The organism is Nonomuraea sp. NPDC049624, assembly GCF_040675255.1.
Classification (GTDB): Bacteria; Actinomycetota; Actinomycetes; order Streptosporangiales; family Streptosporangiaceae; genus Nonomuraea.
In genome coordinates this window covers 1-114465 of the sequence record NZ_JBFAOR010000019.1, presented here as the reverse complement: position 1 = coordinate 114465, position 114465 = coordinate 1, and the positions used below count along the sequence as shown (strand labels likewise).

General features: G+C 72.2%; 99 protein-coding genes and 1 pseudogene. 65 read left to right on the top strand and 35 right to left on the bottom strand.

Going from position 1 to position 114465, the window contains the following annotated elements; all coding sequences use genetic code 11:
• The first annotated feature begins 543 nt into the window (after nucleotides 1-543).
• The 5 genes from AB0J76_RS46260 (at nucleotide 544) to AB0J76_RS46240 (ending at nucleotide 4676) form a co-directional block, all read left to right on the top strand.
• Nucleotides 544-1641 carry a glycosyltransferase gene (locus AB0J76_RS46260; protein WP_352329589.1) on the top strand — a complete coding sequence of 366 codons (1098 nt, stop codon included), beginning with the start codon at nucleotides 544-546 and terminating at the stop codon, nucleotides 1639-1641.
• A gap of 176 nt (nucleotides 1642-1817) precedes the next feature.
• Complete coding sequence (locus tag AB0J76_RS46255) at nucleotides 1818-2801, top strand: TerC family protein (RefSeq protein ID WP_352329586.1); 984 nt, start codon at nucleotides 1818-1820, stop codon at nucleotides 2799-2801.
• 108 nt (nucleotides 2802-2909) lie between these two features.
• A complete protein-coding gene (locus AB0J76_RS46250) occupies nucleotides 2910-3551 on the top strand; it encodes a phosphatidylserine decarboxylase (protein WP_352329585.1) in 642 nt (213 codons plus the stop codon).
• Nucleotides 3538-4365, top strand: a complete 828-nt coding sequence (pssA, locus tag AB0J76_RS46245) for a CDP-diacylglycerol--serine O-phosphatidyltransferase (protein WP_357983442.1) — start codon at nucleotides 3538-3540, stop codon at nucleotides 4363-4365. The genes AB0J76_RS46250 and pssA overlap by 14 nt, the downstream gene beginning before the upstream one ends.
• A 35-nt stretch (nucleotides 4366-4400) precedes the next feature.
• Entirely contained in the window at nucleotides 4401-4676 is a 276-nt protein-coding gene (locus AB0J76_RS46240; RefSeq protein WP_352323039.1) for a hypothetical protein, read from the top strand.
• Between the two features lies 1 nt (nucleotide 4677).
• Here the strand turns inward: AB0J76_RS46240 and AB0J76_RS46235 are convergent, their stop codons facing one another.
• Together AB0J76_RS46235 and AB0J76_RS46230 are read right to left on the bottom strand one after the other, a co-directional pair.
• A complete protein-coding gene (locus tag AB0J76_RS46235) occupies nucleotides 4678-5334 on the bottom strand; it encodes an MBL fold metallo-hydrolase (RefSeq protein ID WP_352323038.1) in 657 nt (218 codons plus the stop codon).
• A complete protein-coding gene (locus tag AB0J76_RS46230) occupies nucleotides 5331-6113 on the bottom strand; it encodes a maleylpyruvate isomerase family mycothiol-dependent enzyme (protein ID WP_352323037.1) in 783 nt (260 codons plus the stop codon). The genes AB0J76_RS46235 and AB0J76_RS46230 overlap by 4 nt, the downstream gene beginning before the upstream one ends.
• Nucleotides 6114-6330: 217 nt before the next feature.
• Between AB0J76_RS46230 and uvrA the strand changes: the two genes are divergently transcribed.
• The gene (gene uvrA, locus AB0J76_RS46225; RefSeq protein ID WP_352323036.1) at nucleotides 6331-9171 is read left to right on the top strand and encodes an excinuclease ABC subunit UvrA; all 2841 of its coding nucleotides are present in this window, start codon (nucleotides 6331-6333) and stop codon (nucleotides 9169-9171) included.
• Between the two features lie 140 nt (nucleotides 9172-9311).
• On the opposite strand, the gene AB0J76_RS46220 is transcribed toward uvrA, so the two are convergent.
• Nucleotides 9312-10058: a DUF2306 domain-containing protein gene (locus AB0J76_RS46220; RefSeq protein WP_352323035.1), complete on the bottom strand. Its 747-nt coding sequence runs from the start codon at nucleotides 10056-10058 to the stop codon at nucleotides 9312-9314.
• 220 nt (nucleotides 10059-10278) lie between these two features.
• On the opposite strand from AB0J76_RS46220, the gene AB0J76_RS46215 reads away from it, so the two are divergent.
• The 7 genes from AB0J76_RS46215 to whiA all read left to right on the top strand — a co-directional run bounded on the left by AB0J76_RS46215 (nucleotide 10279) and on the right by whiA (nucleotide 16855).
• Nucleotides 10279-10695 (top strand): Rieske (2Fe-2S) protein, encoded by a 417-nt coding sequence (locus tag AB0J76_RS46215; protein ID WP_352323034.1) that lies wholly within the window; start codon nucleotides 10279-10281, stop codon nucleotides 10693-10695.
• A 198-nt stretch (nucleotides 10696-10893) separates the two neighbouring features.
• Entirely contained in the window at nucleotides 10894-11361 is a 468-nt protein-coding gene (locus tag AB0J76_RS46210; RefSeq protein WP_352323033.1) for a Rieske (2Fe-2S) protein, read from the top strand.
• Between the two features lie 76 nt (nucleotides 11362-11437).
• Complete coding sequence (locus tag AB0J76_RS46205; protein WP_352323032.1) at nucleotides 11438-11890, top strand: Rieske (2Fe-2S) protein; 453 nt, start codon at nucleotides 11438-11440, stop codon at nucleotides 11888-11890.
• Nucleotides 11891-12018: 128 nt separating this feature from the next.
• Nucleotides 12019-13923: an excinuclease ABC subunit UvrC gene (gene uvrC / locus AB0J76_RS46200; RefSeq protein ID WP_352323041.1), complete on the top strand. Its 1905-nt coding sequence runs from the start codon at nucleotides 12019-12021 to the stop codon at nucleotides 13921-13923.
• Nucleotides 13924-13967: 44 nt separating this feature from the next.
• Complete coding sequence (rapZ, locus tag AB0J76_RS46195) at nucleotides 13968-14834, top strand: RNase adapter RapZ (RefSeq protein ID WP_352323031.1); 867 nt, start codon at nucleotides 13968-13970, stop codon at nucleotides 14832-14834.
• Nucleotides 14835-14845: 11 nt separating this feature from the next.
• Nucleotides 14846-15802 (top strand): uridine diphosphate-N-acetylglucosamine-binding protein YvcK, encoded by a 957-nt coding sequence (gene yvcK / locus AB0J76_RS46190; protein ID WP_352323040.1) that lies wholly within the window; start codon nucleotides 14846-14848, stop codon nucleotides 15800-15802.
• A gap of 72 nt (nucleotides 15803-15874) precedes the next feature.
• Nucleotides 15875-16855: a DNA-binding protein WhiA gene (whiA, locus tag AB0J76_RS46185; RefSeq protein WP_138714326.1), complete on the top strand. Its 981-nt coding sequence runs from the start codon at nucleotides 15875-15877 to the stop codon at nucleotides 16853-16855.
• Between the two features lie 187 nt (nucleotides 16856-17042).
• Here the strand turns inward: whiA and AB0J76_RS46180 are convergent, their stop codons facing one another.
• Nucleotides 17043-17753 (bottom strand): hypothetical protein, encoded by a 711-nt coding sequence (locus AB0J76_RS46180; RefSeq protein WP_352323030.1) that lies wholly within the window; start codon nucleotides 17751-17753, stop codon nucleotides 17043-17045.
• A 182-nt stretch (nucleotides 17754-17935) separates the two neighbouring features.
• Between AB0J76_RS46180 and gap the strand changes: the two genes are divergently transcribed.
• From gap to AB0J76_RS46155, 5 genes are all read left to right on the top strand, one after another.
• A complete protein-coding gene (gene gap / locus AB0J76_RS46175; RefSeq protein WP_352323029.1) occupies nucleotides 17936-18940 on the top strand; it encodes a type I glyceraldehyde-3-phosphate dehydrogenase in 1005 nt (334 codons plus the stop codon).
• A 37-nt stretch (nucleotides 18941-18977) separates the two neighbouring features.
• On the top strand, nucleotides 18978-20165 hold the full coding sequence (locus AB0J76_RS46170) for a phosphoglycerate kinase (RefSeq protein WP_352323028.1): 1188 nt from the start codon (nucleotides 18978-18980) through the stop codon (nucleotides 20163-20165).
• Between the two features lies 1 nt (nucleotide 20166).
• A complete protein-coding gene (gene tpiA, locus AB0J76_RS46165) occupies nucleotides 20167-20952 on the top strand; it encodes a triose-phosphate isomerase (protein ID WP_352323027.1) in 786 nt (261 codons plus the stop codon).
• 99 nt (nucleotides 20953-21051) lie between these two features.
• Nucleotides 21052-21282: a preprotein translocase subunit SecG gene (gene secG, locus AB0J76_RS46160; protein WP_090942947.1), complete on the top strand. Its 231-nt coding sequence runs from the start codon at nucleotides 21052-21054 to the stop codon at nucleotides 21280-21282.
• Nucleotides 21283-21356: 74 nt separating this feature from the next.
• A complete protein-coding gene (locus AB0J76_RS46155; RefSeq protein ID WP_082310244.1) occupies nucleotides 21357-21701 on the top strand; it encodes an RNA polymerase-binding protein RbpA in 345 nt (114 codons plus the stop codon).
• A 49-nt stretch (nucleotides 21702-21750) separates the two neighbouring features.
• On the opposite strand, the gene AB0J76_RS46150 is transcribed toward AB0J76_RS46155, so the two are convergent.
• Nucleotides 21751-23355, bottom strand: coding sequence for an amidohydrolase (locus AB0J76_RS46150; protein WP_352323026.1), 1605 nt, complete (start codon nucleotides 23353-23355; stop codon nucleotides 21751-21753).
• Nucleotides 23356-23395: 40 nt separating this feature from the next.
• Nucleotides 23396-24772, bottom strand: coding sequence for an FAD-dependent oxidoreductase (locus AB0J76_RS46145; RefSeq protein WP_352323025.1), 1377 nt, complete (start codon nucleotides 24770-24772; stop codon nucleotides 23396-23398).
• A 337-nt stretch (nucleotides 24773-25109) separates the two neighbouring features.
• On the opposite strand from AB0J76_RS46145, the gene AB0J76_RS46140 reads away from it, so the two are divergent.
• A complete protein-coding gene (locus AB0J76_RS46140) occupies nucleotides 25110-26126 on the top strand; it encodes a GNAT family N-acetyltransferase (RefSeq protein WP_352323024.1) in 1017 nt (338 codons plus the stop codon).
• A 108-nt stretch (nucleotides 26127-26234) separates the two neighbouring features.
• Here AB0J76_RS46140 and AB0J76_RS46135 read toward each other — a convergent pair whose 3' ends face one another.
• The gene (locus tag AB0J76_RS46135; protein ID WP_352323023.1) at nucleotides 26235-26768 is read right to left on the bottom strand and encodes a hypothetical protein; all 534 of its coding nucleotides are present in this window, start codon (nucleotides 26766-26768) and stop codon (nucleotides 26235-26237) included.
• Nucleotides 26769-26977: 209 nt separating this feature from the next.
• Nucleotides 26978-27361 (bottom strand): STAS domain-containing protein, encoded by a 384-nt coding sequence (locus AB0J76_RS46130; protein ID WP_352323022.1) that lies wholly within the window; start codon nucleotides 27359-27361, stop codon nucleotides 26978-26980.
• A 165-nt stretch (nucleotides 27362-27526) separates the two neighbouring features.
• Between AB0J76_RS46130 and AB0J76_RS46125 the strand changes: the two genes are divergently transcribed.
• Both AB0J76_RS46125 and AB0J76_RS46120 read left to right on the top strand, forming a co-directional pair.
• A complete protein-coding gene (locus AB0J76_RS46125; protein ID WP_352323021.1) occupies nucleotides 27527-27895 on the top strand; it encodes a helix-turn-helix domain-containing protein in 369 nt (122 codons plus the stop codon).
• A gap of 190 nt (nucleotides 27896-28085) precedes the next feature.
• A complete protein-coding gene (locus tag AB0J76_RS46120; RefSeq protein WP_352323020.1) occupies nucleotides 28086-28556 on the top strand; it encodes a hypothetical protein in 471 nt (156 codons plus the stop codon).
• Between the two features lie 248 nt (nucleotides 28557-28804).
• On the opposite strand, the pseudogene AB0J76_RS46115 reads toward AB0J76_RS46120, so the two are convergent.
• Nucleotides 28805-29221 (bottom strand): annotated as a pseudogene (locus AB0J76_RS46115) (Clp protease N-terminal domain-containing protein); the annotation flags it as partial.
• Nucleotides 29222-29295: 74 nt separating this feature from the next.
• Between AB0J76_RS46115 and AB0J76_RS46110 the strand changes: the two are divergent.
• The gene (locus tag AB0J76_RS46110) at nucleotides 29296-30132 is read left to right on the top strand and encodes a hypothetical protein (RefSeq protein ID WP_352323019.1); all 837 of its coding nucleotides are present in this window, start codon (nucleotides 29296-29298) and stop codon (nucleotides 30130-30132) included.
• A gap of 39 nt (nucleotides 30133-30171) precedes the next feature.
• Entirely contained in the window at nucleotides 30172-30939 is a 768-nt protein-coding gene (locus AB0J76_RS46105; RefSeq protein WP_352323018.1) for an oxidoreductase, read from the top strand.
• Between the two features lie 319 nt (nucleotides 30940-31258).
• Here AB0J76_RS46105 and AB0J76_RS46100 read toward each other — a convergent pair whose 3' ends face one another.
• Nucleotides 31259-32155, bottom strand: coding sequence for a class I SAM-dependent methyltransferase (locus AB0J76_RS46100; protein WP_364393699.1), 897 nt, complete (start codon nucleotides 32153-32155; stop codon nucleotides 31259-31261).
• 102 nt (nucleotides 32156-32257) lie between these two features.
• On the opposite strand from AB0J76_RS46100, the gene add reads away from it, so the two are divergent.
• The 4 genes from add to AB0J76_RS46080 all read left to right on the top strand — a co-directional run bounded on the left by add (nucleotide 32258) and on the right by AB0J76_RS46080 (nucleotide 36331).
• Nucleotides 32258-33277: an adenosine deaminase gene (add, locus tag AB0J76_RS46095; protein WP_352323016.1), complete on the top strand. Its 1020-nt coding sequence runs from the start codon at nucleotides 32258-32260 to the stop codon at nucleotides 33275-33277.
• A gap of 129 nt (nucleotides 33278-33406) precedes the next feature.
• A complete protein-coding gene (locus tag AB0J76_RS46090; protein WP_352323015.1) occupies nucleotides 33407-33658 on the top strand; it encodes a hypothetical protein in 252 nt (83 codons plus the stop codon).
• On the top strand, nucleotides 33655-35760 hold the full coding sequence (locus AB0J76_RS46085) for a hypothetical protein (RefSeq protein ID WP_352323014.1): 2106 nt from the start codon (nucleotides 33655-33657) through the stop codon (nucleotides 35758-35760). The genes AB0J76_RS46090 and AB0J76_RS46085 overlap by 4 nt, the downstream gene beginning before the upstream one ends.
• Nucleotides 35753-36331 (top strand): hypothetical protein, encoded by a 579-nt coding sequence (locus AB0J76_RS46080; protein ID WP_352323013.1) that lies wholly within the window; start codon nucleotides 35753-35755, stop codon nucleotides 36329-36331. Before AB0J76_RS46085 ends, AB0J76_RS46080 begins: the two co-directional genes overlap by 8 nt.
• 3 nt (nucleotides 36332-36334) lie before the next feature.
• Here the strand turns inward: AB0J76_RS46080 and pgl are convergent, their stop codons facing one another.
• The 6 genes from pgl to tkt are packed head-to-tail and all read right to left on the bottom strand — an operon-like array spanning nucleotide 36335 to nucleotide 44457.
• Nucleotides 36335-37108 carry a 6-phosphogluconolactonase gene (pgl, locus tag AB0J76_RS46075; protein ID WP_352323012.1) on the bottom strand — a complete coding sequence of 258 codons (774 nt, stop codon included), beginning with the start codon at nucleotides 37106-37108 and terminating at the stop codon, nucleotides 36335-36337.
• A gap of 26 nt (nucleotides 37109-37134) precedes the next feature.
• Nucleotides 37135-38049, bottom strand: coding sequence for a glucose-6-phosphate dehydrogenase assembly protein OpcA (opcA, locus tag AB0J76_RS46070; RefSeq protein ID WP_352323011.1), 915 nt, complete (start codon nucleotides 38047-38049; stop codon nucleotides 37135-37137).
• Nucleotides 38049-39650: a glucose-6-phosphate dehydrogenase gene (gene zwf, locus AB0J76_RS46065; protein WP_352323010.1), complete on the bottom strand. Its 1602-nt coding sequence runs from the start codon at nucleotides 39648-39650 to the stop codon at nucleotides 38049-38051. Before zwf ends, opcA begins: the two co-directional genes overlap by 1 nt.
• Before the next feature lies 1 nt (nucleotide 39651).
• Nucleotides 39652-41268, bottom strand: a complete 1617-nt coding sequence (locus AB0J76_RS46060; RefSeq protein ID WP_364393691.1) for a glucose-6-phosphate isomerase — start codon at nucleotides 41266-41268, stop codon at nucleotides 39652-39654.
• Nucleotides 41265-42356: a transaldolase gene (tal, locus tag AB0J76_RS46055; RefSeq protein ID WP_364393688.1), complete on the bottom strand. Its 1092-nt coding sequence runs from the start codon at nucleotides 42354-42356 to the stop codon at nucleotides 41265-41267. Before tal ends, AB0J76_RS46060 begins: the two co-directional genes overlap by 4 nt.
• Nucleotides 42357-42363: 7 nt before the next feature.
• On the bottom strand, nucleotides 42364-44457 hold the full coding sequence (gene tkt / locus AB0J76_RS46050) for a transketolase (RefSeq protein ID WP_352328036.1): 2094 nt from the start codon (nucleotides 44455-44457) through the stop codon (nucleotides 42364-42366).
• 272 nt (nucleotides 44458-44729) lie between these two features.
• Between tkt and AB0J76_RS46045 the strand changes: the two genes are divergently transcribed.
• Together AB0J76_RS46045 and AB0J76_RS46040 are read left to right on the top strand one after the other, a co-directional pair.
• Nucleotides 44730-45674 carry a heme o synthase gene (locus AB0J76_RS46045; protein ID WP_352328037.1) on the top strand — a complete coding sequence of 315 codons (945 nt, stop codon included), beginning with the start codon at nucleotides 44730-44732 and terminating at the stop codon, nucleotides 45672-45674.
• A 125-nt stretch (nucleotides 45675-45799) separates the two neighbouring features.
• Nucleotides 45800-46990 (top strand): PrsW family intramembrane metalloprotease, encoded by a 1191-nt coding sequence (locus AB0J76_RS46040; protein ID WP_352328038.1) that lies wholly within the window; start codon nucleotides 45800-45802, stop codon nucleotides 46988-46990.
• Here the strand turns inward: AB0J76_RS46040 and AB0J76_RS46035 are convergent.
• On the bottom strand, nucleotides 46966-47673 hold the full coding sequence (locus AB0J76_RS46035; RefSeq protein WP_352328039.1) for an ElyC/SanA/YdcF family protein: 708 nt from the start codon (nucleotides 47671-47673) through the stop codon (nucleotides 46966-46968). The genes AB0J76_RS46040 and AB0J76_RS46035 overlap by 25 nt on opposite strands.
• A gap of 22 nt (nucleotides 47674-47695) precedes the next feature.
• On the bottom strand, nucleotides 47696-48682 hold the full coding sequence (locus AB0J76_RS46030; RefSeq protein ID WP_352328040.1) for a COX15/CtaA family protein: 987 nt from the start codon (nucleotides 48680-48682) through the stop codon (nucleotides 47696-47698).
• 117 nt (nucleotides 48683-48799) lie between these two features.
• On the opposite strand from AB0J76_RS46030, the gene AB0J76_RS46025 reads away from it, so the two are divergent.
• Genes AB0J76_RS46025 through AB0J76_RS46015 form a run of 3 tightly spaced genes read left to right on the top strand, consistent with a single transcriptional unit; the run spans nucleotide 48800 to nucleotide 51471 of the window.
• The gene (locus AB0J76_RS46025) at nucleotides 48800-49780 is read left to right on the top strand and encodes a proline racemase family protein (RefSeq protein ID WP_352328041.1); all 981 of its coding nucleotides are present in this window, start codon (nucleotides 48800-48802) and stop codon (nucleotides 49778-49780) included.
• Nucleotides 49777-50790 (top strand): ornithine cyclodeaminase family protein, encoded by a 1014-nt coding sequence (locus AB0J76_RS46020; RefSeq protein WP_352328042.1) that lies wholly within the window; start codon nucleotides 49777-49779, stop codon nucleotides 50788-50790. Before AB0J76_RS46025 ends, AB0J76_RS46020 begins: the two co-directional genes overlap by 4 nt.
• A gap of 12 nt (nucleotides 50791-50802) precedes the next feature.
• Entirely contained in the window at nucleotides 50803-51471 is a 669-nt protein-coding gene (locus AB0J76_RS46015; RefSeq protein WP_352328043.1) for a GntR family transcriptional regulator, read from the top strand.
• A 256-nt stretch (nucleotides 51472-51727) separates the two neighbouring features.
• Here AB0J76_RS46015 and AB0J76_RS46010 read toward each other — a convergent pair whose 3' ends face one another.
• The 3 genes from AB0J76_RS46010 to AB0J76_RS46000 form a co-directional block, all read right to left on the bottom strand.
• Nucleotides 51728-52645 (bottom strand): EamA family transporter, encoded by a 918-nt coding sequence (locus tag AB0J76_RS46010; RefSeq protein ID WP_352328758.1) that lies wholly within the window; start codon nucleotides 52643-52645, stop codon nucleotides 51728-51730.
• A 108-nt stretch (nucleotides 52646-52753) separates the two neighbouring features.
• The gene (locus AB0J76_RS46005) at nucleotides 52754-53524 is read right to left on the bottom strand and encodes an ABC transporter permease (protein WP_352328760.1); all 771 of its coding nucleotides are present in this window, start codon (nucleotides 53522-53524) and stop codon (nucleotides 52754-52756) included.
• Complete coding sequence (locus AB0J76_RS46000) at nucleotides 53521-54429, bottom strand: ABC transporter ATP-binding protein (protein ID WP_352328762.1); 909 nt, start codon at nucleotides 54427-54429, stop codon at nucleotides 53521-53523. The genes AB0J76_RS46005 and AB0J76_RS46000 overlap by 4 nt, the downstream gene beginning before the upstream one ends.
• A gap of 198 nt (nucleotides 54430-54627) precedes the next feature.
• Between AB0J76_RS46000 and AB0J76_RS45995 the strand changes: the two genes are divergently transcribed.
• The 11 genes from AB0J76_RS45995 to AB0J76_RS45945 all read left to right on the top strand — a co-directional run bounded on the left by AB0J76_RS45995 (nucleotide 54628) and on the right by AB0J76_RS45945 (nucleotide 65348).
• Nucleotides 54628-55362: a VOC family protein gene (locus AB0J76_RS45995; RefSeq protein ID WP_352328764.1), complete on the top strand. Its 735-nt coding sequence runs from the start codon at nucleotides 54628-54630 to the stop codon at nucleotides 55360-55362.
• A 93-nt stretch (nucleotides 55363-55455) separates the two neighbouring features.
• The gene (locus AB0J76_RS45990) at nucleotides 55456-56691 is read left to right on the top strand and encodes a multidrug effflux MFS transporter (RefSeq protein ID WP_352328766.1); all 1236 of its coding nucleotides are present in this window, start codon (nucleotides 55456-55458) and stop codon (nucleotides 56689-56691) included.
• Between the two features lie 91 nt (nucleotides 56692-56782).
• Nucleotides 56783-57481, top strand: a complete 699-nt coding sequence (locus AB0J76_RS45985) for a metalloregulator ArsR/SmtB family transcription factor (protein WP_352328768.1) — start codon at nucleotides 56783-56785, stop codon at nucleotides 57479-57481.
• Nucleotides 57478-58890, top strand: a complete 1413-nt coding sequence (gene sufB / locus AB0J76_RS45980) for a Fe-S cluster assembly protein SufB (RefSeq protein ID WP_352328769.1) — start codon at nucleotides 57478-57480, stop codon at nucleotides 58888-58890. Before AB0J76_RS45985 ends, sufB begins: the two co-directional genes overlap by 4 nt.
• Nucleotides 58890-60011: a Fe-S cluster assembly protein SufD gene (sufD, locus tag AB0J76_RS45975; RefSeq protein ID WP_364393677.1), complete on the top strand. Its 1122-nt coding sequence runs from the start codon at nucleotides 58890-58892 to the stop codon at nucleotides 60009-60011. Before sufB ends, sufD begins: the two co-directional genes overlap by 1 nt.
• Entirely contained in the window at nucleotides 60008-60325 is a 318-nt protein-coding gene (locus AB0J76_RS45970; protein WP_352325535.1) for a non-heme iron oxygenase ferredoxin subunit, read from the top strand. The genes sufD and AB0J76_RS45970 overlap by 4 nt, the downstream gene beginning before the upstream one ends.
• 2 nt (nucleotides 60326-60327) lie before the next feature.
• Nucleotides 60328-61074 (top strand): Fe-S cluster assembly ATPase SufC, encoded by a 747-nt coding sequence (gene sufC / locus AB0J76_RS45965; RefSeq protein ID WP_352325533.1) that lies wholly within the window; start codon nucleotides 60328-60330, stop codon nucleotides 61072-61074.
• Nucleotides 61071-62327 carry a cysteine desulfurase gene (locus tag AB0J76_RS45960; RefSeq protein ID WP_352325532.1) on the top strand — a complete coding sequence of 419 codons (1257 nt, stop codon included), beginning with the start codon at nucleotides 61071-61073 and terminating at the stop codon, nucleotides 62325-62327. Before sufC ends, AB0J76_RS45960 begins: the two co-directional genes overlap by 4 nt.
• Nucleotides 62328-62329: 2 nt before the next feature.
• Nucleotides 62330-62767: a Fe-S cluster assembly sulfur transfer protein SufU gene (gene sufU / locus AB0J76_RS45955; protein ID WP_352325531.1), complete on the top strand. Its 438-nt coding sequence runs from the start codon at nucleotides 62330-62332 to the stop codon at nucleotides 62765-62767.
• Complete coding sequence (locus AB0J76_RS45950; RefSeq protein WP_352325530.1) at nucleotides 62764-63123, top strand: metal-sulfur cluster assembly factor; 360 nt, start codon at nucleotides 62764-62766, stop codon at nucleotides 63121-63123. The genes sufU and AB0J76_RS45950 overlap by 4 nt, the downstream gene beginning before the upstream one ends.
• A gap of 308 nt (nucleotides 63124-63431) precedes the next feature.
• The gene (locus tag AB0J76_RS45945; protein ID WP_352325529.1) at nucleotides 63432-65348 is read left to right on the top strand and encodes a DEAD/DEAH box helicase; all 1917 of its coding nucleotides are present in this window, start codon (nucleotides 63432-63434) and stop codon (nucleotides 65346-65348) included.
• Nucleotides 65349-65423: 75 nt separating this feature from the next.
• Here AB0J76_RS45945 and AB0J76_RS45940 read toward each other — a convergent pair whose 3' ends face one another.
• The gene (locus AB0J76_RS45940; protein WP_352325527.1) at nucleotides 65424-66446 is read right to left on the bottom strand and encodes an aminotransferase class V-fold PLP-dependent enzyme; all 1023 of its coding nucleotides are present in this window, start codon (nucleotides 66444-66446) and stop codon (nucleotides 65424-65426) included.
• 150 nt (nucleotides 66447-66596) lie between these two features.
• Between AB0J76_RS45940 and AB0J76_RS45935 the strand changes: the two genes are divergently transcribed.
• From AB0J76_RS45935 to AB0J76_RS45910, 6 genes are all read left to right on the top strand, one after another.
• Nucleotides 66597-66860 carry a phosphoribosyl-ATP diphosphatase gene (locus AB0J76_RS45935; RefSeq protein ID WP_189652386.1) on the top strand — a complete coding sequence of 88 codons (264 nt, stop codon included), beginning with the start codon at nucleotides 66597-66599 and terminating at the stop codon, nucleotides 66858-66860.
• Between the two features lie 59 nt (nucleotides 66861-66919).
• A complete protein-coding gene (gene hisG, locus AB0J76_RS45930; RefSeq protein ID WP_352325534.1) occupies nucleotides 66920-67765 on the top strand; it encodes an ATP phosphoribosyltransferase in 846 nt (281 codons plus the stop codon).
• 70 nt (nucleotides 67766-67835) lie between these two features.
• Complete coding sequence (locus AB0J76_RS45925; RefSeq protein ID WP_352325526.1) at nucleotides 67836-68720, top strand: ABC transporter ATP-binding protein; 885 nt, start codon at nucleotides 67836-67838, stop codon at nucleotides 68718-68720.
• Nucleotides 68720-69454: an ABC transporter permease gene (locus tag AB0J76_RS45920; RefSeq protein ID WP_352325525.1), complete on the top strand. Its 735-nt coding sequence runs from the start codon at nucleotides 68720-68722 to the stop codon at nucleotides 69452-69454. Before AB0J76_RS45925 ends, AB0J76_RS45920 begins: the two co-directional genes overlap by 1 nt.
• The gene (locus tag AB0J76_RS45915) at nucleotides 69451-70584 is read left to right on the top strand and encodes a sensor histidine kinase (protein ID WP_352325524.1); all 1134 of its coding nucleotides are present in this window, start codon (nucleotides 69451-69453) and stop codon (nucleotides 70582-70584) included. Before AB0J76_RS45920 ends, AB0J76_RS45915 begins: the two co-directional genes overlap by 4 nt.
• The gene (locus tag AB0J76_RS45910) at nucleotides 70581-71186 is read left to right on the top strand and encodes a response regulator transcription factor (RefSeq protein ID WP_352325523.1); all 606 of its coding nucleotides are present in this window, start codon (nucleotides 70581-70583) and stop codon (nucleotides 71184-71186) included. The genes AB0J76_RS45915 and AB0J76_RS45910 overlap by 4 nt, the downstream gene beginning before the upstream one ends.
• 92 nt (nucleotides 71187-71278) lie before the next feature.
• Here AB0J76_RS45910 and AB0J76_RS45905 read toward each other — a convergent pair whose 3' ends face one another.
• Nucleotides 71279-72304 carry an EAL domain-containing protein gene (locus AB0J76_RS45905; protein ID WP_352325522.1) on the bottom strand — a complete coding sequence of 342 codons (1026 nt, stop codon included), beginning with the start codon at nucleotides 72302-72304 and terminating at the stop codon, nucleotides 71279-71281.
• A 119-nt stretch (nucleotides 72305-72423) separates the two neighbouring features.
• Between AB0J76_RS45905 and AB0J76_RS45900 the strand changes: the two genes are divergently transcribed.
• Complete coding sequence (locus AB0J76_RS45900) at nucleotides 72424-73077, top strand: acVLRF1 family peptidyl-tRNA hydrolase (protein ID WP_352325521.1); 654 nt, start codon at nucleotides 72424-72426, stop codon at nucleotides 73075-73077.
• A gap of 23 nt (nucleotides 73078-73100) precedes the next feature.
• Here AB0J76_RS45900 and AB0J76_RS45895 read toward each other — a convergent pair whose 3' ends face one another.
• On the bottom strand, nucleotides 73101-73925 hold the full coding sequence (locus tag AB0J76_RS45895; RefSeq protein WP_352325519.1) for an NAD(P)H-binding protein: 825 nt from the start codon (nucleotides 73923-73925) through the stop codon (nucleotides 73101-73103).
• Nucleotides 73926-74011: 86 nt separating this feature from the next.
• On the opposite strand from AB0J76_RS45895, the gene AB0J76_RS45890 reads away from it, so the two are divergent.
• From AB0J76_RS45890 to AB0J76_RS45870, 5 genes are all read left to right on the top strand, one after another.
• Nucleotides 74012-74590 carry a helix-turn-helix domain-containing protein gene (locus AB0J76_RS45890; RefSeq protein WP_352325518.1) on the top strand — a complete coding sequence of 193 codons (579 nt, stop codon included), beginning with the start codon at nucleotides 74012-74014 and terminating at the stop codon, nucleotides 74588-74590.
• Between the two features lie 157 nt (nucleotides 74591-74747).
• Nucleotides 74748-76346: an ABC-F family ATP-binding cassette domain-containing protein gene (locus AB0J76_RS45885; protein ID WP_352325517.1), complete on the top strand. Its 1599-nt coding sequence runs from the start codon at nucleotides 74748-74750 to the stop codon at nucleotides 76344-76346.
• Between the two features lie 113 nt (nucleotides 76347-76459).
• A complete protein-coding gene (locus AB0J76_RS45880; RefSeq protein WP_125642298.1) occupies nucleotides 76460-76675 on the top strand; it encodes a helix-turn-helix domain-containing protein in 216 nt (71 codons plus the stop codon).
• A 145-nt stretch (nucleotides 76676-76820) separates the two neighbouring features.
• Nucleotides 76821-77648, top strand: coding sequence for an enoyl-CoA hydratase/isomerase family protein (locus tag AB0J76_RS45875; protein WP_352325516.1), 828 nt, complete (start codon nucleotides 76821-76823; stop codon nucleotides 77646-77648).
• Between the two features lie 103 nt (nucleotides 77649-77751).
• Nucleotides 77752-79641 carry an ABC transporter ATP-binding protein gene (locus AB0J76_RS45870; RefSeq protein ID WP_352325515.1) on the top strand — a complete coding sequence of 630 codons (1890 nt, stop codon included), beginning with the start codon at nucleotides 77752-77754 and terminating at the stop codon, nucleotides 79639-79641.
• Here AB0J76_RS45870 and AB0J76_RS45865 read toward each other — a convergent pair.
• A complete protein-coding gene (locus AB0J76_RS45865) occupies nucleotides 79613-80497 on the bottom strand; it encodes a sulfotransferase (RefSeq protein WP_364393665.1) in 885 nt (294 codons plus the stop codon). The genes AB0J76_RS45870 and AB0J76_RS45865 overlap by 29 nt on opposite strands.
• 101 nt (nucleotides 80498-80598) lie before the next feature.
• On the opposite strand from AB0J76_RS45865, the gene AB0J76_RS45860 reads away from it, so the two are divergent.
• Complete coding sequence (locus tag AB0J76_RS45860) at nucleotides 80599-81492, top strand: LD-carboxypeptidase (protein ID WP_352327783.1); 894 nt, start codon at nucleotides 80599-80601, stop codon at nucleotides 81490-81492.
• 41 nt (nucleotides 81493-81533) lie between these two features.
• Complete coding sequence (locus tag AB0J76_RS45855) at nucleotides 81534-82409, top strand: hypothetical protein (protein ID WP_352327782.1); 876 nt, start codon at nucleotides 81534-81536, stop codon at nucleotides 82407-82409.
• 88 nt (nucleotides 82410-82497) lie between these two features.
• Here AB0J76_RS45855 and AB0J76_RS45850 read toward each other — a convergent pair whose 3' ends face one another.
• The 5 genes from AB0J76_RS45850 to AB0J76_RS45830 all read right to left on the bottom strand — a co-directional run bounded on the left by AB0J76_RS45850 (nucleotide 82498) and on the right by AB0J76_RS45830 (nucleotide 97431).
• Nucleotides 82498-85221 carry a BTAD domain-containing putative transcriptional regulator gene (locus AB0J76_RS45850; protein WP_352327781.1) on the bottom strand — a complete coding sequence of 908 codons (2724 nt, stop codon included), beginning with the start codon at nucleotides 85219-85221 and terminating at the stop codon, nucleotides 82498-82500.
• A gap of 205 nt (nucleotides 85222-85426) precedes the next feature.
• Complete coding sequence (locus AB0J76_RS45845) at nucleotides 85427-87742, bottom strand: excinuclease ABC subunit UvrA (RefSeq protein WP_352327780.1); 2316 nt, start codon at nucleotides 87740-87742, stop codon at nucleotides 85427-85429.
• 74 nt (nucleotides 87743-87816) lie between these two features.
• Nucleotides 87817-88188, bottom strand: coding sequence for a hypothetical protein (locus tag AB0J76_RS45840; protein ID WP_352327779.1), 372 nt, complete (start codon nucleotides 88186-88188; stop codon nucleotides 87817-87819).
• 70 nt (nucleotides 88189-88258) lie between these two features.
• Entirely contained in the window at nucleotides 88259-91264 is a 3006-nt protein-coding gene (locus AB0J76_RS45835) for a BTAD domain-containing putative transcriptional regulator (RefSeq protein ID WP_364393659.1), read from the bottom strand.
• Between the two features lie 152 nt (nucleotides 91265-91416).
• Nucleotides 91417-97431 (bottom strand): phospholipase A2, encoded by a 6015-nt coding sequence (locus AB0J76_RS45830; protein ID WP_352327558.1) that lies wholly within the window; start codon nucleotides 97429-97431, stop codon nucleotides 91417-91419.
• 276 nt (nucleotides 97432-97707) lie between these two features.
• Here AB0J76_RS45830 and AB0J76_RS45825 point away from each other — a divergent pair, with 276 nt between their 5' ends.
• The 5 genes from AB0J76_RS45825 to AB0J76_RS45805 all read left to right on the top strand — a co-directional run bounded on the left by AB0J76_RS45825 (nucleotide 97708) and on the right by AB0J76_RS45805 (nucleotide 103027).
• Complete coding sequence (locus tag AB0J76_RS45825; RefSeq protein ID WP_352327559.1) at nucleotides 97708-99480, top strand: ABC transporter ATP-binding protein; 1773 nt, start codon at nucleotides 97708-97710, stop codon at nucleotides 99478-99480.
• Nucleotides 99481-99533: 53 nt separating this feature from the next.
• Nucleotides 99534-101318 (top strand): ABC transporter ATP-binding protein, encoded by a 1785-nt coding sequence (locus tag AB0J76_RS45820; protein WP_352327560.1) that lies wholly within the window; start codon nucleotides 99534-99536, stop codon nucleotides 101316-101318.
• Between the two features lie 8 nt (nucleotides 101319-101326).
• A complete protein-coding gene (locus AB0J76_RS45815) occupies nucleotides 101327-101707 on the top strand; it encodes a VOC family protein (protein ID WP_352327561.1) in 381 nt (126 codons plus the stop codon).
• 42 nt (nucleotides 101708-101749) lie between these two features.
• Nucleotides 101750-102580, top strand: a complete 831-nt coding sequence (locus AB0J76_RS45810) for an NAD-dependent protein deacetylase (protein WP_364393654.1) — start codon at nucleotides 101750-101752, stop codon at nucleotides 102578-102580.
• Between the two features lie 159 nt (nucleotides 102581-102739).
• Nucleotides 102740-103027 (top strand): YchJ family metal-binding protein, encoded by a 288-nt coding sequence (locus tag AB0J76_RS45805; RefSeq protein ID WP_352329658.1) that lies wholly within the window; start codon nucleotides 102740-102742, stop codon nucleotides 103025-103027.
• Here the strand turns inward: AB0J76_RS45805 and AB0J76_RS45800 are convergent.
• The 5 genes from AB0J76_RS45800 to AB0J76_RS45780 all read right to left on the bottom strand — a co-directional run bounded on the left by AB0J76_RS45800 (nucleotide 102997) and on the right by AB0J76_RS45780 (nucleotide 109477).
• On the bottom strand, nucleotides 102997-104061 hold the full coding sequence (locus tag AB0J76_RS45800) for a DUF917 domain-containing protein (protein WP_352329660.1): 1065 nt from the start codon (nucleotides 104059-104061) through the stop codon (nucleotides 102997-102999). The two genes, AB0J76_RS45805 and AB0J76_RS45800, sit on opposite strands and share 31 nt — an antisense overlap.
• The gene (locus tag AB0J76_RS45795; RefSeq protein ID WP_352329662.1) at nucleotides 104054-105571 is read right to left on the bottom strand and encodes a hydantoinase/oxoprolinase family protein; all 1518 of its coding nucleotides are present in this window, start codon (nucleotides 105569-105571) and stop codon (nucleotides 104054-104056) included. The genes AB0J76_RS45800 and AB0J76_RS45795 overlap by 8 nt, the downstream gene beginning before the upstream one ends.
• Before the next feature lie 76 nt (nucleotides 105572-105647).
• A complete protein-coding gene (locus AB0J76_RS45790; protein ID WP_352329663.1) occupies nucleotides 105648-106967 on the bottom strand; it encodes a cytosine permease in 1320 nt (439 codons plus the stop codon).
• 105 nt (nucleotides 106968-107072) lie between these two features.
• A complete protein-coding gene (locus AB0J76_RS45785; protein ID WP_364393649.1) occupies nucleotides 107073-108389 on the bottom strand; it encodes a hydantoinase/oxoprolinase N-terminal domain-containing protein in 1317 nt (438 codons plus the stop codon).
• Nucleotides 108386-109477, bottom strand: coding sequence for a DUF917 domain-containing protein (locus AB0J76_RS45780; RefSeq protein ID WP_352331362.1), 1092 nt, complete (start codon nucleotides 109475-109477; stop codon nucleotides 108386-108388). The genes AB0J76_RS45785 and AB0J76_RS45780 overlap by 4 nt, the downstream gene beginning before the upstream one ends.
• A gap of 89 nt (nucleotides 109478-109566) precedes the next feature.
• Between AB0J76_RS45780 and AB0J76_RS45775 the strand changes: the two genes are divergently transcribed.
• From AB0J76_RS45775 to AB0J76_RS45765, 3 genes are all read left to right on the top strand, one after another.
• Nucleotides 109567-110994, top strand: coding sequence for a helix-turn-helix domain-containing protein (locus AB0J76_RS45775; RefSeq protein WP_364393646.1), 1428 nt, complete (start codon nucleotides 109567-109569; stop codon nucleotides 110992-110994).
• Nucleotides 110995-111081: 87 nt separating this feature from the next.
• Entirely contained in the window at nucleotides 111082-112011 is a 930-nt protein-coding gene (locus AB0J76_RS45770) for an alpha/beta hydrolase (RefSeq protein ID WP_352330200.1), read from the top strand.
• Nucleotides 112012-112089: 78 nt separating this feature from the next.
• On the top strand, nucleotides 112090-114120 hold the full coding sequence (locus AB0J76_RS45765; protein WP_352330202.1) for a M14 family zinc carboxypeptidase: 2031 nt from the start codon (nucleotides 112090-112092) through the stop codon (nucleotides 114118-114120).
• The last annotated feature ends 345 nt before the right edge of the window (nucleotides 114121-114465 follow it).

Below are 114465 nucleotides of genomic sequence, written 5' to 3'. Positions count from 1 at the left end.
GGCTTTTGGGGCTCCTTGTGGGGGCGCGTACGGCTTCTGGGGTTTGCCGTTGTGGGGCTGGTTGCCGTAGGCGACGAGCATCGCAGACCGTCGGGTGCGGTGGCCTTCAGGAGTGGCTGGCCTCGGAGGGGGCGTCGGGCGCTGGTGCAGTGGTACTTGACCTCTCGTGGGCCAGGCGCACGGGATTGGCCGGTCTGTGAAGGTGATCACACTCCTGGGGTGTTGGCCCGTGAGGCGCAGAAGCTGCCGAGCTGCCTCGCATCAAGAAGGTGTCATGGCTTCGGATCCTTCGGCCCTTGGCTTCGGGCGGGGGCCTGCGCGGTAGGTGCTTGGGTGATGGTCATGGCTTGCGGGCCAAGGCGCGGCGGTTGGGGCCGGCAGCCCTTGAGCCTCGGGGGCCTGTGAGGGCCGGTATGGGGTGTCGGTGGGTTGGGTGGGTGAGATCGGGAGGCTGCGAGGTGATACGGGCTACGGTTTCAGCTTTGAGGTGTGGCTGCGGTTTCCGGTGAGGGCCTAGGAGGGGTCGTGCGGGTGGCATTTGTGATGGGGACCACGTCGGGTGGGACCGGTCGGCATGTACGGATGCTCGTCGAAGGGCTGGTGCAGCGCGGTCACCAGGCGGTGGTGGTGGGGCCTGGGAGTGTCGAGGAGGCGTTCTCCTTCCGAGCCGCGGGAGCTACGTTCGCCGAGGTGCCCGTCTCCGACCGGCCGCATCCGCTGAACGACCTGCGCGCGGTGCTCGCGATCCGGCGGCTGACGCGCGACGCCGACGTCGTGCACGCCCATGGCCTGCGAGCGGGGGCGCTGGCGAGCCTGGCACTGAGAGCGTTCAAGACTCAGGGGACAAGAAGCCGGGAAGGGAGGGGGCCGGGGGTGGTGGTCACCTTGCACAATGCGCTTACCGCCGGCGGTTTCGTGGGGTTCGTCTACGGGGTGCTGGAGCGGATCGTGGCGCGGCGGGCCGACCGGGTGCTGGTGGTCTCGCCGGATCTGGCGGAGCGGATGACCGTCCTGGGAGCTCGGGAGGTGGCGGAGGCGGTGGTGCCCGCGCCTCCGCTCCGGCCCGCGCGGCGCAGGCCGGAGGAGGTGCGGGAGGAACTGGGGGCGGGTGATCGTCCTCTGGTGCTGACGATCGGCCGGCTCGCCCAGCAGAAGGGGCTCGACACCCTGCTGGACGTGGCGGCCGGGCCGTGGGAGTCGCCGGTGCCCCTGTTCGCCGTCGCGGGCGAGGGGCCGTTGCGGGCGGAACTGGAGGACCGGATCCGGTCCCGGAGCCTTCCCGTCCTGCTCCTCGGAGACCGGGACGACGTCCCCGACCTGCTGGCGGCCGCGTCCGTCGTGGTCAACTGCAGTCGCTGGGAAGGGTTGCCGCTCAGCCTCAGCGAGGCACTGATGGCGGGCAAGCCGGTGGTGGCCTCCGACGTCGGCGGGGTCCCGTGGCTGGTCGGCGACGCGGGGCTGCTGGTGCCGTACGGGGACGCCGATGGGCTGCGCAGCGCGTTGCGCAAGGTCCTGGGCGAGCCCGGGATCGCGCGGACGATGGCCGAGGCGGCGGCCCGGCGCGGACGGGAGTTGCCGGACGGTGACGATGCCGTGGAGAGCGTCCTCGGGGTGTACGAGGGGGCAAGATCGAATGGATGATGAGATCAGAGTGTCGGCGTATACTGCGTGGGTTAGGGAGGGGAGTATCCCTTCGCGACAGCCTCGTCATCACGGTGCAGCCCCGCTCCACGGGGCCCCCGGGGCTGCCGGTCCGCGTTGTTCGCGGGCGGGAGAGACCTCCGGCAATGAGTCATGCATGCCGGAGGGTTTGAATCGTGACCGTACCCGTGTGGGCCTGGATCGCCGTCATCGGTGGTCTGCTGGTCGTCCTCGCCTTTGACCTTTGGATCGTCGACCGCGGTGAAGCCCGTGAGTTCTCCATGCGGCAGGCCGGATATTGGGTCACCTTCTATGTCGCCCTGGCCGCGTTGTTCGGTGTGGGGTTGTGGGCCACCTTCGGGGCCGACAAGGCGGGGGAGTTCTTCGCCGGTTACATCACTGAGTACAGCTTGAGCGTCGACAACCTGTTCATCTTCTTCATCATCATGAGCAGGTTCGCGGTGCCGCGGCCCTACCAGCACAAGGTGCTGCTCGTCGGCATCGTGCTCGCGCTGGTCATGCGCGGCATCTTCATCGCGCTCGGCGCCGCCGCGCTGGAGCGGTTCAGCTGGCTCTTCTACGTCTTCGGCGCCTTCCTGGTCTACACCGCCGTCAACCTGATCCGGCAGCACCTCAAGGGCGAGGAAGACGAGTTCAACGAGAACATCCTGCTCAGGTGGGTGCGCCGGGCGTTCCCGACCACCGAGGGGTACGTCGGCTCGAAGGTCAGCGTCAAGATCGACGGCCGCCGCATGGTGACCCCCATGCTCATCGTGATGGTCGCCATCGGCACCACCGACCTGCTGTTCGCCCTCGACTCGATTCCGGCCATCTTCGGGCTCACCAAAGACCCCTACGTCGTCTTCACGGCCAACGCGTTTGCCCTGATGGGGCTGCGTCAGCTTTACTTCCTGCTGGGCGGGTTGCTGCAGCGACTCGTCTACATCAGCTATGGTTTGGCGTTCATCCTCGGGTTCATCGGGGTTAAGCTGATAATGGAGGCGTTGCATGCCAGCGGCGTCACCTGGGCACCCGAAATTCCCATCTGGGTGTCGCTCACGGTCATCGGCTCCACCATGGCGATCACCACGGTTGCGAGCCTGATCAAAGCCCGCATGACGAGCGGCGAAGGCGAGCACACGCACCCGGAGCAGGTCTAGCGGAACGGCTATCGAGGCGCTTTGCTTGTGTAGTTGCGCCGTGTAATAGTTGCGAGTTCCGTAACAGCATGGCAAAGCGCCTAGTCCAGTCACCACCAAAGGTTGTACGTGTCAGACGATTCTGCTAAGTCGAGCCGCGTCCGGCTCGCGCGCGGGGTCTCCCCGTGGCTCCTCCCGACGGCGGCCGCGGCGGCCGCCACCGCGCTGCTGACGCGCCGAGACCGGCGCTGGGCCCTGGCTGCGGCCCCGCTGGGTGCGCTCACGGGCGGCATGCTCTGGTTCTTCCGCGACCCCGAGCGCACTCCTGGCGAGGGGCGCATCCTGTCGCCCGCCGACGGCGTGGTGCAGAGCATCGACCCCTGGCCGGACGGCCGCACCCGCGTCGCGATCTTCATGAGCCCCCTGAACGTGCACGTCAATCGTGCCCCTCTTGCGGGAAATGTCACGTCCGTGCAGCATGTCGCGGGTGGGTTCCTGCCGGCGTTCAACAAGGACAGCGACCAGAACGAGCGCGTGGTGTGGCATTTCGAGACCGCGCTGGGCGACATCGAGATGGTGCAGATCGCGGGCGCCGTGGCGCGCCGGATCGTGCCGTACCTGAGCGCCGGGGCCAAGGTGGCGCAGACCGAGCGCATCGGGCTCATCCGGTTCGGCTCGCGGGTCGACATCTACCTTCCCGAAGGCATCTCGCCCGCGGTGACCGTGGGGGAGAAGACGGTTGCGGGGGTGACCAGAATTGACCACGGCTGACGCCGGCAGCTGGCAGGCGGGCGAGGAAGAGCCCCGCGGCCCCGTGGGCAAGGCGTTCCGCCTGTCCGCCGCGGACTCGCTCTCGCTGGGCAACGCGGTCTGCGGGTTCCTCGCCGTCTGCGTCCTGGCCTACTCGGCGATTCAGCAGCTCACGGTCGCCGACGGCAAGTTCACGCCCACGCCGAGCTACTTCGCCACCGCCATCGTCCTGCTGCTCATCGGCGCGACCTGCGACCTGTTCGACGGGCTCGTGGCGCGGCGCTTCCGCGCCTCGGCGATGGGCGCCGAGCTGGACAACCTGGCCGACGTGATCAGCTTCGGGTTCGCGCCCGCGTTCATGGTCGTGATCTGGGGGGTCGGCGCGCCGCCTTCGGTGCCGTTCATCGCGGTGGTCACCGCCGCGGCGGCCGTGCTGGTCGCCGGTGTCGTACGGCTGGCGCGCTTCGCGTGCGTCAAGACCAAGAGCGGCGACTTCATGGGCCTGCCCATCCCCATGGGCGCCATGACCGTGATCTCCATCGTGCTGCTGTTCCAGCCCAGCATCTGGGCGCTGTTCGCGGTGCTCGGCGTGGCCTGGCTGATGGTCAGCCGGATCGAGTACCCCAAGCCGAAGGGGCAGCTCGCGGCGGTCGTCCTCGGGTGGATCATGGTGAACGTGGCCTTCCTCACGTTCTGGGTGGCCTGGCCGGAAGGCGGCGACCTGCCGATCAAGATCGGCGCGACCATGCAGATCGCGCTCGTCGCGGCGATCCCGCTGCGCATGTTGTTCTACAAGCGGGAGCTGCGCAAGGAAGCCGAGCGAATCGGCAACTAGGGGATTTTTCATCCATCTTCGGCTTTGATGGATTCATGTCGGCCATGCCGCGCGAGCACACGCGTACGTACTACCTCGGCAAGCTGGCCACCGAGCTGGAGCAGCGCGGGCTGACCGCCACCCTGCGGGCCGACCCGCCCGCGCTGCGGATCAGCGATCCCGACACCGCGCTGCTGGCCGAGACGATCGACTGCGTGCCGCTGCCCGAAGGGTGGTTCTACCGCTGGTCGTGGGGCGAGCTCGTGGGCCTGGCCGACGATCCCGCCCTGGCGGCCGGGCGCATCGTGCGCGTGCTGGCCGCGGGCAGGTGAGCTACCAGCCTCTGGCCTTCCACTCGGGCAGCGAGGGACGTTCGGCGCCGAGCGTCGTGTCCTTGCCGTGGCCGGGGTAGACCCAGGTGTCGTCGGGCAGGCGGTCGAAGATGCGCTCGGTGACGTCGGTGTAGAGGCGCTCGAAACGCTCCGGGTCCCTGCCGGTGTTGCCCACCCCGCCGGGGAACAGGGAGTCGCCGGTGAACAGGTGACGGCCGTCGGGGCCGCCGTCGTAGAGCAGCGCGATCGAGCCGGGCGTGTGGCCGCGCAGGTGGATGACCTCCAGGCTGACCGGGCCGAGGGCGATCGTGTCGCCGTGGTCGACCGTGCGGCCGACCGGGACGGGCAGGGCGGGCGCGTCGAGCGGATGGGCGATCACCTCGGCGCCGGTGACCCTGGCCACCTGTTCCAGGGCCTGCCAGTGGTCGCCGTGCTGGTGGGTGGTGACGATCGCGCCGAGCGGCTGGTCGCCGACGAGCGCCAGCAGCCGGTCGGCGTCGGCCGCGGCGTCGATCAGCAGCTCGTCGCCGGTCTCGGTGGAACGCAACAGGTAGGCGTTGTTGTCGTGGGGGCCGACCGCCAGCTTGGAGATGGTCAGGGCGGGCAGCTCGCGCACGTCGGCGGGGCCGCCGACCCGGACGTCGCCGGTGTAGGTCATGGGTAGTCCTTCGGGGGCGTCGCGGGCAGATCAGCGGGGGCCGGCATCGTCAGCCACGGCGGCGGCTCGGGAAGGAGCGCGCCACCGTCACCAGGCGGCGACGGCTGTCCCGCGGGCACCAGGGTAACGCCCTCGCCGTCCGACCTTCCCGTCAACCAGGCCAGCATGTCGGCCGGTCGTCCCTGCACGGCAGGACCCTGGCCGAGGTTCTGCCACCTTTGCCCCGGCTCGCCGGTCAGGACGACCTCGCTCACCGTGCTGCGGTCGTACGGCCAGGATCGGCGGAGGTCGTGCAGTTCGCGATGGACGAACGTCTCCGGCCAGTCGCGGGGGCCGTACCCGGCGCCCAGGTCCACGTGGTGCATGCCCACCTCGCGCAGCCGGCGTACCAGGACGTACCAGGCGGGATGCGACGGCGGGCGCATGCCGCGGACGGGCGCCGGCCACGCCGGGGCGGGCAGATCGCGGATCGCGGCGGCCAGGCGCGCGGCGCTGTCGGCCAGGTGGCGCGCGGCCGGGCGGGCGGCGGCGGCCTCGATCTCGGCGGTCCTGGCCTCCACGGAGGGGTACTGCGGGGTCTCGACGCCCGTCCTCGCCCAGGTGAGGAGGCGGAGGTGGGAGCGCGCGTTGCCGGCCAGGTGGGCCAGCACGTGCCCTCTGGTCCAGCCGGGCAGCAGGGACGGGGCCGCGACGTCGGCGTCGGACAGGGACGCGGCCGTGGCCAGCAGCAGGTCGGTCGCGGAGGCGAGTTCGGCCTGCACCGCGGGTAGAACAGTCATGTCCGGATATTTCATCACTTAGGTGTCCAAGGTCGGGCGTGGGCATAAAGCGGCAGGTCAAGTGGTTGACTCTCAAAGGGCTCCTGCCGACGCGGGAGATGGCCGTAACCTGTGAAGGACGGATTTTCGGGGGCCGGGGATCGGCTCGCCGAAAATGTCGGTGCCCCCGTCTACCATCCCCCGTGGACCTATCCGCCTTTCGACCTCCGGGATCGCCGTGGCAGACCGCCTGATCGTGCGTGGTGCACGAGAACACAACCTCAAGGACGTCTCGCTTGACCTGCCGCGAGACTCGCTGATCGTCTTCACCGGCCTGTCCGGCTCCGGCAAGTCGAGCCTGGCCTTCGACACGATCTTCGCTGAGGGCCAGCGGCGCTACGTCGAGTCCTTGTCGGCCTACGCCCGCCAGTTTCTCGGCCAGATGGACAAGCCCGACGTCGACTTCATCGAGGGCCTGTCGCCCGCGGTGTCCATCGACCAGAAGGCCACCAGCAAGAACCCCCGCTCGACCGTCGGCACCATCACCGAGGTCTACGACTACCTGCGCCTGCTGTGGGCGCGCATCGGCAAGCCCCACTGCCCGGCCTGCGGCCGTCCGATCGCCCGGCAGATGCCGCAGCAGATCGTCGACCGGGTGATGGACCTGGAGGAGGGCACCCGTTTCCAGGTGCTCGCCCCCGTCATCCGCGGCCGCAAGGGCGAATACGCCGAGCTGTTCCGCGAACTGCAGACCAAGGGCTTCGCGCGGGCCAGGGTCGACGGCACGGTCGTGCGGCTGGAGGAGCCGCCGACGCTGAAGAAGTACGAGAAACACGACATCGAGGTCATCGTCGACCGCCTGTCGGTCAAGGAGTCCTCGCGCCGCCGGCTCACCGACTCCGTCGAGACCGCGCTGCAGCTGTCCGGCGGCACGATCACGCTGGAGTTCGTCGACCTGCCGGAAGACGACCCGGGCCGTGAGCGCTTCTACTCCGAGCACCTCTACTGCCCCTACGACGACCTGTCGTTCGAGGAGCTGGAGCCGCGCTCGTTCTCCTTCAACTCGCCCTTCGGCGCCTGCCCCGAGTGCACCGGCCTCGGCACCAAGATGGAGGTCGACCCCGACCTGGTGGTGCCCGACCCCGAGCGCACGCTCGGCGACGGCGCGCTGCACCCGTGGTCGGGCGGCCACACCAGCGAATACTTCGTCCGGCTGATCGAGGCGCTCGGCCACACGGTCGGGTTCACCCTCGACACGCCGTGGGAGCGGCTGCCCAAGAAGGCCCAGAAGTCGCTGCTGTACGGCCACGACGAGCAGGTGCACGTCCGCTACAGCAACCGTTACGGCCGCCAGCGCTCCTACTACACCACCTTCGACGGCGTCATCCCCTGGGTGCAGCGCCGGCACGCCGAGGCCGAGAGCGACGCCACGCGCGAGCGCTTCGAGGGCTACATGCGCGAGATCCCGTGCCCGGCCTGCAAGGGCGCCCGGCTCAAGCCGGTCACCCTCGCCGTCACCGTCGACGACAGGTCGATCGCCGAGGTCGCGGCCATGTCGATCGGCGAGTGCGCGAAGTTCCTGGCCGAGCTGAAGCTGTCCGACCGTGACATGCACATCGCCGAGCGGGTGGTCAAGGAGATCAACGCCCGCATGGGCTTCCTGCTCGACGTCGGCCTCGACTACCTCACCATGGACCGCGCCGCCGCCACCCTCGCCGGTGGCGAGGCCCAGCGCATCCGGCTGGCCACGCAGATCGGCTCCGGGCTGGTCGGCGTCCTCTACGTGCTGGACGAGCCGTCCATCGGCCTGCACCAGCGTGACAACATGCGCCTGCTCGACACGCTGATCAGGCTGCGCGACATGGGCAACACGCTGATCGTCGTCGAGCACGACGAGGACACCATCGCCGCCGCCGACTGGGTGGTGGACATCGGTCCCGGCGCCGGCGAGCACGGCGGCCAGGTCGTGGTGTCCGGCACCGTCCAGGAGCTCCTCGCCAGTGAGGAGTCCATGACGGGCCAGTACCTGTCGGGACGCCGGAGCATCCCGATCCCGGCCAAGCGCCGCAAGCGCGACAAGAAGCGGCAGATCACGGTCAAGGGCGCGCGCGAGCACAACCTCAAGGGCGTCGACATCGAGTTCCCGCTGGGCGTGTTCACGGCGGTGACCGGCGTGTCCGGGTCGGGCAAGTCGACGCTGGTCAACGACATCCTCTACAACGCGCTGGCCAAGGAGCTCAACGGCGCCCGCACGGTGCCGGGGCGGCACTCCCGCATCAACGGCATGGACCAGGTGGACAAGGTCGTGCACGTCGACCAGTCGCCGATCGGCCGTACGCCGCGCTCCAACCCGGCCACGTACACCGGGGTCTTCGACCACGTGCGCAAGCTGTTCGCCCAGACGGCCGAGGCCAAGGTGCGCGGCTACCAGCCCGGGCGGTTCAGCTTCAACGTCAAGGGCGGGCGCTGCGAGGCGTGCGCGGGCGACGGCACGATCAAGATCGAGATGAACTTCCTGCCGGACGTCTACGTCCCCTGTGAGGTCTGCCACGGCGCCCGGTACAACCGGGAGACGCTGGAGGTCCACTACAAGGGCAAGACGATCGCCGAGGTGCTCGACATGCCGATCGAGGAGGCGCTGGCCTTCTTCGACGCGATCCCGGCGATCAAGCGGCACCTGCAGACGCTCAACGACGTCGGCCTGGGCTACGTGCGGCTCGGGCAGCCGGCGACCACGTTGTCCGGCGGCGAGGCGCAGCGCGTCAAGCTCGCCTCCGAGCTGCAGCGCCGCCAGACCGGGCGGACGATCTACGTGCTCGACGAGCCCACCACCGGCCTGCACTTCGAGGACATCCGCCGGCTGCTCGGCGTGCTCGGGCGGCTGGTCGACGGCGGGAACACGGTGATCGTCATCGAGCACAACCTCGACGTCATCAAGACCGCCGACTGGATCATCGACATGGGCCCCGAAGGCGGGTCCCGCGGCGGCACGCTCGTGGCCGCGGGCACGCCCGAAGAGGTGGCCCTGGTCAACGAGAGCCACACCGGGCGCTTCCTGCGGAAGATCCTGTCGCTCTGAGGCAGGTGGCGGCTCGGATGGGACCCGTCTCACCGGGAGTCGGGTGGCGGTTCGGGTGAGCCCGTCTCACCGCGAGTCGGGTGGCGTCCGTCTCGCTGTGGGGCGGGTGGTGGCCCGGTGTGCGGCTGGGTCCCGCCTGGTCAGGTGGTGGTGCGGGGTTCGCTGGAGGTCAGGGCGGTGGCTCGGGCGCGGCGGCGGCGCTTGGCGGCGTCGCCGCGCTCCAGCCACCACTCGGCGAACAGCAGCGGCAGCACCCAGCCCAGCCAGGCGCTCAGCGCGCCGACCGTGGCGGCCAGCAACGCCTGGTCGCCGTGGAAGGTGGTGTCGAGCTGCGGTGACAGCGTGATGACGAACACCGCGCCCCACAGGCGGTTGGTGATGATCGACATCGTCAGGGCGAAGCTGCGGATCATCCACCTGCGATGATCGACGAACCTGCGCTGCCTGGCCATCCGCCAGCCGGCCAGGGTGCAGCCCAGCCAGAGCAGCGCCAGCACCACGCCGCTGGCCCTGGTCACCGGGCCGAAGGGCGTGGCCAGGCTGACCACCAGGCCCAGCAGGCCGCCGGGCAGGCAGCCGCCGAAGACGTACACCCGGCCGATCACGCGGTGGGCCCGCGGATGGCGGGCCCGGAACCACGGCCAGACCTGTAAGCAGCACGAGACCATCGCGATCGAGCCGAAGATCACGTGCAGGGAGAGCACCGCGAAGTGCGGCGGGAAGAAGTCGGGCGCGGGCACCCGCGACCGGCTCGGGTCCAGCGACAGGTAGGGCGGCAGGGAGAAGGCGACGAACGCGATCGCCAGCACCGCGAGCGGGGCGACCCACGGACGCCGCCACCAGCGCGGCCCGGACGTCGTGGGAGTGGGAGTCTCGGTGAGTGTCATGAGCGACACGCTCGCGCCTGGCGCTGACCGCGGGCGTACCGTCCGCTGACCGTGCGCCGCCCGCTCGTTGCCGCGACGGTGACCGTATCGGTCACCCGATGGGCGGACCGAGGGGTGGAGCCAATAAAGTTGAGGCACGGGTAACGGCTTGACCTGCTGGGGGTCGGCGGAGACGCGAAGGGTCGGCTGAATCATGACGGTGACGAATCAGGGCGAAGCCATGCCCGAAAACAGCAGCGGCATCGGGCGGCGCGAAGTGCTCGGCGTGGCGGGGGTGGCCGCGTGCGGGCTGGCGCTGGCCGGGTGCGGAGCGGGGGACGCCAAGGCGCAGCCGGCGTCGGGGATCAAGGGCAAGGTGCTCGCCAAGACGGCGGACGTGCCCGTCGGCGGCGGCACGATCGTGCAGGAGTGGCGGATCGTGGTCACGCAGCCCACGAAGGGCGTCTACAAGGCGTTCAGCGCGGTCTGCACCCACAAGGGATGCACGGTGGGCAGGCCGAAGGACAACGTCATCACGTGCGCGTGCCACGGCAGCGAGTTCGCCGCCGACAGCGGCCAGGCCACCAAGGGGCCGGCGACCGCGCCGCTGACGGTCTACCAGGTCAAGGTGGAGGGCGACGCCATCGTCGTGGTCTGAGGACGCGGTCTGAGGACGCGGTCTGAGAGCGCAGGCCCATGACCTGTCTGAGGCCCGCGCTCGTGGCTCGGGGGGCGGGCCGGAGAGCTTGTTCTGGGTAATTGTGCGTGGTTTCCGGGATTGGGGGCGTGCAGGCTGAACCGGTGCGGGGGCACCGGCCGTACCTGCATGTGAGACCGAGACCTGGGAGGACGCACCATGACAGAAACGACGCGCCGGACGGTCATGCTCGGCGCCGGAGGCGCCGGGCTCGCGGCGGTTCTGACGGCGTGCGCGAGCTACGGTTCGCCGACGACGGCGGCGAACGAGGCGCCGGCCGCGAAGGAACCGGACGCCGAGGAGCCGTCGTCGGAGCCCAAGAAGAAGGCGAAGAAGAAGGCCAAGGCGCTGGCCGACACCAGTGACATCCAGGTCGGCGGCGGCACGGTCTTCAAGGACCAGAAGATCGTGGTGACGCAGCCGACCGAGGGGGAGTTCAAGGCGTTCACGGCGATCTGCACCCATGCGGGATGCACGGTCGCCGCCGTCTCGAACGGCACCATCAACTGCCCCTGCCACGGCAGCAAGTTCAAGATCGAGGACGGTTCGGTGGCCGACGGCCCCGCCGGCGCGCCGCTCGCCGAGAAGAAGATCACCGTGGACGGCGACAAGATCAGACTCGCCTAATCCCCGTCTCATGAATTTCTCACCTGCCTCCGGTTGGGTGGGACGCATGGGAGATGACCTTCGAAGCCGTCGGGCAGTGATAGCGGGTGTGGGCGCGGGCGGGCTGGCCCTGGCGATCAGCGCCTGCGGCGGAAGCACCGAGACCCCGGCGGCCACCGCGCCCGACGCGGGCGGCCAGTCGAGCGCGGCCCAGCCGGGCGCATCGCAGTCCGGCGCCCCGCAGTCGAGCGCCCCGCAGGCCGGCGGCGCGCTGGCCAAGACGGCAGACATCCCCGTCGGCGGCGGCACGATCTTCAAGGACCAGAAGATCGTGGTGACGCAGCCGACGGCGGGCGAGTTCAAGGCCTTCAGCGCGATCTGCACGCACAAGGGCTGCCCGGTGGCCAGCGTCGCGGACGGCGCGATCGTGTGCCCGTGCCACGGCAGCAAGTTCGACATCGCCGACGGCTCGGTCACCAATGGGCCGGCCGACAAGCCGCTGGCCGCCCAGCAGATCAAGGTGGAGGGCGACCAGATCACCCTGGCCTGACCCGTGGCCTGACCCCTGGCCTGACCCGGGAACGTGGTGAGTCCCGTCGTGCCGTCCGAAGCTCGGCGGGTCACCTTGTCGGTGGCGCCTACTAGTCTTTGACCGTGGCGAGAGCAGCGGGCAGCCCTTTGAGTTTCCGGCCCAGACCAGGTTCGATCCCCGAGTCGCCGGGGGTCTACCGGTTCAGGGACGCGCACGGCCGGGTGATCTACGTCGGCAAGGCCAAGAGCCTGCGGCAGCGGCTCAACTCCTACTTCGCCGACTTCTCCGCGCTGCACCCGCGCACCCAGTCGATGCTCACCACGGCCGCCGACGTCGACTGGACCGTCGTCGGCACCGAGGTCGAGGCGCTGCAGCTCGAATACTCCTGGATCAAGGAGTTCGACCCGCGCTTCAACGTCAAGTACCGCGACGACAAGTCCTACCCCTACCTCGCGGTGACGATGGGGGAGGACTTCCCGCGCGTCCAGGTCATGCGGGGCGCCAAGCGCAAGGGCACCCGCTACTTCGGCCCCTACTCGCACGCCTGGGCCATCCGCGAGACCGTCGACCTGCTGCTGCGCGTCTTCCCGGTGCGCACGTGCAGCGCCGGGGTGTTCAAGCGGGCCGGGCAGATCGGCCGTCCGTGCCTGCTGGGGTACATCGACAAGTGCTCGGCGCCGTGCGTGGGCCGGGTGACCCCGCAGGAGCACCGCGAGCTGGCCGAAGACTTCTGCGACTTCATGGCGGGCAACACCACCCGCTTCATCAAGCGCCTCGAGAAGGACATGCGCGAGGCCGCCGCCGAGCAGGAGTACGAGCGGGCGGCCCGGCTGCGCGACGACATCCAGGCGTTGCAGCGCGCGCTGGAGAAGCAGGCCGTGGTGCTCGGCGAGGCCACCGACGCCGACGTGATCGCGCTGGCCGAGGATCCGCTGGAGGCCGCCGTCCAGGTGTTCTACGTGCGCGGGGGCCGCATCCGCGGTCAGCGGGGCTGGGTGGTCGACAAGGTCGAGGAGACCTCGCCCGGCGAGCTGGTCGAGCAGTTCCTGCTGCAGATGTACGGCGAGGCCGGCCCCGAGTCGATGCCGCGCGAGGTGCTCGTGCCCGCGCTGCCGCCCGACGCCGAGGCGGTCGCCGAGCTGCTGACCGAGCAGCGCAGGGCCCGGGTGGAGGTGCGCGTCCCGCAGCGCGGCGACAAGAAGGCGCTGATGGAGACCGTCGAGCGCAACGCCAAGGAGTCGCTGGCCCAGCACAAGATCCGCCGCGCCGGCGACCTGACCACGCGCAGCAAGGCGCTGCAGGAGATCGCCGACGCGCTCGACCTCGACCAGGCGCCGCTGCGCGTCGAGTGTTACGACGTCTCCCACCTGCAGGGCGAGAACGTGGTGGCGTCCATGGTGGTCTTCGAGGACGGTCTGGCGCGCAAGAGCGAGTACCGGCGCTTCGCGATCAAGACCAAGGAAGGCGACGTCGCCTCGATCCACGAGGTGATCATGCGGCGGTTCCGGCGTTACCTGGAGGAACGTTCGGCCACCGGCGAGCTGGCCGCCGAGGACGACGACGGCCACGGGCCCATCGACCCCGAGACCGGCAAACCGCGCAAGTTCGCCTACCCGCCCAACCTGGTCGTCGTCGACGGCGCGGGCCCGCAGGCGGCCGCCGCGCAGCGGGCGCTCGACGAGCTCGGCATCGACGATGTCGCGGTGTGCGGCCTGGCCAAGCGGCTGGAGGAGGTGTGGCTGCCCGGCGACGACCAGCCAGTGATCATGCCTCGTTCAAGTGAGGGTCTCTACCTGCTGCAACGCGTCCGCGACGAAGCACACAGGTTCGCAATCACCTACCATCGTTCCAAGAGGTCCAAGTCAGTGAAGGAGAGCGCGCTCGACGGCGTGCCCGGCCTCGGGCCGGCGCGCAGGCAGGCGTTGCTCAAGCACTTCGGCTCCGTCAAGAAGCTACGCGAGGCCAGCGCGACCGAGATCTGCGAGGTTCCCGGCATCGGGCCGGCCCTCGCCGAGGTCATCGTGTCGACGCTGAAGGGAGATACATCGTGAACACCCGCGAGGGAGCGCAGGGTGTCGGCGAACGGAGTGAGGCCATGAGCACCGAGCCGGCGTTCGTCATCGTCACCGGCATGTCCGGGGCGGGGCGCAGCACGGCCGCCAAGGCGCTGGAAGACCTGGGCTGGTTCGTCATCGACAACCTGCCCCCGGGGCTGCTGTTCGCGATGGCGGAGGAGGCGGGCAAGGTCAAGCTGGCCGCCGACAAGGTGGCCGCGGTCGTCGACGTGCGCAGCCTGGCCTTCACCACCGACCTCAACGCGGCCATCGAGGAGCTGGAGGGCCGCGGCGTGCGCGTACGGGTCGTCTTCCTCGAGGCCAGCGACGAGGAGCTGGTGCGCAGGTTCGAGAACGTCCGCCGGCCCCACCCGCTGCAGGGCGAGGGCCGCCTGGTCGACGGCATCACCCGCGAGCGCGGCATCCTGCGCGAGGTGCGGGCCAACGCCGACCTGGTGATCGACACCTCGTCCCACAACGTGCACGACCTGCGCAACAAGATCGTCGCCTACTTCGGCGGCGATGACCGTCCGGGGCTGCGGCTCAACGTCGTCTCGTTCGGGTTCAAGTACGGCCTGCCGGTCGACGCCGACCTCGTCGTCGACTGCCGGTTCCTGCCCAACCCCCACTGGGTGCCCGAGCTGCGGCCGATGAACGGCCTCGACGCGCCCGTCAGCGACTACGTGCTCGGCCAGCCGGGCGCCAAGGAGTTCCTCGACGCCTACGAGGAGGTCCTGCAGGTCGTCGCCACCGGCTACGCCCGCGAGGGCAAGAGCTACGCGACCCTGGCCGTGGGCTGCACCGGCGGCAAGCACCGCAGCGTGGCCATGGCCGAGCAGGTCGCCGCCCGCCTGCGCGACCGCGGCATGGAGGTCCAGGTCAGTCACCGGGATGTGGGGCGGGAGTGACCCATGAACGTATGGAGGCGGGGCTGCCCCATCCGCTGAACGGTCCCCGCGTGGTGGCCCTCGGCGGCGGCCACGGGCTCTACGCCTCGCTGTCGGCCTTACGGGTCGTGACCGACCGGCTGACCGCGGTGGTGACCGTGGCCGACGACGGCGGCTCCAGCGGCCGGCTGCGCCGCGAGCTCGGCGTGCTGCCGCCCGGCGACCTGCGCATGGCGCTGGCCGCGCTGTGCGGCGACGACGAGTGGGGCATCACCTGGAGCGAGGTCGTCCAGCACCGCTTCCGCAGCGAGGGCGAGCTCCACGGGCACGCCGTCGGCAACCTGCTGATCGTGGCGCTGTGGGAGCTGCTCGGCGACTCGGTGGCCGGCCTCGACTGGGTGGGCCGGCTGCTCGGCGCGCACGGCAGGGTGCTGCCGATGGCCTCGGTGCCGCTCGACATCGTGGCTGAGGTCGAGCTCGACGGCGTCACCTCGACCGTGCGCGGCCAGGTCGCCTGCGCGCTCACGCCGGGCCGGGTGCAGGCCATCTCCCTGGTGCCCGAAGACCCGCCCGCGCGTCCCGAGGCGGTCGCCGCGGTGCACGAGGCAGACTGGCTGGTGTTCGGGCCGGGCTCGTGGTTCACCAGCGTGCTGCCCCACCTGAAGGTCCCCGAGCTGGCCCGCGCGCTGCACGACAGCAAGGCCAAGCGGCTCGTCACCCTCAACCTGGCCCCCCAGCCGGGCGAGACCGACGACTTCTCCCCCCAGCAGCACCTGGAGGTGCTCCGCCAGCACGCCCCCGACCTGGCCTTCGACGTCGTGCTGGCCGACACCGGCGTGGTCGACGACCTCGACGCCCTGGACAAGGCCGCGGCGGCGCTCGGCGCCCGGCTCGTCCTGGCCGACGTGGCCGCCGCCGACGGCTCGCCCCGGCATGACCCACGACGTCTTGCCTCCGTCCTGGACGAGATTTTCCTCCAGAAGCGTTGATCCTGGTCGGCGTGGCGCGAAGGTGCGAGAGACTGGCGGGAGCCGGTCTGAATGGGGGAAGGACTAACGCTTATGGCGATGACAGGTGTGGTGAAGGACGAACTGAGCCGCCTGCCGGTGCTGAAACCGTGCTGCCGCAAGGCGGAGGTTTCCACGCTGCTGCGGTTCGCCAGCGGCCTGCACCTGGTGGGCGGCCGCATCGTGATCGAGGCCGAGCTCGACACCAACGCCACCGCGCGGCGGCTGATCAAGGACATCGGCGAGGTGTTCGGCCACAAGGCCGAGGTGCTCGTGCTCGCGCCGGCCGGGCTGCGCAAGGGCTCGCGCTACGTGGTGCGCGTCTACCGCGACGGTGAGGCGCTGGCCCGGCAGACGGGCCTGATCGACAACCACGGGCGCCCGGTGCGCGGCCTGCCCCGGCAGGTCGTGGCCGGCGCGGCCTGCGACGCCGAGGCGGCCTGGCGGGGCGCCTTCCTGGCGCACGGCTCGCTGACCGAGCCGGGGCGTTCGATGTCCCTGGAGGTCACCTGCCCGGGGCCGGAGGCCGCGCTCGCGCTGGTCGGCTCGGCCCGGCGGCTGAAGATCCACGCCAAGGCCCGGGAGGTGCGCGGCGTCGACCGCGTCGTGGTCCGCGACGGCGACGCGATCAGCGCGCTGCTCACCCGCCTCGGCGCGCACGACAGCGTGCTGGCCTGGGAGGAGCGCCGGATGCGCCGCGAGGTGCGCGCGACGGCCAACAGGCTGGCCAACTTCGACGACGCCAACCTGCGGCGTTCGGCGCGGGCGGCCGTCGCGGCGGGCGCGCGGGTGCAGCGCGCGCTGGAGATCCTCGGCGAGGAGGCGCCGGACCACCTGGTGGTGGCCGGGCGGCTGCGGGTGGAGCACAAGCAGGCGTCGCTGGAGGAACTGGGCCAGATCGCCGACCCGCCGCTGACCAAGGACGCCATCGCCGGGCGCATCAGGCGGCTGCTGGCCATGGCCGACAAACGCGCCTCCGACCTGGGCATCCCCAACACCGAGGCCAACCTCACCGTCGACATGCTGGCGCCGTAGCGGGCTCGCCGCCGTGCGGGCGCCCGCGCCGCCGTCCGGGAGACCCCCATCCCGTACGGCTCCGCGCGGTGGCCCGCACGCGCCGACGTCCCTGCAGGCCCGTCTTGGCCGGTCGTGAGGGCTCACGGGCCGTTCGCCGTGACGAAGCGCGCTGTGGGCCGCCCGACGGCTGCTGAGTGGGCGTCCGTCAATCCCTGGCGGGCTTGCGCGGCGTGAACAGGTCCGCGGGCACGGCCTGCTGCGCGGGCGGCTGAGCGAGCACCTGCGCGGACGACTGTGCCGACGACTGCGCGGACGACTGGGCGGGCGGTTGCGCGGGCTCGAAGGGCGCCCGGTACTCCTGCCCCGCCTCCTCCGCCGCCTCCTGAGCGGCCAAGGCGGCCCGGTCGGCGCGGCGTACGCGGAAGACGCGCAGCGTGACCAGCAGGAGCGCCGCCACGGCGGCGACGGCGATGTACAGCCACATCTGCCAGGTCTGCGCGAGCGGCTCGCGGTAGACCGCCAGGGCGCGGGGAAGCCCCTCGCCGGCGTTGGCCGCCGTGATGTCGCCGAGCCGCGGGGAGAAGGGCGTGCCGGTCGCGGGGGTGCGCCGAGCGGCGCCGAGCATGACGGACACGCCCGAGATCTGGCCGCCGGCGACGGCCGCCGCCGCGTACAGGGCGGCCACCACCGGCAGCGCCCGGCTGCGCGGGCGGGCCGCGCCCACGGCCAGGGCGACCAGCAGCGCGATCAGGAGCGACAGCGTCACCGACAGGGCGTGGCCGTTGCCCAGCGTGGCCACGGCCCTCGGCAGCCGGTCCTGGAACAGCACCGCGAGCCCCAGGGCCGCCGCGCAGACCAGCGCGGCGACCAGCCCCGCGATCAGTCCAGGAAGCAGGCCGGACCGCTTATGTGACATCTCAGCCCCCAGAGAATGCACGAATTTACTCCGACGAGTCGGGCACTTTACTCGAAGCTCGCAAATTGCGCCCCCTGAACGGGGATACGCAGGGCAGTACCTGCAGTGGTCTAAACCAATTTGGGTCCGATAGTGTTCGTGGTTGAGATTCAACCGCCATCTGTTCGAGGAGATCGGTTTCCGTGAGCATCCGCGTAGGCGTCAACGGCTTCGGCCGCATCGGTCGCAACTTCTGGCGCGCGGTCGCCGCCAGCGGCAAGGACATCGAGATCGTCGCGGTCAACGACCTGACCGACAACGCGACGCTCGCCCACCTGCTGAAGTACGACAGCATCCTGGGCCGTCTGCCGTACGAGGTGAAGGCCTCCAGCGACGAGATCACCGTCGACGGCAAGGCGATCAAGGCGTTCGCGGAGCGCGACCCGGCCAAGCTGCCCTGGGGCGACCTCGGCGTCGACGTCGTGGTGGAGTCCACCGGCCTGTTCACCGACGCCTCCAAGGCCAAGGTGCACGCCGACAACGGCGCCAAGAAGGTCATCATCTCCGCGCCGGCCAAGAACGAGGACGTCACCATCGTGATGGGCGTCAACGAGGACGTCTACGACCCGGCCAGCCACACGATCATCTCCAACGCGTCCTGCACCACCAACTGCCTGGCCCCGATGGCCAAGGTCATCCACGACACCTTCACCATCGAGAAGGGTCTGATGACCACCATCCACGCCTACACGCAGGACCAGAACCTGCAGGACGGCCCGCACAAGGACCTGCGCCGCGCCCGGGCCGCCGCCCTCAACGTGGTGCCCACCTCCACCGGCGCCGCCAAGGCCATCGGCCTGGTGCTGCCCGAGCTCAAGGGCAAGCTCGACGGCTTCGCCATGCGCGTGCCGATCCCCACCGGCTCGGCCACCGACCTCACCGTCGACGTCAGCCGCGAGGTCACCGCCGAGGAGGTCAACGCCGCGGTCAAGGCCGCCGCCGACGGCCCGCTCAAGGGCATCCTCAGCTACACCGAGGACGAGATCGTCTCCTCCGACATCGTCACCGACCCCCACTCCTGCATCTTCGACGCCGGCCTCACCAAGGTCATCGGCAACCAGGTCAAGGTCGTCGGCTGGTACGACAACGAGTGGGGCTACTCCAACCGCCTCGCCGACCTGATCGAGCTGGTCGGCCGCGACCTGTGAGGGTGACCGAGGCCGCTGCGGGAACAGGAGCATGAGCATGCGCACGCTCGACGATCTCGACGTCAAGGGGCGGCGCGTGCTCGTGCGCGCCGACCTCAACGTCCCGCTCGACGGGGAGAAGATCACCGACGACGGCCGCATCCGCGCGTCGGTGCCGACGATCCAGGCGCTGGCCGGGCGCGGCGCCAAGGTCGTCGTCTGCGCCCATCTGGGCAGGCCCAAGGGCAAGGTCAACCCCGAGTACTCGCTCGCGCCGGTGGCCGCCCGCCTGGGCGAGCTGCTCGGCCAGGACGTCGCCTTCGCCACCGACGTGGTCGGCGACAGCGCGCGGCAGACGGTCGAGGCCCTCCAGGAGGGCCAGGTCGCCCTGCTGGAGAACCTGCGCTACGAGCCCGGCGAGGAGTCCAAGGACGACGCCGCCCGCGGCGCGTTCGCCGAGAAGCTGGCCGCCCTGGCCGACCTCTACGTCGGCGACGGGTTCGGCGCGGTGCACCGCAAGCACGCCAGCGTCTACGACGTGCCCAAGCTGCTGCCGCACGCGGCCGGCGGGCTGGTCGTGGCCGAGGTCGAGGTGCTGCGCAGGCTGACCGAGGACACCGAGCGTCCCTACGTGGTCGTCCTGGGCGGGGCCAAGGTCTCCGACAAGCTGGGCGTCATCGCCAACCTGCTCACCAAGGTCGACCGGCTGCTCATCGGCGGCGGCATGGCCTACACCTTCCTCAAGGCCCAGGGCCACGAGGTGGGCCGGTCGCTGCTCCAGGAGGACCAGCTCGACCAGGTGCGCGGCTTCCTCGCCGAGGCCGGCAAGCGGGGCGTCGACCTCGTGCTGCCGGTCGACGTGCTGGCGGCCGTCACCTTCGCGGCCGACGCCGAGCACGAGGTGGTCGAGGCCACCGCGATCCCGGCCGACCGCGAGGGGCTCGACATCGGCCCCAGGACGCGCGAGCTGTTCGCGAGCAAGCTGGCCGACGCCAAGACCGTCTTCTGGAACGGGCCGATGGGCGTGTTCGAGTTCGACGCGTTCTCCGGCGGCACCAGGGCGGTGGCCGAGGCGCTCATCGGCTCCGACGCCTTCACGGTGGTCGGCGGCGGCGACTCCGCGGCGGCCGTGCGCAGGCTGGGCCTGCCCGAGGACGGTTTCTCGCACATCTCCACCGGCGGCGGGGCCAGCCTGGAATACCTTGAGGGCAAGACCCTTCCCGGACTCGCGGCTCTGGAGGACTGAGGTGGCCCAGCAGCGCAAGCCGCTCATCGCCGGCAACTGGAAGATGAACCTCAATCACCTTGAGGCCATCGCCCTGGTCCAGAAGCTGGCGTTCGCGCTCAGCGACAAGGACTTCGACAAGGCCGACGTGGCCGTCCTGCCGCCCTTCACCGACCTGCGCAGCGTCCAGACGCTGGTCGACGGCGACAAGCTGCGCATCGTCTACGGGGCTCAGGACCTGTCCCAGTACGACGGCGGCGCCTACACCGGCGAGGTGTCGGGCGTCATGCTGGCCAAGCTCGGCTGCACGTACGTGGTCATCGGCCACTCCGAGCGCCGCCAGTACCACGGCGAGGACGACGACCTCGTCAACGCCAAGGTGCAGGCGGCCTACCGGCACTCGCTCACGCCCATCCTGTGCGTGGGCGAGGGGCTGGCCGTGCGCCAAGAGGGCGGCCACATCGCGCACAGTCTCGGTCAACTCGACGGCGCCCTGCGCAAAATCAGCGCCGAGCAGGCAAAATCGATAGTGGTGGCCTACGAGCCCGTGTGGGCGATCGGCACGGGCGAGGTGGCCACCCCGGAGGACGCCCAGGAGGTCTGCGGAGCGTTGCGGGTGAGACTCGCGGAGCTCTACGACCCCGAAGTGGCCTCCGCGGTCCGTATCCTTTACGGTGGCTCGGTCAAGTCCGGCAATATCGTGGGGATCATGGCTCAACCCGATGTCGACGGCGCGCTCGTGGGCGGTGCCAGCATCGACGCCGGGGAGTTCGCCAAGATCTGCCGATTCTCCGAATTGCCTGGCTAACTGAGTCGTTCTGAGGGTGCGACTTGACACCAGGCCGTACCCTCAAGAGGCAAGTTTGAATCGTCACGCGTAACAGAGCACTGAAGGAACAGGCATACCGTGGAAATCGGAATCTCCATCGCCCTCATCCTGGCGAGCGGTCTCATGATCCTGCTCGTCCTGCTCCACAAGGGCAAGGGTGGCGGCCTGTCTGACATGTTCGGCGGCGGTTTCTCGTCGAACTTCGGTGGTTCCTCGGTGGTGGAGCGCAACCTCGACCGGCTGACCGTCATCACGGGCACCGTCTGGTTCGTCTGCATCATCGCTCTCGGCCTGCTCATGCGGCCCTGAGACAACTGATTAACGCGTGACAGTGATTCTCCCCCCGTGTCACGACGCGGGGCGATCGAGCGAGGAGTTCATCCGTGGGTAGTGGCAACGCGATCCGTGGCAGCCGAGTCGGCGCCGGCCCTATGGGGGAGGCCGAGCGCGGCGAGGCAGCTCCGAGAGTGCGGGTCTCGTTCTGGTGCGCCAACATGCACGAGACGCGCCCCAGTTTCGCCAGCGACGCGGCGGTCCCCGAGATGTGGGATTGCCCACGTTGCGGCCTCCCAGCCGGACAGGACGAGGAGGCCCCGCCTGCCCCGCCCAAGAACGAGCCGTACAAGACGCACCTGGCCTACGTGAAGGAGCGCCGGAGCGACAAGGACGGCAAGGCGATCCTCGAGGAGGCACTGGAGCGCCTGCGCAACAACAAGTCCCCCTGGTAGGCGAGCCGTCGGAAGGGCCCTGGTGCTGGTCACCGGGGCCCTTCGCGCGTCACCGGCCGTGCACCGCCACGCCGTCGACGAACGTCATGCGCACCCGCGTCGTCCAGATGTCGGCCGGGGGCAGCTCGAAGGGGTCGCGGTCGAGCACCACCAGGTCGGCCGGGCGGCCGGGTGCGATCACGCCCGCCGGCGAGCGGTTGATCCAGGCCGACCCCTCGGTGTACGCGGTCAACGCCGTGGCCAGGTCGAGGCGCTGGCCGGGCAGGAACGGCGTCTGCGCCGTCGGGTAGCCCGCGTGCACCGATCCGCCCGGTTCGGTACGGTTCACCGCCACGTGCATGCCCTGGATCGGGTCGGCGTCGGAGACCGGCCAGTCGCTGCCCGCGCAGAACCGGGTGCCGTGCGCCTGCAGATCCTTGAAGGGGTACTGCCACGACGAGCGCGGCTCGCCCAGGAACGGCAGCGTCAGCTCGTCCATCTGGGCGTGGTGGGTGGCCCACAGGGGCTGCAGGTTGGCCGTGACGCCCAGCGCGGCGAAGCGCGGCACGTCGGAGGGCTCGATGATCTGCAGGTGGGCGATGTGGTGGCGGTTGGCCGGGTCGGTGCCCTCGAAGCTGTCCAGGGCCTCGCGCACGGCACGTTCGCCGATGGCGTGAAAGTGCACCTGGAAGCCCAGCCGGTCCAGCTCGGCGACGTACCGCTTGAGCTTGCCGGGATCGACGTAGGACAGGCCCGTGCCGCCGCACCGGCAGTACGGCTCCAGCGTCGCGGCGGTGAAGTTCTCCGTGATGCCGTCCTGCATGATCTTGACGGAGGTGGCGGCGAACCGGTCCAGCCCCTCGGCGGCGGCCCGCCTGCGGACCAGGTCCTCGATCTGGTCCTCGCCGCGCGTCCTGTCCCACCACAGCGCGCCGACCACGCGGGCGCGCAGCCGCCCCGCGCGGGCGGCGTCGAGGTAGGTGGGAAGCTGGTCGTCCGAGCCGGCGTACGAGCCCACGATGGCGTCCTGCCAGCCGGTGACGCCCAGCGAGAACAGGTGCTGCTCGGCCTCGGCCAGCGCCCGGGCCTGGTCCTCGGCGGTCGGGCGGGGGGCCAGCAGGCCGACGAGGTCCATCGCGCCCTCGTGCAGGACGCCCGACGGGGTGCCGTCGGCGTCGCGCTCGATCCTGCCGTCGGCGGGGTCGGGGGTGTCGCGGGTGATGCCGGCCAGGTCGAGGGCGCGGGAGTTGACCCAGGCGGCGTGGTGGTCACGCTGGATGAGGTAGGCGGGGCGGTCGAGGAAGTCGAGCTGGGAGCGGTGGGGGAGGCCGTTGGGGAAGGCTGACATGTCCCAGCCTCCGCCGTCGATCCACTCTTTTTCTGGATTTTTCGTGGCGTAGTCGGAGATCTTGGCGATGTAGGTGTCTAGGCCGAAAATCTCTGACAAGTCGCACTTTGCTCGTTCGAGTCCGGCTTGTACCGGGTGCATGTGCGCATCGATGAAGCCCGGGGTGAGCAGGCCGCCGTCCAGGTCGACGGTGTCGTGGCCGGGGGCGCTGCGGGACAGCTCGCCCTCCGGGCCGACGGCGGCGATCACCCCGTCCCGCACCAGCACGGCGTCGCGCCGCACGGCGCCGCCGATGAAGGCGCCTCCACCACGGAAGAGGATGTTCATGGAGGTTCTCCCTTTCTCAGTGCGGGTTCCCGGTACGGGGTCAGTGACCGGTGATCAGGTCGGCGAAGCGGGCCAGGGCGGAGGTGCGGGGCATGGAGCGCTCCCGGTGGTCGGCCACCCGGTACAGGCGGTACATCGCGTGCACCCCCATCCAGCGCAGCGGCTCGGGCTCCCAGGAGCGCACCTTGCGCCCCACCCACGGCAGGGACGTCAGCTCCGTCTCCTCCCCGAGTATGAGATCACGCAGGGTGCGCCCGGCGAGGTTCGTCGTGGTCACGCCGTGTCCGGTGTACCCGCCGGCCCAGCCCAGGCCGGTCGCGCGGTCCACGTGCACGGTCGAGCACCAGTCGCGCGGCACGCCCAGCACGCCCGACCACGCGTGCGCGACCGAGGAGGAGCGGGCCGCGGGGAAGAAGTCGACCAAGAGCCGCCACAGGGCCTCGACCGTCCACTCGTGGGTGCGGCCGCGGGCGTCGATGCGGGAGCCGTACAGGTAGGGACGGCCCCGGCCGCCGAAGGCGATGCGGTCGTCGGCGGTGCGCTGGGCGTACATGTAGTAGTGCGCGAGGTCGCCGAGCAGTTCGGCGCCCCGCCAGCCGACCTCGTCCCAGAAGGAAGCGGGGAGCGGCTCGGTGACGATCATGGAGCTGTTCATGGGCAGCCACTGGCGGCGCAGGCCGTTCAGGCGGGCGGTGAAGCCCTCGGTGGCGCGGATGACGTACGCCGCCGTGACCGTCCCGTACGGGGTCACCGCCCGGCCGGGGGCGATCTCGGTGACCGGGGTGCGCTCGTAGACCGGGACGCCGAGGTCGCGTACGGTCCTGGCCAGCCCCTGGGCCAGCTTGGCGGGCTGGATGCGGGCGCAGTGGGGGCTCCAGGAGGCCGCCAGGGCGCCCGCCACGCGCACGTGCTCCGAGGGGTCGGCCAGCCGCAGGTCCGCCTCCTCGATGCCCCAGGCGCGGGCGGCGGCCACCGAGGCGCGCAGCCGGTCGGCCTGGGCGGGGGTGCGGGCCACGTTCACCACGCCGCCCTTGACGATGTCGCAGTCGATCGACTCGTTCTCGCAGACCGCGATGACCTCGTCGATAGAGGTGTACATCTCGCGCTGCAGCCGGCGGGCGCCCGAGCCGTACCGTTCGTGGGAGCCGGCCAGGTCGCCGGTCAGCCAGCCGCCGTTGCGTCCCGAGGCGCCGAACCCGGCGAACTCCTGCTCCAGCAGCACCACCCGAAGCGAGGGGCGGGCCTTCTTGAGGTAGTACGCGGTCCACAGCCCCGTGTAGCCGGCCCCGACGATCGCCACGTCGGCCTGCAGGTCGCCGTCGAGCCGCGGACCGGGCTCCGGCACCCCGGACGAGCGGTACCAGAAGGACACGTCACCGTTGACGAATCCGGACGACAAGGGAACTCGCGCATTCATGGCCCCATATCCTGCTATATCGGGATTAGGTGGCGCATCTCACGACGAAATTCGTGATGAAACCCGTCGTCAGCGGGTGGGGGCACGTACCCCGGCGTGCTCCTCCTCGCGGGATTCGTGCGCGTCCGGACCACGAGCGAACCGGACGGCCGGCCTCCACTCCCGGCGGGCCCCCCGAGGCGGTCATGCAGGTCTCGGTGGAACGCCATGGCGGCACCTGGAGCTGGACGAAGACCGCAAAAGCCGCAAACCGGGAAACGAAACGGCGGAGCCACCACCGTGTAGCAACCCCGTAACACACCTCTTCCACGCTGGAATCACAACGGAAGGGGACCCCATGGCCTACATGCGCATCCGCGCCACCGTCGACGAGCGACCCGGACGCCTCGCCTCCCTCGCCACCGCCCTGGCCGAGCGCGGCGGCAACATCCTCGGCCTGTCCGTGCAGCCGGACACCGCCGGCACCGTCGACGAGTTCGTCGCCGAGGTCCCCGCCTCCGCCGAAGACGTCGCCGCCGCCCTGAAAGCCGCCGGCGGACGCCGCGTCCACGTCGTTCCCGCCGCCGCCCACGAGCTCGCCGACGAGACCACTCGCGCTCTGCTCCTCGCCGCCCGCATGCACGCCCAGCCATGGCGCCTGCCGGCGATCCTGGCCGACCTGCTGCGCGCGGACTCCGCCCGCTGGGCCTACGGTGAGCCCGTGAGCGAACTGCCCGACCCCCACCAGCTCGTCATCCCCGTCGCCCCCAAGCGCGTCATCCAGCTGCGCCGCCGCGAGCTGCCCTTCACCCTCACCGAGGCCGCTCGCGCCGCCGCCTTCGTCCGGCTCGCCCAGCCCCCCGCCGAACCCGCCGGCAGCGACCGGTCCCTGCGCCTGGCCGACAACACCGAGGTCGACGTCCGCCCCCTGACGCCCGCCTTCCGCGAGGCCGTGCGCGATCTCCACGACCGCTGCACCCCGGCCTCGCGCCGCTTCCGCTACTTCACCGCCATGCCGTCCCTGCCGCCGCGCATGTTCGACCGGCTGTGCGACCGCGACCGCGGCGAGTCCGTCGTCGCGTGCCATGACGGCCAGGTCATCGCCCTGGCCAGCCTCATGTACCGCGCCGACCCCGGCGCCGCCGAACTCGCCTTCCTCGTCGAGGACGGCTGGCAGGGCCGCGGCCTGGGCGCCGCGCTCGCCCGCATCCTCATCGACGCCGCCCGCAACCACGGCTTCGCCGAGATCCGCGCCACCATGTTGTCGGACAACATGCGCATGCACCGGCTCATGGCCAGGCTGGGCGCCGCCGTCGGCCCCACCGACGACCCCGGCGTGATCGAGGCCCGCCTGTCCGTCGCCGCCATGGTGTGAATCGCGACGGCGCGGCCCCGGTCAGGACCGCGCCTTCGCCGGCGCCGATGTGATCAGAGGGACACCAGCTCAGGAGCACTGGGATCCACGGCTGGCCGCCTCGATGGCTCAGGCGGTGCGCTTGGCCCAGAAGTGCACGCCGATCGGCCCGAACAGCGACAACGATGTCGCCTGCGGAGACTGGCTCTGCCCCAGGTGCCGGAGGTTGGCGACGTTCTTGGTCGGCAGGGTGCCGCCAGGGCCTGACACGGCGGTGGGGTGGAACCACTTCTGGCTGTCGGTGTCGTCGCACGCGGCCACGACCACGTCCACGACGTTCCTGGCGGTCAGGCACAGCGGAGAGCCCGTCTCCAGGCTGGCCCGCAGCGTGTAGACGAAGGCGGGCTGCCCGCCGCCCGAGGAGACGGTCGCGGTCTGCGCCCACTGGCCGAGCGCGCTGTTGGTGTCGGCCTTCAGCACGACGAAGGAACCGTTGAAGTTCGCCTCCGCGGACAGGACCAGCCTGGAGGCGTTGCCGCGGTATTCGAGCTCCTTGTACACGGTGGCCGCCTGTGCCGGCGAGGCGAGCGCGGCGCCGATTCCGGCCACGCACATGGCGGCGGCGAACGCAGCGGTGCGTCCTGGTCTTCCTGACGTGAACATGTATCCCCTTGATGAAGCGGTCCGCCGGATTGCGGGCCTCGGGTAGTACACACGCCGCCAGGCTGGTCGGTCGGCGCACAAATACCCACTGCGCCAGTGATCCCGGGCACAGGGAGGAGGGGTGCGCCATGCGGGATTCCACCGGTGAGGGGTGCCCGCGGGGAGGCCCGCGCCGGCTCGCTACGGCCGGGCTGTCAAGGGGCGAGTGGTCAGGCGGGGTTCCGCTCGGGGAAGGAGTCGCCCGCGTCCGGCTCGTCCAGTGCGGTCAGGGCATGGTCGACGCTGGGGTGGACGTTCAGGAAGTCCGCTACGCCGGTGATCTCCAAGAGCCGGGCGGGGGTGCCCTGGACGGACGCCAGGTGCAGACCGCCTCCGACAGCGCGCAGTTCGTCGTGCACGTGGATCAGCGCCTGCAGTCCCTTGCTGTCCATGAAGGTCATCGCGGCGAGGTCGAGCACCACCGGGACGCCGGCCCGAGCCGCCCGGATCAGGTACTCCTGCAGGCGGAGGGCGTTGGTGGTGTCGATTTCGCCTGTCACGGTGACCACCACCGCGCCGGGTGTGTCCCACGAGTCGATCAGTAGCGGGGTCATGACGATGCCCCCTCGGTTCGGTGGTTCACGATGGCTGCCTCCGGGAATGGGCATCGCTTCTCCCCGATGTGGGGACCGTGCTTGCCGAGGCAGCCCCAACTGTAATCCCGAAATACAATACCGGAAAGAGTTTTCTGCACAGTCCCTTCGTGAAATGCTGTCGGGATGCGCATCTCCGACACGTCAGTGGACGCACGAGCCGATGAGGCGGTGGCCGGCCGTGCGGACGAGCGCCGGTGGACCTTCCTCACCCATCACGCCCGGGTCCTGCTGGAGATCGCCCGCCATCCGGAGGTCCGCCTCCGCGACATCGCCGCGACCCTGGACATCACCGAGCGCACGGTGCAGAGCATCGTCTCCGACCTGCACCAGGGCGGCTATGTCGTGCGCGAGCGGGTAGGTCGCCGCAACCACTACCACCTCAACCTGGACCAGCACTTCCGCTATCCCACCGAGGCGGAACTGCCCATCCGCCTGCTGGTGGACATGTTCACCGAACGAGACCTGCCCCGGCAGGCGCACCAGGACAACTGACCGCGGCCATGACCCGAAGGCGTGTCGCGGGGCCGCGAAGAACCGGATTCCCGGAGCTCTTGGCGGCGTTCCTGACGTCCAGGCGGTGGTCGTGGAGTCCTCAAGCCATTGCTTCGGGCAAGGCTCTCGCAGGCGACTCCCGCCGCTCGGACACAGGGCCGCTGACGAGACTAGGCTTGGATGTCTTGGGGTGCAGCCGCGAAGGGATCCGATCATCAGCAGTGACTCCGTCTCCCCGTGGGAGGACCGGCCGAGGCGGGCGCGCCGCCGCGTCACCGAAGCAGCCGTCCTGGGCGCCCAGCCCCAGAGCGCGGCCGACGTCCTCCAGTGGACCTGTCCGCATGGCCGGCATGCCGCGCATGGCTGCGTCACCTGCTACCACGTCTGTGCCGACGTCGGTCCGGCGCAGCCGCTCTGGGAGGTCGCGGTGTGGTTCACCACTGAGCGGCCGATCCCCATCAGGGCGCTGCAGGACGTGCACCGCCACGACCGCGACCTCACTCTCACCCAGCCGGCGACGCCCCTCGTCTACCTCTTGAGCGCACGCGTGCGGGCTGCCCTGGGCGCGGAGGCGGTGGCGGGGGTGGTGGGGTTCCTGGTGCAGAACAGGCACATCGTCGACGAGTTCACCGTGACGGAGATCCGCGCCGCCCACTCCTGAACGCCGTGAACGCGCGCCTGCCTGCCGGTCAGGGGCTGCCGGTCGCCTCAGCCCAGGCCTTCTCCGCGCGGCCCTTCCTGCGTGGGCGTCTCGGGCTCGTCCGGGTCGGCGGCGGCGGGGCCGATGCCCAGGTGGCGCTCGATGCGTTCCAGGCTCTCCTCGATGCGGGTGAGCCGTTCGGCGAGCACCGAGCCGCCGCCGAAGTACACCTCCGTCGGACGTTCCCTGGTGCCGCGGCCCACCCGGTCGAGCAGGCGCTGCCGGACGTCGGCCAGGTCGGCGCCGGTGTCCGCCAGAGCCAGGGCGGCCAGGCCCTCGCCCTCCCTGATCAGCCCGAGCAGGATGTGCTCGGTGCCGATGTAGTTGTGGCGCAGTTGCAGGGCCTCGCGCAGGGACAGCTCCAGTACCTTCTTGGCGCGCGGGGTGAAGGGGATGTGCCCGCTCGGCGAGCTGGCCCCGCGGCCCACCTCGCGCTCCACGAAGGCCCGTACGTGCTCCAGCTCCACGCCGCAGCCGTCGAGCACCAGCGCGGCCAGCCCCTCGCCCTCGTGGATGAGGCCCAGCAGGATGTGTTCCGTGCCGATGTAGTCGTGGCTCATCTGCCGCGCCTCCTCCTGGGCGAGCACGACGACCCTGCGCGCACGGTCGGTGAAGCGTTCGAACACCGGGGGGCCTCCGTTCGACTGGGGCTGCCTCCACTATGCGCTACAAACCGCGCCGCGTGGGGTATTTGTCCTGTGTGGATCTTGACGAGGTGGCCGGCCGCCTCTACGCAGTCCCGCCGGCGGAGTTCACCGCCGCCCGCGCGGCCGAGGTCCGCGCGGCCAAGGAGGCGGGCGACGTACGGCTCTCGCGCGACATCGCGAAGCTGCGCAAGCCCACCGTCTCGGCCTGGGCGGTCAACCGGCTGGCCCGGGAGCACCCCGCCGAGCTGGCCGAACTGCTCGGCGTGGGGGAGCGGCTGCGCGCGGCCTGGCAGGCGCAGGACGCCGAAGCGCTGGCCGAGCTGACCCGGGCGCGCGGCGAGGCGACCGCCAGGGTGGCGAGGCTGGCCAGGCAGGCCGGCGGCCTGTCGGCGGCGGCCGCCTCGGAGGTGGACCAGACGCTGGACGCCGCCGTCGTGGACGACGGCGCCGCCGATCAGGTGCGGGCCGGCCGCCTGGCCAAACCGCTCAGCTACAGCGGCTTCGCCCCCGCCCCCGCCACCACCCCTTCCGCCGCGCCTCCCAGTGGGCCTTCCAGGGGGCCCCGGCCCGATTCGCGTGGTCGGGGACGGGCCGGGACGGAGGCGGCGGCCGAGGCGCGGACGCGGGCGGAGGCCGAGGCCAGGCAGGCCCGAGAGGCCAAGGAGGCCAGGGAGGCCAGGAAGGCGAAGGAGCGCGCGGAGGCCGAGGCGGCCCACCGGGAGTGGGCCGAGGCCCTGGAGTCGGTCACCCGCGACTACGACGAACGCGCCGAGAAGGTCGCCCGGCTGGAACGCAAGCTCACCAAGGCGCGCAAACGGCTGGAGGAGGTCCGGCAACGTCTCGAGGTCACCCGCCGCGAGGAGCGCCACGCCCGCCGCCGACTGGACTAAGGTGCACGAAACGCGCTCGTACACCTGCAAGGAGGGACGATGGCCCCCTGGACGCCCACCGACATCCCGGACCTCACCGGCACAACGGCCATCGTGACCGGCGCCAACAGCGGCATCGGCCTGCCCACCGCCCGCGAGCTGGCCCGGCACGGAGCCCGCGTCGTCGTGGCCGCCCGCTCGGCGGACAAGGGCGAGGCGGCCGTGGCCGAGATCCGGCGGGCCGTGCCGGGGGCCGACGTCAGGTACGGCGCCCTCGATCTGGCCGACCAGTCCTCGATCCGGCGCTTCGCCGACACGGTGGACACGGTGGACAAGGTGGACCTGCTGGTCAACAACGCCGGGATCGGCCTGATCCCCCGTCAGGTGACCAAGGACGGCTGGGAGCTGCAGTTCGCCACCAACCACCTCGGCCACTTCGCGCTCACCGGGCTGCTCCTGCCACGGCTCCTGGCCGCCCCGCACGCGCGCGTGGTCACCGTCTCCAGCGACGCGCACTCCATGGGCAGGCTGGACTTCGACGACCTCGCCCTGGAACGCGGGTACGGCCGGATGAGCGCGTACGGACGGTCCAAGCTCGCCAACCTGCTCTTCACCCTGGAGCTCCAGCGACGGGCCGACAGCGCCGGTGTGCGGCTGATCAGCGTGGCCACCCACCCGGGTGCCACCGCGACCCGCTTCGTCAAGCTGGGGCCCCTGCAGCCCTCCTGCGCCTGTTCCTGCAGTCGGCCGACGCCGGCGCCGCCCCCTCCCTGTACGCCGCCACCTCTCCGGACATCACCGGCGGCGAGTTCGTCGGCCCCCGGCTGAAGTTGCTCACGCCCTCGGAGACGGCCAGGTCCGAGGAGGTCGCCCGGCGGCTGTGGGAGGTGTCCGCGCAGCTCACAGGCGTACGGTTCGAGGAGATCGCCCCCCGCTGAACAACCTGCCGCGGCCCCGGACACTCGCCGGGGCCTTGCGCGCCCACAAAGCGATAGGCGTGCGCGTCCTGGTCGAGCGGGGTGGCGAGCTCGACGCAGCTGTCCACAGGTCGCCTGAGGCTCTGCTGTGGCAGCCATGATCTTCACCGGGCCGCTCTTCGGCGAAGAGCCGGTCGGCGGCGTGGCCGGCGCCGCCGGTCCTGATCCGGTCAGCGTATGCCGCGGGCCAGGTGGGCGCAGACGGGGAAGCCCGTGCCGGCGTACGGGGCGGCCATGCGGTCGTAGCAGGCCCGGACGCGGGCGTAGGTCTCCGGCGGCTGGCGGGCGATCGTCTCGAAACGCGGGCCGCCCGCCTCGACCACGCCGCTCCACCAGGCGGCGACGTCCACCAGGTGCCGCCAGCGCAGCGTGCGCACGTCCACGGCCGTGAAGCCCGACTCCGCCAGCGACGCGGCGAAGCGTTCCGGCCGTTCAACGGCGGAGAAGGGGCGGACCGGGGGTTCGTACGGCACTCCTGCCGCCGCCAGGGCCTCGGCGAAGACGTTCGTGGCCGTCATCTCGTCGGACTTCCACCAGGTCAGCGCGACGGCGCCGCCGGGACGCAGCACCCGGCGCAGCTCCGCGAGCGTCGCCGGGACGTCGGCGACGTGGTTGACGACGAAGTTGCCCGCCACGGCGTCGAAGGAGGCGTCCTCGAACGGCAGGACGGGCAGGGTGGCCCGGCGGACCGTGGCGGCGGGGTGGCGGCGGGCGACCAGCTCCAGCATGGCGGGGTCGGCGTCCACGGCGGTGACCTCGGCACCGGCTGCGAGAGCGGCCGCCGTGACCACGCCGGTGCCGCATCCGACATCGAGAATCCGCTCCGGACGCCGCTCCGCCTCCCGGCCGTCCGGCAATGCCGTCACGTCAGCGCCCGGGGGCGCGGCGATGCCTGGGGGCTCGGCCGTGCCCGGCGTCACGGCGGGGCCTCGCGTCACGGCGGCGTCTCGCGTCACGGCGGCGTCTCGCGTCACGGCGGAGTCTCGAGTCACGGCGGCGAGCAGAGGTTGGACGGTGTGCGAGCTGAGCCGCGCGAAGCCGCGGTCGTAGGCCTCAGGATCCCTCACGAACCAGGAGCCTACCTGTGCAACCCGAATCCTGACATCTTGCCGTGAAATTTCGCCTCTTTCCCTGTCTCAGGGGGAAATCTCAGGCTTATGGTCTTCGCCATGACCATCGACGCCTTCATCGACGCGCTGCCCAAGGTGGAGCTGCACGTACATCTGGTCGGATCGGCCTCGGTCGACACCGTGCTGGAGCTGTCCCGGCGGCATCCCGGCAGTGAGGTCCCGACCTCCGAGGAGGAACTGCGCCGCTTCTACACCTTCCTCGACTTCCCCCACTTCGCCCGCGTGTACCAGGCCGTCAACAGCCTCGTCCGCGAGCCCGAGGACGTCGCGACCCTCGTCCTAGGCCTGGCCAGGGACCTCGCCGGGCAGGGCGGCCGGTACGCCGAGCTGCAGGTCACCCCGTACGCCCACCACATGGTCGGCATGCCCATGCACGAGGTGACCGAGGCCCTCGACCTGGCCGCCCGCCGCTCACTGACCGACCACGGCGTGGAGATGGCCTACATCTTCGACATCCCCGGCGAGTACGGCGAGGAGGCCGCCCGGATCACCGTCGACCACGCTCTGCGCGAACCTCCCGCCGCATTGGTAGGTTTCGGCATCGGAGGCATCGAACAGGACCGCCCCAAGTACCGCGACGCCTACCGCGACGCCTTCACCGCCGCGCGCGCCGCCGGCCTGCACAGCGTCCCGCACGGCGGCGAGATGAGCGGCCCCGAGACGATGTGGGAGGTCATCGAGGGCTACGGCGCCGAGCGCATCGGCCACGGCATCAACTGCCTGTCCGACCCCCGCCTGGTGGCCCACCTGCGCGAGACCCAGCTCCCCCTGGACGTCTGCCCCACCTCCAACGTCTGCACCGGCCAGGTGCCCGAGCTCGCCGCCCACCCGCTGCCCCGGATGCTGGAGGAGGGCCTGTACGTCACCCTCAACAGCGACGACCCGCCCATGTTCGCCACCACGCTGGCGGGGGAGTACCGCGCCGCCGCCCACGTGCTCGGCCTGGGCGCCACCGAGCTTGCCCAGCTGGCCCGCAACGCCGTCAACGCCTCCTACCTGACCCCCGACCGCAAGCAGACCCTCCTCAAGGAGATCGACACCCTGACCGCCGCCCTCTGACGGGCAGACACGTCGCGTCATGCCGTCCTCACCGAACGGCGTGACGCGGCCGGACTCTCCTGGCATCGTGGAGCACGGATTGAGCCTGAGGGGGCGCGGCGTGCGTACCACGGTCGGTGGGAGGTTCACATGACTACTCCGGCGGACCTGCTGGAGGCTCAGCGCCGCGTGCAGGCGCTGTCCGACCGGCACTGGCACTGCCTCGACGAGGCCGTGCGCCAGATGGCGGACGGACGCACCTGGACGGGCCCGGCCGCCGACGCCTTCGCCCAGGACCTGGCGCGCCGCAGGCTGGAGGTGTGGCGCGGCCTGCGTGAGATCGTCGAGGAGCTCCGCGAGGAGGCCGCCCGCTACTCCCTCGACGAGCGGAGGAACCTGTGACGTTCTCCTCCCTCGACCCGCGCGAGATGCACCGGCTCGGACAGGGCGTGCTGGAGGCGGGCCACGCCCTGACCGGCTGCGCGGGCGAGCTTCGCGCGATCCTGGCGGGGATCAGGATGAGCCACCCCGGGGTCGCCGCCATCGACCGGGCGGCCCGCTGGCTGACCGAGCAGGCGCCCGACCTGTACCGGCGGCGCGACCTGGCCTACGAGACCGAGAAGGTCGACACCGACGTCTTCGGCCACCCCGTCCCCGGCTCCGTGGTGCAGCCCGGCGCGGTCCGGGTCGACGAAGGGTGGCTGATCCCGTCCCAAGTGCGCGCCGAGGCGGAACAGGCCGCGGGACTGGTTGCGGCGGCCGGACGCGGCGACCAGGACGCGCTCAGGAAGCTCGCCGCCTTCAAGAGCCGGATGAGCGACCCACGCTTCGCCACCGCCCTGCTGGACAAGCTCGGCCCGCAGGCGCTCACCACCCTGCCCGTGCAGTTGTCAGCCCGCGTGCGAATGGCGCTCGACCAGGGCCCGGAGCAGGGGCGCAAGCTGCGTGAGCAGCACCAGGAGCTGCTTTCCGTGCTGGCGACGGCCCTCGCCCACGCCACCGTCGCCAAGGAAGGCACCCCACGCCTCGGCACCCGCTTCCTGGACGAACTACGCAGACGCGGGCGCGAGGAGACACCGGCGCCCGGCATGGGCGGGCTCACCGCCCCCGGCTACTGGGCGCTCGGCCAGATCCTGGCGGCGGGGGAGCGGGAGCCGTACAGCCCGTGGTTCATGCGCACGATCGGCCGCGACATGATCCGCTGGGATCGCGACCACCTCAAGGAGCACGGAGTGCGCTTCCTGCCCCGTGACACCGACGTCTACAACCTGCCCGCCCCCGCCGTCTCCCGGCCGTTCCAGGACACCGACGAGATCGGGGCGGCCGACCCGATCGGCGCGCTGCTGGCCGTCGCGGCCAGCGGCAGGGAGCCGGCCCAGGCGCTGCTCGCCGACCGTGAGCTGCTGAGGTACCTGATGCACGACCGCCGCCCGCAGTGGGCCATGGGCGATCACGGCGAGTCGCTGGGCCGCGCCATGGAGGCCGCGATGAAGGGTCAGGACGACCTGTCCAAGTCCCTGGCCGTCCTGGCCACCCAGATCTACGCCGACGACGTACGGCCCCACGTGACGCTCGACGAAACGGGCAAGGTCGTCTTCGCCGACCCGTCCGAGCTCGACGACCTGTCGGGAATCCGCGACAACATGGGCCGCGTCCTGGGCGACCACGCCGACGACCTGTCCGCGGCCTTCTACAAGAACGCTCCCCGGGCCGCCGACGGCGAGCTCACCAGCGACAACGCGGGGCATTCCATCGGCCGGTTCGGCGCCGCGGACCTCGACCTGGTCACGCTCGACCTGGCCGCCGACGACAGGGCCTACGACAACCTGCTCATGGGAGAGATCGGCCACATGCGGCGTGATGTCGACGAAGCGATCATGACCGGCAACGACACGATGCTGAAGAACGTGGTGACCAACGACGCACGCGGCCTCGGGCATCTCATGGAGGCGCGCGGACAGGCTCTGATCGCGAGAGGGCAGGAGGCGGACGCGGCGGACGCCGAGCTCATGAAGCTGGTCGAGATGGGCATCGGCGAGATCCCCGTACCCGGCGCCCGGCTCGTGGGGAAGGCGGGCATCGAGGCGGCCAAGGCCGCGTACGAGAACTTCGTGAAGGACGGCTACACCAGCGCGGGCAAGTGGATGCTCGATCAGGCCGGGCACGGCGGCGGGCACACCGTCAAGAGCGTCGCGGAAGGGGCCGAGAACGAGGAGGTCGTCGACCAGCTGGTGAGACAGATGCTCGAATCCTCCGCGATCACGCACGAGCACTACGACCACAAGCAGCTGGAAGGTCAGCCCTTCGTGGTCGGTGATCCGCCGCGCGTCAAGCCACCGGTCTCGATGAACCACGACGAATACGACGCGTTCCTGCAGTGGATGGAACGGCACACCACCATCCCCAGCGACTTCGGCGACGCGCAAGGGATGACGAGGACCGGCACCGGCGAGTTCATCAGCCACATGAGGAAGCCCGACAAGACCGGGGAACACCATGGCTAGGCCGCTGCCGGCGCTGCTCTGCCTGCTCCTCGCCGTCTCGGCCGCCGCCTGCACACCGGGCCGGACGACCACCCCGGCGCAGACGCCTTCACCGGTGCGGCGGCCCGTCGCCGACGCGCCGCCCTACCTGTGCAACTTCGTCCCGCGTGCCGCGCTCGCCGAGCTGACCGGTTACACCGGCTCGTACAAGGCAGGTCCCAACAGCAGGCACCCGGTGGGGAACACGTGCGTGGTGTCCAACGACGAGCGCAGCCTCGTCATCACGAGCTACGACGTGTCGGCTCGCCCGGAGATCTTCGAGACCTTCGCCGCCCACGGGAAGGACGGCTCTCCCGTGCAGTTGCCGCCCGAGCTGGGCAAGGGCCAGATACACGACTTCAAGGCCCGGCTGTACCCGTTCCGCAGCGCGGGTGTCTGGTTCCGGTGCGGGGACGCGAGCCCGTTCATCGGCATCACGATCATGAGGAACCCCGCACGGGACCAGGACGACGACCTCGTTCAGCTCGTGCGGATCGCGCAGCGCCGGTACGGCGAGATGTTCGCCTGTACCCCCGCCGCCGATCCGCGTTGAGCTTCAGGGGGAGGCCAGGCGGCCCAGTTCTGGGGGGATCTTGGCGGCGGCGGCGCGGTCGAGCAGGAACAGGGTGCCGGCCCGGCCGCGGGCGCCGGCCGCCGGCACCTGGACGTGCCCCGAGTCCGACAGCGCCAGGCGGACCGCGCCCGACTTCTCCTCGCCGGCCGCCACCACCCACACCTCGCGCGCCGCCTGGATGGCGGGCAGGGTCAGGGAGATGCGGGTGGGGGGCGGCTTGGGGGAGCCGTGCACGGAGACGACCGGGCGCGTGTCGTACAGCGCGGGCATGCCGGGGAACAGCGAGGCCACGTGCGCGTCGGGGCCCATGCCGAGCAGCATGACGTCGAAGGCCGGCACCGGGCCGTGGTCCTCGGGGCGGGCCGCGGCGCGCAGCTCGGCGGCGTACGCCTCGGCCGACTCCTCGGCCGTCATGCCGGAGTCGGGGCCGCGCATGACGTGGATGCGGGCGGGGTCCAGGTCCACGTGGTCGAGCAGCGCCTGGCGGGCGCCGGTCTCGTTGCGTTCCTTGTCGCCGGTGGGGACGAAACGTTCGTCGCCCCACCAGACGTCCAGGCGCCGCCAGTCGACGGCGTCACGGGCTGGAGTGGCGGCGATGGCGGCCAGCGTGGCGATGCCGACCGTGCCGCCGGTCAGCACGATCGAGGCCGACCCCTTGGCCGACTGCACGTCGACCAGGCGCGTGATGATGCGCGCCGCCACGGCCTTGGCCAGGACGTCGGCGTCGCGGTGCACGACAACGTTGGGAACGCTCACGACACTTCTTTCTCAAGTGGAGGGGGTCAGCCCTTGTACGTACGGGCGAAGCGCTTGACGGCGGCCTCGTAGACCTCGTCGCTGTCCAGCCGGCGCAGCTCCTCGGCCATCAGCTCGGAGGTGTGCCGCCTGGCCAGGGCCACGTTCCGGTCGGGCTGGCCGGGCCGCGACAGCGTGGCCAGCCGCGCGTCGGAACGCATGACCGACAGCTCGCCGTCGCCGGTCTGCAGGCGTACGGCGGTCAGGCCGGGACCGGCCGACTCGCCCACCTTGACCGGCGCGCCCAGCCGCTCCGACAGCCAGGCCGCCAGCAGCGGCGCGCTCGGGTGCCCGGCGCTGGCCTCCACCACGCCCTTGCGCACCTTGCCCACCGGCTGGTCGAACGCGGCGGCCAGCAGGCTGCGCCACGGCGTCAGCCGGGCCCAGGCCAGGTCGGTGTCGCCGGGGGCGTACCCCTTGGCGCGGGTGACCAGCGACGCGGCGCCGCCGTTCTCGAAGCCCTTGGCGTCGGTGATGCGCCGCTGGGCCAGCGCGCCGATCGCGTCCTTGGAGGGCACGTCGGGGGCCGCGCCCGGCCACCAGGCCACCACGGGGGTGTCGGGCAGCAGCAGGGGGCTGACGACGGAGTCGGCGTGCTGGGTGAGCTCGCCGTACAGGCGCAGCACCACGACCTCGCCCGGCGTGTTCTCGCCGATGCGCAGCTCGGCGTCGAGCCGGTTGGGCTCGGCCTCCTCCCGCTTGATCACCACGATGATGCGCGAGGGGTGCTCGCGGGCCGCCTCGGTGGCGGCGCGCAGCGCGTCGTACTGGTGGCGCTCCTCGGAGACCACCACGAGGGTCAGCACCATGCCGATGGCGGGCGCGCCCATCTGGTGGCGCAGCAGCATGAGCTGCGCCGAGATCTTGCCGGCCGTCGTGTCCGACAGCATGAAAGTCGTCACTAGAGTCTCCTCCACACGCGGCCGTCGCGGGCCATCATCGCGTCGGCCGACTCCGGGCCCCACGAGCCCGACTCGTAGGCCTCGGGCTGTCCCTGCGTGGCCCAGAAGTCCTCGATCGGGTCGAGGATCGTCCAGGACAGCTCGACCTCGCGCTGGTGCGGGAAGAGCGGCGGGTCGCCGATCATGACGTCGAGCAGCAGCCGCTCGTACGCCTCGGGCGAGGACTCCAGGAACGACTCGCCGTAGGCGAAGTCCATGGACACGTCGCGCACCTCCATGGCGGTGCCCGGGACCTTCGACCCGAACCGCACGGTGATGCCCTCGTCCGGCTGCACGCGGATGACCAGGGCGTTCTGGCCCAGGATCTCGGTGTCGGTCTTGCTGAAGGGCAGATGCGGCGCCCGCTGGAACACCACGGCCACCTCGGTGACCCGGCGGCCCAGCCGCTTGCCGGTACGCAGGTAGAACGGCACCCCGGCCCACCGCCGGTTGGCGATCTCCAGCTTGACGGCCGCGTACGTCTCGGTGGTGGACTCGGCGGAGATGCCCTCCTCCTGGAGGTAGCCGACCACCTTCTCGCCGCCCTGCCACCCGGCCGCGTACTGGCCGCGGGCGGTGTTGAGCCCCAGGTTGGACGGCAGCCGCACCGCCTTGAGCACCTTCTCCTTCTCCTGGCGCAGCGCCGAGGCGTCGAAGGAGGTCGGGTCCTCCATGGCGACCAGCGCGAGCAGCTGGAGCAGGTGGTTCTGGATCACGTCGCGGGCCGCGCCGATGCCGTCGTAGTAGCCGGCGCGCCCGCCGATGCCGATGTCCTCGGCCATGGTGATCTGCACGTGGTCGACGAAGCTGCGGTTCCAGATGGGCTCGTACAGGTTGTTGGCGAAGCGCAGCGCCAGGATGTTCTGGACGGTCTCCTTGCCCAGGTAGTGGTCGATCCGGAAGATCGAGCTCTCCGGGAACGCCGACGTGGTGATCTCGTTCAGCTCGTGGGCCGACTGCAGGTCGTGGCCGAACGGCTTCTCGATGACCACCCGCCGCCACGACCCCTCGGGCGCGTCGGACAGCCCGGTGCGCTTGAGCTGCTCGACCACCACGGGGAAGAACTTGGGCGGGACGGACAGGTAGAAAGCGTAGTTGCCGCCCGTGCCGCGGGTCTGGTCGATCTCGGCCAACGCCATCGCCAGCGCGTCGAAGGCTCCGTCGTCGGAGAACTCGCCCGGGACGAAATGGATGCCCTCGAGGATCTGCTTCCAGACCTCCTCGCGGAACGGCGTACGCGCGTGCGCCTTGACCGCGTCGTGCGTCAACTGCGCGAAGTCCTGGTCCTTCCAGTCGCGCCTGGCGAAACCGACCAGCGAGAAACCGGGCGGCAGCAGGCCGCGGTTGCCCAGGTCGTAAATGGCCGGCAGCAGCTTGCGCTTGGCCAGGTCGCCCGTCACGCCGAACAGCACCAGCACGCACGGCCCCGCCACCCGCGGCAGCCGCTTGTCACGCGGGTCGCGCAAGGGGTTGGCCTCGGCGACCTCCAACGTCGTGGCGGTGTTCGCCACGGCCGCCGCCACCGCGACGACCTCCTCCTCAGGAGATGCTTCGTCAGTCATCTCAAACCTCCTGTGCGGCTGCGAGCAAATGCGCGACACCCGTCGCGCGGTCCGTCAAATGCAGGCGTACGGTGGGCCGTCCGCGCGTCTCCAGCGCGGCCAGGTCGCCCAGCGCCTGCGCGAGCTGGAGCCGCCCCAGCGTGTACGGCTGCCCGGGGACGGCGACGTCGTCGGTCACCGCACCCGTGATCTGCAGGAACACGCCGTTCTGCGGCCCGCCCTTGTGGTATTGGCCGGTCGAGTGCAGGAAACGCGGCCCCCATCCGAACGTCACCGGCCGGTTGGTGCGGATGGCGAGCAGGGCGCGCAGCGTGGCCGCGTCGGCCATCATCCACGCGTCGGTCATCTGCTCGAAGTCGGCCCCCTCGGGCACGGGCGCGTCGAAGGCGGCCAGCCGGTCGAGGTAGGCCATCACGGCCAGGTAGCCGTCGTGCGGGATGGCCTTCAGCAGCTCGGCCAGCACGCCGGGCAGGTCGTGGGAGCGGACCGCGCCGTAGACCTCGACGGGCCCGTCGACCAGCGCGGGCGCGCCGAGCGGCAGGTCGGGCAGGGCCAGCAGGGCCGCGGTGTTCTCCTTGGACTCGGCCACGTTCGGCTGGTCGAACGGGTCGATCTCCAGCAGCAGCCCGGCCACGGCCGTCGCGTACTCCCAGACCAGGAACTGGCCGCCGAGCGGCCCGTCGACGCGTACGGCGCCGTCGTCGGACTCGATCGCGACGACCAGCTCGTCGCTGGTGTGGTTGGGGTCGGCGTTGACGATCGGCAGGATGCCCCTGCCCTGCTTGCCGGTGGACTCGGCGACGAGCTGCTCGATCCAGTCGGGCAGCCCGTTGATGCCGGACAGCTGGTCCTCCAGCACGAGCTTGTCGCGCCCGGCCAGCGCCGCGCCGCCGAGGGCCGCGCCCAGGTCGAGGCCGGGGTTGCCGGTGTCGAGGGACAGCAGCGGCAGCACCTCCTCGGCGTCGTCGAGCAGCCGCTCGACGTCGGCCCCGGCCAGCGCGCTCGGCACCAGCCCGAACGCCGACAGCGCCGAATAGCGGCCGCCCACGTCGGGGACGGCCAGGACCAGGTGGTAGCCGCCGTCGACGGCCCGCTGCTCCAGCGGCGAGCCGTGGTCGGTGACGACCACGATCCGGTCGGCGGGCGAGATGCCCGCCTCGGTGAAGATCTGTTCGTAGATGCGCAGATGGCAGTCGGTCTCGACGGTCGAGCCGCTCTTGCTGGCCACCACCACGACCGTGGACTCCAGCAGGTCGGTCAGCGCCCGCCGGACCTGCGCGGGGTCGGTCGTGTCGAGCACGGTCAGCGGCACGTCGGCGGTCTGGCAGATCACCTCGGGAGCCAGCGACGAGCCGCCCATCCCGGCCAGCACCACGTTCGTCAGGCCCTCGGCGCGCGCCCGCTCCACGAGCTTGCCCAGCTCGGGAAGGAGCTCGCGGGAGGTGCGCGGCAGCGTCAGCCAGCCCAGCCGGACCGCCGCCACCGCCTCGGCGTCCTCGCCCCACAGGGTGGGGTCGCCGCCGGCCAGCCGCGCGGGCACGCCGTCGGCGACGAGGCGCCCCGCGACGGAGGAGGCGGCCGCGGCCACCCCCTCCTCGCGGTAGGACACCTCGATCATGGCACCAGATTCTTGGTGACGCTCTCCAGCAGCTCGTTCCAGGACGCCTCGAACTTCTCGACGCCCTCCTCCTCCAGCACCCGCACGACGTCGTCGTAGTCGATGCCGGCGTCCTTGAGCGCGGCCATGGTGTTCCAGGCCTGCTCGTAGAAGGGGCGCACGGTGTCGCCGGTGACCTGGGCGTGGTCGGCGGTGGCGTCGAGCGTCTTCTCCGGCATCGTGTTGACGGTGCCGGGGGCGACGAGCTGGTCGACGTACATGGTGTCGGAGTAGTCGGGGTTCTTCACCCCGGTCGAGGCCCACAGCGGACGCTGCGGACGGGCGCCCGCCGCGCGCAGCCGCTGCCAGCGCTCGGAGCTGACGACCTCCTCGTAGGCGGCGTAGGCCAGGCGCGCGTTGGCGATGCCGGCCTTGCCCTTCAGCTCCGGCTTGCCCAGCTTGTCGAGCCGCTTGTCGATCTCGGTGTCGACGCGGCTGACGAAGAACGAGGCCACCGACTCAATCGTGGCCAGGTCCAGGCCCTTGGCCTGCGCGGCCTCCAGGCCGGCCAGCCAGGCGTCCATGACCGCGCGGTAGCGCTCCAGGGAGAAGATCAGCGTGACGTTGACGCTGATGCCCTCCGACAGCGCCTGCGTGATCGCGGGCAGGCCCTCGAGCGTGGCCGGGATCTTGATGAACAGGTTGGGCCGGTCGACCATCCACCACAGCGCCCGGGCCTCGGCCACGGTCTTCTCGCTCTCACGAGCGAGGCGCGGGTCGACCTCCAGCGAGACGCGGCCGTCCACGCCGCCGGTGGCGTCGTAGACCGGGCGCAGCACGTCGGCGGCCCAGCGGATGTCGTACGTGGTGATGGCGCGGACGGCCTCCTCCACGGTGACGCCGCGCACGGCCAGGTCGTGGAGCTGGGCGTTGTAGGCGTCGCCCTTGCTGAGCGCGCTGGCGAAGATCGTCGGGTTGGAGGTGACCCCGACGACGTTCTTCTCGCGGATCAGCTGGTCGAGGTTGCCCGTGCGCAGCCGTTCGCGGCTGATGTCGTCGAGCCAGATGGAAACGCCCTGGCCGGACAGCTTGTTGAGGTTCTCGCTCATACTCTTCTCAGTTTCCCGTCGTCTCGCCCTTGTCCTGACCCAGCTTGGCGAGGCTCGCCTTGGCCGCGGCCGCCACGCGCTCGGCCGTGAGCCCGAACTGCTCGTACAGCGTCTTGTACGGCGCCGAGGCGCCGAAGTGCTCCAGGCTGACCACTTCGCCGCACTCGCCGACGAACTGGTGCCAGCCGAGCGCGACGCCGGCCTCGACCGCGACCCGAGCCCTGATCGAGCTCGGCAGGACGGTCTGCCGGTAAGCGGAGTCCTGCCCGTTGAACCACTCGACACACGGCATCGACACCACTCGTGCCGGGATGCCCTGCGCCTCCAGCAGCTCGCGGCCCTGCACGGCCACCTCGACCTCGCTGCCGGTGGCGATGATGATCACGTGCGGCTGGCCGTCGGACGCCTCGCGCAGCACGTAGCCGCCGCGGGCCACGCCCTCGGCGCTCGTGCCCTCGTAGACCGGCACGTTCTGCCTGGTCAGAGCCAGGGCGGCGGGACGGTCGGTGTGCTCCAGGATCGTCTTCCACGCATGCGCGGTCTCGTTGGCGTCAGCAGGGCGGACGACGTCGAGGCCGGGGATGGCGCGCAGCGCCCACAGGTGCTCGATCGGCTGGTGGGTGGGGCCGTCCTCGCCCAGGCCGATGGAGTCGTGCGTCCAGACGTAGGTGACCGGCAGCTTCATCAGCGCGGCCAGGCGCACCGAGGGGCGCATGTAGTCGGAGAAGACCAGGAACGTGCCGCCGTAGGGGCGGGTGCCGCCGTGCAGGGCGATGCCGTTGAGGATCGCGCCCATGGCGTGCTCGCGGATGCCGAAGTGCAGCGTGCGGCCGTAGCGGTTACCGGGGAAGTCCTTGGTCTGGTACTCCTCGGGGATGAAGGACGGCTCGCCCTTCATCGTGGTCAGGTTCGACTCGGCCAGGTCGGCCGAGCCGCCCCACAGCTCGGGCAGCACCGGCGCCAGCGCGCCGAGCACTTCGCCGCTGGCCTTGCGGGTGGCCATCGAGGAGCCGGTCTCGAACTCCGGCAGGGCCGTGGCCCAGCCGGCGGGCAGCTCGCGGTGGGAGATGCGGTCGAACTCCTTGGCCCGCTCGGGGTTGGCCAGGCGCCATTCGGCGTAACCCTTGTCCCACTCGGCGCGCTCGGTACGGCCGCGCGCGACCACCTCGCGGGCGTGCTGCAGCACCTCGGCCGGCACGTCGAAGCTCTTGGCCGGGTCCATGCCAAGGATCTCCTTGGTCGCGGCGATCTCCGCCTCGCCCAGGGCCGCGCCATGGATCTTGCCGGTGTTCTTCTTGTTCGGCGCCGGCCAGCCGATGATCGTGCGCAGCCGGATGAAGGAGGGCCGGTCGGTCTCGGCCTTGGCCGCCTCCAGCGCCTCGTACAGCGCCTGGACGTCCTCCTCGTACTCGCCGCCGGCGGTCCAGTCGACGCTCTCGGTGTGCCAGCCGTAGGCCTCGTAACGCTTGACGACGTCCTCGGACTTGGCGATGAGGGTGTCGTCCTCGATCGAGATGTGGTTGTCGTCGTACAGGACGACGAGGTTGCCGAGCTTCTGGTGGCCGGCCAGGGCGCTGGCCTCGTGGCTGATGCCCTCCTCGATGTCGCCGTCGCTGACGAAGCACCAGATGTGGTGGTCGAACGGCGAGGCGCCGCGCTCGGCGTCGGGGTCGAACAGGCCGCGCTCGCGGCGGGCCGCCATCGCCATGCCGACCGCGTTGCCCAGGCCCTGCCCGAGCGGGCCGGTGGTGGTCTCCACGCCGGCGGTGTGGCCGTGCTCGGGGTGGCCCGGGGTCAGGCTGTCCCACTGGCGCAGCCGCCGCAGGTCGTCGAGCGTCAGGCCGTAGCCCGACAGGTAGAGCTGGATGTAGAGCGTCAGGCTGGTGTGGCCGCACGACAGCACGAACCGGTCGCGGCCCGCCCAGTTGGGGTCGCTGGGGTCGTGACGCATCACGCGCTGGAACAGCAGGTATGCGGCGGGGGCCAGGCTCATGGCGGTGCCGGGATGACCCGAGCCCGCCTTCTCCACTGCGTCCATCGCCAGGGCCCGGACGACGTCGACGGCCTTCTTGTCGAGGTCGGTCCATTCAAGGGCTGGCACGAGTTCGGTGCTCAAGTGCTCGATCTCCGGAATCTAGTTGTCATTTGGCAGTACCTGTTGGCTATCCCGCCCACACGGGACCCTAACCGAGTGGAGCTGGCGATCGATTCCCATTCCACCCTCGCGTGTCCATGAATGGCGCAAGCCCCCCATTGGCCGGACCGTCCGCCCCTGCGACTACAGTTTGTTTGTTCGCAGAGGCGCCACGGCGCCACTCATCGATCCGCTCTAATCAGAGGTTACGCGTTGACTCCGCACAGGCTGGAAGCGCCTTGACGGTGCTGACCAACAGGCAGGCCACGGCTCCCTCGACCGAGCCCGGGGCGCCGCGCACGTTCGGCATGGTCGTGAAGGCCTACGTCGCGCTCACCAAGCCGCGGATCATCGAGCTGCTGCTGATCACGACCCTCCCGGTGATGTTCCTGGCGGCCGGCGGCCTGCCGCCGCTGTGGAAGTCGATCGCCGTCATGGTCTTCGGCACCCTGTCGGCGGGCAGCGCCAACGCGCTCAACTGCTACGTCGACCGCGACATCGACCAGAAGATGCGCCGCACCCGCCGCCGGCCGCTGGCCCGGCACCAGGTGTCGCCGCGCGGCGCGCTGATCTTCGGGATCGTCCTGGGGATTTTGTCCACTGTTGGCCTGTGGCTCACCACCAATTGGCTGGCCGCGGCGCTGTCCACCGGCGCGATCCTGTTCTACGTCATCGTCTACTCGATGGTGCTCAAGCGCCGCACGGCCCAGAACATCGTCTGGGGCGGCATCGCGGGCTGCATGCCGGTCATGATCGGCTGGGCGGGCATCACCGAGCGGCTCGACTGGGCGCCCCTGGTGCTGTTCGGCGTGGTGTTCTTCTGGACGCCGCCCCACACCTGGACCCTCGCCATGCGCTACAAGGAGGACTACGCGGCGGCCAACGTGCCGATGCTGCCCGTGGTGGCCACCGAGCGGCGGGTGATCCTGGAGTCCGTCGCCTACACCTGGGCGACCGTGCTGTGCTCGCTGGCCCTGTGGCCGGTGGCCGGCACCACGCTGTTCTACCCGGTCGTCGCGGTCGTGCTCGGCGTGGTCTGCCTGTGGGAGGTCCACCGCCTGCTGGCCCGGCTCAACGCCGGCAAGAGCGGCGTCGACCTGCGCCCGATGCGCTTCTTCCACTGGTCCAACGCCTACCTCGCGCTGCTCTTCCTCGCCGTCGCGATCGACCCGCTGCTGGCCTGAGCGCCGTGACCGTCCCGACCGCCGTGCGCGAGGGCCGCCAGGCGCGTGTCCGGACGGTGAGGAGTGGCTGTCCCGCGCGGGCGGTCGGCACGGACCCCGGCCCTTCGATCCGTTAAAGTCACGGTATGGCGACCCGTGATCCACGCTGGGTGTTGAAGGACCGCCCGTCGTTCGCGTTGATCACCGGGCTGGTCCTCACCGGCATCTGCGCCCTGGTCTCGTTCTCCTTCGACGTGATCAACGGCGAGCCGGTGCAGTTCTTCATCGCGCTCGGGCTCGCCCTGGCGCCGGTGCCGCTGCTGCTGGCCGCCGTGCTGGCGCTCGACCGCATGGAGCCGGAGCCGCGCAGCAACCTGATCTTCGCCTTCGCCTGGGGCGCGGGCATCGCCGTGCTGGTCGCCGGCGCGATCAACTCGCTCAACCTCCACTACTTCATCGACACCGCCAAGCTCTCGCCGACCAGCGCCCGCAACCTGGCGGCCACCTTCGGCGCGCCGGTGGTCGAGGAGACGATGAAGGGCCTGGTGCTGCTCGGCCTGCTCAAGTTCCGCCGGGCCGAGCTCGACGGCCCCACCGACGGCGTCATCTACGCCAGCATGGTCGGCCTCGGCTTCGCCATGAGCGAGAACGTCAGTTACTACCTGTCGGCGCTCAACGGCAACGGCGTCAGCAGCCTGGCGGTCACCGTGGTGCTGCGCGGCATCCTGTCGCCCTTCGCCCATCCGCTGTTCAGCTCGATGATCGGGGTGGCCGTCGCCTACGCGGCCCAGCGCCAGGGGCCCGAGCGGGTGTTCCTGGTGCTGGCCGGCTGGTCGGGGGCGATGATCCTGCACGGCCTGTGGAACGGCCTGGCCTCCTACGGCGGCTTCCCCGGGCTCGTGGTGGCCTACCTGGCGCTGCTGGTGGTGCTCGTCGTGCTGATCGGCGTGGTGTTCAGGGACCGGCGGCGCATCGTCGCGCTCATCCAGACCTACCTGCCGCCGTACGAGCCGACCAGGCTGGTCGGGCCGGCCGACATCTACATGTTGTCCACGTTCGCCAGGCGCCGCCAGGCCAGGCAGTGGGCCAGGGCCTACGGCGGCAAACGAGGGGTGCGCGCCATGCGCGACTACCAGCTCGCCGCCACCGAGCTGGGCCTGCTGCACGAGCGGGCGGCCCGCCACATCGTCGACGAGCAGGCCTTCCACGAGGAGCAGCGAGCCCTGCTGGAGTGCATGAGCACCGCCCGCGCCGACTTCCCGGTGCCGCCCGTGCACGCCCGGCGGATGGCCAGGGGCACCCCGCCGCCCGGTTACGCGCCCGGCGCGCCCCGCTGAGCCAGGATCTCGGTCAGCGAGACCTCGCGCGGGCCGGGGTAGACCGGGTCGGAGTGCAGCAGCAGCGCGTCCACGACGGCCTTGCCGGTGGCCAGCAGCTCCCGGGTGGCGTAGGCGTACGTGGCGGCCGCCCACTGGCGGGTGGAGTCGTCGCCCACGCCGAAGGTCTCCAGGCCGGCCGTCCGGCACAGCGCGACGGCCCTCGGCAGGTGGAAGACCTGGGTGACGACGGTGACCCGCTCGGCGCCGAACACCCGGCGGGCCCGTACGCAGGAGTCCCAGGTGTCGAACCCGGCGTAGTCGAGCACGATCACGCCGGCCGGCACGCCCTTGCGCAGCAGGTAGTCGCGCATGGCGGTGGGCTCGTCGTGCTCCTTGCGGCTGTTGTCGCCCGACAGCAGCAGCGCCCGCACCTTGCCCGCCCGGTAGAGCTCGGCGGCCACGTCGAGCCGGCGGGCCAGCATGGGCGTGGGCTGCGTGCGCCACAACCCCGCGCCGAGCACCAGCGCGACCTGCGCGGGCGGCACCCGGCCCAGCCAGCCGCCGGTGCCGGCCACCACGCGGTGCGGCGAGCTGTCGAGCCAGGCCCACGTCATGGGCGCCAGCGCGAGCACGCTGACCAGCACCAGCCCCTGGTACGTACGGCGCAGCAGCCTGCGCGAGAGACTAGGGAGTCGCAGCACACCCCATACCATCGCACAACGGTCAGACCGGAGCGGGCGCTTCCGTGTGAGCGGCGGCCGCCGGGGCCTCCAGCGGGCCTCTGCTGCGCAGCGAGGTGACCACCCGCAGCGCGGCGATCCACACCAGTGAGGCGCCGAGCACGTGCAGCAGCACCAGCGCGGCCGGCACGGCCAGGAAGTACTGGGTGTAGCCGATCACGCCCTGGCCCAGCTCCACGACGAACAGCCCGAGCGCGGCCCGCCTGGCGGCCCGGGGCGCGCCGGTCACGCGCAGCGCGAACAGCAGCGCGAACGTCAGGCCGACGACCACGTAGACGATGTCGGCGTGCAGCCGGGCCACGGTCTCGATGTCGAAGCCGAACCGCGAGGCGATGACGTCGCCCGAGTGCGGGCCGGTGCCGCTGACCACCACCCCCGCCACCAGCAGCACCGCCGTGGCCGCGAGCAGCGCGTGGCCGAGCCGCCGGACGTCGCGGTGGGCGACCCGCGCGGCCGGGCCGTCGCCCTCGCCGGCGCGGGCGTAGAGCGTCCAGCAGGCGGCGATCAGGGCCATGGAGATCAGGAAGTGCATGCCGACCGTGAACGGGTTGAGCGCGCTCCTGACCACCAGCCCGCCCCACAGCGCCTGGGCCAGCACGCCCGCCGGCTGGAGCAGCGCCAGGCGGACCAGCGCCCGCCGGCGCGGGACCAGGCGCAGCGCCGCGATGACGCACGCCGCGCCCACCGCCAGCACCAGGAACGTCAGCAGCCGGTTGCCGAACTCGATGAGCATCGTGAGCATCGACGTCTCGGGATGGGCGATCGGCACGAAACTGTCGGGCGTGCACCTCGGCCAGGTCGGGCAGCCGAGCCCGGAACCGGTCACCCGCACGCCCGCGCCGGTCACCGCGATGCCCGCGTTGGCCACCACGGAGGCCAGCGCCCAGCCGCGCATCGAGCGCGCGGTCGGCGCCCAGAACGAGCGCAGTGCGCGGACGAGGACGTTGGGGCGGCCGGTGGATTCCTTCACGTCAACGATGGTACGGGCCGGGTGGCACGGTCCCGTCAGGGGCTTCTCCGGAACGTGACAATGTGACATGTTACTCCTGGCGGCTTCCTCGACCCGGTCCCGGAGGGCTTTCGAACTGTGATCACTACTGTCGACTACCACACGGGCGGCGAGCCGTTCCGGATCGTGACCGGGGGCGTACCCGAGATCCCCGGGCCGGACGTGCCCACCCGGCGGGAGAACGCGCCCGCGCACGCCGACCGCGTCAGGCGGCTGCTGTGCCACGAGCCGCGCGGGCACGCCGACATGTACGGCTGCTTCCTGGTCCCGCCCGACGACGCCGGGGCGCATCTCGGCGCGCTGTTCTGGCACAAGGACGGCTTCTCCACCGCCTGCGGGCACGGCACGATCGCCCTCGGGGCCTACGCGGTGCAGGAGGGGCTGGTCGAGGCCGACCCCGACGGGGAGACCGACGTGGTGGTGGACGTGCCGTCGGGGCGGGTCAGGGCACGGGTGCGGTGCTCGGGCGGGCGGGTGGCGGGGGTGACGTTCGTGAGCGTCCCTTCGTACGTGATCGCCCGGGACGTGGCCGCCGCCGGAACGAAGGTTGATATTTCGTACGGCGGGGCGATTTATGCGTCTATTTCGGCTGGGGAGGTGGGCCTGTCCGTCGAGCCCCGCCACCTGACCGCCCTCGTCGGGCACGCCCGCCGCATCAAGTCCGCCCTGGCCGGCCACCCCGCCACCCGCCACCCCCGCGACGACCGCCTGTCCGGCGTCTACGGCGTGATCTTCTACGACGACCTGCCGGACGGCGGGCCGGCGGCTGGCGACGGGAGCGTCCGGCAGCGCAACGTCACCGTTTTCGCCGACGGCGAGGTGGACCGGTCGCCCTGCGGGTCGGGCACCGCCGCCAGGATGGCGCTGCTGCACGAGGCGGGCCTGCGCGGCACCCTGGTGCACGAGAGCGTCGTCGGGTCGGTCTTCCGGGCGCGGGTGGCCGGGGTGACGGCCGAGGGGATCGTGCCGGAGATCGAGGGCATGGCCTACCGCACCGGCCGGCACGTCTTCGAGCTCGATCCCGACGACCCGATCGGAACGGGGTTCACGCTGCGATGAGCGCTCTTCCCTACATCGACGGGCCGGTGCTGGACCGGCTGGTGCCGGTCGGCCGCGCGGTGGCCGTCCTCGAACAGGCCCTGCGCGACGGGCTCGACCCCGAGCTGACGCCCCGGCGGCCGGCCGTGGACCTGCCGGCCGGGCAGCTCCTGCTCATGCCCGCCGCCGCCGGCCGCTACGCCGGGGTCAAGGCCGTCACCGTCACGCCCGCCAATCCCGGGCGCGGGCTGCCCCGCATCCAGGGGACGTACCTGCTGCTGGACGGCCCGACCCTGGCCCCGCTGGCCGCCCTGGACGGCATCGCGCTCACGTCCCTGCGCACGCCCGCCGTCTCCGCCCTGGCCGTCGCCCGCCTGGCCGAGCCGGACGCGCGCCGCCTGGTGGTGTTCGGCAGCGGGCCGCAGGCGTACGGGCACGTCCTGGCCCTGCGCGAGGTGCGGCCCGTCGAGCACGTCACGATCGTGGGCCGCGACCCGGCCCGCGCCGCCGCCCTGGCCGCCCGCTGCCGCGCCCTGGACCTGACCGCCACCCCCCTGACCGCCGGCCCTCCGACCACCGAGCCCTTGACCGCCGGAGCTCCCACCGCCGAAGCCGACACCGCCGACGCCGCGGCGCTGCCCGGCGCGGTGGCCGACGCGATCCGGGCCGCCGACCTCATCGCCTGCTGCACCACGGCCGCGCAGCCGCTGTTCCCCGGTAAGCTCGCCCGGGACGGCGTCACCGTGGTCGCGGTCGGATCGCACGAGCCCGGCGTCCGCGAGCTCGACGGCGACCTCGTCGCCCGCGCCACCGTGGTCGTCGAGGCCAGATCGGCCGCCCTGGAAGAAGCCGGCGACGTGATCATCCCGATCCGCCACGGTACGATCACCTCTGGTCATCTCGCCGGGAACCTCGCCGAGCTGATCGCCGGAAGGGTGGTGGCCGGTCCGGGCCCGCGGGTGTTCAAGAGCACGGGCATGGCGTGGCAGGACCTGGTGGTCGCCGCGGCCGCGTACGAGGCGTGGAAGTAGGAGGGAAGGCGGATGGCTGCCGAGGACCGGCTCGACCTGCCGATGGTGGGGGAGCGGCAGAGCCTGCGCGAGCAGGTCGCGCACGCGCTGCGGGCCGCGCTGATCACCGGTGAGATGCGGCCGGGGGTCGTCTACTCCGCGCCCGTGCTCGCCGCGCAGTTCGGCGTCTCGGCCACGCCGGTCCGCGAGGCCATGCTCGACCTGGCCAAGGAGGGCCTGGTCGAGGCCGTGCGCAACAAGGGCTTCCGGGTGACCGAGCTGTCCGACCGCGACCTCGACGAGCTGACCCAGATCCGCGAGCTGATCGAGGTGCCCACCGTCGCGCGGCTGGCCGACAGCGCCCGCGCCGAGGAGTTCGAACGGCTGCGCCCGATCGCCGAGGAGATCGTCACGGCCGCCGACCGGGCCGACCTGCTCGCCTACATCGACGCCGACCTGCGCTTCCACCTGGAGCTGCTGGCGCTGGCGGGCAACGTCCACCTGGTGGAGGTGGTGCGCGACCTGCGCAACCGGGCCCGGCTCTACGGCCTGTCGCAGCTGGCCGAGCGCGGCTCGCTGACCGACTCCGCCCGGGAGCACCTGGCCATGCTCGACGCCCTCAAGAGCGGCGACGGCAAGGCGGTCGGCCACCTGATGGGCGAGCACATCGGTCACGTCCGGGGCATCTGGGCCGAGCACTGACGCCCGCCGCGTTTCTTTACCGTCCGAAATAAGAGGGTTTATCCGTTTTGAGGTAATGTGTTTGTGAAAGCTTTCACGAACTGATCTACGTGAAGCCTCACAGGCCCGGTCACGCGGATGCCCGCATCCGCTGACCTTCACCGGGCTCGGCGACCCGCCCACCTCAAGCCGAGCCCTCCGCCGCGCGCCCGAGAGATCCCCATCCCCGCGGGCGCGCGGCGGCACCTCCTCGGGCGTTCCTACCGCCCAGCGGCGGCTACCGCCCGGTCATCCTGGTCGAGCCGAGGCTCGCGGCCACGACGCACACGATCGCCGCCCACTGCTGCACGTGCAGGACCTCACCCAGCACCAGCACGCCCGCCAGCGCCGCCACGGCCGGCTCCAGGCTCATCAGAATGCCGAACACGTGCTTGGGCATGCGCCGCAGCGCGTGGAGCTCCAGCGAGTACGGGATCACCGACGACAGCAGCCCCACGCCCAGCCCGATCAGCAGCAACGACGGCTGCAGCAGGTCGGCGCCGCCGGTCGTGACGCCCACCGGCGCGATCACCAGGGTCGAGACGATCATCGCGAACGACAGCCCGGTCGTGCCCGGGAAACGCCGTCCGGCCGCCGCCGACAGCAGGATGTAGGCCGCCCAGCACGCGCCCGCCACCAGGGCGAACCCGATGCCGAGCCACCACGCCGCCGACGCCTGCTGCCCCCAGGGCGCCAGCAGCGCCACGCCGAGGCCCGCCAGGCCGATCCAGGCCAGGTCGAGCCGGCGCCGGGAGGCGGCCACGGCCACGCCCAGCGGGCCGAGGAACTCGATCGCCACCGCGACGCCCATCGGCAGCCGCGACAGGGCCTCGTAGTACGACAGGTTCATCAGCGCGAGCGTCAGGCCGAACCCGGCACCGACCGCCCAGTCGCGCCACCCGAGCCCCCGCAGCTTCGGCCTGGCCACCGCGGCCATGATCAGGCCGCCCGCCGCGATGCGCAGGAACACCACGGCGCTCGGCGGCAGCACCGCGAACAGGTTCTTGGCGAACGCGGCCCCGAGCTGCACCGAGACGATGGACAGCAGGACGAGCGACGAGGGCGGGATCGAGTCCGCGGCCTGGCGCAGCAGGCGGCCGGGCCGGGGCAGCGCCGGGCGGCGATCGAAGGGATCGTCGAGGGCGAAGTCGGTCACGGGACTCCTCGCGCGGAAGGTGGGGCGGTCGTCCAGAGCGTACTGACCTCGGACGACATCTCCGCACGCGGGGTGGCGTGCCGCCTCACCCCCAGCGGAACAGCCCCTTCACTCCCAGCGGAACAGCCGCGAGACCAGCGCCAGGGTCAGCACGGCCCAGCCGGCCAGGACGAGCACCGGCCCCAGCGGCAGCGCCGCCCCCTGGGCGAGCACCGCGCGCAGGCCCCCGGTCAGCGCCGAGATCGGCAGCAGCTCCAGGACCGGCCGCGCGCCCTCGGGGAACTTCGACAGCGGGAAGATCACCCCGCCCGCGCCCAGCAGCACCAGGTAGACCAGGTTGGCCGCGGCCAGCGTCGCCTCGGCCCGCAGCGTGCCCGCCATGAGCAGGCCGAGGCCGCTGAAGGCCGCCGTGCCCAGCACGACCAGCACCGCGGCGGCCAGGAACGAGCCGTGGGGACGCCAGCCCAGCGCCAGCCCCACGGCCACGATCACCGCCGCCTGGATGACCTCCACGGCCACCACCGCGGCCGTCTTGGCCAGCATGAGCCCGGCCCTGGACAGCGGGGTCGCGCCCAGCCGCTTGAGCACGCCGTAGCGGCGCTCGAAGCCCGTGCCGATGGCCTGCCCGGTGAAGGCCGTGGACATGACGGCCAGGGCCAGCACGCCGGGCGCCAGGAAGTCGACCCGCCGGCCGCCGCCGACGTCGACCAGCGGCGCCAGCGAGAAGCCGACCAGCAGCAGCACCGGGATGATCAGGGTGAGCAGGAGCTGCTCGCCGTTGCGGAGCATCGTGCGGACCTCCGAGCCGGCCTGCGCGAGCACCATGCGCGGGAACGGCGCGGCGCCCGGCGCGGGCGAGAGGTCGAGCACGGGGGTCATCGCAGCTCCCTGCCGGTCAGTTCGAGGAAGACGTCTTCGAGGGTACGGCGCTCGATGCGCAGGTCGTCGGCCGTGACGCCCTCCGCCGCGCACCAGGCCGTGACGGTGGCCAGCAGCTCGGGCCCCACCTGGCCCTCGATGATGTAGTGGCCGGCCGGCGACTCCTTGGCCGCGCTGCCCACCGGGAGCGCGTTGAGCAGCTCCTCCAGCGTGAGCCCCGGCCTGGCCCTGAACCTGAGCTGCCGCTCGGCCCCGGTCAGCGAGGCCGGGCTGCCCTCGGCCACCACGCGCCCCCTGTCGATGATCACGACGTGGTCGGCCAGCCGCTCGGCCTCCTCCATGTGGTGGGTGGTCAGCACCACCGACACCCCGGCGCCGCGCAGCTCGCCGACCAGGTCCCAGCAGGCGTGCCGGGCCTGCGGGTCGAGCCCGGCGGTCGGCTCGTCGAGGAACACCAGCTCCGGCCTGCCGATCACGGCCGCGGCCAGCGACAGCCGCTGCTGCTGCCCGCCCGACAGCCGCCGGTAGGGGGTGCGCGCGTGCTCGGCCAGCCCGAGCCGGGTCAGCAGCGCCCCGGGGTCGTGGGGACGGGCGTAGAAGCGCGCGACCAGGCGCAGCCACTCGGCGCAGCGCATCGCCGGCGGCACCCCGCCGGCCTGGAGCATCACCCCGACGCGCGGCCGCAGCTCGGGCTGCGTGGGCGACAGGCCGAGCACCCGGACCGTGCCGGAGTCGGCGTTGCGGAACCCCTCGCAGATCTCGACCGTGGACGTCTTGCCCGCGCCGTTGGGCCCGAGGACGGCGGTGACCGCGCCGCGGCCGGCCCGCAGGGTGAGGCCGTCGAGGGCGGTCCGGCCGCCGTAGCGTTTGACCAGGTCGACGATCTCGACGGCTGGGGAATCCATGGCCACGAGTTTAGGGACTGCGCCGGGCGGTCCGGCCCCCAGGTACGCGCCCGGCGAACGCCCGTCGGACGGCCCTGCCCGGAAATGGACGGCCCTTGACCGGACCGTTCCCCGGAAAGGCGTGAGAACCGGGGGAAGGACGGCGATGAGCTCCACATGTCGCGACGCAGTGCATACGACCCAGGAGTTCCGTGCTGGGTGGACCTGGCCAGCACCGACGTCCCCGGCTCGGTCCGGTTCTACGGGGACCTGTTCGGCTGGCGGGCCGACATGGTCGACGACCCGGCGGCCGGCGGCTACGGGATGTTCGTCCACGAGGGCAGCAAGGTCGCCGGGATCGGCCCCCTCCGCGACGGCGGCGGCACCTCGCTCTGGAACACCTACGTCGCCACCGACGACGCCGCCGCGCTGGCCGGCCGGGTCAGGGACGCCGGCGGCACCGTCGTGGCGGAGCCCATGGCGGTCTTTGACGAGGGCACCATGGTCGTCCTGCGGGCCCCCGACGGCTCGTCCGCCGGCGCCTGGCAGGCGGCCGCCCACGCGGGGGCGGAGCTGGTCGACGAGCCCGGCGCGTTCTGCTGGAACGAGCTGTGCACGCGGGACGCGCCGGCCGCCGAGCGCTTCTACTCGGCGGTCTTCGGCTGGACGTCCCGCACGTCCGACCTGGGCGGCATGGCGTACACCGAGTGGGTGACGGGGGAGGCGGCCGTCGCGGGGATGATCCCGATGCCCGACGAGGCCCCGGCGGAGCTGCCGTCGTTCTGGCTGACCTATTTCGCGGTCGCCGACCTCGACGCGGCCCTGCACGCCGCCGCCGACGCGGGCGCCGACGTGCTCACCGGCGTGACCGAGGCGCCGCCCGGCCGGTTCACGCAGCTCATCGATCCGCAGGGCGCGGCGTTCGGGGTCATCCAGCTCAACGAAACATCATGAAATATCTGATAACCGGGAATTAGGAGGACCGAATCCCGGTTTGATCCCTCGGCCCTCGTGGGTCATCGGCCTGCGAGGGGAAGGGGTTCACGCATGTCCGTGGCAGAAGCCGCGTCCGCCGCCATTGGGAGCAAGGGCGAGACCAAGGGCGGGAGGCGGGGGCTGCTGCTGGTCATCCTGGGCGCGCTGTCGGCGATCGGCCCGCTGTCCATCGACATGTACCTGCCCGCCCTGCCCGCCATCACCGAGGAGATGCTCAGCGCTCCCGCGCAGGTCCAGCTCACCCTCACCGCCTGTCTGATCGGCGTCTCCGTCGGCCAGGTCGTCGCCGGCCCGGTTAGCGACGTGCGCGGGCGGCGCGTCCCGCTGATCGTGGGCGTGTCGGGGTTCATGGTGGCCTCGCTGCTGTGCGCGTTCGCGCCGTCGGTGCCCGTGCTGATCGTCCTGCGGCTGCTGCAGGGCGTCCTGGGCGGGGCGGCGCTGGTCATCGTGCGCGCGGTCGTCCGCGACCTGTACGACGGCGCCGCCATCGCCCGCATCTTCGCCACGCTGATGCTGGTCAGCGGCCTGGCGCCGATCCTCGCCCCCATCGCCGGGGCCCAGTTGCTCGCCTTCACCTCCTGGCGCGGCGTGTTCGTGGCGCTCAGCGTCGCCGGGCTCGTGCTGCTGCTGGCCGTGCTGCCGGGGGTGCGCGAGACGCTGCCCGCCGACCGGCGCGAGAGCGGCGGCCTGGGGCACACCGTGCGCACCTTCTGGCAGCTCCTGCGCGACCGCTCGTTCATGGGCTGCGCCCTCACCGCGGGGCTGGCCTTCGCGGCGATGTTCGGCTACATCTCCGGCTCGCCGTTCGTGCTCCAGCAGGTGTACGGCGCCACCCCGCAGCAGTACTCGCTCATCTTCGGGCTCAACGCGCTCGGCCTGACCGCGATGGCCCAGCTCGGCGGCCGCCTGTCGGGCCGCGTGGAGCCCGCCCGCCTGGTCGTCGCGGGCCTGGTCACCGGCCTGGTGGGCGCCGGGCTGCTGCTGACCGCCGCGCTCACCGGGCTCGGCCTGGCCGGCATCGTGGCGGGCCTGTTCGTGATCATGCTGGGTCAGGGGCTCGTCCTGCCCGGCACCGGCGCGCTGGCGCTGGCCGGGCAGCCCGCCCAGATCGCCGGCAGCGCCTCGGCGCTGCTCGGCGTGCTGCAGTTCGCGCTGGGCGCCGTGGCGGCCCCGCTGGTCGGCCTGGCCGGCGAGGGCACGGCCGTGCCGATGGCCTGCGTGATGCTCGGCCTCATCGTCTGCTCCACGCTCGCGTTCGCGATCCTGGGACGCCGAAAGGTTAGGTAAGCCTTACCTGCGTGAGCAATTCCATTGGTGGCCTGCTCCGATTCGTTTGTGCAGCGGGAAGGAATTACGGCACACTGATGTTGTGAAAAACATGCCCACGATCGAGCCCGGTAGCGAGCGCAGCACCCGCGCGCGCGTCGCCAGGCTGATCCTTGAGCATGGTCCCGTGACGGCCGCCTCGCTCGGCGAGCGGCTGGGGCTGACGCCCGCCGCGGTGCGCAGGCACCTCGACGCGTTGCTGGCCGAGGGAATGATAGAGCCTCGCACGGTCAGGCCGCGCGGTCAGCGCGGGCGCGGACGGCCCGCCAAGCTGTTCGCCATCACCGACGCGGGGCGCAGTGCTTTCGAGCACGCCTATGACGACCTCGCCGGGAGCGCACTCCGCTTCCTGGCCGAGCGCATGGGGCGAGAAGCCGTGACCGACTTCGCCCGCTCGCAGGTGTCGAGCCTGCTGACGCGGCTGGAGCCGGTCATGCGGACGGTGCCGGCGGACCAGCGCGTACAGGTGCTGGCGCAGGCGCTGTCGGCAGAGGGGTACGCCGCCTCGGCCAGCAAGGCCAAGTCGGGCGGCGACCAGCTCTGCCAGCACCACTGCCCGGTGGCTCACGCGGCCGCGGAGTTCCCGCAGCTCTGCGAGGCCGAGACGGAGGCGTTCGCGCAACTGCTCGGCACCCCGGTGCAGCGCCTGGCCACGATCGCGCACGGCGACGGGGTCTGCACGACCCACGTGAGCCCCAAGTCGCTGGCTGAATCCGCACACAGAGACAAGAGCAAGGAGACCGGAAGGTGACTGTCACCGACCGCCCGGAGCTGGAAGGCCTCGGGAATTACAAGTTCGGCTGGGCCGACCCGGATGCCGCGGGCGCGGCGGCCAAGCGTGGCCTGTCCGAGGAGGTCGTCCGCAACATCTCCGCGCTCAAGAACGAGCCGGAGTGGATGCTCGACCTTCGCCTGAAGGGCCTCCGCCTGTTCGACAAGAAGCCGCTGCCCACCTGGGGCTCCGACCTCACCGGCATCGACTTTGACAACATCAAGTACTTCGTGCGCTCGACCGAGAAGCAGGCCGCTTCCTGGGACGAGCTGCCCGCCGACATCAAGAACACCTACGACAAGCTCGGCATCCCCGAGGCGGAGAAGCAGCGCCTCATCGCCGGCGTCGCGGCCCAGTACGAGTCGGAGGTCGTCTACCACAAGATCCGTGAGGACCTTGAGGAGAAGGGCGTCATCTTCGTCGACACCGACACGGGCCTGAAGGAGCACGAGGAGCTCTTCAAGGAGTACTTCGGCTCGGTGATCCCGGTCGGCGACAACAAGTTCGCCGCGCTCAACACCGCCGTGTGGTCCGGTGGCTCGTTCATCTACGTGCCGCCGAACGTCGAGGTCGAGATCCCGCTGCAGGCCTACTTCCGGATCAACACCGAGAACATGGGCCAGTTCGAGCGCACCCTGATCGTCGTGGACGAGAACTCCTACGTCCACTACGTCGAGGGCTGCACCGCGCCGATCTACTCCTCCGACTCGCTGCACAGCGCGGTCGTCGAGATCATCGTGAAGAAGAACGCCCGCTGCCGTTACACGACCATCCAGAACTGGTCGAACAACGTCTACAACCTGGTCACCAAGCGCGCCGTCGCCTACGAGGGCGCGACCATGGAGTGGATCGACGGCAACATCGGCTCCAAGGTCACGATGAAGTACCCGGCCGTCTACCTGATGGGCGAGCACGCCAAGGGCGAGACGCTGAGCGTCGCCTTCGCCGGCGAGGGCCAGCACCAGGACGCCGGTTCCAAGATGGTGCACCTGGCGCCCAACACCAGCTCCAGCGTCATCTCCAAGTCGGTGGCGCGCGGCGGCGGCCGCACCTCCTACCGCGGTCTCGTGCAGATCGAGGAGGGCGCCCACGGCAGCGCCAGCACCGTCAAGTGCGACGCGCTCCTGGTCGACCAGATCAGCCGCTCCGACACCTACCCGTACGTCGACGTGCGTGAGGACGACGTCTCGATGGGCCACGAGGCCACGGTCTCCAAGGTCAGCGAGGACCAGCTCTTCTACCTCATGAGCCGCGGGCTCGGCGAGGACGAGGCCATGGCGATGATCGTGCGCGGCTTCGTCGAGCCGATCGCCCGCGAGCTGCCCATGGAATACGCGCTCGAGCTCAACCGGCTGATCGAGCTGCAGATGGAAGGAGCCGTCGGCTGATGGGCCTGAACGAGAAGCCCCTGTCGACCCTGCACGAGAAGGCGTCCTACGACCTGGACGACTTCGAGGTCCCGACCGGGCGCGAGGAGTCGTGGCGCTTCACGCCGCTGTCCCGCCTGAAGGGCCTGCACAACGGCAAGGCCGACCCCGTGGGCCACGTGCGCCTCGACGTCGAGGCCGCGCCCGAGGTCGTCGTCGAGACGGTCGGGCGCGACGACGCCCGCGTCGGCAAGGCGTTCACGCCCACCGACCGGGTCAGCGCGCAGGCGTGGAACAGCTTCGAGAAGGCGACCGTGATCACGGTGCCGCGCGAGGCCGTCACCTCGAAGCCGACCGTGCTCACCCTGACCGGTGAGGGCGACGGCGCCGCCTACGGCCACATCGTGGTCAAGGTGGAGCCGCTGGCCGAGGCCGTGGTCGTGCTCGACCACAAGGGCAGCGCCGTCTACGCCGACAACATCGAGTTCGTCGTCGGCGACGGCGCCAACCTCAAGGTCGTCAGCCTCCAGGACTGGGACGACGACGCCGTGCACGTCTCCCACCACCACGCCCAGCTCGCCAAGGACGCGACCTTCCGCAGCTTCGTGGTGACCCTCGGCGGCGACCTGGTCCGGCTCTCGCCCGGCGTGGCCTACACCGCGCCCGGCGGCGACGCCGACATGTCCGGCGTCTACTTCGTCGACGCCGGCCAGCACCTGGAGCACCGCCTCCTGGTCGACCACTCCCAGCCCAACTGCAAGAGCAACGTCGACTACCGCGGCGCGCTGCAGGGGCAGGACGCGCACGCCGTCTGGATCGGCGACGTGATCATCAGGGTCGAGGCCGAGGGCACCGACACCTACGAGCTCAACCGCAACCTCATCCTCACCGACGGCGCCCGCGCCGACTCGGTCCCCAACCTGGAGATCCTCACCGGCGAGGTCGCCGGAGCCGGGCACGCCTCGGCCTCGGGCCGCCTCGACGACGAGCACATCTTCTACCTCCAGGCCCGCGGCATCCCCTACGACGAGGCCCGCCGCCTGGTCATCAGGGGCTTCCTCGGCCAGCTCATCGAGAAGATCCAGATCGAGGAGATCCGCGACCGCGTGCTGGCCGCGGTGGAGGCGGAGCTCGCGCGATGAGTTTCGAGAAGGTCTGCCAGGTCGCCGACATCCCCGACGGCGGCGTCATCGGCGTCGAGGTCGGGGAGACCCCGGTGGCGCTGGTGCGCAAGGGCGCCGACGTCTTCGCCCTGCACGACGTCTGCTCGCACGCCGAGGTGAAGCTCAGCGAGGGCGAGGTCTACGACGGCACGCTGGAGTGCTGGCTGCACGGCTCGTGCTTCGACGTGCGCTCCGGCAAGCCCACCGGCCCGCCCGCCACCAAGCCCGTGAACGTCTACACAGTCAAGATCGACGGCGACGACGTCCTCGTCTCGCTCTCGAAGGAGTCATAAACGTGTCCACCCTAGAGATCCGTGACCTCAAGGTCGCCGTCGAGGACAAGGAAATCCTGCGCGGCGTCAACCTGACGGTGAAGTCCGGCGAGACGCACGCCATCATGGGCCCCAACGGCTCGGGCAAGTCCACCCTCGCCTACGCGATCGCCGGTCACCCCAAGTACACGATCACCGGCGGCCAGGTGCTGCTCGACGGCGTCGACCTGCTGGAGCTGTCGGTCGACGAGCGCGCCCGCGCCGGCCTGTTCCTCGCCATGCAGTACCCGGTCGAGGTCCCCGGCGTGTCGGTGTCGAACTTCCTGCGCTCGGCCGTCACCTCGGTCCGCGGCGAGGCGCCCAAGCTGCGCGAGTTCGCCAAGGACCTCAAGGCCGGCATGGACGCGCTGTCCATCGACGCCGCCTTCGCCCAGCGCAACCTCAACGAGGGCTTCTCCGGCGGCGAGAAGAAGCGCCACGAGATCCTCCAGCTGGAGCTGCTCAAGCCGAAGATCGCCGTGCTCGACGAGACCGACTCCGGCCTCGACGTCGACGCGCTGCGGGTGGTCTCCGAGGGCATCAACCGCTTCCGCTCCACGGGTGAGACCGGCGTGCTGCTGATCACCCACTACACCCGCATCCTGCGCTACGTGAAGCCCGACTTCGTGCACGTCTTCGCCGGCGGCCGGATCGTCGAGGAGGGCGGGCCGGAGCTGGCCGACAAGCTCGAGGCCGAGGGCTACGAGCAGTACACGAAGGCATCTGCATGACTTCCACCAGCTTGGACGTGGAGAAGATCAGGAAGGATTTCCCGGTCTTCTCCCGCGAGCTGCCCGACGGGCGCCCGCTCGTCTACCTCGACTCGGGCAACTCCTCGCAGAAGCCCAACCAGGTCATCGACACCATGCGCGACCACCTGGCGCTGCACTACAGCAACGTCGGGCGGGCCATGCACGTGCTCGGCTCGGAGTCGACCGAGGCGTACGAGGGCGCGCGCGACAAGGTGGCGGCGTTCGTCGGGGCGGGCTCGCGCGATGAGGTGATCTTCACCAAGAACGCCTCCGAGGCCCTCAACCTCGTGGCCTACTCCTTCGGCAACCCCGCCAGCACCGACCCCCGCTTCACCCTCGGCCCCGGCGACGAGATCGTCATCTCCGAGATGGAGCACCACTCCAACATCGTGCCGTGGCAGATGCTCGCGCAGCGCACCGGCGCGACGCTGAAGTGGTTCGGCGTCACCGACGACGGGCGGCTCGACTTCGACCCGGCCGTCGTCACCGAGCGGACGAAGATCGTCTCGATCGCCCACCAGTCGAACGTGCTCGGCACGGTCAACCCGGTCACCGCCGTGGCCGCGCGGGCGCACGAGGTCGGCGCGCTGATCATGCTCGACGCCTCCCAGTCCGTGCCGCACCACCCGGTGGACATGGCCGCGCTGGGCGCCGACTTCGTGGCCTTCACCGGCCACAAGATGGTCGGTCCCTCGGGCATCGGCGTGCTGTGGGGCCGTACCGAGCTGCTGGAGGCCATGCCGCCGTTCCTGGGCGGCGGCGAGATGATCGAGGCGGTCTGGATGGACCGCTCGACGTACGCGCCGATCCCGCACAAGTTCGAGGCCGGCACGCCGCCCATCGTCGAGGCCATCGGCCTGGGCGCGGCGGTCGACTACCTCACCGCGGTCGGCATGGACGCCATCGAGGCGCACGAGCGCTCGCTGACGGCCTACGCCCTCGACGCCCTGCGCGAGGTGCCGTCGCTGCGGCTGATCGGGCCCGACTCCCTCGACGAGCGCGGCAGCACGCTGTCGTTCACGCTGGAAGGCATACACCCCCACGATGTGGGGCAGATCCTGGACGACCAGTTCGGGGTCGCCGTCCGCGTCGGGCACCACTGCGCGCGCCCGCTGCACCTGCGGTTCGGAATACCGGCGACCACGCGGGCGTCGTTCTACCTGTACAACACCACGGGCGAGATCGACGCCCTGGTCCGCGGCCTCCATCACGTTCAGAAGGTGTTCGCATAGCCATGATCGGCGAGTCGATGTACCAGGAGCTGATCCTGGAACACTACAAGCACCCGCAGGGGCGGGGGCTGCGCGAGCCGTACGACGCCGAGGTTCACCACGTGAACCCGACGTGCGGCGACGAGATCACGCTGCGGGTCAGGGTGGGCGACGCCGGTAAGATCGAAGACGTCTCCTACGACGGCCAGGGCTGCTCGATCAGCCAGGCGGCCGCCTCCGTGCTGCACGAGCTGGCCACCGGCTCGACGGTCGAGGAGTCGCTGTCGGTGGTCGACGAGTTCACCCGGCTCATGCAGGGCCGGGGGCAGGTCGAGGCCGACGAGGAAGTGCTCGGGGACGCGGTGGCGTTCGCGGGCGTGGCCAAGTTCCCGGCACGCGTCAAGTGCGCGCTGCTGTCGTGGATGGCCTACAAGGACGCTGTGGTGAGGAGTGCCCAATGAGCAAGCCTGTGGAGACTCCGACCGGCTTCGACGGTGACACCACCGTCGAGGAGGTCATGGAGGCGCTCAAGGACGTCGTCGACCCCGAGCTCGGCATCAACGTCGTCGACCTGGGGCTGATCTACGGGCTCAACCTCGACCCGTCCGACGCCGGTCAGCCGGTGGCCACCATCGACATGACGCTGACCAGCGCGGCCTGCCCGCTGACCGACGTCATCGAGGACCAGGCCCACTCCGCCCTGGAGGGCATGGTCTCCGACGTGAAGATCAACTGGGTCTGGCTGCCGCCGTGGGGCCCCGACAAAATCACCGACGAGGGGCGTGAGCAGCTCCGTATGCTAGGCTTCAACGTCTGATCTTTCTAGCTGTAACGGCTGGCGTTGGGCGTCAGCCGTTTCAGTGTGCCGATGAAGGGTTTCGGAAGGTCCGTACCCAGTCAGGGAATATCCGATAACATCCCCGGCGTTGGCACCAGGTATACACCAGACGCCTCATCTCGCGTCATCGCGCCGCCTGCGGCCGGTGCCCCGGTGTATCCCCCCTGTGAAGTCCCGTCTCGATGGCGGGCGTACTGCAACTTGTACGGCATCAGGCCGTATGTCCCGGCTCGTCCTTTCGCAGAAGTGACGCGCCACTTCGACTGAAAGGCACGAATTTCGTGACCATGCTTGACGCTGTCATGCCCGCGTTCGACGAGACCGCCCCCGAGGCGGGCCCGTCGGAGTTCGAACTGCTCGGCCTTCCCAAGCCGCTCATCAGCGGCCTGGCCAAGCAGGGCATCGACAGCCCGTTCCCCATCCAGAGTGCGACGATCCCCGACGTGCTCGCCGGCCATGACGTCCTGGGCCGTGGCCAGACCGGCTCGGGCAAGACCCTGGCCTTCGGTTTGCCGACCATGGCTCGCATCGCGGGGGTGCGGCCCGCCGCCGGCCACCCGCGCGCGATGATCCTTGTGCCCACCCGTGAGCTGGCCCTTCAGGTGCACGACGCGCTCGAACCGCTCGGCCGCGGCCTCGGGCTGCGGATGAAGGTCGTCGTGGGCGGCATGTCCATGGGCAAGCAGATCGAGGCCCTGCGCCGCGGCGTCGACATCGTGATCGCCACCCCGGGCCGCCTGGGCGACCTGATCCGGCAGGGCGAGTGCTCGCTGGCGCAGGTCGAGGTCTCCGTCCTCGACGAGGCCGACCACATGTGCGACCTAGGCTTCTTCCCCGTCGTCACCGAGCTGCTGGCCCAGACCCCGACCGACGGGCAGCGCCTGCTGTTCTCGGCCACCCTCGACGGCGACGTCGACAAGCTGGTGCGCCGCTTCCTCAAGGACCCGATCACCCACTCCGTGGCTCCGGCGACCTCGCCGGTCGACACCATGGAGCACCACGTGATGCAGGTCACGCGGGACGACAAGTTCGACGTCACGGCCGAGATCGCCAACCGCGAGGGCCGTACGATCATCTTCGTCCGCACCCAGCACGGCGTCGACCGGCTGTGCAAGCAGCTCGCCCGGGTCGGCATCAAGGCCGGCGGCCTGCACGGCGGCAAGCGCCAGAACCAGCGCACCCGCATCCTGGCCGAGTTCCGCGAGGGCTCGATCAACGTGCTGGTCTGCACCGACGTCGCGGCCCGCGGCATCCACGTCGACAACATCAGCCTGGTGCTGCACGTCGACCCGCCGCAGGACCACAAGAGCTACCTGCACCGCGGCGGCCGTACCGCCCGCGCGGGCGAGAAGGGCACCGTCGTCACCCTGGTGCTGCCCAACGAGCGCCGCTCGACCGACGCCCTGACCAGGCGCGCCGGCATCCACCCGTTCCGGCTCAAGGCCACCCCGGGGCACCCCCGGCTGGCCGAGGTGGCCGGGGCCAGGACGCCGACCGGCGAGGCCATCCCCGTGTGGGAGCCCGACGTCCGCAAGCCGCTGCGCCCGCGCCGTGAGGGCGGTCACGGCGGCGCCGAGCGCCGGGGCGGGCGTCGTCCGCGCCGCGAGTTCGACGGCGAGCGCCGTCCGCGCCGGCACGAGGACGGCGCCTTCGCCGGCGGCGACGACCGCCGTCCGCGACGCCACGAGGAGTCCGGCGAGGACCGTCGTCCGCGCCGGCACGCCGAGGGCGAGCGGCCGTTCGGCGGCGGGCAGCGCTCCGGCGAGCCGCGCACGTTCGGCGAGGACCGCCGGCGTGGCGACCGGCCGCGCGGCGGTTTCCGCTCCGACGACCGTCCCCGCCAGGACGACCGCGGTGGTTACCGTTCCGACGACCGTCCCGCCCGTCAGGACGACCGTGGCGGCTTCCGGTCCGAGGACCGGCCGTTCCGTCAGGACGACCGCGGCTACCGCTCCGAGGGGCCGCGTGGCGCCGGGTTCCGTGACGGCCAGCGCAGCGGCGGCGGCGGTTTCCGCGCCGACGACCGCGGCCGCTTCGGCGCCGACCGTGGCCGCCCGTTCTCGGGCGACCGCGACCGGCCCGCCCGCTCCGACGAGCGCGCCCCCCGCGACGGCTTCCGCTCCGGCGGCGGCTTCCGTTCCGAGGAGCGCGGCAACGGCGGGTTCCGCCGCAACAACGGGGGCGGCCGCCGCTTCGAGCGCTGACCCCGGCTGAACGACCGACTGCCCGTCGCGCCTCCCGCAGGGGAGGGGCGGCGGGCTTCGTCGTGCCCGGGCCTGCTACGAGGTCAGGACGTCGAGAGCGCGGTCGACGTCGTCGACGGTGTTGTAGACGTGGAAGCCTGCCCGGACCCGGCCGGCGCGCACCGCGGCGCGGATGCCGGCCGCCGCCAGCCGCTCGCCCGGCGCCTCCACCGACACGATCGCCGAGTCGGCCGCCTCCAGCCCCAGCCCGGCCCTGAACCGGTTGGCCAGCCCGACGTCGTGCTCGTGCACGCGCTGGGCGCCGATCTCGTTGAGCAGTTCGAGCGCGGGCGCCGCGCCGACGTAGCAGAACCAGGCCGGCGACAGGTCGAAGGCGCGGGCGTCGGCGGCCAGCCGCAGCGGCGGCCCGTAGTAGGAGCCGCCCGGATCTTCGCCGGCGTACCAGTTGGCCGCCAGCGGCCGCATCAGGGAGCGCACCCGGGGCGACAGGTACCCGAACGCGGCCCCGCGCGGCGCCATGAGCCACTTGTAGGCCGCGCACGCCAGCACGTCGATCCCGTCGGCCACCGACACCGGCAGCCACCCGCACGCCTGGGAGCCGTCGGCGATGACCAGCGCGTCGTGGGCGCGGGCGGCGGCGACGACCTCGTGCAGCGGCGTCACGTAGCCGGTGGCCGACTGCACGAGGCTGAAGGCGACGGCGTCGGTGCGGCCCGTGACGGCGTCGGCCAGGCGATCGGCGGGCACGGTCTCGACCTCGGCCGCCATCGCCCACGGGAACAGGTTGCTGGTGAACTCGATCTCCGGCACCAGCACCCGCGCCCCCGGCGGCAGCGCGGTGGCCACCGTGGACATGATCTGCGACACCGTCGAGCCGACCGTCACGTCGGCCGGCTCGGCGCCGACCAGGTGGGCGAAGGCCGTGCGGGCCCGGCCGACCGAGGCGTCCCAGGGGGCCCAGTCGCCGCGGCCGTGCCGCCACTCGGTGAGCACGGCCTGCAACTCCTCGAAGGCCGGGCGGGGCGGAAGGCCGTACGAAGGGGTGTTGAGCCAGCCGGGATCGGCGTCCCAGAGCTTGCCCACGGTCGCGATGTCCATGACCACCAGCCTAGAACGGCCCCGCGGAGACCAAGCGGCGCCCGGGCGACGGGCAGGAAGCGGCCGTCTCGCGTGGCGGACTCCGGGCGGCGTCACCGTCGCGCGCAGACTAGGCTTGTCAGGCACGCAAACCGACCGACGAGAGAGACCATGAAGACCTTCGAAGAGCTGTTCGCCGAGCTGTCAGACAAGGCGCGTACCAGGCCCGCGGGCTCGGGCACCGTGGCCGCGCTCGACGCCGGCGTGCATGCCATCGGCAAGAAGGTCGTCGAGGAGGCCGCCGAGAGCTGGATGGCCGCCGAGCACGAGTCGAACGACAGGGCGGCGGAGGAGATCTCCCAGCTCCTCTACCACGTGCAGGTGCTCATGATCGCCAAGGGCATCGGGCTCGACGAGGTGTACAAGCATCTCTAGGGCGCCTCGCGCCCGCCCCGGCGTCCCCGTCGACCATGAGTGAGGAAGAAGACCCGAACATGCTGCGTCTGGCCGTACCGAACAAGGGCGCGCTCAGCGAAGCCGCCCAGAACATGCTCAAGGAGGCCGGCTACCGGTCCCGCAGGGACAGCAAGGAGCTCGTCGTCGTCGACGAGGACAACGGCTGCGAGCTGTTCTTCCTGCGTCCCCGTGACATCGCCGTCTACGTCGGGGAGGGCACCCTCGACCTCGGCATCACCGGCCGCGACATGCTGATCGACTCCGGCGCGCCGGTCGAGGAGATCATGCCGCTCGGCTTCGGCGGCTCCACCTTCCGGCTGGCCGCCAAGGCGGGCACGATGTCGTCGGTGAAAGACCTCGACGGGCAGCGCATCGCCACCTCCTACGCGGGGCTGCTCGACAAGTACCTGTCCGACCAGGGCGTCGACGCCCGCGTGATCAAGCTCGACGGCGCCGTCGAGACCGCGATCCGGCTCGGCGTGGCCGACGCGGTCGCCGACGTCGTCGAGACCGGAACCACGCTGCGCAACGTCGGCCTGGAGGTGTTCGGCGAGCCGATCATGCGCTCGGAGGGCGTGCTGATCAAGCGGCAGAGCGCGCCGGAGACGCCGGGCATGGGCCAGCTCGTCCGCCGGCTGCAGGGCGTCGTGCACGCCCGCGACTTCGTCATGATGGACTACGACATCCGTGCCGAGCGCATTGAGGAGGCCATCGCCCTCACGCCCGGCATGGAGGGGCCCACGGTCTCGCCGCTCCACCGCGAGGGCTGGGTCGCCGTCCGGGCCATGGTCCGGCGCAAGGGCCACCAGCAGGTGATGGACCAGCTCTGGGACATCGGCGCGCGGGCCATCCTGGTCACCGACATCTACGCCTGCCGCCTCTGACAAATGTCACCGTCAACCCCGGAAGGATCACACTAACGGGGGAAAAGCCGCGCCCGTAGCGTTTGCTGACATGAACGCCATCGTGTTCGACCAGGTCAGCAAGCGCTACGGGGACGTGCTTGCCGTCGACGACCTCTCGCTCGCCATCGAGCCAGGCAAGACCGTGGCCCTGCTCGGCCCCAACGGCGCGGGCAAGTCCACCTCGATCAACATGCTGCTCGGCCTGCTGCGTCCGACCAGCGGCACGATCACCATCCACGGCCGCACGCCCGACCACGCGGTGCGCTCCGGCGAGCTGGGCGCGATGCTCCAGAACGGCGCCCTCATCCCCGAGCTGTCGGTCAAGGAGCTCATCGAGGTCGTCCGCAGGCTCTATCCCGACCCGCTGCCGCTGGCCGAGATCCTCAAGCTGGCCGACCTGTCGGACCTGGTCAAGCGGCGCGCGAACAAGCTGTCCGGCGGCCAGACGCAGCGCGTCAGGTTCGCCCTGGCCATCGCGGGCGCGCCGAAGATCCTGCTGCTCGACGAGCCGACCGCGGCCATGGACGTGGAGTCCAGGCTGCGGTTCTGGGCCAGCATGCACGACTACGCCGCCGGCGGCAGGACCGTGCTGTTCGCCACCCACTACCTGGAGGAGGCCGACGAGCACTCCGACCGGGTGATCGTCATCGCCCGCGGCCGGCTGGCCGCCGACGGCACCGCCGCCGAGATCAAGGCGGGCGTGGGCGGGCAGGTCGTGCGCTTCACGCTGGGCGACCAGCCCGCGGCCGGGCTCGACCGGCTGCCCGGCGTCACCGCCGTCGAGGTCGCCGCCGGCACCGCCACGCTGCACACCTCCGACCCCGACGCGACCGTGGCCGCCCTGTTCCGGGGCACCGAGCTCGACGTGCGCGGCCTCCAGCTCACCGGCGCCGACCTCGAAGACGCCTTCCTCGCGCTCACCAGGGAGTCCTGATGCTGTTCTACGCCAAGACCGAGGCGATGCGCATGCTGCGCAACCGGCGCTACATCATCTTCGTGGTCATCTTCCCGGTCGTGCTGTACCTGATCAACGCCAACATCTACGGCAAGCAGACCGACGGCGCCGGGGTGAGCTACAGCGTCGTGCTGATGGTCTCCATGGCCGCCTACGGGGCGCTGGCCTCGTCGATGATGAGCTCGGCGGTGCCGTGGGCGACCGAGCGGCAGTCCGGCTGGCTGCGCCAGCTCCAGATCACCCCGCTGCCGAACTGGATGATCATCGCCACCAAGCTCGGCACCGCCATGCTGCTCGTGCTGCCCTCGCTGCTGCTGGTGGCCGTCGTCGGGATCGTCCAGCAGGGCGTGTCGATGCCGGTCGGGCGGTGGGTGCCGCTGCTGCTGGCCATGTGGCTGGGGACGATCCCGTTCATCGCGCTGGGCCTGGCGATCGGGTCGCTGCTGACGGCCGACGCCGCGCAGCCGGCCGCGATGATCTGCATGTTCGTCCTGGCCATCGCGGGCGGCCTGTGGTTCCCGCCCGAGGTGTTCGGCGACACCATGCGGACCGTGGCCGACATCATGCCCTCCTACCACTACGCGAGCCTCGGCTGGAGCATCGTCGCCGGGAAGGGCGTCGCGATGACCGACGTGCTGGTGGTCGGCGGATGGGCGGTCGTCCTGGGCGGGGCTGCCGCCTACCTCTACCGCCGGGCTACTGTTCGGGCATGAGTTTCGCCGACAAGCTGCACTTCGGTGACGGGCGGCCGTCGCCCAGGCGGCGGCTGCTCGGGATGTCCGTCGGCATGGTCTACCTCGTCTTCCCGATCGCCGAGATCGTCGCGGGCGGCGTCACCGGCGCCCGGGCGTTCTGGGGGGCCGTGGCGCTGGTCGCGTTCATCGGCTGCTTCGCCGGCACGGTGATCAGCGCCAAGAGCTTCCACGAGCGTTCACGGGCCACCTTCCCCCTGCTCGGGGTGACCGCGGTGATCGCGGTGGTCAGCGCGTTCGCCTTCGGCGGCGCCTGGCTCACCCTGCCGGTCTACACGGTCGTGCTCTACGGGTTCACGCTCCCGCCCGCCTGGGCGCTGGCGGGGGTGGGCGTGAACCTGGCGGTGGTGGTGGCGGCCGGGGTGCTGACCGGCGACGAGTTCGCCGGCGTCGTCGTGCTGGGGCTGCAGGTCGTCACGCTGGGCGTGCTGTTCATCAGCATCCGCAACAGCCGGATGCTGACGCTGCAGCTGCAGCAGGCGCAGGACGAGGTGGCCAGGCTGGCGGCCACGGAGGAGCGCCTGCGCATCGCCCGCGACCTGCACGACCTGCTCGGCCACAGCCTGTCGCTGATCGTGCTCAAGAGCGAGCTGGCCGGGCGGCTGGCCGAGGAGTCGCCGCAGGTGCGGCAGGAGATCGCCGACATCGAGTCCGTGGCCAGGCAGGCGCTGGTGGAGGTGCGCGAGGCGGTCACCGGCTACCGGCAGCGCAGCCTGTCGGAGGAGATCGACGGCGCCCGGTCGGTGCTGCGGGCGGCGGGCGTGCGGGCCGAGGTGCGGGTGTCGGGCACGCCGCTGCCCGACCTGCTCGACGGGTTGTTCGGCTGGGCGGTGCGCGAGGGCGTCACCAACGTCGTACGGCACGCGCGGGCCGCCCGTTGCGAGATCCAGGTGACGTACGACGGCGAACACGCCACCCTTGAGATCATGGACGACGGACGCGGCGGCGAGCCGCAGGGCACCGGCAGCGGGCTCAGCGGCCTGCGCGAACGGGTGACGGGCGCGGGCGGCACCATGGAGGCCGGCGGCGCGCCCAAGGGCGGGTTCCGGCTGCGGGTGCTCGTGCCGATCAGGGTGGGGACGGCCGCGTGATCCGGGTGATGCTGGCCGAGGACCAGGGCATGATCCGCGGCGCGCTGGCCTCGCTGCTCGGCCTTGAGCCCGACATCGAGGTGGTCGGCGAGGCCGCCGACGGGGACGAGGCCGTCGCCGTCGCGGTCGCCGCGACCCCCGACATCGCGCTGCTGGACATCGAGATGCCCGGCAAGGACGGCCTCACCGCCGCCGCCGAGATCGCCGCCCGGGTGCCGGGCTGCCGGGTGATGATCCTGACCACGTTCGGGCGGCCCGGCTACCTGCGCACCGCGATGGAGGCGGGGGCGGTGGCGTTCCTGGTCAAGGACAGCCCGGCCAAGGACCTCGCGGCGGCCATCCGCCGGGTGCAGGCGGGGGAGCGGGTCATCGACCCGGGGCTGGCCGCGGCGGCGCTGAGCGCGGGGCCGAACCCGCTGTCGGCGCGCGAGCGCGACGTGCTGGCCGCCGCCGCCGACGGCTCCACGATCGGGGACATCGCCCGCCGCCTGCACCTGTCGGAGGGCACGGTGCGCAACTACCTGTCCGCGGCCATCCAGAAGACGCACGCGCGCAACCGCATCGAGGCCGTGCGGCGGGCCAAGGCCCAGGGCTGGGTCTAGCCGGGCCGCGTCTGGCCGGGCCGCGTCTGGCCGGGCCGCGTCTGGCCGGGCCGCGTCTGGCCGGGCCGGGTCTGGCCGGGCGCGGCTGGACCTCAGGTCCGCATGGCGGCGATCTGGCGGATCAGGTCCGACACCCGGACGATGCCCAGGCAGCGGTTGAGCTCGTCGGTGACCACCAGGTCGTCGTAGATGCGGGCGGCGTCCCGGCCGGCGGCCTGCATGGCGGCGATGGCGGGGGTCGTCCTCGGGACCGTGCGCGGCGGGTCGGCCAGGCGCTGGGCGGGCTTGGCGCCGTGCAGGGCGTGCCCGTACCGGGCGGCGAAGGACAGCAGGAAGCGGCTGCGGTCGAGGCTGCCCTTGGGGCGCTGGTACTCGTCCACCAGGATCACGCTGGTGATGGTGGGCTCGTGCCCGAACGCCGCCACGACCTCCTCCGCCTTGGCCCCGGCCGGCAGCGTCACCGCCGGGAGCAGCAGCTCCTGCACCCGCGGGCCGAGCATCAGCGTGTCCGGCGACTCGTCGGCCACCGGGAGCGGCACCCGGATCTTGCCGTCGGGGCCGGGCGCCAGCAGCGGGCCGTGGGCCAGGCGCACGCCCAGGCCGCGGGCCACCGCCACCTGCCCCTCGCGCTCGACGCCCGGGGCCATCACGTGCGCGCCGATCCCGCGGGCCAGCGTCACCACCGCGCGGGCCACGGCCGCCGCCCGGTGGTCGCCGGGCAACCTGGTCACCAGCTCTTCGTCCAGCGCCAGCAGGTACGGCGCGGAGTCGGTGACGACGTCCAGCGCCGGGCCGCCCGCGCCCACGTCGGCGAAGCCCAGCAGGTAGCCGATCGTGCGCAGCCCGTCGAGGCCGACCTTCAGCAGGCGGCGGTCCTGCTCCTGGCACGTTCCGGTGAGCATCAGGATGGCCTCACGAGGATGCCTGCCCGCCCGCCGCAGGGCCTCGTGGAGCGGCGCCAGCGCCCCGGCGCCCGAGAGCACCACGTGCAGGGGCAGTGGCAGCACCATGGGCAGCGGAGCCGCCCGGAGGACGCCCGCCGGGTCGACGACGGCGGGCTGAGCGATGACGGCCCCGTTGTCGAGATCCACTACAGGGCTGGTGAGCAGGGAGGACACGTTCAGATGATCCGACCGGCACGGTTACGGCAGAAGCCCTCCGAAACGAAGTTCACCGACATTTCCGCTATAGTTCCCCCCTTCTCGTGAAGGGAATGTCGTTCGGTTACCCTTCCCGCATGAGCGCGCGTCCGGCCAGAGGCGGCGGCCGCTGGGTCACGGTGCCGCCCGAGCGCGTGCACCCCTGGATCGACGGGTTCGCCGGCCGCCACGGGCCCTTCGAGGCCGCCGGCGACGACCGCGTGGTCCGCCTGACCGCCGCCGACGGCGCGCTGGCCGAGCTGCACGTGCCGTTCCCGCCCATGACCCCGGGCCCGCCGCACGTGACCGGGCTGGTCGCGCACGCGCAGGCCGCGCGGCGGGTGGGCGTGCTGCTGGTCCGGCTCGGCGGTTACGCGGCCGGGGTGTTCCACGGCGCCGAGCTGCTGGACTCCAAGGTCGGCTCCCGGCTGGTGCAGGGCCGTACGGCGGCCGGCGGGTGGTCGCAGCAGCGCTTCGCCAGGAGGCGGCAGAAGCAGGCGGCCCAGGCGTTCGACAGCGCGGCGGAGACGGCGGTGCGGGTGCTCGTGCCGCGGCTCGGCGAGCTGGAGGCGGTGGTGCTCGGCGGCGACCGGCGGGCGGTCGACGCGCTGCGCGGCGACCGGCGGCTCGCGCCGGTGTTCGCGCTGGAGAGCGAGCCGTTCCTGGTGGTGCCCGACCCGAGGCTCGCGGTCCTGCGCGACGCGCCCGCCCGGTTCCGGGCCGTCCGGATCCGGGTGGTCGACCCGTCCTGAGCCCTGAGGGTTCGATCAGGCGGTCAGGACGCCGGGAGGAAGGCGTCGGCGTGGTCGGCGGCGAAGGCGGCCAGGGTGCGGGGCGGGCGGCCGGTGACCTCCTCGACGGTGGTGGTGATCTCCGCCCAGCCGGTCCGGCTCAGCGTCGCCTGCGTGGTGGCCAGCTCGGTGGCGAACGGCTCCGGGATCCCCTGCCCGGCCAGCCGCGCGGCCATCTCGGGCACCGGCAGGTCCACGTAGGAGATCGGCCGCCCGAGCACGCGGGTCAGCGTCGCCGCGATCTCCTCGTGGGTGGGCGACTCGGGCCCGGTCAGCAGGTACGAGCCCGATGCGCCCACGGGCCGGGTCAGCAGGGCGGCGGCCACCGCGGCGATGTCCCTGGCGTCGATGTAGTTCATCGGGCCGGCGCCCCAGGAGCCGTAAAAGCGGTCGCCGCGCACCTCGCCGAGCAGGTTTTGCATGAACCCGGTCGGCTGCAGGACGGCGTGCGGCACGCCGGAGGCCCGCAGGTGCTCGTCGACCTCGCCGTGGGGCCCGGCGCTGAGCGCGGCGCCGGGGGCGGCGTCGCGTACGGAGACCTCGACGATCTGCGCCACGCCCGCCTCGGCGGCCAGGTCGATGACCTCGTTGAGCCGCTCGGCGAACCCGGGGAACAGCGAGCTGTTGAGGAACAGCCGGTCGCCGGGGGACAGCAGCCGGCCGATCGTCTCCGGCCGGGTGAAGTCGCCGACGGCGTGCCGTACGCCCAGGTCGGCGGGGGCACGCGAGACCGCGAGCACGTCCTGGCCGGCGAGCTGGGCGACCAGGGCCCGGCCGATGGAACCGGTCGCGCCGGTGATCACGATCATGGTGTCCTCCTAAGTGGAATCTCTTCGTCCGCTTGCCTGGACGGTACACTAAGCGGAAACAGTTCGTCCACTTAGGAGGTCGGGACGTGCGCGCGGACGCCAGAAGGAACCTGGTCAAGATCCTCGACGCGGCCGCCCGGGTGATGGCCGAGCGCGGCGTCAACGCGCCCATGGAGCTCATCGCGCGGCAGGCCGGCGTCGGCGTCGGCACCCTCTACCGCCGCTTCCCCGACCGCGGCGCCCTCATCGCCGCGCTGGGCGAGCATTACGTCCAGTCGCTGGCCGAGGCCCTGGAGCGCGCCGTCGACCGCGAGGAGGACGCCTGGGGCGCGCTGCGCGGGTTCGTGCTGTGGGCCGCCGCCCCGGGCCGCGTCGCGCTGGCCGCCGCGCTGGCCCACCTGCCGCAGGAGGCCATCGCGGGCACGGCGGAGTTCGCCGAGAGCAAGGCGCGCTGGCTGGGGCTGCTCCAGGAGCTCGTCCGCCGGGCCCAGGCCGAGGGCGGCATGCGTCCCGACGTGACCTGGGAGGACGTCGTCAGCCTGCTCAACGTCTTCACCTGCCACCCCGACGGGCTGCCCGCCCCCGTGGCCGCGCGTCCGGAGAAGTACCTGCACCTCATGCTCGACGGGATGGCCGCCGGCGCCGCCACTTCGCTGCCCGCCTGACGGCACCCGTCCCACGCGTATCGGAGGGCACCTGGAGCCCCTATAAGCAGAGGTAGCGCCTGGCACGGGGGCCCTACACTGATCTGTATGCATACTCCCGATTGACCGGCGGTCGCACGCCCAATCCTCGTTTCCTAGCTCGGGAGTGTCCGCCAATATGATCATCGCCAGTGACATCGAGCTGCGCGCGGGCGCGCGCCTGCTCATCGAGAACGCCTCCTTCCGGGTCAACCCCGGCGACAAGATAGGTCTGGTCGGCCGCAACGGCGCGGGCAAGACCACCCTGACCAAGGTGCTCGCGGGGGAGGCGCTGCCCGCCGCGGGCTCGGTCACCTCCTCCGGCAGCATCGGCTACCTGCCCCAGGACCCCCGTACGGGCGACCTTCAGGTGCTGGCCCGCGACCGCATCCTGTCCGCGCGCGGCCTCGACGAGGTCCTGCGCAAGCTGCGCGAGGCCGAGGTCGGCATGTCCTCCGCCGACGAGCGCACCCGCGAGAAGGCCGTCAAGCAGTACGGCAGGCTCGAGGACCAGATGCACGTGCTCGGCGGCTACGCGGCCGAGTCCGAGGCCGCCTCCATCGCCTCCAGCCTCGGCCTGCCCGACCGGGTACTCGGGCAGACGTTGCAAACGCTTTCCGGCGGTCAGCGGCGCCGCGTGGAATTGGCGCGAATTCTTTTCAGCGGAGCGGAAACTCTCCTTCTCGACGAGCCGACAAACCACCTAGATGCGGACTCAATCGGGTGGCTTCGTGATTTTTTGCGATCTCATCAAGGTGGCTTGGTGATCATCAGTCACGACGTCGGCCTTCTTGAAGCCACGGTCAACAAGGTCCTCCACCTCGACGCCAACCGCTCGGTGATCGACCACTACAACGTCGGCTGGACGGCCTACCTGGCCCAGCGCGAGACCGACGAGAAGCGCAGGAAGCGCGAGCGCGCCAACGCCGAGAAGCAGGCGGGCGCGCTGCTGGCCCAGGCCGACAAGATGCGCGCCAAGGCCACCAAGGCCAAGGCGGCCCAGGACATGATGCGCCGCGCCCACCGGCTGCTGGCCGGCACCGAGGAGGAGCGCCAGAGCGACAAGGTCGCCCGTCTGCGCTTCCCCGAGCCCCTGCCGTGCGGCCGCACGCCGCTCATGGCCGAGGGCCTGTCGAAGTCCTACGGCTCCCTGGAGGTGTTCACCGACGTCAACGTGGCCATCGACCGAGGTCACAGGGTCGTCATCCTCGGCCTCAACGGCGCCGGCAAGACCACCCTGCTGCGCATACTCGGCGGCATCGAGTCTCCCGACACCGGCGAGCTGCGGCCCGGCCACGGCCTGAAGGTCGGCTACTACGCCCAGGAGCACGAGACCCTCGACCCCTCCCGCACGCTGCTGGAGAACATGCGCTCGGCGGGCGGCGAGTTCACCGACACCGAGCTGCGCAAGGTCCTCGGCTCGTTCCTGTTCTCCGGCGACGACGTCGACAAGCCCGCCGGTGTCCTGTCCGGCGGCGAGAAGACCCGGCTCGCGCTGGCGATCCTGGTGTTGTCGAGCGCCAACGTCCTGCTGCTCGACGAGCCCACGAACAACCTCGATCCGGTCAGCCGTGAGCAGGTTCTCAACGCTCTGAGGTCGTATTCAGGAGCAATCGTCCTCGTCACCCATGACGAGGGTGCCGTTGACGCCCTGTCACCGGATAGGGTGATCTTGCTGCCTGACGGAACTGAAGACGCGTGGAGCGACGAATTTTCCGATCTTGTGGCACTTGCCTGATCTTAATTTGAGTGGGTACGGATCTTTTCCCGTGGAGTAGGTAGCCGATCCCGCTGAAATGACTGATCATGGCGGAGTAACGCTGCGGAAGTCCGGCACTACAGGAGGTACTCGTGGCCGAGACACTGAAGAAGGGCACCCGGGTCACCGGGGCCGACCGGGAAAAACTGGCCGGCGATCTCAAGAAGCGCTACGCGCAGGGCGAGAGCATCCGCGCCCTGGCCGCTTCGACCGGTCGGTCCTACGGGTTCATCCACCGCATCCTTAGCGAGTCCGGTGTGACTCTGCGCGGGCGCGGCGGGGCGACTCGAGGCAAGTCCAAGCGCTGACGGCTGCCTCGGTACGTGCGACCGCAGCCGCCCGTCCCTAGTCAGTCGCTGTCGCGCCCGAGCCAGAATCATATTCTGTAAGCTCGGGCGCGACGGTCAGCCTTGGTGGCGCACCCCGTGCGCGACCGGACAAAGGGAGCAGGCGATGGCGGAAGCACAGGCACCACAGCGCGGGGGGCACGCGGAGGACGTCTCTGCCGAAAGGCTGGCGGAGATCGGGCTTCGCTATGAGGTGGACGGTGAGATAGCGACGATCACGCTGGACCGGCCGGAAAAGCGCAACGCCCAGACGTTCGCGACATGGTCGGCGTTGGCTCGCATCGGGGAGAGCCTTCCCGAACAGGTGCGCGTCGTCGTCGTGAAAGGTGAGGGACCGTCCTTCTCGGCAGGAATCGACCTGCGGATGTTCACACCGGAGGGAGTGCCCGGACAGGGCTCGTTCAGCTCGGCCGCCGCAACCGACGGCGAGGCCTTCGAGCAGCGTATACGTCAGGCACAGGACGGTTTCCTGTGGCTGCGCCGCCCGGAGATCGTCTCCATCGCCGCCGTGCAGGGGCACGCGATCGGCGCGGGGTTCCAGCTCGCGCTCGCCTGTGACCTGCGCATCGTGGCCGACGACGTCACCTTCTGCATGAAAGAGCCCGCACTGGGCCTGGTCCCGGATCTGACGGGGACCAAACCCCTGGTCGAGCTGGTCGGACTGGCCAAGGCGATCGACATCTGCCTGACCGCCAGGAACGTGTACGCCGAGGAGGCCATGCGCATCGGCCTCGCGGAGCAGGTGGTCGCCAGGGGCGACCTGGACAAGACCGTACAGAACAAGATCGCGGAGCTGCTGTCGACGAACCGGGACGCGGCGGTGGCGACGAAGCGCCTCCTCCAGGGGGCGCGGGCGCGCACCCTGGAGGAGCAGAGTGCGGCCGAGGGCATGGAGCAGGCCAAGCGCATCAAAGCCCTGTTCGGCCCGCGTTAGGACGGCCGGCCGGAGGCGGGGCTCCGGTTCGCCGTGAGCGGATCGCGGAATCGCCGGAGGACCTCTCGACGCTGAATCCGGGGGAGGAGGAGGGATCCCCCGTATGGCGATGATGGGAGGGGGCTTCGGCCCTCAGGTCTGGATGTCGCTGCGCCGTGACGGCTCGGTGACCAAGCAGCGCATCGCGCCGGGCACGGTCCGGCGCATCGGCCGGCACGCGCGCCCGCACACCAGGAAGATCGCGGCGTTCCTGCTGCTCGTGGTGGCCGGGGCGGTGATCGTGGTGGCCAACCCGCTGTTGATGAAGGCGATCATCGACGACGGCATCCTGACCGGCCGCACCGACGTCGTGATCGGCCTGGCCGTGGCCATCGGCGCGCTGGCCGTCCTCGACGCCGCGCTGACGCTGGCGCAGCGCTGGTTCTCCGCGCGCATCGGCGAGGGGCTCATCTACGACCTGCGCACCGAGGTCTTCGACCACGTGCAGCGCATGCCGGTGGCCTTCTTCATGCGGGCGCAGACCGGCGCGCTGGTCAGCCGGCTCAACAGCGACGTGATCGGCGCCCAGCGGGCGCTGACCAGCACGCTGTCGTCCGTGGTGTCCAACGTGGTCAGCCTGGTCCTGGTGCTGGGCGCGATGCTGGCGCTGTCGTGGCAGGTCACGCTGGTCGCGCTGGTGCTGCTGCCGATCTTCATCGTGCCCGCCAAATACGTCGGCCGGCGCATGTCCGCGCTGACCCGCGAGCAGATGCAGCTCGACGCCGAGATGAGCTCGGTCACCACCGAGCGCTTCAACGTGGCCGGCGCGATGGTCGCCAAGCTCTACGGCCGGCCCGAGGACGACGCGGCCACCTTCGCCGCCCGCGCGGCCCGCGTCCGCGACGTCGGCGTGACCGTCGGCATGTACGGCACGGTCTTCCGGGTCGCGCTCGGCCTGGTCGCCGCCCTGGCCACCGCGCTGGTCTACGGCATCGGCGGCGTGCTCGCCGTCGGCGGCGCCTTCGAGCTGGGCACGCTGGTCGCCCTGACCGCCCTGCTGATGCGCCTGTACGGCCCGCTGACGTCCCTGTCCAACGTGCACGTCGACGTGATGACGGCGCTGGTCAGCTTCGACCGCGTCTTCGAGATCCTCGACCTCAAGCCGATGGTCGCGCAGCGGCCCGGCGCGCGTCCGGTGCCCGAGGGGCCGGTCACCATCGAGTTCGACGACGTGCGCTTCCGCTACCCGGCGGCCGAGGAGGTCTCGCTCGCCTCCCTGGAGTCGGTGGCCCGCCAGGACTCCGGGGGCCCGTCGCAGGAGGTGCTGAAGGGCGTCTCCTTCACCGCCCGGCCGGGCGAGATGATCGCGCTGGTCGGCCACTCCGGCGCGGGCAAGACCACCATCACCTCCCTGGTCTCCCGGCTCTACGACGTCAACGAGGGGGCCGTCCGGATCAACGGGCTCGACGTGCGCGAGGCCACGCTCGACTCGCTGCGCGACACCGTCGGCGTCGTCATGCAGGACGCCCACCTGTTCCACGACACGATCGGGGCCAACCTCCGCTACGCCAGGCCCGGCGCGAGCGACGAGGAGATCCGCGACGCCCTGCGCGCCGCGCAGATCGGCGACCTCGTCGAGGGGCTGCCCGACGGGCTCGACACCGTCGTCGGCGACCGCGGCTACCGGCTGTCCGGCGGCGAGAAGCAGCGGCTCGCGCTGGCCAGGCTGCTGCTGAAGGCGCCGCGCGTGGTCGTGCTCGACGAGGCGACCGCGCACCTCGACTCCGAGTCCGAGGCGGCCGTGCAGCTCGCGCTCAAGACGGCCCTGCACGGCCGTACGTCGCTGGTCATCGCCCACCGGCTGTCCACGATCAGGGAGGCCGACGAGATCCTCGTCGTGCACGACGGGCGCGTGGCCGAGCGCGGCCGGCACGAGGAGCTGCTGGCGCGCGGCGGCCACTACGCCGAGCTCTACCGCACCCAGTTCAGCTCGGGAGGTAGCCCAGCCGGGTGAGCTCCTGCCGGGCGACCTTCTCCACCAGCTCCAGGTCGGCCGGCCGCAGCCGGGCCCGCCAGGCGCCGACCTCGGGGACGCGCGAGCCGTACAGCGCGACCTTGGACACCCGCGTCTCCAGGAACTCGGTGAGCACGGCGAGCGTGTCGGCTGGCTTGAGCGCCAAGTCCTCGTAGCGGACGGTGAGGAGCTGCCGCTCGGGCAGCTCCCGGCGCAGCTCGGCGCTCAGCCGCACGGCGCTGCGCCAGCGCAGCGCCGCCTTGCCCGCCGCGGGCATGCCCTTCCACCGGTCGAGGTGCTCGTCCTTGTTGACGCCGAGGAAGGCGTTGGGGAACTCGGTGCTGTCGGAGAGCATCGCGGGCTTGAACCAGGCCAGGCATGCCGGGTCGCCGAGCATGCCGGCGACGGCGTCCCTGCCGTCCCTGATGAGCTGGACGAACCGGGCGTCGGGGAATGCCTGGAGCAGCACCGGCGCGCTGTAGAGCAGGTCGGGGCTGCCGTCGCCGAACCGCGTCACCTCTCCGGGATCGACGCACGGCCCGCTGCCGGTCACCCCGCCCGCCTCCCGGCACGGCTCGGCGCACTGCCCGCACGAGCGCGGGGAGACCTGCCAGGACTCGGCCAGCGCGTCGCGCAGCACGCGCACCGCGCCCGACGTGCGGCCGATGGACGGTTTGCGGGCGAAGGCGTACACGACGTGCGCCACGCTCGCGCGGCCGGTCGTGACGTGGAAGCCCGGGGAGCGTTTGAGGGCGCGGGCCAGCAGGTCCGCGCCGGAGTGCGGGGCGCCGAGCAGGAAGACGGGCCTGCGGACCTTGATGCCGTTGACCACGAGGATGTGGGGCGGAAGTCGCATACTGGACCACAAGTGTGACACCGTTTGGCAGGTGAACGAGCCAATCAGCGTTTCGGTGCTTACCCGGGCCCCGGCGCTCCCAGGCCTGCAGGAGTTGACCGATGCAGCAAGGTGACACCGTCGCGATCGTCATGCCGTCGGGGCCGCCCTCACCCGTCCTGTTCCAGCGCGGCGTCGAGCGGCTGGAGGCCCTCGGGCTGAAGGTGGTGGCCGGGGCGCACGCGCTCGACCGCCAGGGCCTCGACTACCTGGCCGGCCAGGACGCCGCCCGCGCCGCCGACCTCCAGGCCGCCTGGTGCGACCCGGCCGTGTCGGTGGTGTTCTGCGGCCGGGGCGGCTACGGCGCGGCCCGGCTGCTCGGCCTGCTCGACTGGGACGCCATGCGCGCGGCCGGGCCCAAGGTGCTGGTCGGGTCGAGCGACATCACGGCCCTGCACAACGCCTTCGCGATCGAGCTGGGCGTGCCGACGCTGCACGGGCCGATGACCGCCTGCGACACGATCGCCGCCGAGCAGGGCCCCGAGCCGCGTTCGTGGGAGAGCCTGTGGGCGGCGCTGGCCGGGGAGAGCGCGACCGTGCGGGGCGACCGGGTGCTGGCGCCAGGACGGGCCGAGGGCGTGCTCACCGGGGGCAACCTGTCGCTGCTGGCCTCGATGTGCGGCACCCGGTACCAGCCCTCCTTCGACGGCAAGCTGGTGCTGCTGGAGGACATCGGGGAGGAGCCGTACCGGATCGACCGGATGCTGACGCAGCTGCTGCAGGCCGGGGCGTTCGACGGTGTGCGGGGCATCGCGCTCGGGTCGTGGGTGGACTGCGGCGACCCGTACCCGGTGCTGGCCGACCGGCTGGCGCCGCTCGGGGTGCCCGTGGTGGCCGGGCTTCCGGTGGGGCACGGGTCACCACAGATGAGCGTGTGGCTGGGGGAGCTTGGGGTTATCGATACCGAATCGTGCTCCCTGGCTGGTCCGTTCCGCGACGGCGAGCAGGCAAGGTAGGAAGACACCGAAAGGGACGAATCCGGCAGAGGGGACGGTGTGTGAGCTTCTTCAGGCGTGACCGGGAGCCCTCCCGCCGGCCGATCGAGGACGTCGACCTCGACTCCCTGCTCGGCCTCGTCGCGGAGTCCCTGGGGTTCGTGTGCGAGTTCGCCCGCGACGGCGCGTCGCTGACCCTGCGCGGCGACGGCGTCGCGGAGCTGGTGGTGAAGCTGACCGGGCTGCGCCGCGAGGCCGGGCGCCGGGCCAGGGAGGACTGGCCGGTGCTGGTCTCCGAGCACCTCGCGCACGCCCTGGCCACCGCGGACGAGCGTTACGACGCCTGCGACCTCGACCAGGCCGCGCCCCTGCTGCGCACCCGGGTGGAGGCGGTGGACGAGGTCCCCGACCTGACCCGGGTGGTGGGGCGGCACCTCAACGCCGACCTGGTGGAGCTGCTGACCGTCGGCTCGCGCCTGGTGCGGCCCGAGGAGGCCGGCTGCTGGCCCGTCCCGACGGCTCAGGCGCTCGACCTGGCCGTGGCGAACGTCCGGCGGGCCGAGCGGCTGGAGGTCGAGCGCATCGAGCTGGGCGGCACGCCGGTGACCCGGCTGACCGGCAGGAGCCCGTCGGCCGCCACGCATCTGCGCTGGCTCGGCGACCACCTCACCGTGCCCGCCGACGGGGTGCTGGTGGTGCTGCCCGACCCGTACACGGTGCTGGTGCGCCCGGTGGACGGCATCGGGGTGGTGCGCGCCATCGAACGGCTGCGGGTGCACGCGGCCCGCACCGGCGGGCTGAGCGCGCAGGTCTACTGGTGGCACCAGGGACGGCTGACGCTGATCAAGGCCGACATCGTGGTGCAGCAGGGGCAGACGAGGCTGGTGGTGGCGCCGCCGCCGGAGTTCGCCCGCATCCTGGCCCGCCTGGCCGTCTGAGCGCCCTCCTTCCAGGGGGCGCCCTCGTCAGTGGCGGCCCTTTCATAGGTCGCCCTCGTCAGTGGCGGCTCTTTCGGGGGCGCCCTCGTCAGTGGCGGCGCAGGACCGCGCAGCGGGTGCGGATCGTCTCGGCCTCGGCGTCGCCGAGCGTCTCGTAGCACTCCACGGCCCGCCGCCAGGCGTCCAGGGCGCCCGCGCGGTCGCCGGCGGCGGCGTGCGTCTCGCCGAGCCGGACCAGCGTCTGGGCGGCAGGGTGCAGGTCGTCGCAGGACAGCAGGAGCGCGGCCGCCCGCTCGTAGCAGGCCACCGCGCCCGGGTGGTCGCCCTTGGCCTCCAGCACGTACGCGATGCTGTCCCACGCATGCCCCTCGCCCTGGGCGTAGCCGAGGTCGGCCAGGATGCGCTGCGCCCGGCAGCAGTCGGCGTACGCCTGGTCGTACTGGCCGAGCTGGGCACGCCACCAGCCCGCGGTGTTCAGCGCGCGGGCCTGGCCGATGGCGTCGCCGCCCTCCTCGAACAGCTCCTGGGCCCGCAACGCGTGCCGCAGTTCCTCGCCCGGCCGCACCCGGCCGACCGCGACGGCCTGGCCGAGGTGCAGGTGCGCCTCCAGGACCGGCTCGCCGAGGCCCCGGTGCAGCTCGATGGCCCGGTCGAAGTGCTCGACCGCCTGCCGGTCGGAGCCGAGCCTGGCGTGCGCGCGGGCCAGGCCGCTGTGGCATCCGGCCTGCGCCAGCCGGTCGCCGAGCCGCGCGGCGCACTCCAGCGCCACCGTCTGGACGCGCAGGCTCTCCTCCCACAGGCCGCGGCGCTGCATGAACTCGCCGAACCCCCAGGCGAGCTGCCAGGCGTGCCGGTCCAGCCCCGCCCGCGCGGCCTCGCCCACCAGCGCGGGCAGCACCGCCGACTCCGTGGCGTACCAGCTCAGAGCCTCTTCCGGGCCGGTGAAGCGCTCCGGGGTGACGCCGCGGGCCGGCCGCCCCCGCCGGACGTGCTCACGGTAGGGGTAGCAGACGGCGCTGGCCGCGCAGGCCGAGTGCAGGTAGTGGTCCAGCAGGCGGCGGATCGCGGCCCCGCGGGCGGCGCGCCGGTCGGTGCTGCGGGCCTGCTCGACGGCGTAGGCCCGCAGCAGGTCGTGCAGCCTCGGGCGGTCGCGGGCGGACAGCTCGACGAGGTTGGCCCGGTGGAGCAGGTCCACGAGCCTGCGGGTCCGCTCCACGGGCAGGCCGGCCAGGCTCGCGACCGCGGCCGGCGGGAGGTGCGGCGGCGCCTGCCCGAGCAGGCGGAACAGCCGCGCCGCCTCCTCCGGCAGCTCCCGGTACGACCGGCCGAACACGGCCCGCAGGTCGATCGCCGGATCGGCGTCGGCGAACGGCTCCAGGTCGGCGCCCGCGCGTTCCAGATCGGCGGCGATGTCGGCCAGCGGCAGGTCGGACCGGCGTACCGTCCGGGCGGCCACGATGGCCAGAGCCAGCGGCAGCCGGCCGCACCGGTCGACGATCAGCTCCGCGGCCTCGGGCTCGGCGGCCAGGCGCGCCTCGCCCACCCGGGCGGCCAGGAGCTGGCGGGACTCCTCGGCCGTGAGGGTGTCCAGATGCAGCAGGGACGCGCCCATGGTGACCGACAGCGCGGGCAGCTCCGCCCGGCTGGTGATCAGCGTCAGGCAGCCGGGCGCGGTGGCCAGGAGCGGGGTGACCTGGTCGGCGGCGCGGGCGTCGTCCAGCAGGACGAGCACCCGGCGGGTGGCCAGCAGGCTGCGGTAGAGCCCGGTCCGGTCCTCGAAGCCCAGCGGGATCCGGGACTCCGGCACGCCGAGCGCGCCCAGGAAACGGGACAGGACGGCGGCGGCGTCGGCCGGGTCGAGGCCGCCGAGACGGGCGTGGAGCTGGCCGCCGGGGTACCGGTCGCGGTGGTGGTGCGCCCAGTGCAGCGCCAGCGAGGACTTGCCGACGCCGGGCGGCCCCGAGATCACGCAGACGGCCGCGGCGCCGGCCAGGCGCGCCAGCTCGGCCTCGCGGCCCACGAAACCGGCGAGCCCGGCGGGCAACTGCGCGGGAACGGGCGGCGCGGTCACATTCGCCGCGTCCTCGCGGGTGCGGCCCGTCCCGCCGGTTCGCAGGAGCAGGTGGTGGAGGTCGCGCAGGGCGGCGCCGGGTTCGACGCCCAGCTCCTCGGCCAGGGTGCGGCGTACGGCGGCGTAGCGGGCCAGCGCCTCGGCGGTCCGGCCGCCCTCGTGCAGCGCCTCGATGAGCGCGCCGGCCACCAGCTCGTCCAGCGGGTACGCCTCGGCCAGCGGCGACAGTGCCGCGACCGCGGCCCCGGGGTCCTCGGCCGACACCGTACGGGCCCAGCGCAGCACGACCTCCTTGCGCTCCTCCCACAGCCGCCGCCGCACCCGCTCGGTCCATTCGCCCGGCAGCCCCGCCAGCGGGTCGCCGCGCCACAACGCCAGCGCCTCCTCCAGCGGCGGACGGGGATCGGCCGCCGTCGCCGCCCCCTCGGCCAGGCTCCGGAAACGCCGCAGGTCCACGCCCGGCTCGGCCACGTCGAGCAGGTAGCCGCCGACCTGGCGCAGCACGCGGCCCTCGTCGCCGAGCACCTCCCGGCGCAGCCGGGTGATGATCGTGTGCAGCGTGTTCCGCGCGCCCGGCGGCACGTGCTCACCCCAGATCCGGGCCAGCAGCGTCTCGACGGGCACGACCCGGCCCGCCTCCCAGGCCAGCGCGGCGAGCGCGAGCGCGGCCTGCGGGGGGCGTACCGGTCCGGTCTGATCCGCGCGCTCCAGCTCCACCGGTCCGAGCAACCGAATCATCATGATCTTCAAGCCTAATCAAGGGGCGCCGGTTCATCCCCTGTTGTCACGTCTTCGAGACGGCATTGAGAGGTCATTGAGAAATCGCTCAGGCGGCCGGGTGAGGTTACCCGGGTCAGTCCGTCCTCCCGCCGGGCGGCGCCGCCGCCCTGGTGCGGGCGCGACGGCGTCGGCCCTCCCGGGCGCGTCGCCCGGGAGGGCCGGTCCACTACGGGGCCTGGTGGCCCACGTACTCGCGCAGGTGCACGGCGGTGAGCGAGTCGCCCTTCGCCACCAGCTCGGCCGGGGTGCCGGTGAACACCACCTGGCCGCCGTCGTGGCCGGCGCCCGGACCCAGGTCGACGATCCAGTCGGCGTGGGCCATCACCGCCTGGTGGTGCTCGATGACGATGACCGTGTTGCCGTCGTCCACCAGCCGGTCGAGCAGGGACAGGAGCTGGTCCACGTCGGCCAGGTGCAGGCCGGTGGTGGGCTCGTCCAGCACGTACGTGGTGCCGTTCCTGGCCATGTGGATGGCCAGCTTGAGCCGCTGGCGCTCGCCGCCCGACAGCGTGGTGAGCGGCTGGCCGAGCCCGAGGTAGCCCAGGCCGACCGAGTGCAGGCGGTCGAGGATCGTCCTGGCCTGGCCGCTGGGGAAGAACTCGCGCGCCTCGGCCACCGGCATCTCCAGCACCTCGCTGATGTTCTTGCCGCGCAGCCGGTACGTCAGCACCTCCGGCGTGAACCGCCGCCCCTCGCACGCCTCGCACACCGAGGCCACGTCGGCCATCATCGCCAGCTCGGTGTAGATCAGGCCGATGCCCTTGCAGGCCGGGCAGGCGCCCTCGGAGTTGGCGCTGAACAGGGCCGGCTTGACCCCGTTGGCCTTGGCGAACGCCGTGCGGATGGGGTCCAGCACGCCCGTGTACGTGGCCGGGTTGCTGCGCCGCGACCCGCGGATCGGCGACTGGTCGGCGACCACCACGCCCTCGCGGCCGGACACGTACCCGTGGATGAGGGAGCTCTTGCCCGAGCCGGCCACGCCCGTGACGACGGTGAGCACCCCGAGCGGGATGTCCACGTCCACGCCGCGCAGGTTGTGCAGCGTGGCGCCGCGCACCTCCAGCTGCCCCTTGGCCGGGCGGACGGAGGCGCGCAGCGCGGCCCGGTGGCCGAGGTAGCGGCCGGTCAGGGTGCCCGAGGCGGGCAGCCCGTCGAGGTCGCCGGCGTAGCAGATGCGGCCGCCGCCGGTGCCCGCGCCGGGACCGAGGTCCACGATGTGGTCGGCGATCTCGATCACCTCGGGCTTGTGCTCGACCACGAGCACGGTGTTGCCCTTGTCGCGCAGCTGGAGCAGCAGGTTGTTCATCCGCTGGATGTCGTGCGGGTGCAGCCCGGCCGTCGGCTCGTCGAAGACGTAGGTGACGTCGGTCAGGCTGGAGGTGAGGTGCCGCACCATCTTCACCCGCTGGGCCTCGCCGCCCGACAGCGTGCCGGACTCGCGGTCGAGGCTGAGGTAGCCGAGGCCGATCTCGACCAGCGAGTCCAGCGTGTCGCGCAGCCCCTGGAGCACCGGGCCCACGCTCGGGTCGTCGATGCCCTTGACGAACTCGGCCAGGTCGTTGATCTGCATGGCCGAGCAGTCGGCGATGTTGCGGCCGTCGATGCGGGAGGACCGGGCGGCCTCGTTCAGGCGGGAGCCGCCGCAGGCGGTGCAGCCGGTCAGCTTGAGCGCCCGGTCGGCGAAGGCGCGCGCCTGCGGCTGCATCGACTCGCGGTCCTTGGCCAGGTACTGGCGCTTGACCTTGGTGACCAGCCCTTCGTAGGTGAAGTTGCTGGTGCCGTACTTGATCTTCGTGGCGGGCTTGTCGAGCAGGTCCGCCCACTGCTCGGGGGTGAAGTCGCGCAGCTTGGTGTCGGGGTCGTACAGGCCCGAGCCGACCATGATCTGCCAGTACCAGGTGTCGACCGCGTACCCCGGGATCTTGATGGCGCCCTCGTTCAGCGACTTGTCCCGGTCCACCAGCTCGTCGACGTCGACGCCGGCGACCTTGCCGAGCCCCTCGCACTCGGGGCACATGCCCTCGGCGCGGTTGAAGCTGAACGCGAACGGCGGCCCGACCTGCGGGGAGCCCAGCCGGCTGAACAGGATCCGGAGCATCGTGTAGGTGTCGGTGGCGGTGCCCACGGTCGAGCGGGCGTTGGCGCCCATCCGCTCCTGGTCCACGATGATCGCCGCGCTGAGGTTCCGCAGCGAGTCCACGTCGGGACGGGCCAGGCTCGGCATGAAGTTCTGGACGAACGTGGTGTACGTCTCGTCGATCAGCCGCCGGGACTCCGCGGCGATCGTGTCGAAGACGAGCGAGGACTTCCCCGAGCCGGACACGCCGGTGAACACGGTGAGGCGGCGCTTGGGCAGGTCGAGGTCGACGCCGGTGAGGTTGTTCTCGCGGGCGCCGCGGACCTGGATGACGTCGTGGCTGTCGGCGGCGGTGTGATCGGCGGATCGGGTGCGTACGGCGTCGGGCTTGGCGCTGGAGGCCACGGAATCCCTTCTTGTCACATCAAATGGGGAGCGGGTAGGCGATCGTACCGTACGCAGTACGGTCGCCGTGGGGCTCAGCGGGATCTGGCGACCAGCGACGTGACGAGCGAGGCGGCCAGGGGCAGCAACGTCAGGCCGGCCAGGAACATCAGCCCGACCGGCCACAACCCCTGCCCGCCCCCGCGCAGCTCGCCCACCACCCCGGCGGCGAAGTGCACGAAGAACGGCGCGGCGGCGACGGCCCCCCACAACGGATGCGGAACGGCCCACGCGGCCAGCCCGGCCAGGACCGCCAGCGCGGCGAAGGCCGGAACGAGCGCCGGGGAGTCCAGGACGTCCTTCGTCGCGCCGGGCGCGACCACGGGCGCGGTGAGCACGCACAACGCCACGGCGGCGACGCCTCCGGCGATCAGGATCACGGCCCACAGCAGGGCGGAACGCGGCATCTCTCTCCTCACACAGGTGGTGAGGGCCAGCATGCCCGAGACGAGGACGGGGACACGAGCGCTCGGATACTCAACCCGTCTGAGGAGAACCGGCAAGCGACCGAGCCTCCAGCCGGGCCGCGGCCGCCGCCGCCGGGTCGCCCGCCGCCGCGTACGCCTCGGCCAGGCTGTCCAGCGCCCCCGCCAGGAACTCCTGCCAGCCCCGCGCGCGCCACAGCCGCACCGACTCCTCCAGGTGCGCGACGGCCTCCTGCACCCGGCCCTCGGCCAGGTCCACCGCGCCCAGCACCCACAGCGCGTCGGCCCGGTGGTGGGCCAGCCGGTGGGAGCGGCTCAGCAGCTCGGCCGCCTCGGCGACCGCCCTGGCCCGCGGGTCGTGGTGGCCGGCGTACAGCTTGGCCAGCGCGACCAGGCCCATCGCCTCCAGCAGCGGGTCGCGGATCTGCCGGTAGATGGCCAGCGCCCGCACCATGTACTCCAGCCCGGCCTCGAACTCCTTGGCGTGGGCGTGCGCGAGGCCGAGGAACTGCAGGGTCGTGGCCTCGAAGCGGGGGTTGCCGAGCTTGGCGGCCAGGTCGAGGCCGCGCAGCAGGTGGACGATGGCCATCCTGATGTCCCTGGTGCCGTAGGCGACCGCCATGCACACGTGCGCCCTGGCCTCGCCGCCCTGGTGGCCGCTGCGTTCGGCCAGCTCCAGCGCGAGGCGGCCCGAGCGCAGGCCCTGCGCCATGTCGCCCCTGGCGGCCTCGCCCCAGGCGCGCAGCACGTACGCGTCGGACAGGCCGCGCCGCTCGTCCAGCTCGGTGAACATGGCGATCAGGCGCTCGGCGCCGTCGTACTGGGCGGCCATGGCGCCGCCGGTCTCGGTCCAGGTGGTGGCGTGCATGAGGCCGCGCCTGATCACCGCCTCGCCCAGCCGGTCGCCGGCGGCCAGGCAGGCGGCCAGCACCCGCTCGTGCAGCGCCCGCCAGTCGTCGAACAGGCCGCTGACGTCGAAGTAGCGCTCGGCGCAGCAGGCGGTGTCCCAGGCGACCTCGGCCAGGCCGAGCGCGCACGCCTGCCGGATCGCCGCGACCAGCGCGGTGCGCTCGGTGTCGAACCAGGCCATCGGGTCCTGCCGGATCTCCCACGGCGTGCCGTCGGGCGAGCTCCAGCGCGGGGCCGAGCCGTGGATGATGGCCGAGGAACTGCCCTGGACGCGTTCGGTCGCCTGCTCGGCCAGCGCCAGCCAGCCGCCGAAGGCCCGGCCGAGCGCCGCCGCGACCGCCTCGGGCCGGTCCTCCAGCTCGGCGCGTTCGCGGGCGTACAGGCGGACCAGGTCGTGGAAGCGGTAGCGCGGCTGCCCGGCCGGATCGACGCCGCTGATCAGCACGAGCTGGGTGTCCACCAGCGACTCCACCAGCTCCTCGCCCACCGGTACGGGCACGTCCAGCAGCGCGCCCGCCACCCATCCGGCGAAGTCGGGCACCTCCAGCGTGCCCAGCAGCCGGAAGGCCCGCCGCGCGGCCGGTTCCAGTCCCACGTAGCTGAGCGCCAGGCTCGCCCGGACCGCCAGGTCGCCGGTCGCGAACTGGTCGAGCCGCCGTCGTTCGTCCTTGAGCTGCCCGGCCAGCCGGGTCAGCGGCCAGTGCGGCCGGGCCACCAGCCGGGCCCCGGCCACCCGCACGGCCAGCGGGATCCCGTCGGAGAGCCGGACGATCTCCGCCGCCGCCTCCGGCTCGGCCTCCACCCGCCCCGCGCCGGCGATCCTGGCCAGCAGGCGCACGCCCTGCCGCAGGTGCAGCACCGACAGCTCGATCAGGGCGGCGCCGGACAGGCCGCTCAGCCTGGCCCTGCTGGTGATGATGACGGCGCAGCCGGACGTGCCGGGCAGCAGCGGGCGCACCTGCTGCTCGGAGGCGGCGTTGTCGAGCACGATCAGCATGCGCCGCTCGGCCAGGCTGCTGCGGAACAGCGCGGCCCGTTCGTCCACGCTCTCGGGCAGCGTGGAGCGCGGCACGCCGAGCGCGGTGAGGAAGGCAGCCAGCACCTGTCCGGGGTCGGCGGGGCTGGCCTCGGCGCCGTGCAGGTTCGTGTGCAGCTGGCCGTCGGGGTAGTGGCGGGCGATGCGGTGCGCGGCGTGCACGGCCAGCGTGGTCTTGCCGACGCCGCCCATGCCCGCGATCACGCACATCCGCACCTGGCCGGGGCCCTGCGACGGTTCGTCGCCGAGCAGGGAGGTGAGCTGGGCGAGCTGCTCGCCGCGTCCGGTGAAGTCGGAGATGTCGGTCGGGAGCTGGGCGGGGGAGCGCGCCGCTGGCCCGGCGGCGCCACCGGCGCCGCCGGCCGCGCCGCCGGGGGCCGGGCCGAGGGTGCCGGTGAGGATGGCCTGGTGCAGGCGGTTGAGCTCGGCGCCGGGGTCGAGGCCCAGCTCGGCGGCGAACACCCGGCGGGCCTCGCGGTAGCTGGCCAGCGCCTCGGCCTGCCGTCCGGACCGGGCCAGGGCGAGCATGAGCTGGCGGCGCGGGCGTTCGCGCAGCGGGTGCTCGGCGACCAGCTCGGTCAGCTCCGCGATGAGCACGGCGTGCAGGCCGCGGGCCAGGTCGGCCTCGATCCGGTGCTCCAGGGCGGCCAGGCGCTCCTCCTCCAGGCGGCGGGCGTGGTCGCGCAGCCCGGCGGTGAGGTTCAGCCCCGCGTAGACGGGCCCGCGCCACAACTCCAGCGCCTGCCGCAGCAGCGCGGCGGCCTGTTCGTGGTCGCCGCCGGACAGCGCGTCGCCGCCCCGGCCGGCCAGGGTCTCGAAGCGTTCGGCGTCCAGCTCGCCGGGGTGCACGGCCAGCACGAATCCGGCGTCGGTGCGGGTGATGCGGTCCTGGCCGAGCGTCCGGCGGAGCTGGTGCACGTACAGGCGGAGGTTGTCGGCGGCGGTGCGCGGCGGGCGCTGCTCCCACAGGGCCTCGACGAGCGTGGCGGGGGAGACCGGGCGGCCGGCCCGGCACAGGAGCTCGGCCAGCAGGGTGCGCTGCTTGCCGACGCCGAGCGGCAGCGGCCCTTGGTCACCCGAGACGTGAAGCGGCCCAAGTACGGCGAACTCCATCGCGCTCCCCGCAAGGACGTTGGTGCACAAGGAAGATCAAAGCTGCTTCAATGTGCATCAACGTCCGACTCCCGTCAACCCTGCGCCGACCGGGAGAAAAAGGCACCGGCGGGAGCCTTTCGTGGTAGCTCCCGCCGGTGGTTCATCCTAGGTCACGGGTGGCCGAAGGCGACCACCGAAAGGAAGTACGCGTACGCGATGCTGCGACATGTCCCCTTGAAGAAGTAGTGGGAGCAGACGCCCCAGTACAGGACGTAATAGAAGATGTAGTCGACCTGGTACTTGCTGTGGATATACCCCATATTGCGCAGGGCGTACCCGTAGTCGTGCATCATGCACGCCTGCCGGAAGTCGTAGCCGAGCGGCTTGTCGGGTGACTTGGTGCAGTAGTCGTAGTACACGCCGCGCACCCACCAGCCGGCCGGCGTCTTCTTCCAGTGCACGTAACGCCAGCTGCCGTGGTAGTAGGCGTAGCTGACGCCGCAGTGGTTGAAGGCGAAGTGCCAGAAGTTGGTGCACCAGTACCACTTCTTGCCGTCCAGGTCGGCGTTGGAGGTCGGCGACTGGTTGGCGTAGTCGTAGGCGTTGGCGCTGCCGCCCTCCACCGGGTCGGTCTGCAGGAACCGGCCCAGTCTGGGCTGGTAGAGCCGCACGCCCATGAGGATCGTGCCGTCGGGGGTGTCGGCGGCCCGCTCGGCCGCGCCGTGCCAGCCGTAACGCATCGCGGGCTGGCCGGCGCGCGGGTTGCCGAACTCGTCGAAGTCCAGCGCCAGCGGCACGCCGTCGGCGTAGACCACGTTGATGTCGTCGTGCAGGTTCGTCAGCTGCAGCCGCACGTCCCCGGTCGCCGAGGTGACCGCGGCCAGGCCGCCGGAGATGGAGTGCACGTTCCTGGTGACCACGCCGCCCTCCACGACCCAGGCGGGCGTGTCGTCGTCGGCGTCGAAGTGCTCGACCCGCTTGCCGGCCGCGCTCCACGTGCCGCCGGACAGCTGCTCCAGCGTGGTGGTGTTGCGGCGCAGCTCCGGGTCCAGCGTGTACGACTGCCGCACCGCCCCCGACGTCATCTGCCGCACCAGGTCGGTGGTGTAGTACTCCGCCTTCAGCCCGGCCGGCGTGGCCGTGGTGCGGCCGTAGGCGTCGTACTCGTAGCCGGCGTCGGCCAGCCGGTCGCCGCCGTCGTAGGCGTGGTTCTCGGTGACCGCCCCCGAGCCGTCGCAGGCGCTCGTGGTCAGCCCCGTCCTGTTGGAGTTGGCGTCGTAGCCGTAGGCCCGGCGCGAGCACAGGCCGCTCACGGTGTCGTCCACCGAGGCGATGCGGCCCAGTTTGTCGTAGCCGATCCTCTGGGCGGACAGCCCGTTGTGGCTCACCTGCTGGCCGTGGATCGACCAGGTCACCGAGTCGTCCAGCAGCCGCGCACCCGCCGCGGTCCGGTAGACCCGCGAGACCGGCGCGCCGGACGGGTCCCGGGCCAGGTCGTAGGACAGGCCGCCCGGCAGGTTCTCGTGGCTGATCGAGCCGTCGACGGTGTACGTGGCGGTGAACGTCCCGGCCACCGAGTCGGTCATGGTGGACAGCGCGCCGCGCACGTCGTCGTAGGCGTAGGTGACCGTCGAGGGCGCGCCGTCGGTCTTCCTGGTGATGCGGTCGAGGGCGTCGTACTCGACCCTGGTGACGCCGCCGTCGGCGTCGGTGTAGGACGTCTGGCGGCCCAGCGCGTCGTACTCGCGGGTGATCGAGGTGCCGTTGGAGGCCGTCGTCCTGACCGCCCGCCCGGCCGCGTCGTAGGTGGTGCTCACCTCGGGCACCGCCGTCCCGGCCCCGCCGGACACGACCGTCCTCACGATGTCGCCCGCCGGGTTGTACGTGGTCGTCGTGGTCCTGGTCACGCCGTTGGCCGTCTCGGTCACCGACGACACGCGGCCGCCGGGCTCGTAGGCGTACACCTTGGTGACCAGCTCGGCCGGACGGGTGCCGCTGTCGCCGACGCCCGTCTTCGACCTCGTCCGGCACAGCTGCCCGGCCCACTCGGCCTTGCCGCCGCACGCGCCGGTGCCGTCGGCGGTGTAGTACTCGCTGGTCGTGGTGCCCGCGTCGTCGCCCGACGACTTCGGCATCGTGGTGGCGACCACCCGGCCGTCGGAGTCGTACGTCGTGGTCTTGGTGATCGCCAGGCCGCCGGGGTCCTCCACCGTCCTGACGCTCTTGCCGGTGTTCCAGTCGTAGTACGTCCGGCTCGTGCGCACGTCGGCGTCGGCGGCCGCGCCGGGCACGTACGCGCCCGCCGCCACCGTCGTGGCCAGGTTCGACACCTTGGCGTCGGCCGGCCGGCCCTCGTCGAAGGTGTTGACCGTGTGCTTCCTGGCCGCGACCTGCGTGCCGTTCAGCGTGACCAGGTGCAGCGGGCCGAGCTCGGAGACCATCCGCTGCCCGTCGGAGCTGTAGGCGGACTCCTCGGCCAGCAGCCGCGCCCGGTCGGCGGGCGAGGCGTTGAGCAGGCCGAGCCGGGTCAGCTCGGCGCCCGCGTCCGGCGTCTGGGCCAGGGCGAGCGCCCTGTTGCCGGCCGACAGCGACAACACCGTGTTGCCCTGCGCGTCGTACTGGCTGGTGGAGACCGCGCCGCCGGGCTCCACCCGGTTGACCGTCTGCCCGGAGGCGTTCAGGTAGGTGATCGTGGCGCGGCCGTAGTCGGAGGCGGCCAGGCCGCCGCGCCCGGTGTGGTTGGCCGGCACCTGGTCGGCCGGGAAGATCGCGGTCGCGTCCACCGGGGAGTCGCTCTGCCCCCAGGCGGCCGTGGCCGTCTCGCTCATCCCGTACGGCGCGCCCGTCCCGCTGATCGGCACGTCGTAGACCACCGACGTGACCGCGGTGCCGTTCGTCTCGCTCGGCGTGCCGGGCCGCAGCGTCGGGCGGGAGACGGCGAGCAGCATGCCGTCCGCGGCGGTGTCGGCGTTGCCGGCCTTGCCGTAGGCGAACGTCCACGGCAGCTCGCCGGGCGGGGTGTAGCGGTTCACCCGGCCGCCGAGGTCGTAGTCGTAGCGCGTCCTGATGTCGGGGGTGGCCGGGTTCCACTGCTCGCGCAGGCGGCCCAGGTCGTCGTAGCGGTACTCCGACAGGCCCAGCGGCGCGCTCGCGCCGCCCTCCCACAGGCTGATCGCCTTGACCTGCCCGGCCACGTCGCCGAGCTGCGCGCCCGCCGTCGTGGTGGTGGCGTAGTCCAGCTTGATCAGGCGGCAGCCCTGCGGCAGGCTCGCCAGCGTGTCCACGTCGCAGTCGGCCTGCGTGTACGACGGCGCGATGATCTTGACCGGCCGGGCCAGCGCCTTGCCGTCCGAGCCGGTCACCGACTGCCACACGAACGCCGTGCTGCCCTTGCCGCTGGCCGGGTAGACCGCCCGCACCAGGTAGATCGGGGCGGCGGCGTCCACCTTGGCGAACACCGTGCGCTCGGCCGAGTTCGCGTCCGACAGGGTGTAGCGGTCGGCCGCGGCGTCGAAGGTCAGCTTCAGGCTCGCCGCGTCCTGCTGCGGCTCGTACGAGCCGTCGGCGTTCTTGGTGAAGGCGACCGCCGAGCCCTCGCCGGTCAGCTCGACCGAGGTGGCGGAGGTGGCCCGGAGCTGGGCGAACGTGCCCTGGCCCGACTGGGCGAGCCCGGTCGGCGTCCACTCGGTGCCGAAGATCGCCGCCACGCCCGGCAGCGCCGAGCCCTTGCGCGGGTCACGCGAGGAGAACGAGCGCATCAGGCCGATGCCGTACACGTTGGCGTCCGTGGCGGCCATCCTGAAGTCGCCGGTCAGCGTGTTGACCGAGCCGGGGCCGACCGGCTGGGTGGAGGCGCCCTCGCCGTCCCGGTCCACGATCAGGTCCACCGGCTGGGAGGCGGCCGTGCCCGAGGAGGTGACGAACTCGGCCCTGATCTCGATCGAGCCGTCCTCGGCCAGCGTGTGCGTGGTGTCCCAGACCAGCTCGGGCGAGGCGCCCGCGCTCATCGCCACCGGCCAGGCGATCGCCGACCCGTCGGACTTCCTGCGCACGTCGGCTGCCGGCACCTGGTGCCAGGAGTCGGCCTCGCCGCGCCGGTAGGAGAAGGTGACCGCGCTCAGCCCCGCGCTGCCCGTGGCCGACAGGACCGTCCGGCGGGCGGTGGACTGCCCGTCCTTGGGCGAGGTGACCGCCGAGCCGCCCGCGTTGAACGCGTACGTCGTCGCCTCCGACAGGTTGCCCGCCTTGTCCTTGACCCACGCCTTGAGCGTGTGCGGGCCGTCGGCGGGCGGCGTCCAGCTCACCGTGTGCGGCGCGCCGGAGTTGGCGGCCGACTGCTGGGCGCCGCCGTCGAAGGACCACAGCACCGAGGACGCGTCGGCCGAGGCCGGCGTGATGGTGAATTGTCCGGCCTGGCCCGCGCCCTTGGCCCACGCGTCCTCCGGGTAGTCGGCGGAGGACACCTCGGGGGCGGGCGGCGGGGCGGCGTCCACCGTGAAGGCGAACCACGCCGACCAGGGACCGTAGTCCGTGCCGTCGTACGAGCGCACCCGCCAGGCGTACGACGTGCTCGCCAGGGCCGTGCCGGCCTTCCAGGAGGCGGTGGCGCCGTTCGCCACGTTCGCGGCCGAGCCGCCGGTCACCTTGGTCGCGTGGTCGGCCGTCCAGATCTCGAAGTCGGCCCGCTGCGCCTGCCCGTCGGCGTCGCTCACCTTGGCCGACAGCGTCGGCTGCGCCGCCCCCACCACGGCCGGGCTGGCGCACACCGAGCAGGGCGCGACGGCCAGGGCCGACGGCGTGCCCGGCAGCGAGTTGTAGGTGATCGCGATGTTGGGGTTGTTGGCGAAGCGCTTCCAGTAGTAGTTGTCGGTCTCGCTGCCGGCCTTGACCATGAAGGTGACCGACGTGCCGTTCGCGCTCACCACGCTCTGCACCGCGCTGGTGACGTCCCAGCCGACCCAGGCCGCCGGGCAGCTCGACGCGCCGCCCTGACCGGCCGACGACCAGCCGTAGGCGACGTTCTTGGCGCCGATGTTGAGGTTCGAGGCGGGCTGGTTGTTCCACGTCGTGCCCGAGCCGACGGCCGCGGTCCTGTGCAGCTCGACGTTCCGCGCCGAGCAGGACCAGGCCCACGTCTCCTTGATGTTGAACGTGGCCGCCGTGACGTGCTTGCCGGCCAGGCCCGACAGGCCCATGTTGAAGAACGAGCGCCGCTTGTAGCCGCCGCCGTTGCTGGTGCCGGCCGTCGCGTCGTTCGCCGAGTTCCAGTACGCGCTGGTGGGATAGGCCGAGTCCACGTACGTCCAGCCGGACTTGGCCGAGGTGAAGCTCGGGTCGATCGTCACCGGGTAGACCGTGGCCGGGTCGGCCAGCAGCGCGGCGTCGGGGGTGACGCGCAGCTCGCGGCCCGACAGCCGCACGCCCATCCTGGCCCGCCGGCCCGGCTGGGCGGCCAGCGCCGGGGTGGCCGGGTTGCGGGTCATGGCCGACTCGGTGGCGGCGTCCCACATCTCCGGCGCCGCCGAGCCGAACACCGGCTCGCCCTCGGCGTCCAGGACCGAGACGTTGCCGTGCCTGTCGGTCCTGACCTCGCCCTTCTTCACCGACGTGGCGAACGTCAGCTCCTTCAGCGCCGGGTTCGCCGCGGCCTGCCGGGTCCTGACGACGAGCTTCTCGGCGAAGCCGTCCACGTCCGCGGTCAGCACCAGGTCCACGCCCGGCAGCACGTCGGGGTAGGTGGCGGTGGCGCCGTCCAGCACCGGCTTGGGCAGGGTGCCGAGCGGCGTGCCGAGGGTGAGCCGGGTGCCCCGCTCGGTGGCGGTGACCAGCGGGCCGTCGCCGCCGCCGGAGAAGCTGTAGGAGACCGCGGCGGCCTTCGGCGCGACCGTGCCGTCCTGGCCCGCCGCGAGCGTCGGGTCGGCGGGCACCCACGCCTCGCCCCGCCTGACCCGGACCGGGCGGTAGCGGTGCTCCTGGGTGACCGTGCCGGCCGGGTTGACGAAGAACTCGTCGGTCTCGGTGGTCAGCGAGACCGCCCTGATCCGCTTGCCGCAGACCGCCGCGGCCAGCCGGGCGGAGATCTCGGTGGGCATCTCGTCCGGGCAGGCGACCGCCGCCTGCGCCTTGACGGGCGCGGGCGGGGCGGCCCGCGCGGGAAGCGGCACGAGGGCCGTGGATGTCAGCAACAGGACGACGAGCGGCGGTAAGGGAGTCAGCCGCCTGGGTTTCTTCAACACCGTCCAACCTCCGCGGGGGGTGTAAGGCCGTTCGGTGCTCAGCGTGAGCAGCGGCTGTATAGGCGGCGTATAGATCGCGTAGGCGGCCAAAACCGGTTGCGGCGCGGCGCGGGCGGCTGTTGTACTTCCCGGCGGCACCGATCGCCGGACGAAGGAGCGGACCGATGAGGACAGCGTTCATGACCTCCCAGCACAGGACACCCACCTATCCAGAGGGCATGACGCTTGTCGAGATCCCCGCTCACCAGGACACCTCCGCATGTAGCTAGACCAGCCCGGCAGGCCCTGCGCCACCTGCGGCCCGGCCCGCGCGCCGCGCTCGCGCTCGGCGCCGCCACCGCCGCGGCCACCGCGCTGCCGCTGGCCGCCCCGCACGTCACCCGCCGCTTCGTCGACGACGCCGCCGGCGGCGCCGGGCTGCGCCACCTGATCGTGATCGCGCTCGGCTACCTCAGCCTGGCCGCCGCCGGTCAGGCCGCCCGCATGGCCGCCGCCTGGCTCGCCGGCCGCCTGGCCTGGGACGGCACCAACCGCCTGCGCGAACACCTGGCCGGGCACGTGCTCGGCCTCGACCTGGCCTTCCACGCCCGCCACTCGCCCGGCGAGCTGATCGAACGCGTCGACGGCGACGTGGCGGCCGTGGCCGACTTCGTCGTCGCCTTCGTCCTCGACGTCGTGGCCGGGCTGCTGCTGCTGGCCGGCGTGCTCGCCGTCGTGTTCACCGTCGACCTGCGGCTGGGCGCGGCGCTGCTGGCCTACTGCCTGCTGACCGGGCTCGCCATGGCGGGCGCGCAGCGGCTCGCCGTGCCGTCGGCGACCCGGTCGCGGCAGGCGAGCGCCGCGCTCTACGGCCACCTCGAAGAACGGCTGGCCGGAGCCGAGGACCTGCGGGCCAACGGCGCGGGCGAGCACGCGCTCGGCCGCTTCCACCAGGTCGCCGCGGCCTGGTTCCGCGCCGAGTGGCACGGCTCGCGCATCGCGGGCGGCCTGCTCGCGGCCACCAACGTGGCGTTCGCGGCCGGGACCGCGCTGATGCTCGCCCTGGCCGCCTGGCTGCTGGACGCCGGGGCGCTCACCGTCGGCACCGCCGTGCTGCTCTTCCAGTACACCGTGATGATCCGCACGCCGTTCGAGCGGCTGATCGACCAGCTCAGGCAGTTCCAGGGGGCGCTGGCCGGGTTCGCCCGCATCGGCTCCCTGCTGGCCGAGCGCCCGGCGCTGCCCGTCCGCGCCGCGCCCCGGCCGCTGCCCGCCTCGGGCGCGCTCGGCCTGCGGCTGGACGACGTGAGCTTCGCCTACCCCGACGACGGCGAGAGCGCGCTGTCGGGCATCACCCTCACCCTGGCCCCCGGCGAACGCCTGGGCCTGGTCGGACGCACCGGCAGCGGCAAGACCACCCTCGCCAAGCTGCTGCTGCGCCTGTACGACCCGACCGGCGGCACGGTCGAGATCGGCGGTCTCGACCTGCGCGAGTGCGACCCTGAGTCGCTGCGCCGCCGGGTCGGCGTGGTCACCCAGGACGTACGGTTGTTCGACGGCAGCGTCCGCGACAACCTCACCCTGTTCGGCGCCCTGACCGACCCCCGCCACGACGACGCTCACCTGCTGGAGGTGCTGGCCGGGGTGGGGCTCGGCGGCTGGCTGGCCGCGCTGCCCGCCGGGCTCGACGGCGAGCCCGGCGGCCTGTCGGCGGGGGAGGCGCAACTGCTCGCCTTCGCGCGGGCCTTCCTGGCCGACCCCGGCCTGGTGATCCTGGACGAGGCGTCCAGCAGGCTCGACCCGGCCACCGAACGGCACGTCGAGGACGGCGTACGGCGGCTGCTGGACGGGCGGACCGGCGTGCTCATCGCGCACCGGCTCTCCTCCCTGGCGCACGTGGACAAGATCGCCGTGCTGGAACGCGGCAAGCTCGTCGAGTACGGCCGCCGCGCCGACCTGGCCGCCGACCCCGGCAGCAGGTTCGGCCGGCTCCTGGACGCGGCGGGGGTGAGCCGATGAGCGCCCGCCGGGCTCGGGTTCGGCCGGCTCCCGGCCACCGCCGGGGTGAACCGGTGAGCGCGCGCCGGGCCCTGGGCGTGGCGGGCCGCCTGGTCGGCTTCGACGTGCGCCTGTACGTGCTGCAGATCCTGCTGTGGCTGCCGGTCCACGTGCTCCCGCTCGGCGGCGGCCTCGTGCTGCGACAGCTCTTCGACCAGATCAGCGGGCACAGCCCGGCGACGCTGCGGCAGTCGTTGTGGTTGTGCGCGGCGTTCGCGGGCGTCGAGCTGGTCCGCGGGATCGTCCTGGTGTTCGCCTGGTCCTACGGCTCCTACTGGTGGGACGCGGCGGCCACGCTGCTGCGCGCCAACGTCCTGGGCTCGGTGCTGACCGCGCCCGGCCCGGTCGCCGCCCGGCTGCCGCGCTCCCCGGGCGAGTCGCTGGCCCGGCTGCGCGACGACGTGGCCGAGCTGGTCGAGCTCGCCGACGAGTCGGTCCCCCTGGCCGGAGGCGTGTTGTTCGGCGGGGCGGCGCTGGCGGTCATGGTCTCGATCGACCCCGTCGTCACCGTGACACTGGTCGTGCCGATGCTCGCGATCGGCGTGCTGAGCAGACTCATGGGACGGGTGATCAGACGGCGCCACCAGCAGGCCAGGGAACTGGGCGCGGGCGTGACGGCCTTCGTCGGCGAACTGTTCGGCGGAGTGCTCACGCTGAAGACGGCCGGGGCCGAGCGGGCGGCGCTGGACCGCCTGCGCACGCTCAACGCCCGTCGCCGGGACGCCGCCGTACGCAGCCGCCTGGCCACCGACCTGCTGGAGGCCGCCACGGGCACCACGGTGGAGCTGGGCGTCGGCGTCGTGCTGCTGCTGGCCGCCGGGGCGATGCGGCGCGGCGAGTTCACCGTGGGCGACCTCGCGCTGTTCACCAGCTACGCCGGCTGGCTGACCGCGCTGCCGCGCACCATCGGCTCCATCCTGTACCGCCTGCCGAGGGCGGACGTCTCAGCCGAACGCCTGACCAGCCTCCTCGCCCCCCACCAGAACACCCCCGACCTGACCCACCCCCACCCCCTCCACCCCACCCCAGCCCCGGACGGTCCGCCCACGACCCGCCTCCCGGCCGCGCCGACGACGCTGGAGGTGCTGGAGGTGCGGGGGTTGAGCGTGCGGCATCCCGGTGGGCGCGGGGTGCACGACGTGGACCTGACGCTGCGGCGCGGCACGTTCACCGTCGTCACCGGGGCCGTCGGCGCGGGCAAGACCACGCTGGTGCGCGCCCTGCTGGGCCTGCTGCCCCTGGACGCCGGGACGATCACCTGGAACGGCCGCCCGCTGCCCGACCCCGGCGCGTTCCTGGTGCCCGGACGGGCGGCGTACGCGAGCCAGATCCCGCGCCTGTTCTCGGAGACCCTGCGCGAGAACCTGCTCCTCGGCCTGCCCGCGGGCGACGAAGCCCTGGCCCGTGCCCTGGAACTGGCCGCCTTCGAGGACGACCTGGCCGCCATGCCGGACGGCCTGGAGACCGTCGTCGGCCCCCGGGGCGTGCGCCTGTCGGGCGGCCAGGTGCAGCGCGCCACCGCCGCCCGCGCCCTGGTCCGCGCCCCGGACCTGCTCGTCGTGGACGACGTGTCGTCCGCCCTGGACGTCGGGACCGAGAACCTGCTGTGGGAGCGCATCGCCCGGCACGGCCCCGCCACGCTGCTGGTGGTCTCCTCCCGCCGGGCCGCCCTCGAACGCGCCGACCAGGTGGTCGTCCTCGACCGTGGCCAGGTCGTGGGACGCGGTCCGCTGGAGGAGTTGCTGCGTACGTGTCCCGAGATGCGGAGACTATGGAACGGAGAGCCGATCGAGGAGTGAGGGAACGCATGAGGATCGACCGTCTGGATCATCTGGTGCTGACTGTTGCCGACGTGGAGGTGGCGGTGCGCTTCTACACCACGGTGCTGGGGATGGAGGCGGTGACGTTCGGTGAGGGGCGGCGGGCGCTGGCGTTCGGGCAGAGCAAGATCAACCTGCATGAGGCGGGGCGCGAGTTCGAGCCGAAGGCGGCCCGGCCCGTCCCGGGCAGCGCCGACCTGTGCCTGATCGTCGCCGACCCCGTCGAGACGGTCATGGACGAGCTGGCCCGCCACGGCGTCGGGATCGAGGAGGGCCCGGTGGAGCGCACCGGAGCGCTCGGCCCCATCAGGAGCGTCTACCTGCGGGACCCCGACGGGAACCTGGTCGAGCTCAGCAACTATCTCTGACCGGGCATCATGGATGGTGTGCAAGAGACTGCGACAGCACCTGTGACGTCACCCGTGACGGCGCTCGCGATCGCGTCGCTGGCCGAGCTGGTGGCCGGTGGCGGGGTCGTGGTGCTCAGCGGGGCCGGGCTGTCCACCGAGTCCGGCATTCCCGACTATCGGGGCCCGACCGGGCGGGCCCGCCGCGCCGAGCCGATGACGTACCAGCGCTTCACCGGCAGCGCCGAGGCGCGGCGGCGCTACTGGGCGCGCAGCCACGTCGGCTGGCGGCAGATCGGCCGGGCCGCCCCCAACGCCGGCCACCGTGCGGTGGCCGAGCTGGAGCGGCGTGGGCTGCTGGCCGGCATCGTCACCCAGAACGTCGACGGCCTCCACCAGGCCGCCGGGGCGCGCCGGGTGATCGAGCTGCACGGCGGCCTCGACCGCGTCGTGTGCCTGTCGTGCCGCGAACGTACCCCGCGCGCCGAGCTGGAGCGCCGCCTCAGCGCGGCCAATCCGCGCTGGGCCGCCGAGGGCCGGGTCAACCCCGACGGCGACGCCGCTCTCACCGACGCCCAGGTCGCGGGGTTCCAGGTGGTCGACTGCGTCACCTGCGGGGGCCTGCTGAAGCCCGACGTGATCTTCTTCGGCGAGAACGTGCCGAGGGATCGGGTGGCGGAGTGCTTCGCGCTCGTGGGCGCGGCGCGCTCGCTGCTCGTGCTGGGGTCGTCGCTGGCGATCAGGTCGGGGCTGCGCTTCGTCACCAGGGCGGCCGAGCTCGGGCTGCCCGTCGCCATCGTCAACCAGGGCCCGACCGGAGCCGACGCCGACGCCGCGCTCCTGCTCGACGCCCCGCTCGGGGCGACCCTGACCGAGCTGGCCGCCCGCCTCTGACCCCACGCCCGCACCAAGCGGAGCGCAAGGCGGCGCGGGGGCGGCACAATGGGGGGCATGCCTCCTCGTCCATGCCCCTGCGGTCTGCCCGCGTCCTACGCGGAGTGCTGCGGGAGATACCACCGCGGTGAGGGGTCGGCCCCCACCGCGGAGTCGCTCATGCGGTCCAGGTTCAGCGCGTTCGCCGTGGGCGACGAGGCCTATCTCATGGCCACCTGGCACCCCGCCGACCGCCCGGCCCGCCTCGACCTCGACAGGAAGGTCGCCTGGACGGAGCTGGAGGTGCTGGAGAGCACCGGCGGCAGCCCCGTCCACACCGAGGGCACCGTGCGGTTCCGCGCCCACTTCGTCAACCGGCGGGTGCCGGGCGTGCTCGACGAGCACAGCAGGTTCGTCCGGCTGGACGGCCGCTGGGTCTACGCCGGGGTCGTGGCGAGCGGCCGGTAGTCGCAGTCGTAGCCGAAGTACCGCGGCCCGGCCAGTTCGAGCCCGCCCGGCGAGGTCCAGCGCGGGTCGCAGGGCACGGCGATGACCGTGACCCGCAGGCCGTAGCGCATGGCCTCGGTGGTGACCGGCTCGCCGGAGTCGGTGTCCAGCACGCAGATCAGGTCGGGCGTGGTGGCCACGATCTCGCCGTCCCGGCGGGCCAACAGGTGCTCGTTCTGGAAGCTGAGCTCCAGCGTGCCGGTGCCCTCCAGGCGGGCCTGGCCGCGGGCGAAGCCGCCGGTGGTGCGGCGCTCGACGTCCACGACCTTGCCGGTGAACAGCTTGAGGCCGCCCAGCACGTCCAGGGCCGCCGCCACCGGGTCGGCGTGCCCGGCGCGGGCCAGTCGCACGGCCCGGCCCAGGTCCTCGGCCAGCGTCAGCGTGGCCGGCACCAGACCGTCGCGCAGCTGGTCGCCGCGCATGACGGTGTCGGCGCAGGAGACCTGGCAGCCCATCTGCACGCACGCCGCCCTGGCCAGGCGCTCGGCCCACACGTTGGACACCGTCTCCAGCACCAGCGTGTTGCCCTTGTCGTCGGCCAGCGCCATCGGCGTGTTCGGCACGCCGATCAGCGTCGGCAGCACCATCTGCGCCTCGGGGAAGGCGCGGCCCATCGCGTCGCCGTCCACGATCGGCAGGCCCGCCTGGGCGGCGGCGGCGATCGGGATCATCGAGTTCACGCCGCCGACCTCGATCGGCACGATGTGCGTGGCCGGACGGCCGAGCACCGCCTCCAGGGCGCGCAGCGCGGTCAGCTCCTCGGTGCCCGCCGGCAGCTTCTCCAGCAGCACGGTCGGCGCCCCCATGCCGGAGACCGCCACGACGGTCGCGTCCGCGGGCACCTCGTCGATGGCCACCAGCGGCACGGGACCGTGCCTGCGGATGGCCTCGCGGGCCAGCAGCTTGCCCACGTACGGGTCGCCGCCGCCGCCGGTGCCGAGGATCCCGGCGCCGCGCGCCATGTCGTCCAGCCGGTCGATTCCGATCTCACGCATCGATCTTCTCCAGGTCCAGGTCGCCGACGGCCTTCACCCTGATCCGGGTGGCGTCGCCGGGCAGGTAGGCGAGCGGCAGCTCCTCCACGTCCACGATCCGCACGCTGCCCGCGCGGGCGCCGCCGCGCTCGGCGCGGATGATCGCCTCGCTCTTGGCCTCCTCCAGGATGCGCTCGCGGGGGCCGGAGAAGACCCGGTCCACCTCGCCGCCGACCTGGGCGATGGCCGCGCCGACCGCGTTGGCCACCTCGAAGTGCGCCGGGCGGCGCACGTCGTCGAAGCCGGGCAGCTCCTGGATGAGCACGCTGCCGCCGCCCACCAGCACGACGGGCAGCGGCGCGGACGAGGTGCGCATGCGGTCGACCGCCTCCGAGACGCGCTCGGCGATGAGCTTGAGCGGACGCTGCGGGTCGACGTGCGCGACCCTGTCGCGGTCGCCGATGTCGGCCAGCCCGGCGGCCACGGCCAGGTCGGTGGCGGTCAGCGTGCCGCCGCCGAACACCAGCGCCTCCTCGGTCAGCCGGTAGCCGACGCTGCGCGGGCCGGTGGTGCCGTCCTCGGCGACCAGCGAGCCGCCGCCGATGCCGATCGACAACACGTCGGGGATGCGGAAGTTGGTGCGCACCTCGGCGACCAGCGCCTCGCCGGCGGCCTCGCGCGGGAACCCGCCGACCAGGATGCCCACGTCGGACGTGGTGCCGCCGATGTCCACCACCGCGCAGTCGGTCAGCCCCGACAGGTACGCCGCGCCGCGCATCGAGTTCGTCGGCCCCGACGCGAAGGTGGCCACCGGGTAGCGGCGGGCCTGGTCCACGTCCATGAGGGTGCCGTCGTTCTGGGACAGGAACAGCGGCGCGTCGATCCCGGCCACCCGCAGCGCCTCGCCGAAGGCGGCCACGGTCCGGCCGGCCAGCGGGCGCAGGGCGGCGTTCACGATCGTGGCGTTCTCCCTGGCCAGCAGGCCGACCCGGCCGATCTCGCAGGACAGCGACAGGTGCACCTCGGGGCCCAGCTCGGCGGCCAGGATCCGCGCGGCCTCGTGCTCGTCGGCGTCGCTGACCGGGGAGAACACCGAGGAGATCGCGACCGTGCGCAGGCCGCGCCGCCTGATGTCGGCGGCGACGCCGCGCAGCTCGTCCGGGTCGAGGGGGGAGATGGGGGCGCCGTCGTACTCGCAGCCGCCGTGGCACAGGTAGACCGCGCCCTCGACCGCCTGGCGCAGGCGGTCGGGCCAGTCCACCAGCGGCGGCAGCGCGGCCGTGGCGGGCAGGCCGAGCCGGACGGCCGCGACCGGCTCCAGCCGGGCGGCCTCCACCAGGGCGTTGACGAAGTGGGTGGTGCCGATCATCACCGCGGACACCCGGGTGGCGCCCAGGCCGGCCAGGGCGGCGGCGACGCCGCCCGTGACGTCCGCGGTGGTGGGGGACTTGACGGTGGCCAGCACCTGGCCGTCGTCGCCGATGAGGGCGGCGTCGGTGTTGGTGCCGCCCACGTCGATGCCGATACGCATGAAGGAGGACTCTCTTCTCGGACGGTGAGCGCGGGCCGTGCGGCTCTCGGACGGTGAGCGCGGGCCGTAGCGACTCTCAGACGGTGAGCGCGGGCCGCTCGACGGGGACCTCGCGGGTGCCGCGGACCAGGCCGAGCCGGCCCGCGACGACGTAGCCCAGGCCCGCGAGGATGAGGGAGTTCAGGGCGGGGATGCCGATCCACTGGTAGTGGTCGCTGAGCCAGCCGACCAGCGCGGCGGCGGCCCAGATGACCAGCGTGGCGGGCACCCACGTCGGCTCGGTCTCGGGCAGCGTGCCGGTGGCGCGGGAGGCGTCCAGCACCGGGCGCCAGCGGCGCACCACGAAGTACTCGGCGACCATGATCCCGGCCACGGGCGGCGTGATGACGCCGAGGATCAGCAGGAAGTCGGTGAAGCGCTCCAGGATCCCGGCGGCGGCCAGCACGCTGCCCAGGACGCCGATGCCGATGGTGACGGCGACCCGGTTCAGCCGCACCCCGACCGTGGACTCCACGGCGTTGAGCAGGCCGAGCGCGGCGGAGTACAGGTTCCAGTTGTTGATCTTCACGGTGGCCGAGATGAGGACGATGACGCCGATCACGCCGGAGGAGGCCGTGATGATCGCGATCACGTCCGAGGACTTGACCGCGTAGGCCAGCAGCACGCCGGCCAGGCCGAGCACGTACTCGCCGAGGGAGATGCCGACGAGGGTCTGCTTGACGACGTCGCCGGTGTTGCGGTTGAACCTGGTCATGTCGGGCGTGGTCACCGCGCCGATGATGTAGGAGCCGGCCACGATGGTGGCGCCGGTCGCGATGCTGATCGGCTCGCCGAACGGCGGCGACGCCACCAGCGACCCCAGGTCATGTCGCGAAATTTCCACCCACATCGCCCAGCCGGCCAGGCCGAGGAACGCCGGCACGGTGATGAACGCCGTCATCCCCATCGCCTTGAACCCCCGGATGACCAGCAGCGTCACGCCGATGCCGGCGATCATGGCCCACGCCCAGAGCGGCAGCCAGGACATGATCGAGTGCAGGCCCGACGCGAAGACCGCGGTCTGCACGCCGAACCAGCCGAACAGGCTCAGGGCGATGATCACGCCGATGATCGTGGAGCCGTACCGGCCGAAGCCGGTCCAGCGGGCCAGCATGGAGGTGGACAGGCCCTCGCGCATCCCGGCGATGCCGACGAAGATGCACACCACCTCCAGGATCACCGAGCCCAGCGTGAACGCCCAGAACGCCCCCCAGAACGACAGCCCGGCGCCGAGCGTGGCGCCCAGCAGGAACTGCGTCAGGTCGGAGAGCTGGCCGAACCGCTGCACGGCCACGTTGAACCAGGAGTAGCGGGCGGCCTGCGGCACCCGCTCCAGGGGGTAGTCGGAGTCGGTCATGGTGGTCTTCCTTCGCGTCGGGGGGTCGTGCACGGGGGCTGTCAGAGGAGCGGGCGGTCAGAGGAGCGGGCGGTCAGAGAAGCGGACGATCGGAGAAGCGGGCGGTCACAGGAGCGAGGGCGGCCCGGCGGCGCGGGCGCGCAGCCGGACGAACGGGCCGGGCAGGTACGCGAGCGGGATCTCCTCCACGCCGATGACCCGCACCCGCCGCGGATCGGCCCCCGCGCGGACGGCCGCCGCCCTGGCCTCCTCGGCGACGGGTTCGAGCGCCGCCGCCAGCGCCGAGCGGTCGGGCAGGCGCACGATGCGCTCGTACTGGCCGCCGACCGGGCTGACCGCCGCGCCGATGGCGCCGGCCGCCGGCCCGTGCGCGGGATGCAGCCCCTCCGGCACGGCGTGCTCACCGCCGCCCACGACCACGAGCGGCAGCAGCCCGGCGCCGGGCTGCAGCCGGTCCACGGCCTCGGCCAGCTCGGTCGGGTCGACCGGCCGCGGCACCCTGATCAGCCCGGGGATGCGCAGCCCGACGGGCACGCCGCCGATGTCCGCGCCGCCCACGGCCTCCTCCGGATAACCGCCGGCCAGCACGCCGACCCGGACGCGGGTGGCGCCCACGTCGGCGACCACCGCGTCACCGAGCCCGGTCAGGGCGCCGGCGCCGCGCAGCACGCTCGCCGGGCCGCTGCCCAGGCTGAGCCCGGGATGGCGGGCCAGGTGCTCCAGGCTCATCAGCGTGCCGTCGCCGCGGGTCACGAACACCGCCGCCCCCGGGCACAGGCCCGCCAGCGCGGTGGCCAGCCCGCCGGAGACCGCGCCCGCGAACCCCGACAGGGCGGCGTCCAGCACGGTCGCGTTCTCGCGTTCCAGCAGGCCGAGCGAGCCGAGGTCGGCCGACAGCGCGATCGGCACGCCCTCGCCCAGCTCCGCCCGGACGATCTCGGCGGCCTCGCGCTCCTGCTCGCCGTCCAGGGGCGAGAACAGGCCCGCGACGGCGACGGCCTGCGCGGTGCCGGCCACCTGCGCGGCGAAGCGGGCCACGGCGTCGCGGTCGAGGGGCGTGCGGTCCTCGCGGTCGAGACCGCCGCCGCCGTCCACGACGGCGGTGCCGGCGTTCACCGCGGCCCGCAGGTCGGGCGGCCAGCCGGACAGCGGGCGCACCGCGGTCGCCGACACGCCCGCGATGCGCAGCACGGCCACCTTGCGCAGCCCGGATCGCCTGGTCACGGCCGTGGCGGCGCCGCGCAGGCCGACGGCGACCTGGGCCGGCTCGCCGTCCATCGGCAGGCGTGCCAGCGCGTTGCGCACGCAGGCCACCGGGTCGCCGGGGATCGACGCCATCTTGACGGTGGCCAGCACGCTGCCGTCGTCGGCGAGGACGGCCGCGTCGGTGTTGGTCGGCCCGACGTCCACCCCGGCCCTCACGTCCCCGCCTCCCGCCCGGCTGGGGAAGGCCCGGTGGACCCGGTGGGGGAGGGGCTGAAGGCCGTGCCCGCCGGGGTTTCCCGCGTCGCGGTGGCGGGGGGCGCCTGCGGTGGGGGAGGGGTGGCAAGGCCGGTGAGACCGAACGCGGCGGGCCCGGCCAGCCGCAGCCCTTCGGGGGTGTGCCAGACCGGGTCGCACGGGACGCGCACCACGCTCACCCGCAGCCCGTACCGGACCTGCTCGGCCTGCACGACCTCGCCCGTGCGCGTGTCCAGCATCGCGATCACGTCGGGCACCACGGCCAGCGGCACGCCGTCCTCGACGACGGCCAGGAACTCGCTGCCCGCCTGGACGCGGACCAGCCGCCCCTGGTCGTACCCGAGCCCTTCGACCAGGATCGACCCGGCCGTCTCGGCGACCTTGCCGGTGATCAGCGGATCGGGCAGCCGCGTCCCGAGGCGCACGGCCCGGGTGACCGAGCCGAGCGCGGTGGCGCCGGCCACCTGGTCGCCGCGCATGATGTACTCGCTGGTCGCGACCTGGCCGCCGAACGCCTCCAGCGACGCCCGTACCAGCCGTTCCAGCCAGCCGCCGGTCACACGGTCGACGACGACGGTCCGGCCGCGCTCGTCGCACAGCACGGCGGGGGTGGGCGCGATGCCGCGCAGCTGCATCACCGTCTGGTCCATGCGGGGGAAGGCGCGGCTCATCCCGTCGGCGTCCACCAGCGGCAGGCCGACCCGGGCCGCCCAGGCCACCGCCAGGCAGCCGTTCGCGCCGCCGATCTCGCTGGCCAGCACCGCGCCGACAGGCGCGCCGTACAGCTCCTCGATCTTGTCGCGCAGGTAGACGGGCTCGTCGGTGCCGCCGACGCGCTCGGACATGACGGCCGAGGAGCCCGCCGTGCCCACGGGCATGACCAGCAGCTCGGGGTCCAGCTCGGCGGGCTGCACGACGCGTACCGGCCCGTGGTCCTCCAGCGCCTGCAGCGCCGCGGCGCGGGCGATGGTCACGGGGCCGCCGCCGCCCGAGCCCAGCACGGCGCAGCCGCGGGCGAAGGCGGGCAGCAGCCCGGTGTCGATGTCCATGCTGTCGAGGTTACGAAGCCGCAGGTCAAGGCAGATGTTCCCGCCGCACCTTTTTGCCGGGCTTCGTGTGCCGATGGCACACTGATGGCATGTTCCTGCTGGAAGAGCTGCGTCCGCTGGCCGGGCCGGGGGTGCCGGCGGCGGCCTCGGGCGTGCGCCTGGTGGAGGACCTGGGCCGGATCGCGGGCCAGCCGCCGGGGTCGGTGCTGGTCCTGACGGTCGCGGCCTCCCGGCAGGCGGCCGGCTACCGGCTCGACGTCGCGCTGCGCGACGCCGCCGCGGCCGGCGCCGTGGCGCTGGTGCTCACCGCGGAGTCCGCGCAGGCCCTGGAGGCCCTGGGGGCCGCGGTCGACCGGAGCGCCGCCGCGCTGGCCGAGCGGGGCGCGGTCGCGCTGCTGGCGGCCGCCGGCGGCGACCTGGCGGAGCTGGTGGTGGCCGTCGACCGGGCCATCGCGGGCGACGCCGCCGAGGCGCTGGTCCGTACGGCGCGCGCCGCCGAGGCCGTGGCGGGGGCGGGCGGCGTGCCCGAGCGCATCGCCGAGGCGGCCGGCGCGGCTCTCGGCCGTCCCGTCCGGGCCGACGGCGGCGCGTTCACCGCCCAGCCCGGCGGGCCGGTCGGCACGCACTTCGACCGGGCCGCCGGGATCGTGCTCAGGGTCGCCGCCCTGGCCGCCGCCGCGGGCCCGTCCGACGAACTGCCCGGACGGTCCCGCGCCCAGCTCCTCACCGAGCTGCTGGTCGCCCCCGAGAACCAGGCCCAGGAGCTGGCCCCCCGCGCCAGGGCCCTCGGCCTGCCGATCGACGACTGGCACGTCGTCCTGCGCCTGGAACCCGCGAAGGACCCCGCGAAGACCCCGAACGCCGCCGCGGACGGCCCGGCCGACGGCGGCCAGGAGCGGTACGCCCTGCTGGAGACCGCCGCCTCGCGGGCCGTGCGCGCGGCCCGCGAGCTGGGCGGCGCCGCCTGGAACGCCGCGCTCGCCGGCGACGCGCTGATCGTGGTCCGCAGCCAGCGGCGCGACCAGGGCAGGGCGGGCCTGCGCGAGGCGGTGCGCGACGCCGCCCGCCTGCTCGAACGGGTCAGCCCGGCGGGCGCCGAGCTGCGTTGCGGGGTCAGCACCGCCCACCAGGGCCTGGTCGGCCTACGCACCTCCGCCTCCGAGGCGCGTACGGCGCTGCGCCGCAGCACCCTGCCGCTGGCCACCTACGACCTGGCCGGCCTCGACCGCATGCTGGAGGAGTGGTACGCCTCCGACGCCGCCCAGCACGCCGTCCGGGAGCTGCTGCAACCGATCCTCGACCTCGGCGGCGAGCGGACCGCCCACCTCCTGGCCATCCTGCGCGCCTACCTCGACCACAACGGCTCGCCCGCCCGCGCCGCCGAGGAGCTGCACCTGCACCGCAACGCCGTCAGCAGGAACGTGCGCCGCATCGAGACCCTGCTCCAGGCCGACCTCGCCGACCCGCGGCAACGCCTGGCACTCCAGCTGGCCTGCCGGGCGGCCTCCTCCCGTTGAAGGACGGCCCTGCGGGACCCGGCTCCCAGCCCGCGTTCGCCCGCCAGGACGAGGAAACCCGCCGGCCGGCTCCCTAGATTCGGTGGCATGACGAGAGTGCGGCGGCTGGCCGCCTGGTGTGCGGGGCTGGTGCTGCTGGCCGCCTGCGCGGGGCTCGGTTACGAGAGCGCCGTCCGGCGCGGCGACGCCACGCGCTACCCGCCCCCGGGCCGCCTGGTGAACGTCGGCGGCCACCGCCTGCACCTGCGCTGCACGGGGTCCGGCGGCCAGGTGGTGGTGCTGGAGGCGGGCCTGGTGGAGTCCAGCGCGAGCTGGGAGGTGGTCCAGCGGCGGTTGTCGGCCGGGCTGCGCGTGTGCTCCTACGACCGGGCCGGCTACGCCTGGAGCGAGGAGGGGCCAGGGCCGCGTACCGCGGGCCGGGCGGCGGGGGAGCTGCGCGCGCTGCTGGCCGCCGCGGGCGAGCCCGGCCCGTACGTCCTGGCCGGGCACTCCTACGGCGGCCAGATCGTCCGCCTGTTCGCCGCCCGGTACCCGGACGTGACGGCGGGCCTGGTGCTGATCGACGCCACCGACGAGGAGGCGGTGGCGGCCATGCGGGTGTCCCGGCCGCTGATGGCCGCCCAGCTCACCGTCAACCAGGCGCTGGCCAGGATCGGCCTGCTCCGGCTGGCCGGGGATCTCCTGGTGCCCGGCGACGCCACGTCGGCGGCGCGCGCCGCCGCCCCCGTCGTCTACGGGCCGGGCAGCATGGCCGCGGCCAGGGCCGAGGCGTGGGCGTCGCTGGACAGCGCGCGGGAGGTCGCCGGGACGGCGGAGGGGCCGGGCGGGCCGCCGATCGTGGTCGTCGTCCCGTCCGGCGGGCCGCGCAGCGTCCTCGACCAGGCCCGGCGGGTGGCCGCCCGGTCCACGCGCGGGCGGGTGGTGGTGGCCGGCACCTCCGAGCACTACGTCCAGTACCGGCAGCCGGATCTGGTCGTCACGGCGATTCGGGACGTCGCCGCCTTCACAAAAAGGTGAAACTGGGTCTTGCCGGTTGGGTCAAGTCGGCTTTCAATGATCGGGATACCGGTGATCCTGGAGGAGCCGATGCGTGGCTTGAGGGCGTCCGCAGTCATCCTGATGATCGTCGTCTCGACGTTCCTCGCCTCCGGGCCGTCGTCGCTGCCGGCGGTGGCGGGGCCGGCCGACCCCGAGCCGGCGTCGCTGGTCACGCTCTCCGTGCCCGACAGGGCCGCGATGGAGCGGCTGGTCGCCTCCGGCGCCGACCTGACCGAGCGGGTCCGTCCGCAGGCCGACGGCAGCGTCCAGGTGGACGCCGTCCTCACGGCCGGCAAGCTCGCCGAGCTGCGGGCGATCGGCGTGGGCCTGGCGTCCGGCACGCCGCCCGCCGCCCGGCAGGCGCCGTCCGCCACCGCCGCGCAGGACCAGATCGTCATCGAACGGGCCGTCTGGTACAAGTCCCGCGACGGGTACTTCCTGTCGGTCGAGGCCAGCAGCAGCGCGGGCGAGACGGCCGCACTCACCGCCACCTGGACGGGCCGCCGCGGCGCCACCGGCCAGGTCGCGATGGTCCCGTACGTGGACGCCGGCGCCTACCTGGGCCACCAGTTCAGCACGCCCGCCCCGGTGCCGGCCGAGCCGCAGCGCGTCACGGTCACCTCGGCGAGCGGCGGCACGGCCGAGGCCCGCGTCCGGGAATGGCCCGACGGGGAGCGCCCCGACCACCGGTCGCCGGGCTACCAGAAGGACTTCGTCACCCAGTACATGCCGCCCGCCCAGCTCAACGAGCGCATCCAGGCGCTGCACCGGCGCTACCCGTCGCTCACCGACGTCATCCCGCTGCCCAACCTCACCAACGGCTACCGCCGCCGCGCCCAGGCGCTGATCGGCACGCCGCCCGGCGCCGCGATCGTGGTCACCTCCGACGCCTACGGCTCCGAGGGCGGCAACGACCTGTCCGTCGAGCTCGTCGCCCCGGGCGCGCCGGACCGGCCGCTCCAGGTGAGCGTGGCCGGCAAGCAGGTGACGGTGAGCCTGGCCACCGACGGCTCCGGCACGCCGGTCAGCACCGCCGCCCAGGTCGTCGCCGCGATCAACGCCGCGCCGGGCACCGGGCTGAAGGCCGCCGTCTACCGCACCGACCCCGGCGCCGGCGTCATGGCCGCGGCCCCCGCCACCCGGCTCACCGACTCGCTCAAGGCGCCCGCCGACGTCTCCCGCAAGCCCATGCGGGTGCTGGCGCTGCGCGTCGGCGTCCACCGCGACGGCTCGCGCACCGGCGTGCTGGCCTACGCCCAGGAGCACGCCAGGGAATGGGTGGCGCCGCTGGTCACCGTCGAGGCCGCCGAGCGGCTGCTGCGCAACTACGCCCGCGACGCGGCCACCCGCAGGCTGCTGCAGCGCACCGACATCTTCATCGTCCCCACCGTCAACCCCGACGGCGCGAACTACAGCTTCTACGACTTCAACGGCCAGCGGAAGAACATGACCAACCACTGCCCGGCCGCCCAGTCCGACCCGGCGCAGCGCAACACCTGGGGCGTGGACGTCAACCGCAACTACGCCGTCGGCTCCCTGTCGGACGGCTATTTCGGCGCCTCGGCCAACTGCCAGAGCGGCACGTACGCCGGTCCGGCCGAGCATTCGGAGCCGGAGAGCCGCAACGTGATGTGGCTGGCCGAGACGTACCGCAACATCCGGTTCGCCATGAACGTGCACAGCTACGGCGGCTACTTCATGTGGCCGCCCGGGGCGTACAAGCTCGACGGCCGCGTGGCGCTGCCCAGGCCGAGCGCCCAGGAGGAGGCCTACTTCACGCGCTCGGCCCGCACGATCGAGCAGGCCATCGCCGCCGAGCGCGGCACGGTCATCTGGCCGCAGCAGACCGGGCCGGTGACCGACGTGCTCTACTCGGCGGCCGGCAACTCCGCCGACGAGCTCTGGTACGAGCACGGCGTCTACGGCTGGGACTTCGAGGTCGGCGCCGACCTGTGGAACCCGGCCGCGCGGACGTGGGAGGGCGTGGGCTTCCAGCCGCCGTTCGAGGAGGGGCACGCCGAGGCGATGGAGTTCGCCGCGGGCCTGATCTCGCTGGTGGGGGTGGCGGCCGACTACCGCAGGCCCTGACCGCCGCGCGGCTCGTGCCCAGGTCATGGCGTTCGCGGGGGCCGGGAATGCCCGCGCGTTGCCCGGGGTTTACATACGGACACCCCGCGCCAGTGACCTGGGCTTTTGCCCATGTTGGGGTGGCTTGCCCGGGGTTTACGGTTCAGGGGTAGATCTTTGCCCGTTTTAGGGTGTTTGGTTTGCGTTTGTCCGTTTCTTGGGTTAGCGTTGTACCTGTTGGCGGGTGAGTGACCCCTTCGGGTCCGCCCCCATTGCGCTCCACGTAGCGACCGATGGCGTTTGTGCCCGGCTACGGCCTTCATGTCTTGTCTGAGTCAAGCGAGCGCATGCCCCCCTGATGATCGA

Excerpts from the sequence above, each read along its gene's own strand:
- AB0J76_RS46260 (WP_352329589.1), top strand. The coding sequence starts at position 544 with ATGGGGACCACGTCGGGTGGGACCGGTCGGCATGTACGGATGCTCGTC.
- AB0J76_RS46240 (WP_352323039.1), top strand. The coding sequence starts at position 4,401 with ATGTCGGCCATGCCGCGCGAGCACACGCGTACGTACTACCTCGGCAAG.
- AB0J76_RS46235 (WP_352323038.1), bottom strand. The coding sequence starts at position 5,334 with ATGACCTACACCGGCGACGTCCGGGTCGGCGGCCCCGCCGACGTGCGC.
- AB0J76_RS46230 (WP_352323037.1), bottom strand. The coding sequence starts at position 6,113 with ATGACTGTTCTACCCGCGGTGCAGGCCGAACTCGCCTCCGCGACCGAC.
- AB0J76_RS46220 (WP_352323035.1), bottom strand. The coding sequence starts at position 10,058 with ATGACACTCACCGAGACTCCCACTCCCACGACGTCCGGGCCGCGCTGG.
- AB0J76_RS46215 (WP_352323034.1), top strand. The coding sequence starts at position 10,279 with ATGCCCGAAAACAGCAGCGGCATCGGGCGGCGCGAAGTGCTCGGCGTG.
- AB0J76_RS46210 (WP_352323033.1), top strand. The coding sequence starts at position 10,894 with ATGACAGAAACGACGCGCCGGACGGTCATGCTCGGCGCCGGAGGCGCC.
- rapZ (WP_352323031.1), top strand. The coding sequence starts at position 13,968 with ATGAGCACCGAGCCGGCGTTCGTCATCGTCACCGGCATGTCCGGGGCG.
- yvcK (WP_352323040.1), top strand. The coding sequence starts at position 14,846 with ATGGAGGCGGGGCTGCCCCATCCGCTGAACGGTCCCCGCGTGGTGGCC.
- whiA (WP_138714326.1), top strand. The coding sequence starts at position 15,875 with ATGGCGATGACAGGTGTGGTGAAGGACGAACTGAGCCGCCTGCCGGTG.
- AB0J76_RS46180 (WP_352323030.1), bottom strand. The coding sequence starts at position 17,753 with ATGTCACATAAGCGGTCCGGCCTGCTTCCTGGACTGATCGCGGGGCTG.
- AB0J76_RS46170 (WP_352323028.1), top strand. The coding sequence starts at position 18,978 with ATGCGCACGCTCGACGATCTCGACGTCAAGGGGCGGCGCGTGCTCGTG.
- AB0J76_RS46150 (WP_352323026.1), bottom strand. The coding sequence starts at position 23,355 with ATGAACATCCTCTTCCGTGGTGGAGGCGCCTTCATCGGCGGCGCCGTG.
- AB0J76_RS46145 (WP_352323025.1), bottom strand. The coding sequence starts at position 24,772 with ATGAATGCGCGAGTTCCCTTGTCGTCCGGATTCGTCAACGGTGACGTG.
- AB0J76_RS46140 (WP_352323024.1), top strand. The coding sequence starts at position 25,110 with ATGGCCTACATGCGCATCCGCGCCACCGTCGACGAGCGACCCGGACGC.
- AB0J76_RS46135 (WP_352323023.1), bottom strand. The coding sequence starts at position 26,768 with ATGTTCACGTCAGGAAGACCAGGACGCACCGCTGCGTTCGCCGCCGCC.
- AB0J76_RS46130 (WP_352323022.1), bottom strand. The coding sequence starts at position 27,361 with ATGACCCCGCTACTGATCGACTCGTGGGACACACCCGGCGCGGTGGTG.
- AB0J76_RS46125 (WP_352323021.1), top strand. The coding sequence starts at position 27,527 with ATGCGCATCTCCGACACGTCAGTGGACGCACGAGCCGATGAGGCGGTG.
- AB0J76_RS46105 (WP_352323018.1), top strand. The coding sequence starts at position 30,172 with ATGGCCCCCTGGACGCCCACCGACATCCCGGACCTCACCGGCACAACG.
- add (WP_352323016.1), top strand. The coding sequence starts at position 32,258 with ATGACCATCGACGCCTTCATCGACGCGCTGCCCAAGGTGGAGCTGCAC.
- AB0J76_RS46090 (WP_352323015.1), top strand. The coding sequence starts at position 33,407 with ATGACTACTCCGGCGGACCTGCTGGAGGCTCAGCGCCGCGTGCAGGCG.
- AB0J76_RS46080 (WP_352323013.1), top strand. The coding sequence starts at position 35,753 with ATGGCTAGGCCGCTGCCGGCGCTGCTCTGCCTGCTCCTCGCCGTCTCG.
- zwf (WP_352323010.1), bottom strand. The coding sequence starts at position 39,650 with ATGACTGACGAAGCATCTCCTGAGGAGGAGGTCGTCGCGGTGGCGGCG.
- AB0J76_RS46060 (WP_364393691.1), bottom strand. The coding sequence starts at position 41,268 with ATGATCGAGGTGTCCTACCGCGAGGAGGGGGTGGCCGCGGCCGCCTCC.
- tal (WP_364393688.1), bottom strand. The coding sequence starts at position 42,356 with ATGAGCGAGAACCTCAACAAGCTGTCCGGCCAGGGCGTTTCCATCTGG.
- AB0J76_RS46040 (WP_352328038.1), top strand. The coding sequence starts at position 45,800 with ATGGCGACCCGTGATCCACGCTGGGTGTTGAAGGACCGCCCGTCGTTC.
- AB0J76_RS46020 (WP_352328042.1), top strand. The coding sequence starts at position 49,777 with ATGAGCGCTCTTCCCTACATCGACGGGCCGGTGCTGGACCGGCTGGTG.
- AB0J76_RS46015 (WP_352328043.1), top strand. The coding sequence starts at position 50,803 with ATGGCTGCCGAGGACCGGCTCGACCTGCCGATGGTGGGGGAGCGGCAG.
- AB0J76_RS46005 (WP_352328760.1), bottom strand. The coding sequence starts at position 53,524 with ATGACCCCCGTGCTCGACCTCTCGCCCGCGCCGGGCGCCGCGCCGTTC.
- AB0J76_RS46000 (WP_352328762.1), bottom strand. The coding sequence starts at position 54,429 with ATGGATTCCCCAGCCGTCGAGATCGTCGACCTGGTCAAACGCTACGGC.
- AB0J76_RS45990 (WP_352328766.1), top strand. The coding sequence starts at position 55,456 with ATGTCCGTGGCAGAAGCCGCGTCCGCCGCCATTGGGAGCAAGGGCGAG.
- AB0J76_RS45985 (WP_352328768.1), top strand. The coding sequence starts at position 56,783 with ATGCCCACGATCGAGCCCGGTAGCGAGCGCAGCACCCGCGCGCGCGTC.
- sufD (WP_364393677.1), top strand. The coding sequence starts at position 58,890 with ATGGGCCTGAACGAGAAGCCCCTGTCGACCCTGCACGAGAAGGCGTCC.
- AB0J76_RS45970 (WP_352325535.1), top strand. The coding sequence starts at position 60,008 with ATGAGTTTCGAGAAGGTCTGCCAGGTCGCCGACATCCCCGACGGCGGC.
- AB0J76_RS45960 (WP_352325532.1), top strand. The coding sequence starts at position 61,071 with ATGACTTCCACCAGCTTGGACGTGGAGAAGATCAGGAAGGATTTCCCG.
- sufU (WP_352325531.1), top strand. The coding sequence starts at position 62,330 with ATGATCGGCGAGTCGATGTACCAGGAGCTGATCCTGGAACACTACAAG.
- AB0J76_RS45950 (WP_352325530.1), top strand. The coding sequence starts at position 62,764 with ATGAGCAAGCCTGTGGAGACTCCGACCGGCTTCGACGGTGACACCACC.
- AB0J76_RS45945 (WP_352325529.1), top strand. The coding sequence starts at position 63,432 with ATGCTTGACGCTGTCATGCCCGCGTTCGACGAGACCGCCCCCGAGGCG.
- AB0J76_RS45940 (WP_352325527.1), bottom strand. The coding sequence starts at position 66,446 with ATGGACATCGCGACCGTGGGCAAGCTCTGGGACGCCGATCCCGGCTGG.
- AB0J76_RS45935 (WP_189652386.1), top strand. The coding sequence starts at position 66,597 with ATGAAGACCTTCGAAGAGCTGTTCGCCGAGCTGTCAGACAAGGCGCGT.
- hisG (WP_352325534.1), top strand. The coding sequence starts at position 66,920 with ATGCTGCGTCTGGCCGTACCGAACAAGGGCGCGCTCAGCGAAGCCGCC.
- AB0J76_RS45925 (WP_352325526.1), top strand. The coding sequence starts at position 67,836 with ATGAACGCCATCGTGTTCGACCAGGTCAGCAAGCGCTACGGGGACGTG.
- AB0J76_RS45920 (WP_352325525.1), top strand. The coding sequence starts at position 68,720 with ATGCTGTTCTACGCCAAGACCGAGGCGATGCGCATGCTGCGCAACCGG.
- AB0J76_RS45915 (WP_352325524.1), top strand. The coding sequence starts at position 69,451 with ATGAGTTTCGCCGACAAGCTGCACTTCGGTGACGGGCGGCCGTCGCCC.
- AB0J76_RS45900 (WP_352325521.1), top strand. The coding sequence starts at position 72,424 with ATGAGCGCGCGTCCGGCCAGAGGCGGCGGCCGCTGGGTCACGGTGCCG.
- AB0J76_RS45895 (WP_352325519.1), bottom strand. The coding sequence starts at position 73,925 with ATGATCGTGATCACCGGCGCGACCGGTTCCATCGGCCGGGCCCTGGTC.
- AB0J76_RS45885 (WP_352325517.1), top strand. The coding sequence starts at position 74,748 with ATGATCATCGCCAGTGACATCGAGCTGCGCGCGGGCGCGCGCCTGCTC.
- AB0J76_RS45875 (WP_352325516.1), top strand. The coding sequence starts at position 76,821 with ATGGCGGAAGCACAGGCACCACAGCGCGGGGGGCACGCGGAGGACGTC.
- AB0J76_RS45870 (WP_352325515.1), top strand. The coding sequence starts at position 77,752 with ATGGCGATGATGGGAGGGGGCTTCGGCCCTCAGGTCTGGATGTCGCTG.
- AB0J76_RS45865 (WP_364393665.1), bottom strand. The coding sequence starts at position 80,497 with ATGCGACTTCCGCCCCACATCCTCGTGGTCAACGGCATCAAGGTCCGC.
- AB0J76_RS45860 (WP_352327783.1), top strand. The coding sequence starts at position 80,599 with ATGCAGCAAGGTGACACCGTCGCGATCGTCATGCCGTCGGGGCCGCCC.
- AB0J76_RS45850 (WP_352327781.1), bottom strand. The coding sequence starts at position 85,221 with ATGATGATTCGGTTGCTCGGACCGGTGGAGCTGGAGCGCGCGGATCAG.
- AB0J76_RS45840 (WP_352327779.1), bottom strand. The coding sequence starts at position 88,188 with ATGCCGCGTTCCGCCCTGCTGTGGGCCGTGATCCTGATCGCCGGAGGC.
- AB0J76_RS45835 (WP_364393659.1), bottom strand. The coding sequence starts at position 91,264 with ATGGAGTTCGCCGTACTTGGGCCGCTTCACGTCTCGGGTGACCAAGGG.
- AB0J76_RS45815 (WP_352327561.1), top strand. The coding sequence starts at position 101,327 with ATGAGGATCGACCGTCTGGATCATCTGGTGCTGACTGTTGCCGACGTG.
- AB0J76_RS45805 (WP_352329658.1), top strand. The coding sequence starts at position 102,740 with ATGCGGTCCAGGTTCAGCGCGTTCGCCGTGGGCGACGAGGCCTATCTC.
- AB0J76_RS45800 (WP_352329660.1), bottom strand. The coding sequence starts at position 104,061 with ATGCGTGAGATCGGAATCGACCGGCTGGACGACATGGCGCGCGGCGCC.
- AB0J76_RS45795 (WP_352329662.1), bottom strand. The coding sequence starts at position 105,571 with ATGCGTATCGGCATCGACGTGGGCGGCACCAACACCGACGCCGCCCTC.
- AB0J76_RS45790 (WP_352329663.1), bottom strand. The coding sequence starts at position 106,967 with ATGACCGACTCCGACTACCCCCTGGAGCGGGTGCCGCAGGCCGCCCGC.
- AB0J76_RS45780 (WP_352331362.1), bottom strand. The coding sequence starts at position 109,477 with ATGGACATCGACACCGGGCTGCTGCCCGCCTTCGCCCGCGGCTGCGCC.
- AB0J76_RS45775 (WP_364393646.1), top strand. The coding sequence starts at position 109,567 with ATGTTCCTGCTGGAAGAGCTGCGTCCGCTGGCCGGGCCGGGGGTGCCG.
- AB0J76_RS45770 (WP_352330200.1), top strand. The coding sequence starts at position 111,082 with ATGACGAGAGTGCGGCGGCTGGCCGCCTGGTGTGCGGGGCTGGTGCTG.